Raw genomic sequence first — 94277 nt, forward strand, 5'->3', positions numbered from 1 at the left:
AATTAGGAAGTACGCCAAACTGGCTCATGTAATCGCCCGAAACGTATGTACCCGTCTCCGGGTCCTTTACTTTTCCTATCAAGCCGGAGTTGCTTCTGTTGAGCACCGGACCTGCAACTAGAGAATTGGTAGCAACATCGAAAACAGCGTTAGAGATGTTGATGTTGTCTACATTGTTAGTGATGCTACCACCGATGTTCTCGGTGGTGTCATCACATGCAGCGAAAGTTATCGCTGCTATCATCATAACCGTAAATAATCTAAGAATTTTCATTATCCTTGATAAATTGTATACTAATACCTAAACTTTATTCCTCGTCTGGGCATACCTCGTTGATGAGCTTGGCATATGGTTCAGCAAAGTCATCGCCAGGAAAACGGAGTAAAGGCTTGTTCTTGTCTTCTGCATACTTGATGAGCTCTGCATTGACGCCTTCTGCTGCTTCTACCACGCCGTCGCTGTAGTCGATGGCCATTTTGGCGAGTTCAACGAAGTTGAAGTTGTCACCATATTCTGTGAGCTTGTCTGGTGTAGCTTCGCGGTACTCCACGCACTGCTTGAAGTTGTGACCTAATGAGCCCTTCAGTTCGCTAGGGTAGATAGCACAAATCACCTTTGAATCAGCAAATGAAGGTTCTTCAGCATATGCAGTCTTGATATAGAAAGGAACCACTGCGCTTACCCATCCTTGGCAAACGATGACATCTGGCTGCCAGCGCAGCTTCTTGACTGTTTCCAGTACGCCACGTGCGAAGAAGATGGCACGCTCACCATTGTCTGTGTATTCCACGCCCTTCTCGTCGGTACTCATTTGTCGACGGTTGAAGTAGTCGTCGTTATCTATGAAATAGATTTGCTGACGTGTTGTTGGTATAGATGCTACCTTGATGATCAGAGGGTGATCAGAATCATCAATGATAAGGTTCATACCAGACAGGCGGATCACCTCATGCAATTGTCCGCGACGCTCGTTGATTGTGCCCCATTTAGGCATAAATGTGCGAATCTCAAAACCTGCTTCCTGCATCTTCTGAGGTAGTTCGCGTCCCATGATTGACATGTGAGTCTCGGCTACGTATGGGTCGACCTCCTGATTGATAAATAGTACTTTCTTTGCCATAAAACTTAAATTTTATTCTTACGAATTACGTGCAAAGGTACAAAAAAAAATCCAAATATTGGCATTTTTTCTTTTAAAAAGGGGTTTTTCGACGATTATTCGCTTTTTTTTAGGTTTTTTCTTTCTTATTTCAGAAAAAAGTTGTTATTTTGCACCCCGAAACAGAATTAAGAAGATGAAAGTATTCAATAAGATTGTTGACCTCCAGAACGAACTCTTCGATCGTCGCAAGGAGGGAAAGGAAATCGGCCTCGTGCCAACTATGGGCGCTCTTCATGAGGGTCATGCCTCTTTGGTGAAGCGCAGTGTAAAGGAAAACGGTATTACTGTGGTGTCTGTTTTCCTGAATCCTACTCAGTTTAATGACAAGGGTGATCTGGAACGTTATCCTCGTACTCTTGATGCCGACTGCAAGCTCATCGAGGCTTGTGGTGCTGACTATGTTTTTGCTCCTTCTGTAGAGGAGATGTATCCCACACCTGATACCCGCCACTTCGAGTTTCCTCCGGTTTCTACCGTGATGGAGGGTGCCAAGCGTCCAGGCCATTTCAATGGTGTTTGCCAGGTGGTAAGCCGCCTGTTCTATATCGTTCGTCCTACCCGTGCTTATTTCGGTGAGAAGGATTGGCAGCAGATTGCTGTCATCAAGCAGCTCGTGAAGTATATCAACAGCGATGTGAAGATTGTGGAGTGTCCTATCATCCGTGATGAGGATGGTTTGGCTAAGAGCAGCCGCAATACTTTGCTGGCTCCTGATGAGCGTGCCATTGCGCCCAACATCTATAAGGCTCTGAAGGAGAGTGTGGAGTATGCCAAGTCTCATACCGTACAGGAAACTCACGATAAGGTGGTTGCCGACATCAATGCTGTAGAGGGTCTTGAGGTAGAGTATTTCCAGATTGTGGATGGCGACAGCCTGCAGGATGTCGCTTCATGGGAGGATAGCGCCTATGTGGTAGGTTGCATCACCGTTTATTGCGGTAAGACTCCTATCCGTCTCATCGACCATATCAAGTATAAGGGATAATTCCTCGATAGATTTCTTTATTAAGTTTAATCCGTAACAGATCAAGTAATAACAGAACAATGCAGATAGAAGTATTGAAGAGTAAGCTCCATTGTGTGACCGTAACTGAGGCTAACCTGAATTATATGGGCAGCATCACCATCGATGAGGACTTGATGGACGCTGCTAATCTGATAGCAGGCGAGAAGGTTCAGATTGTAGACAACAACAATGGTGAGCGCTTGGAGACCTATATTATCAAGGGTGAGCGTGGCAGCGGTTGTATCTGCCTGAACGGTGCTGCAGCCCGCAAGGTGCAGGTGGGTGATACCGTCATCATCATCGCTTATGCCCTGATGGACTTTGAGGAGGCTAAGACCTTCAAGCCTACCGTGGTTTTCCCAAAAGAGGGAAACAAGGTTTAAATATCGTATGGATGATATAGTATCGTATAATGATTGGTTATCTCCTATGATGAGAAATGAATATGCGTTCCTGTGGATAGATGAATCCGTAGGAACGCATATTTGCTTTAAGTCTCTTTTGGAGTTGGTTTAAGTCTCTTTTGGAGTTGGTTTAAGTCTTACGTAACGTTTATCTAAGCCTTAAACCAACTCCAGAAGAGACTTGTTTAGATTTCTGTTTATACCTTGTTTTTAGAGAAATGAGCCATCATGTATCTGCCGCCGAAACTCAACACCAATACGATGATGGTGAGTACCACGGCTGCAGCGTAGGCTCTGTTCTGAACATCCTCCTGCGGGGCGCTCAACTGGAAGAACACGCTCAATGGGAGGGTAGCTGCCTGCTGGTTCAGTCTATGAGGAATATGATCGGAGAATCCTGCCGTAAACATCACTCCGGCACAATCGCCGATGGTTTCTATCCTCGTGGCACCCAGACTGTAGGATGAATCGAGTATCTCCTGCGGAATCGTCTTTGCCACTTCGTCCATCGAACGGATGAGTATCTATTGGCTCAATATCGGTTCCGACTTGATAAACAGTCCCACCGCCATGATGATTACCAGGAATATGGAGGCGATGGTCAAGAGAAACATCACCTGTCCTGCTATCTTATCCTTTGCTATTCTATAATCCATACTCGTATTTTATAATGTGGGGGATTGCAAATCCCCCGGTAAATAGGTCGAACCTTTTTTGACGCCGGATTTCAAATCCGGCGGAACGCCTGACGGAAGCCAGAATTTGCAATCCGCTTTATCCGTCGGATTCTTTCGTTTACCCCGTTAGGCGTTTCGACGGATTTGCAAATCTCGTGCAAATGAGAGCAATTCAAGCTCGCTTGATAATTGCCGAATGCGGCCGAGATTCTCTAAGAGAAATCCGTCGTTAAAAAACGTCTTAACCTCTTTATTTTGCGGATTTGCAATCCGCCCTTATTCTTCACTTAATAAGTCCCGCTCCCACGGTCTCGTTCGTATCCGGGTCAATGAAGATGAGACTGCCTGTTACCTTATTCTCCGTATATTTATCGAATACCAATGGGTTGGCGGTGTGGATGGTGATTTCGGCAATATCGTTCATCTTCAATTCCGATACACCCTCTTCCTTCTCCAAGGTGTTGATGTTGCGGCGATAGTTGATGCTGCGAATCAAGCCCTGGGTCTCGAAGGTTGCCTGACGGATTACGTATTTGTTTCTTACGGCAGCTGGGCGCTCATTGAACCAGCATACATCCAGCGTGATATCCTGTTCGATGCCAGGCTGCTTCTCATCTGCCTTCACGAGGGTGTCGCCACGTGAAATGTTGATATCATCGTTCAGCGTCAGGGTAACGCTCATTGGGGCATACGCCTCCTCCAGGTGTTCCTCTACGAAGTCGATGCTATTCACGGTGCTCTCCGTGCCTGATGGCAATACTCTTATCTTATCGCCCGGACGGATGATGCCGCCGCTCACTCTGCCCGCATAACCGCGGTAGTCAGGGAACTGGCTGCTGATAGGACGAATCACATCATACCAAGGAGTCTTATCGCTCTTGTTCACCACGTTGTCGCCATCCTTGGCGCTGATTGGGATAAACACCACGTTCTTGATATCCAATGCCTCCGACATCTTCTTGTAGTCGGCAACAATCTTGTCGTATACATCTTTACTGAAATCAACCAGGTCCATCTTGTTGATAGCCAACAGGATATGTGGTATGCCGAGCAATGATAAACTTGCGTTTCGGTGTGGCGAAATAGCGGTAAGCCACATCGATTGTGATGCCCTGTTCGCTTTTCTGGGTGCAAAGGTACTGCGATTTCCCCACTTGGGCAATACCACATGGGGTGTAAAAAGACTACCATACAGGAGTAAAGAACATACCAAACATTTGGTATAAGGCTGCCAAACGTATGGTATGTATGATGGATAAGGATGTGTGTCCTATATATAATAAGGTGTAATTACGGATAGATCTCGATATGGCTGCTGCCGGAGTTGCCATTCTTGATAATCCTTATCTGGGTGGTGATGCGCTCGCTCATCGTGTCGGTATGACTGATGACGCCCACCTTCTTGCCTTGCGAACTTTGCAGCATGGCGAGGGAGTCGATGACGGTGGCTAGGGTATCGGGGTCGAGGGTTCCGAAGCCTTCATCGATGAACAGGTTCTCGAAGGAGATGTTGCGGGAGGATAATGCTGACAGACCCAGGGCGAGACCGAGACTCACGATGAAGGTTTCGCCACCAGATAGGGAGGTGGTGTCTCGGATATCGTCGGCACGGTCGTGGTCGATGACTCTGATGCCCAGCGAATGCTTTACCTGCTGCAGTTCGTAACGGCTGTTGAACTTTCTGATTTCCTGGTTGGCGTGCGCTATCAGGAAACTGAGCGTATAGCATTGGGCTATCTTGCGCAGCGTCTTGCCGTCTGCTCCGATGGCATCCGTAATGGCTGTCCAGTCGTCCTTTTCCTGCGTTACGAGCTTCAGAGCCTCAGCCTTGTCGCCCAACTGCTTCACGGCTTCCTGATGGTTCTGCATCCTGGCGTTGGCAGCAATCAGTTCGTTGCGCTGGCTTCTCTCCTGAAACTCCTGCTGAATGGCTAAGAGAGCATCACGGGTTTGGGCAGGCTGATGTTCCAAGTGCTGCTGATGCGCCTTTTCTGCACTCTGGTAAAGGGCGGTGGTTGAAGCCACGGCTTTCTCCTTTTCGTCCTTTTCCCGTCGGATAGCATTCCAGTCTTCGGCAGAGTGAAGTATCTCCCGGATGGTATTTCGGTCGATAAGGCTTGGTTCGATACTTCTTTCCTCGATGCCTTCCTCTTCGGAGTATTTTCCTTCGATGCTCTTTTCTTCAAGCTGCTTGTTGTATTCCTCGATCCAAAAGTCGAGTTCCTTTTCCTTCGTTTGCAGATTCTCTTTCATCGTCTTGTTCTGAGACAGCATGGTTTGATGCGAACCTTTACTGTTGGCGAGTTCCGCCTTCAGCTTGTTGATGTTTTCGTTCTGAGTATCAGCTGCTTTCGTTGCCTCGTCCTTTGCTGCTGTCAGTCTTTGTTCAGCCGCGTCTGGTTCTTCGCCATTCAGAATCTGCTTATATTTCTCCTGCCATTCCTCCATTTCCTTCTTGGCACTATTCCATGTCTGAAGGGCTTTCCCGTAAGCCTCCTCCTTACTCTTCTGCTGCGAGATGAGGTTGGTGGTAAGTGCTTTTTGCTCAGCCAGTTTTGTTGCGCAGGTTGAAGTATTTTCCTGGACTTTGTTCTGTATAGTAGAAGCCTTGCTTTCATACGCAGCTTCATCCTTTACAGCCTTATCCTTGAGTTGGGTCAGCCGTTCTATCTCTTTCTGAATCTTGTTAAAGAGGCTCAGTTTGCTGCTCGCATCCTTCGCCTTGTTTTCATAGATAGGCAAGAGCGATTTCAGTTCTGCCTCTGCCTTTGGAATCTTTGGATACTGGGCGATGAGCGCCTTCCATTCCTCTTCGTAAGTTGCGATTTCACCCGACAGTTTTTTCTGTTGTTTCTGGAGCGTCTGTACTTCGCCATCGTTCTGTTTTCTTTCGCCGGAAAGGTTCTTCTCCTGTTTCTGCTGCAGTTTCAGCAGATCCTCCTTGACTTTCAGAAGTTGCGAGAGTTCTGTGGTGGCTTCCTCAAACTGTCTGTTGTCGGTATGATAAGGATGGGTCGTGCTGCCGCAAAGCGGACAAGGTTTGCCTTTGGTCAGGTTGGCACGATGAATCTCCCATTTCTCACTCACCATGAGGGTATAGGCATTTCTCAGCGTTAGGGTCTCTTGGGTCAGAGCCTCGATGGTCAACTTGCCCAGGGCTTCATCTATCTCCGCATTTCTCTTGCCCAAGACCAGGATGCGCTCCTCATTCTTCTGCTTTTCTGCTGTGGCAGCATCGAGATGAGCCACTACCTTGATGGCTTGCTGGACATCCTGCAGTTTCCTGTCGGCTACAGTCTTGCTGTTCTGCAGTTCCTCTATATTCTGTCCGGCAGTCTTGTTCTTTTCCGTCTCCCAAGCCTGTTCTGCGGCTTGTGTCGCTTCGTGCAGAACCTGTTTCTGCTTGGCAATCTCTTCCTTTGTCGTTTTGAGGGCAAGGTTCGCTTTCTCCGTTTCAGCTTCCCATTCTTGGATGTTTCTGGCGTTTTCCTCCAAGTCTTTCTGGGCAGTTAGATTCTCTTTCTGAGCCAACTCCAATGCCTCTTTCTTTTCTTTCAGATTCGGCATAGCCGCTTCCATTTTGGTTTTCAGCGTCCTTGCTTCAGCGATGACCGGCAGCGCCTTTTCCAGCTGTTCCTGTGCCTTGCCGACTGCTGCCTTCAGACTGGCGAGAGTTTTCTCGCTTTCGCTGATGGCAGACTCTTGACTTTTGATGTTTCCTTCCGCTTTCAGGATGTTTTCTTCCTGTTCGTGGATGCTTTGCGTCTGTCGTTCTACTTCCTGCAGCTGGTTGACAGCTGGCTGTACTTCATCGTGCAACTGCAGACGGAGAATCTGGGCTTGCATCTCTTTAATGGCATCTGCTGCTTGCTCCATATCAGTCTGGCAGATAGCGATTTGTTTGGTTTGCTTATCGTTTTCCTCAAACCATTGCAGGTCTTTCGAGATGGCTTGCAACTGGCTGTCGAGTTCCTTCTCAGCCTTTTCCAGGTGGTCGATTTCCTCCTTCAGTTGGGCGAGTTCTTCATCGTTCAGCAGGTTTTGTTTTACGGCTTCCACCGATGCAGCCATCTGGTTGTAGGCATCCGTTGCCTGGTCTTTCGCCTTCTTGATTTCAGTAGCGATGTTCGTATAAGTTTCCTCGCATCCGATGAGTTTTTCCAGGAGTTCGTACCGCTCGTTTTCCTTTGCCGTCAGGAAGTTGGCAAACGAGCCTTGGGCGATGAGTACGGTACGGAGAAACTGGTCGTAGTCGAGTCCGATGATGTTCGGCAGCTCGTTCCAGTCGGCAGTTTCCTCCGTTATCTCTTCTCCGTTTCTCGTGATTTTATAGAGCGCAGTCTTGGCGTTCTCGTAGCGCACTCTCTGGAATCTGACGTGCCATTCTGCGCGGTAGATGCTGCCGTTGTTGGCAAGGAAGGTGAGTTTGCTGTAGCCTTCCTTCTTGCCACGTGTCAGGATGTTTCTACTGTCGGTAGGAGCCAGACGGTTACTTTCGCTGGCATCGGCAGCTCCGAAAATCTCGATGTTCTGGTTCTTGTCGCCTTTCTTCCTGGGGTAGCGAGGGGCGCGGTTGTAGAGAGCCAGACAGATAGCATCGAGTAGGGTAGACTTGCCACTTCCCGTCGGACCTACGATGCTGAAGATGGTACTCTCGCCTAAGGCACCTTCTTCAAAGTTGATGACCTCGCCTCCCTGTTTGTCAAGCGAAGCGAGGTTGAGTATTTCGAGTTGTATGAATTTCATAATGATGATGTCGTTAATAAATCTGATAACATTTTCTCCTGTCTTTCGTTCATCGGAGCGTTGTGTCTGATGGCGAAGGCTTCCTTCAGCGTATCGAGCGGAGGACGGTTGATGATGTCTTCTATGCTGGTGATGTGCTGGGAACCCTGGATGGTGGAGAGGTCCAGTTGCGGGATGATGCGCTGGATTTTGCAGAGCACGGCATCCTTTTCGTTGACGAGTTTCTCCAGTTCCTTGATGTCATCGCTGGTCAGTTTCTCCTGTTTCACCTTCAGCATCACGTAGTCGAAATGGTCGCTCAGTTCGCTGTCTGTTCTCTCCGAGAGTTCAGAATTGATGAGTTTCTGCCATTTCTTGAAGGTCAGCTCTTCCTCATCTTCGGGCAGGATGCGGAGGGAATGCTGAGGCTTGTATTCCAGAAAATCTACTTTCCATTCCTTGCTCTTGCCTTTGCAGTTTTCCTTTTCTTTCTCTTCTTCTTCCTTCATTCCCTCTTCTTTCTTTTTCATTCCCTCTTCTTCTTCCTCCTTCGCTTCCATTTCCTCCTTTTCTCCCTTGTCACATCCGATGGTGATGAGATCGATGCCGTGGGTGTAGTCTTTCTCGGCAAACGACATCGGGAGGATACTTCCCGTATATCTTGCCCAGTCGGTGTTCCAGATATGTTGCCGTTTGTGGATGTGTCCGCAAGTCATATAGTCGGGATGGTCGTTCCATCCTTCCAGGTCCACTTCCTCCTGTCCGCCGATGATGATTTTCTCGCTCGCATCCTTCTTGGCGATATCCGAACCCTTGGCGTACATGTGTGCCATCATGATGCACTTCCTGCCCGGGTATTTCTGTCGAGCCTCAGCCGTCAGTTCTCTCAGAAAGTCGTTGACTCCCTGCGAGTAGCTGGCGTTCTGCACCACATCGCTTCTAAGGAAAGGTACGGCGAGGATGATGACTTCTTCTCCTGCCTCGTTGGTTAAGGGGATGATGAGGTCATCGAAGGAATAGATCCAATGTCCGCCGGTTTTATCATCGTCCCCGCTTTCTCCCTGCTTCCAGATTTTCCTTACGTTTCCTCTTATTTCCACGTGGTATCGGGTGAGCAGCGGACGGGGAGCCTCCAGTCGGCTGGCTGAATCGTGGTTGCCGGCGGTAATGATGACCTGCATGTTAGGGCACAGTTGGGTAGCATCGGCAAGAAACTCGTAATAAACGGTCTGTGCCGCTGCCGATGGATTTCCGTTATCGAAGATGTCTCCTGCGATGAGGAGAGCATCGGGTTTTTGTCCAGCTATCTGCTCCAGGAGCCATTTCAGGAAATGCTTGTGTTCCGGCAGGCGGTCGTTGCCGTGAAACAGGTTACCCAGATGCCAGTCGCTGGTTGCTAATATCTTCATACTCATAAGAATGTCTAATCTTAATTCAAGTTTCGCAAGTGAGGGAATTAATTGAAATTAAAGAAGTTATCACTCCCTACGGTCGTTCTGGAAGTTAAGAGACAATAGTCTTTTGGCGTAAAACGTAGGACATTTGTCCCTTAACTTCCCTCTAACTTCTCTAACTTCTCTAACTTCCCTTAACTTCCCCATATGTGAAAGTTCTGTCTTAGTCTTGCAATCCTTTAGCCTTTGGTTTGCAATCTGACTACAAAGTTAACACAATTATTTGGGATACGCAAAGAAATAAGCTCAAAAAACGAAGAATTATGGCCGGAAAAGTAAAGATATTCAGGAAAAGTCTTGTTTTATATCTGATAATGTTGTATCTTTGCAAGGTAGAAATCTTCGTTCATAAACATTGAATGTCCGTTCAGTGTCTTTGAACGGCGGTTCATAGACTTTGAATGTCGGTTCAATGTCTATGAACGGAGATTTCTCCTAGGATTAAATACTTTTCTTCCTAGGTTTGTGGTCTTTTCTTCTTAAGTATAACAATAAATACTATAGGGTGTAAAGGCTGTTGCAATAAGAAATACTAATAAACTAAAATAGGAAAGGAAACTGATATGGCTAAGTACAAATTGCAGGAAATGGGGGATATGCGCTATGATGGAAAGCGCAGAGTTTATCCCAAGATGGTGACCAACCGTACACTATCCCGAAAAGAGTTCGTCAAGATGATGCAGAACTACCATCGCGGTATTTCGGAAAGTACCACGGAGGCTGTATTGACCGATGTGGTTGATATGCTGACAGATATGCTCTCCATGGGTTACAACGTGAATCTGGAAGGTTTCGGCACCTTCTCCCTCTCCCTCGCTTTCGAGGATGAGAAGCCTAGGGAAATTCTGAATCCAGATGATAAGATGACGTACCGCAAGGTGGGAGTGAAAGACATCAACTTCAAGGCGTCTCCTGAGTTTATCAAGGATGTGAAGCGTGAAACCGACCGTGACCTGGAGCGTGATATGGGTGGTGTAAAGGTTATCCGTAAGCAGCTCTATTCCAAGGAAGAGCGCATCGCCCGAGCCCTGGAGGTGATAGAGAAGAACGGAGTCCTCACCCTAGGCGATTATGCCTCCATCAACAACCTGAGCCGTACTGCCGCCTCTATGGAACTGAAGGAGCTGACCTGTGATAAATCTTCACCGATAGATTCACTAGGCCGCGGCAGCCATAAGGTTTGGGTGAAGAGGAAAGAATAAATGCAAATATCTCTCAGAATATTTGTTAGTTTCAATTCTTTTTCGTATTTTTGCGGTGTAATTAAATGATAGTGTTATGACGACAATAACAAGGGAACATCTTGAAGATGAGGTACTCAAGTCGATTCAGAAGAAAGCGGAGTCGATTATGCCGAAAGATGCCAAGGTTATCCTTTTCGGGTCAAGGGCTAGAAGGGATGCTAAAGCAGATTCCGACTGGGACATCCTTGTGCTTTTGAACAAGGATAAGATAGATGAGCAGGATCATGATAATTACACCTATCCTCTTTGGGAATTGGGATGGCAAATCAATCAGATGATTCACCCGATAGTGTATTCGATGAAGGATTGGAACAGCAAAAAGGGTAGTCCCTTTTATAATAATGTAGAAGAGGAAGGACTGCAGTTATGTTAATATTTTGTTAAAGGTGCGTGTTAATAGTCTTATTTATAGGAAAATATGTAATTTTGCACTGTTAAATAGATGTTTAATTTAAAGTCCAAATAATTATGGAGCAGATTACTATAGATTTTAAGAACGCTTTTGATTGTTCCAAGAAGGAAAAGTCGAAGGTTTGTCGCTCTGGCTATGTACGTGTGGTTCGTTTTATGGATGATAAGAAGCATACTAGACCACAAATGTATGAGGGCGATTTGTTGGAGGTTTTGAATGGCAGCTTATAATTTTGAAAGCAAGGGATTGGTAGATGCCATTCTGACGCCAATAGCAGTCTGTGAGGCTGTAGAAATGAATGAGAGTATTGTTGTGCCTAAGATATTTCGCTCTTCTAATTGCATGTGGGATACAGGGGCGACTAATACGCTTATATCTCAAAAGGTAGTTGATGATTTGGGACTAAAGCCTTATGGTGTATGCTTGGTCTCAGATAATACAACAACAGAGAAACGTGAAACGTTTTTGGTTCATTTAGGCTTACCGACAGGAACAACAGCGTTAAACGTAGAAGCGATGTTAACGTTGAGTGAAGATTATGATGTTGTAATAGGAATGGACATTATTAGTTTATGTGATTTCTGCTTTACAAACAAAGATAACGCAAGTTGTTTCTCGTTACGCCATCCTTCGAACGAGAAAATTATTTTAAAATAAAAAATATCCTTGGGATTTGCAAGAAACTTTCCGATTTTCTTGCAAATCCCAATTCTTTTTATTACTTTTGCAGTTGTCTTGCTGTGGATGGCTGGCGATGAGTAGCCGGCTAGATAAAAGTCCATGGCTTGGCCTATTTTAATAAGAAAGACGTGTACTGACGTTTTCTTCTGTTCAATTGAAACCTGGAAAATTTCAAAATGAGAGACAGAGGAAGGCTGCGGTGGACGGCTACTCATCGTGTATATACGCGAGGCATAGGTGTGCCCTTTCCATTCGTATGGAGAGGGTGCGTCCTGTGCTATCAATATATGCAAGCTTGGCGTAGGTGTCTATTGCTTCAATCCTTGTTCTCATAGGTTTTTCCAGGACCTCAATTGGCAAGGATAAGTAATATGATTCCTACGCTTTTCTTTTTATCATAGCCATTACAAACACGAACAATCTTCTCTGCTTAGGGAATCGGTGGAGCATATTTATAGGGCTAGGAGACACCGATATGGCAAAGAAAATAGATTTGCAAGCTTTGCGCCAGCAGATAAATGAGCTTCAGATTGATAAAGATTTGAAGCACGACTTGTTGGCTGCTATCAACGATAAGCAACGTTATGGACTTGTGTGGGAGGAGAGTTCTGAGGAAGCATGGGATGAAATGCAAGACCAACTTCCTGTTTTTGTTGAGGATGCCACCAAGCGTTTGGATTCTGCGCCAGAAGGTTCGCCTAACCATGTGTTGATAGAAGGTGATAACCTCAATGCTCTTGCTGCTCTTACTTATTCTTATGCAGGGGAGATTGATGTAATTTATATCGATCCTCCTTATAATACTGGTAATAAAGACTTTATCTACAACGACTCTTTTGTTGATAAAGAGGATGGCTATCGCCATTCCAAATGGTTGTCGTTTATGGATAGACGATTGAGAATCGCCAAAAAGTTGCTCTCGGAAAAGGGAGTAATATTCATTTCTATTGATGATAATGAACAGGCTGATTTGAAATTGCTTTGTGATGAAATATTTGGAGAAAGAAATTTTGTAGCAAAGTGTGTTTGGCAATCAACAGCAGGTTCTAATACAGGTACTGATATAGTAACAGTAACAGAGTATGTATTTGTTTATTGTGCGCATAAAGAGTATTGTCAATTTGATGGGGTCTTGTCCTCAGAAGATGCGTTTAAATTTACTGATGAGTATGAAATGGAGAGAGGAAAGTATTCTTTGGATAAATTAGATAGGCGGCGAGTTGCTGGACATTACTCGGATGCCTTAAATTTTCCGATAGAAATGCCTGATGGTACATTGCGCTATCCTGGTGGAGGTTGTGAAAAATCAATGGAGGGATGGAATTATCTTTGGAGTAAGACAAAGGTTCGATGGGGCATAGAACATGATTTTATTGTTTTCAAAAAGACGAAGGGAATATGGAATGTCTATAATAAGAGATATTCAAGGGTTGACAATTCTGGTAATCCAATAGACCGCAGTTTTCCTTTTCGGAATTTGATTACTTCAGATGCGTTCAATACAGCACAAGGTACCGCAGAAATAACTTCCATATTTGGTGTACGTACTTTTGATTTTCCAAAACCTTCAAAGTTCGTTAAGCAATTACTTGAAATATCCGTAAGGACAAATAAAAATGCAACCATCCTCGACTTCTTCGCTGGCTCAGGCACTACTCTCCACGCAACGATGCAATTGAACTCAGAAGACGGCGGCCATCGCAAATGTATCTTAGTGACCAACAACGAGAATAACATCTGCGAAAAAGTAACCTACGAGCGAAACAAACGAGTCATTAATGGTTATACGAATCAGAAAGGTGAAGAAGTCCCTGGCTTGACTCGCAATAATCTTCGTTATTATAAAACGGAGTTTGTGCCTCGTGACCAAAGCAGCAGTAAGAGTCGTCGAGCATTGATGGCTTCTCTCGTTGACCTTCTCTGCATCAAGAACAATATCTATAAAGAGCAAGAAACATTTGGAGGCAAGAAATTTAAGAAGAACGTTTTGCGCTATTTTAAGGATGAGGCTGGACAGATGCTTGTTGTCCTCGACGAGCGTGTAGTCAGTATTATCATTCCGATGATAGCTGAGGTTGCGACCAAGCAGAATCCTTTGAAGGTTTATGTTTATAGTGATGGCGCATACGCTTATGAGGACGAATTCCATAAAGTCATGCCTGTTATAGAACTGTGTGCCATGCCAGATGCTTTCTTGCAAGCTTTAGAAGGTGGAACGGATATTCTGCCAAAGCAAAAGTATAGTGAGGCTATGATGAAAGAGTTTCAGCAAAACGAGGCACTCGCCATGCAAAACGAGGAGGTTGTGAAAGAAGCTCTCAGCGATGACTATGATTATGTGTTGAAGGAGAAAGAAGATAATGTTACTAATGACATCATAGACTAAGGAGGTAACGAAAATGATAGAACTACGAGATTACCAGAAAAAGGCGGTGCGTGAACTGAAACAGAAGATGATTGACATGCTCAATGATTCTGAAGACCGCCAAAAGTTGATATTCAAGGCTCCAACAGGAGCAGGAAAAACGGTGATGGTGAGTACCTTGCTGGATGAGCTGACTCGTGACCTACCTATGAATGGGCAGTGCCGATATTCTCGTGTAGCATGGGTTTGGATTGCTCCTAACAAGTTGCATCAGCAGAGTTATCGCTCCATGCGCAATTTCTTTAGTGAACGAAGGTCGTTGCGTCCTGTTATGTTTGATGAGTGTGATCATGTGGATGGTCTGCATCCTGGCGATGTGCTCTTTTTAAACTGGGAGAGTATCAATAAGGATAATGCCGTCATGATTCGTGACAATGAGCAGAACCGCACGCTCTATGAACTGATACGGAAGACCAAGATAGAGCAGCATCTGCCAGTGGTGGTTATCATAGACGAGGAACACATGTTTGCCGGACGTAATGCCAAGAAAAGCGAGATGGTATTGCAAGCTATCCAGCCACACATAGAACTTCGGGTATCAGCAACACCAGTCACCCAAAGCTATCATGCGGTTCTTGTGAAACGCCAAGATGTAATCAATGAAGAGATGATTAAGAAGGGCATTGAACTGAATCCGAATGTAAAGAGCAGTAAGGAACAGTCAGAGCTTACGGTTAACCAGCGTCTCTTGAAGAAGGCTCTCGAAAAGCGAAAGGAACTGGCTGAGGCTTACAAGGAATATGGCATCAATCCGTTATTGCTCATTCAGTTGCCTAATGATAGCAGCGAGTCTATGTCTTCGAAGGACAAGACCATCACCGAAGAGATGCAAGCCTACTTAGAACAGGTTTGCGACATCAGCGTGGCAAATGGTAGGTTGGCAGTATGGCTATCAAAGGATAAATCGCCCAATCTTCAGAATATCACTCAGCCTGATGATATTACGGAGGTGTTGCTGTTCAAGCAAGCCATAGCCTTGGGCTGGGATTGTCCTCGTGCATCCGTTCTTCTGATATTCAGAGAATTGCAGAGCATGACCTTTACCACGCAGACCGTGGGACGAATACTCCGAATGCCAGAGCAGCATTTTTATAAGAACGACATTCTGAACTACGGTTATGTTTATACCGACCTTTCGGCTGACATGATTAGCATTGTGGGAGATGACATGAACTATATCAGCACCCTCTACGCCAATCGCAAGAAAGACTTGCCGAACATCACGCTCCGTTCTTATTATACGGATAAGCATGGGGCAACAAGAAACCGCTTGGGCTCCCAGTTCCGCAGCATCTTCTATAAGACCATGGAACGGGAATGGGAACAAAACCCGTTGTTGCTCTTCTCTGCAGAAGATTTCTTTGAGGATGATGGTGAGGCTGAGAATGCGGACGAGGCGAAAAAAAAGGAGGCAGACATGGATGCCAAAATCAAGTTGAATCGCTACAATGCCAAGCGACATGGTGTGCAGACCGATGTATCAAGAATCTTGGTGGCTATCCCGAAGGACACCCCATTGACGGGTGATTCGGGCATCGTGGAAATAACAGACAAGGCAAGGTTGGCTCTGAACGCATCAGAATTGCAGAATCTCTTTACGCTGTTCTGCCGTAAGAATGTGGGTGGGTTCTCCAAATTTGACAGTACGCCAGTCTTGCAAGGAGCCATCGAGAGTGCCTTGGAGGAATACCTGCAAGTCTTTTCGATGGATGTGCCTAAGGTGGTGCTCTATCATCAGAACCGTCCGCGCTTCGAGGAATTGATACGCAAGGCGTTGGTTACCTACGAGGCTACGCTGAAGAGAAATGCCAAGGAGGTATCGATGGAATATCAGCAGTCTGTATGGCAAGTACCGGAGACTCGTCTCTATAATGCGGCAATGGTGAGAACTACGGAAGGCGAAATCTTCAACCATGCCTTGTATCCTTATTTTGAGCAGATTACGGCATCGAGACCTGAGCAAGAGTTTGCACGTTGGTTGGATGACAAGATGGAATATGTGGAGTGGTGGTACAAGAATGGAGACGAGGGAAAGCAGCATTTCGCCGTGCCTTATACGGATTCGGGGAGTAGAAAACGTTGTTTCTATGTGGATTTCATCGTCAGATTGAAGTCGGGTACCATCTGCCTCTTCGACACCAAAACCAAGGGCAGCGATGCGGATGCGCCAGAAAAGAACAATGCCCTCTTGGATTACATCTCCAGTTATCAAGCTACAGGCAAGAAGATTGTGGGTGGCGTGCTCATCAAAGACGAGGGTACGAGCAACTGGTATTATCCTGGAGGCATTATCGAGAACACAGACAATATAGATGGGTGGTCGGCATTGCATCTTGAAACCCTATAATATAATAAGGTAATCATATATAATAAGGTATGAAGAAAAGCTTGGACAGAACATTCCTGAACTATGGAATCAGGCAGGAAGACATGCAACTCATAGAGAGTGCATGCCAATCGGAGGGTATAGATGCGGAATGGCTCAAGGATTATATCCTCAAGCCTTTCCATGAAGAGCGTAATAACCAAAATGAGTCAAGTCTTGAGGAAAAGAAGGTGACGAAAATACTCAAGAAGGCTCTCAAAGAAATTAAGAAGTAATGAAACTGAAGCGTATCTACATAGAGAATTATAAGACCTACAGAAAGTTGGACTTAAACTTAGAGGTAACGAGCGACCGTCCCATCATCTTGATAGGTGGTGCCAATGGTTGTGGAAAAACTACGCTCTTCGATGCCATCTATTCTGCACTCTATGGATTGAAGATATCCAACAAACGACAGTTTGAGGAAATCTTCAATTCGGGGGTAAAGAACGAGAGCGGTATAGAAGGCAAGACCATCATGCTGGAGATTACTTTCTCTGGGATGGTTTTGGGGCAAGAAACGCCTTATCGGTTGCGTCGTGCCTATCGGTTTGTGGATGGCAGGATACAGGAGAGCAACGTGCTCAATATGAATGGTAACAGTTATCCTTACGGTTCTGGTTCAACGGCTATCAAACGCAGCACCAATGAAGCGATAGTCAACAAGATTATCTCTGCCAATCTGCCTGCTGAATTGAGCAACTATTTCCTCTTTGATGCTATGAAGACTTCCGACCTCGTGAAGGAAGAACAAATCAACAAGCTCATCATGAAGAACATCAATTCGGTGATGGGTTTCAATAAATACACTCAGTTGCAAAATGCAGCCTCGGCTTATCTTGATGAGAAGAAGGCAGAACGCTTGGAGAACGAAAACCTGCGTGCCGAATACTTGAAACTGACCAAACAGAAGGTGGAGATGGAAAGGGATGTGGCAAGTCTGATCGATGCCTATAATCAGGCATTGAACTATGCCAATGAACATAAGCAGCAGTATGAGCAACTGAAGGAGGGACGGAACTCGGATGATGTGATTCGTGACAAAATGCATCAGATAGAGGAGAACATCAACAGCTTCTATCAGAAGGAAAAGGACTATAGACAGGATGCTGAGGCTATCTCCAAAGATTTAGAGTGGAAAGTAATCATGCCAAAGGTTGCCAATAGCATCAGTACAGAGGTGGAACTTATTCTGAACGAGAAGGAGGTGGTGGCTTCTGCAAGGGGTAATATCCTCAATGACCAACAGATAGAAAAGGTTACCCAGGATGTAATACGATTGCTTAAGGAGAAATATCCGCAGGTAGGCGAGGTTTCTATTGCCGAGATTATTAAAGAAATCAAATGTGAGCAAGACAACAGCGATGATTATAATGATAAATATGGTTTTCTGAGTGATGCTGATGTCAATGTGTTGAGAAACCTGGTTCAGCAATCATATTCCAATCCTTATCTTTCGCTGGATGAGAGACGTGAAAGCTTAAACTTAGAGTTGGCGGATATTCCAAAGAAACAGGAACAATTGGAAGAATATAAACGCGCCTTGACTGGTCACGATTACAGCATCATCGAACTCTATGAAAAAAATGACAGGAAGATAGAGGAATTGAAGGCAAAAATCGTGGAACAGAAGAATGCTATCAAGGAAATGGAGAGGAAGATTTCTACTTACGATTATGATATGCCACAAGTGCCAGATCCTCAGTATGATATGTTATGCAAACTGCCTGGTTTCTTCAAGTCGCTTTCCTGTAAGTTACTCAAGTCGAAGAAGGCAAGTATCGAGCGTATGATGAAGGAGCAGTTGAACATCAACTTGGTGATTTATGCTGGTTACATCGGTAGGGTAGAGCTTTCGGCAGATGATTCGGAGGAAATCTCGTTCAAGATATTCCACAAGAATGGTAATGAAATTTATCTGAGTCAGTTGAATGCTGGTGCCAAGCAAACTGTGATGCAGGTGTTACTGAAAGTCCTGTATGAACTGGGTGATTACGACCCTCCTGTAATGATAGATACTGTAATGGGTGTTCTTGACAAGGAGAGTCGTGAAGTTATCATCAATCGTTATTTCCCGGATTTGGCTCATCAAACCATCCTGTTAAGTACTGATACGGAAATAACGACAGAGACTGATTTCAAGAAGATAGTGGCTTATGTGGCAAGAACCTATACTTTGCATAGAGACCAGGAAAGGCAGTGTACTACTGTCAGCGATGATTACTTTGGATTACAAACTTACGAATTCTAGTAGAAATGAATGTACAAGATATAAAACTTGAGGGAATGAGAATTCTGGAAGAAACTCATGATTTGCTTGAAGAAGTGAAATATGCTATCGAGCAGAAACTGAACCTTTCGGATTACTCAGATATGGTTCGCCCTGTAGTATTGAACTTTACTACGGTTATGCGAATCTGTCTTCTTGTTGGATTGAGCGATAAGACACCAAGAAGTAAGTCAAAGGTAGAGAAATTGCAAACCTCTGCAGGTATGCAGCCATTGGGTGGTTCTTTCTTTACCAAGTCAAATATAAAGGAGGTCTTCGTGGCTCTTATCAAGATGCGTTATAGTGATATTGATGCCGACTGGCAGAATTCTACTTTTCTGAGCAAGGTGCTTTTTAGCGAAATGATGAGGGGTAAGAGTATCTTGATGGAAGAAGGTGGTATTGATGAATGGCTGCACTTCTCTCCGTTGAGAGGTGGAAAGTCGTTGATGGATATTCCTGAGTTGAATCTTTATATCGGTCAGTATGAGGATGGAATGGATGCGGCTTTAGACATCAACAGTACTGCTATTTCAAATACACAGATATTGATAGCAGGAACTACTGGTTCGGGTAAGTCAAACTTATTAGCTGTCCTCATCAATCAAATCAGAATGGCATCGGCTGATACCTACTATCCTGTCAACTTTCTCTTGTTCGATTACAAGGGGGAGTTCTCTGATCCTGCCCATGCCGATTGGCTGTCGAAGTTTGAGACCGATTCCTCTGCCATCTTGAATCCGATGGAGAAACCTTTGCCGTTTACTCCGTTCAAGGACTTTACTGGCAGACCTGTCAATGAAATCCACCTGTATTCCACGACCTTGGCAAATGCCATCTGTGCTATATCTTCCGCTAAGATTGGTGCTTTGATGGATAACAGACTGAGCGAAGCTATCATCAAAGCCTACAAGGCGAAGAACCAGAAACCAATCACCTTTCAGGAAGTTTTTGATCATTATACGATGTTGATGCCCGAGAAGAAACAGGGTGATATGGATAGTGTAAAATCAGTCTTAAACCAGTTGATTCTGAATAATATTTTTGCAGAGGAAGACAAGGTAGATTTGGTGAAAGGTTGTTATATTATCAACTTAGGAAAGTTTGACAAGGAAGGTATCATGGCAAAGGCTATCGTATATTTCGTGACATCGAAGTTGAACAATATCTATGAGCAATTGCCTCCACAGGCAAAGAATGAGGATAGGGTGGAGCTGCGCCATTTCACCATAATCGATGAGGCTCACTATATGCTTGGTTTCGAGAACAAGCCTTTGCAGAACTTGATAGCTGTGGGTAGAAACAAGGGCATGAGCATCATCCTTGCTACACAGAATATGGATTCGTTTAAGAAAGCCTCTTTTGATTTCTATGCCAATGCCCAATATCCTCTCATTATGAAGCAACAGCAACAGAATGATGGAGTGTTGAAGGATTTGTTTGGTGTGAGTGGCATGGCTCTCCAGGAGCTGAAGCAAACTATTGCTGGCTTGCAGAAGGGTGAACTGATAACCAAGGATACCCAGGCTATGACCCTTGGTATCGGCAAACATTGGAAGAAAATTAAGGTTACTCATCTTATTTGATAATGGATAAAGATATAGACTATTATCTGGGTGTTTTTGAAAAGATGAAAAGAGCGCTTATGCGGGGCGTAAAAGCTCCGCATAAGCCCCTTTTGCTCTTGGCTATTTTAAATCTTTGCCAGCGAGGTACCATAAAAGATAATCATATCGTTCTTTCAAGTGAGTTGGTTGGGGAGTTTAAAAGGTTATGGAGATTGTATATTGGTGAACAGAATACAGGTGGTAGTATTTTTGTTGCAGAGGGATTGGCTATGGATATTCCTCATAGTTATCCTTTTAAATGTAGCATAGAGAATCCCTATTATCATTTGCAGCATGAATCCTTTTGGCGATTGGTAAAAAATGAGAACGGCAAAGAAAGGAAGTTTTATTCTAGCTTAAAGTCTTTGCGCGATGGTTTTGCTTATGCAGAAATAGACCAGGAATTATATGATTTAATGGTTAATAGAGAGTCTGCTGTAATACTGGAGTGTAAGCTTCGGAAACTCGTATAAACTAATCCCGAAGTATTTATGAATGCTTGCTAGGAGTAAAAATATTATACGAAGCTTTTGCCCTTGCAGGGCGCATGTCTTCTAGAACATAAGTTGATGCAATTCTTTTTTCAAAAAATAGAATTGCATCATTCTGTAAGAAATCATTTAAGTCAGAGTCCCCACAGTCGAATGTATTTATTTGATGTTCCAAGGAAAGATGTTCTATTTTCATCCTCGAAGTGCATTATAAGTTAAATTCCATTCTTTGTCAAGAACAGCGATTTCAGCTTGTAGCTTTTCTCTATTAGCTTTGCGCTGTCCAGGAGTTAAACTCTCTACACGCTTCATTTCTTCAACAAAGCGTTCGGTGTCTTTGCCATATAATATTGGCGTTTCTCTAATTGGTCTTGCCATAATTTTATCCTCCTATTAATTATATTGTTATTTATGTCGCTGCAAAAATAGTGCAAGGAATACGGGAGAAAAGTTACGGAAAAAGCTTATTCAGTTTATTCTTGCAGTTCTTTCTAAAATCTTCTATACTGATAGAACGTTTCCAATCTTCTAGCCACGGGTATTGTGCCGTTAGTTCTTTTTCAAATTCTTCAGCATCAATATATTGCCCATTCTCATACTCTTCCTCAATAGCTTCAATCCTAGCCACGGCTTCTTCTTCATTAGCCGGATGCCAGCCAATAGGAGTCGGCTGCTCTTCTTGTAATGTATATCTTTTCTCCTTCATAAGCTTTTTCCTTTATAGTTTTCTTTTGAATTGTCTGATCAGATATCTAGGACTTCTTCTCATATCCCATAAATCTACGAAAATGACGAGGTCGTTGGCTTCGTCGTAGCGATAGATAATCTTCCAATTCTCCTTGATAATCGCACTATGGTAAGGGCGGTGGAATCGCTTAAGCAATGGCTCTCTGGGTGAAGAAAGAGGATGTTTGCAAAGTCTGTTTATTATTGCTTGCAAGCTTTCGTCAAATCTTTGAACGCAAAGTCGACCAAAGTTTTGATAACTATAGTCGGTTGTTTCTTTATAAATTTGAAGAAAGCTATTGCGTAGTGTTACTTTAGCCATGTTCGTTCTTCGTTTAGTTTATTGAAAAACTCTTCTACACTATAGCTAATGCCTGTCCTTTCATATTCCGCCTCAATAGCTTCAATCCTAGCCATGGCTTCTTCTTCATTAGCCGGATGCCAGCCAACAGGAATCTTGTTCCAGTCAATATCTTCTTCTGCACATTCATCCTCGGGAAGTGCTATGGCGGCATTTCCGTGATAGGCTGGTGCAGGCTCTGCTGCGAAAGCTGCATCTTTCTGCTCTTCTGGCAATGTATATCTTTTCTCTTTCATAAGCTTGCGTATTTTATCTGCTGCAAATTTACGATTATTATCTGAATCATGCAAGAAAAATGGGAGAAATGTTTTATAAAGTATCTTATAATCAAGGTTTTTGTTCTTTGTTGGGCTTTTGGTGTTTCTGAAAAAAAGTCACAATACCTAGCTGATAGAGCTGGGTAATGTGACTTTGCTTTTTGCTATATGTGTTTATTCGAAAATAATCACTAAATCTTAGTGGTGTTTCAAATCACACGCAGCCTGCTCGTAATCGATGAGATGATCGATGGTAGGGTGGTCGCCGCAGATTTCGCAGGATGCACGCTTCTTTACCTTGATGGTGCGGAAGTTCATCGTCTTGGCATCGAAGGTGAGCAATCGGTCGGTGAGCAGTTCGCCCACACCGAGGAAGTACTTCAAAGCCTCTGCTGCCTGAATGGTTCCGAGCATACCGGCGATGGCACCAAGGACTCCTGCCTGGCTACTGGTAGGAACAGCGCCTGCTGGAGGTGGCTCCTTGAAGAAACAACGGTAACAAGCCGTGCCTGGAAGATGGGTGAAGGTCTGCCCCTGGAATCTCAGGATGCCGCCATGCGAGAAAGCTTTGCCCAGACGTACGCAGGCATCATTGATAAGGAACTTCACCGGGAAGTTGTCGGTGCAATCAATGACGAAATCCCATGGCTTGATGATTTCCTCGGCATTGTCTGAGGCGAGGAAGGTATGGTAGGTTGTTACCTCCACATCAGGATTGATGGCAATCATCTTCTCCTTGGCGCTTTCCACCTTAGGGGTGTTCAAGTCCTTGGTCTGGTGGATGACCTGTCGTTGCAGGTTGCTGAGGTCAACCACATCGGCATCCACGATACCGATATGTCCCACGCCAGCCGCAGCGAGGTAGAGGGCAACTGGGGAACCCAATCCTCCGGCACCAATGATGAGCACCTTGGCATTGAGGAGCTTTTCCTGCCCCTCGAGGCCTACATCCTGAAGGAGGATGTGGCGGCTGTATCTTTCTATCTGTTCTTCTGTTAAATCTATCATTTTATTGTACTTTATGTCTTTTTTTTTGTAAAAAATTACTTTGTATAGCAGTTTATGCTCATACAGCAGTATAGAAAAAGGTCGCAAACAATTAACAGCTTGCGACCTTTGATATTCTTTATAAATTCCCGAATCATCAATTTCCGAATCAGGAAGTATAATTCTCGAATTCTCAAATTCTTGATTTACTCGATAACCACGAGAGCATCCTCTTCGAGTACAGCCTGACCAGGCTTTACGCAGATAGCTGTAACCTTGCCATCCTTCTCAGCCTCGATGTTGTTCTGCATCTTCATAGCTTCGAGAACGACAACAGTGTCACCTGCCTTCACCTCCTGACCAACTGCTACCTCGATGCTGGTGATAGTACCTGGGAGAGGAGCCTTCACAGCGTTGGCTGTATTTACGTTGGCAGCTGGAGTAGCCTCAGCATCATCAGATGCAGCTGCTGGCTGACCGAGCACTACCTTCTTCTTCTCTGGCTCAGCCTCCTGTTCCATCTCAACCTTGTAAGCTTCGCCATTCACGTTCACGCTTGCGATGTTGCCCTCAACAGCGTCAATCTGAACCTTGTATTCTTTTCCGTCAATTGTATATTTAAACTCTTTCATTTCTATATCTTTATGGTTTAGCTGTTAAACTCAAGAACTTGGCGTTCCACATCGTCTGACGTGGCTTGATTGTGATGATGCCAGGCTCCTTGTCGTGTACGTTATTGCCCTGGTACTCATAGAGAGCCATGGCAATCGCAGCATAAATATTCTTATCCATTTTCTGAATCTCCAATTATTAATTATAAATTATAAATTCTTAATTGAAAATTACATTGGCATACAGCCATGCTTCTTAGCTGGCAAGCTCTGACGCTTGGTTGCGAGCTGAGCCAAACCACGGCAGATGCGGAAACGGGTGTTGCGTGGCTCGATGACGTCATCGATGTAACCATACTGAGCTGCCTGATATGGATTAGCAAACTTGTCAGTATACTCCTGCTCCTTCTCAGCCAGGAATGCCTTTACATCCTCGCCAGCTTCCTTCTTAGCCTTAGCTTCCTTACCACAGAGAACGGCAACGGCACCGCTGGCACCCATTACGGCAATCTCTGAAGATGGCCAAGCGAAGTTCAGGTCGGCACGCAACTGCTTGCAACCCATCACGATGTGGCTACCACCATAGCTCTTACGCAATGTGATAGTAATCTTTGGCACGGTAGCCTCGCCGTAAGCGTAGAGCAATTGTGCACCGTGGAGGATGACAGCGTTGTACTCCTGACCTGTACCTGGCAAGAATCCTGGTACGTCAACGAGAGATACGATAGGAATGTTGAATGCATCGCAGAAACGGACGAAGCGTGCTGCCTTGCGGCTAGCGTTAACATCGAGTACACCAGCGTAAGCTGAAGGCTGGTTGGCTACGATACCCACGCTCTGACCATTGAAGCGGGCGAAACCTGTGATGATGTTCTTGGCGAACTTAGGCTGAACCTCGAAGAACTCTCCGTTATCAGTAACAGCGCCAATCACCTTATACATATCGTATGCCTGGTTAGGATCCTCAGGGATAATCTCGTTCAGAGTATCGTCCATACGGTCGATAGGGTCTGTGCACTCTACGCGTGGAGCCTCTTCTGTATTGTTGCTAGGGATGAAAGAGAGCAGGCTCTTGATCATCTCGATAGCCTCTTCCTCTGTCTTTGCAGCGAAGTGGGTTACACCACTCTTGGTTGCATGTACAGATGCACCACCGAGGTGCTCTGCATCGATGTCCTCACCAGTTACGGTCTTTACAACCTTAGGACCAGTCAGGAACATGTAAGAAGTCTGCTCCTTCATGATGATGAAGTCGGTCAGAGCTGGAGAGTAAACGGCACCACCGGCGCAAGGGCCCATGATAGCAGAAATCTGTGGGATGACACCAGAAGCGAGGATGTTGCGCTCGAAGATCTCACCGTAACCAGCGAGGGCGCAGATACCTTCCTGAATACGGGCACCACCTGAGTCGTTCATGCAGATAACAGGTGCTCCCATAGTCATAGCCATATCCATTACCTTGCAGATCTTCTGTGCCATAGTCTCAGAGAGTGAACCACCATTTACGGTGAAGTCCTGAGCATATACGTAAACCAGACGGCCGGCTATAGTAGCGCTACCGGCTACCACACCATCACCGAGGTACTGCTTCTTCTCCATGCCGAAGTTAGTGCAACGATGCAACTTGAACATATCGTACTCCTCGAAACTGCCGGCATCTACCAACATTTCGATACGCTCGCGAGCGGTATATTTGCCACGTGCATGCTGCTTCTCGATGGCCTTCTCGCCACCGCCAAGACGAGCCTGTTCGCGCTTAGCGATCAGCTCCTTAATCTTTTCTACTTGTTTGCTCATAATTGATTATTATGTATTATTTCTTTATTCTTTATAGAATGTATTTCTGAATAGATGGGGTGGGGAACGGGCCGTCACCACATAATTCGGGCGCAAAGATACGAAAAAAACCGCAGATAGCGAACTATCTACGGTTAAATATTTAGAATATTGTGAAAAATCTCCACTTTTGGGTTCTAAAATTCCAAGAGAACACGGGCATTGAGCTGGCGGCCTGTCAGATAATTAGGCACAGCATACTGCTGGTTGGTTACATCCGTTACCCAGTAGTAGCTGTTCACGTTGTCGATGCCGAAGAGGTTGAGGCAGTCTACGCCCAGCGTTACGTTCTTCAGGAAGGTCTTCTTCTCGTGACGGCCGTTGTCGAGCAGCTGATAGCTCATGCCGATGTCGGCACGGCGATAGGCGGTGGCACGAAAACTGTTGGTCTCCAACTCCTTGTGAGGGGCTGCGAAAGGCAAACCGTCGGCAAAGGCAAGCTTCAGCGACATGCGCCATTTCCTGCTGCCAGGGAAGTAGTCGGTGAAGAAGAGGTTCACCGCATAGCGCTGGTCGGTAGGCAGAGGGATGCTCTTGCCGTTGAGCTTCATCTTCGTATCCATCAGCGAGAGACTGAGCCAGGAATCCGTACCCGGTACAAACTCGCCATAGAGCTTGAAATCAAGTCCGGCTGCATGACCGCTGCACTCGTTCTGACCGTAATATACTACCTTCACGTTACTGACGGAATAAGGTACGATGTTGCTCAATGCCTTGTAGTAAGCCTCGGCAGAGAACTTGAACCGCTGGTCGTTCATGCGGAAACGGTAGTCGTAACCGGCGATGAAATGGATGCTTCGCTGGCTCTTGATCTTCTCGTTGAGCGATGCTACGGTCACTCCGTTGACGGTTGTCGTATCTCTCAGCTCCTTGAAGAAAGGTGCCTGATAGTATAGTCCGGCTGCCAGGCGGAGCGTGGTGTTCTCGTGGTTTGCCGGAATGATGGCGAGAGAGATACGTGGACTCAGGATCGTCTCGCGGTTAAAGTTCCAGTGACTCATGCGCACACCATAGTTCAGCGTGTAATGCGTCTGTCCGTTTCCGGTGCTGTCGGCAATACCGCCCGAGAATCGGTAGGTGTCCTGTATGTAGGTCTCCATACGGTTGGCATTCAGCTCGTTACGGGCTTTCATGGAATAAATCATATAGAGGTCCTTTCCGGTGTGGGGAACGCTGTATCCGGCAGAATCGCGCATCTCGTATTCGATGGAATTCTCTTCGATATGTTCCCTTTTCAGGGTAACAGCCGCCTCCACGTTGTGCTTCTGTACCTTGTGGCGCAGCATCAGCTTGGCGCTCATCACGCGGGCAGAGAGGTAGTTGCGGGCATGCTCGAAATAGGTTCCCACGCCCAGGTTCTCTGATGTCTCTGTCTGGTCGAGCCAGTACTGTCCCTGAATGTCGTATTTCTCCTGTTCCTTGGTGTAGAAGGCACTTCCCAGGAGCGAGAGACTGGTGTTCCGGGTGATGTTCCGGGTGATGCCGAGGGTTCCGAAATAGGTGAGGAAGCGGTCTTTCTCATGTCCGTCGAAATATACTCTGAAACTCTTCACGTTCTCCATCGTTCCGAACGATGTCTCTCGGTCGGACGGTTCGAAGTTGTAATGATTGTCAGAGATATATCCTATGAAGTCTATCTTCCATCGCTTGTTGGGCTGATAGCTCAGATAGGTCTGATAGTCAAGATAATTCGGCTTGTATTCTCCCTTTGTCTCCAGCGAACCGAGGAGGTAGGAGGTGGTCTTGTATCTCAAGCTGTTGAGCCATGACAGCTTCCGGGTTCCTATTCCGATATAGGCATCGGTACCCAGCAGGCTGGCTGCTAAGCTTCCTTCCACTACAGGCTTCTTGCCCTTGGCTTTCAGCGTCTTGTAGGTGATGTCGAGTGCAGAACTCATCTTGTCGCCGTATTTCGCTCCGTAGCCTCCGGTAGAGAAGCCAATCTTGTCTACCATGTAAGGATTGATGACGGAAAGGCCTTCCTGCTGACCGCTTCGGACGAGGAACGGACGGTATACTTCCACATTATTTATATATACGGAGTTCTCGTCGAAGGCACCGCCACGCACGTTGTATTGCGAGGAAAGTTCGCTGTGGGTGCTGACGCCTGCCTGCTGCTGGATGATGCCTTCCACGCCGTTGCCGTTGGCAGAAGGAGCCATCTTGATGTCCTTGATCTTGATTTCCTGCGTCTGGTCAGACTGTATCTTCTCGCCTGTCACGTTCACGTCGCCCAGCATCGTGGCATCGGTATGTAGCACCACCTGGAGGGTCTGCTTTCCTCTAGGCTTTCTCAGGATGCGCACCTTGGTCTTGTAGCCGATCATCGAGAATTTGACGGCTACGCTGTCGGCAGAATGCAGATGCATGCTGAATTCACCCTTGAGCGAAGTGAAAGCCACCTTTCCCTGACTTACGACGGAAACCGTGGCAAGTTCTACGGGGTTGTTGTCATCATCGGTGACTCTACCCTGCAGCGTGAATTCCTGTGCCATCATCTTCAGGGTGGCAATCAGGCATATTATAATGATAAAAAATTTCTGTTTCATGTAGTATTTAACGAAGAAAGTTGATTTTTATTATAAAAGAGCTAATCTTTGGTATTTCTATATCGCATTTTTTTAGAACTTTTGCAGCCAAAATATAGCAAATACAAAATTAAAAGAGAGATTAATAGAAAATGAAGAAACAGACTCAGACCATTCATGTGGCATACGAACGCAGAGACGCTTATGATTCGCTGAGCGTTCCGGTATATAATACGCTGGCTTACGAATTTGACAACGCAGCCATCATGTCGGAAGCCTTTACTGACAAGATCAAGGCTCCGGACTATTCGCGTGTGGAGAATCCTACGGTTATCAACCTGGAACGCCGCATCGAGGCACTGACCGGGGCACAGCATGTTACAGCCTTCAATTCGGGTATGGCTGCTATCCTCCTATTGCTACAGTTGCTGCCTTCCGGAAAGGGGAGGAGTGGCGCAGGCAGATGCTGGCGTATATCGAAGATAATATCCGCTTCGTAGAGGACTTCTGCAAGGCGAATATTCCGGCCGTCCGCTCCGTCCGTAGGCTTCGTTCCTGATATGGCTGAATTGCCGGGATTTGAATCTCTCTCATGACCAGCTTCTGGATCTGTTCATCGACAAGGCTCATCTTGCCTTGAACGACGGTGAGATGTTTGGTCCCGGTGGCGAAGGCTTCATGCGACTGAATGTGGCAGTGCCTAGAAGCGTGCTGGAGCAGGCGCTTCTGCAGCTGGAAGAAGCTGTGAGGGGATTAGGTTAACTCTTTAAAGTTTAAGGAAATATGAAATAATGAAGGGGTGTGTAGATTTGAATATCTGCACACCCCTTTATCGATTTTCTATAGTTTACTTATTAAATGCGTAATAGAAGCCATCGTTCATTGCCATACGAACCTGGAAAAGGCCATTCCCGTCGGCTGGAACGTTCATCTTCTCGCCGTTTGGCAAACAAGCCTGGATGCTGCCATCCTCATTAAAGCTGAAGAGTTCACGGATATCGCCGTCCTTGCTGTATGACCAGCTCTTTTTCTTCTTGTTGAATACGAAGTATGATTTCTCACCCTCTGGGTCGGTAATCTCATAACCGTTCTTCAATGTCTTGATGGCGTACATGCGACCATCCTTACCCATTACGTCCTTGGTCTTGCCGACATTGGCAATCACCTTTTCGCCTGTCCAGAACTCGATAGAGTTGAGCACGAACAAGTCTGCAACAGAACATACTGCGTAGGCTGGACTGATGACGATGAAAATCAGTTCGTTGACGAACTTGTTGTCAGTAGCACGCTTGTTCCAATCCAAAACGTTGTTGGTAAGGCAGAAGGAGCCGATACAAGAGCTGAGAGTCATGGCGCCTAAAGAGACTGCAATGACTGCATTAACCATAAATTTCTTCATAACTTTATGTTTTGAGGTTTAAAAATAAATAGGTCTATACGCTAATGATGAGTTAGCATATAAACCTATATACTATATTAAATATGTGTTGTTACTTAGCTGATTCGAATTCGCGCAGGAAGCGAGTATCATTCTCAGAGAAGAGACGCAGGTCGCTGACACGATACTTCAAGTTGGTGATGCGCTCTACACCCATACCGAAGGCATAACCGGTATAGACATTGCTGTCGATGCCGCAAGCCTCGAGGTCGTGAGGGTCTACCATACCGCAACCCAGAATCTCTACCCATCCTGTATGCTTGCAGAAGTTACATCCCTTTCCGCCGCAGATGTTGCATGAGATATCCATCTCAGCGCTAGGCTCTGTGAATGGGAAGTAGCTTGGGCGCAGACGAATCTTTGTATCTGCACCGAACATCTCGCGAGCAAAGGTGAGGAGCACTTGCTTGAGGTCGGTGAAGCTTACGTTCTTGTCCACATAGAGACCTTCTACCTGGTGGAAGAAGCAGTGGGCACGGGCGCTGATAGCCTCGTTGCGGTATACTCGTCCTGGGCAGAGCATACGGATAGGTGGCTCGTGTGTCTCCATATAGTGAGCTTCGTCGCCAGAAGTATGGCTGCGGAGAATCACATTCTTGGTAACATCGTCGGAGTTGGTCTTCTCGATGAAGAAGGTATCCTGCATGTCACGGGCTGGATGATCGGCTGCAAAGTTGAGCATAGTGAACACGTGCTTGTCGTCGTCAACCTCAGGACCCTGATAGAGGGTGAATCCCATACGGCCGAAGATGTCGATAATCTGGTTCTTTACGACAGTCAATGGATGACGTGTACCCAAAGCCACAGGATAAGCTGTACGGGTCAGGTCGATGTCATCGCTGCTTGCGTCAGCCTCTTCCATCTGATCCTTGAGTCCGTTGATCTTGGCAAGGGTAGCTTGCTTCAATTCGTTGATTTTGATACCAACCTCTTTTTTCTGGTCGCCTGGCACATTGCGGAAGTCGGCCATGAGGGCATTGATTTCACCCTTTTTGCTGAGATACTTGATGCGAAGCTGTTCTACTTCTTCTGCGTTCTGAGCAGTCAAAGAATCCACTTCTTTCAAGAGTTCTTCTATTTTTTCTAATAACATATCTTATTAAATTGTCTATTTTGAGTGCAAAGATAATATTTTTTGCTTAAAATATGAAATATCTCAAAAGAAAGTTGTACTTTTGCAATGAAAATTTGAGAAATTTAATAAGTTTATGAAGAAACTATCTTTTATAACAGTAATGTTAGCGGTCCTTACCATCGTTTGTTTCACCTCTGTGGGGTGCAAGGATAAGAAGCCTGCTACTCTTGTTGATTCAGTGGCTCCCGATACGATAGTCGCTGACACGCAGGCTATGGACTCTACCGAAAAGCTCATAGAGGAGACTCCTATGCCTAAGGCTGCAGACGAGTTGTTTGACGACTTCCTGTTCAATTTTGCTGCCAGTCGTAAGCTTCAGAGGCAGCGTGTACACTTCCCGTTGCCTGTCTATCGTAACGGAAAAGTGATCAAGCAGATAGAAAAACGCCGGTGGAAGATGGAACATTTCTTTATGCGTCAAGATTATTATACGCTGATCTTTGACAACCGGAAGCAGATGAATTTGGTGAAGGATACTACCATCGACCATGTGGTGGTAGAAAAGGTGTTCTATAAGACCAATACCGTTCAGCAGTTCCTCTTCAACCGTATCAACGGTCAGTGGTTGATGACCAGCATCAACTATAAGCCGATGTATGCCAACATGAATGCCAGCTTCCTGAAGTTTTACGGTTCGTTTGCTACCGATTCAGCCTTTCAGGCAGAGCATCTGCATAATCCGGTGAAGTTTATCGGTCCTGATCCTGATGATGATTTCAGTACGATGACGGGCGATATCGAACCGGAGACATGGCCTGCCTTTGCGCCTCAGTTGCCTTCTGGCATGATTTACAACATCATTTACGGTCAGAAATATACTGAGAGCAGCCAGAAGATATTCGTGATTCGTGGCATCGCCAATGGGTTGGAAACGCTGCTTACCTTCAAGAAGATAGGAGGGAAGTGGATGCTGACCAAGCTGGAGATGTAAATATAGTGATTAGTGATTACTGTTTAGTGATTAATTGTTTTTTAGAAATAGCTGGATATGAAGGATATTCGAGACTATAGCCTTTTGGCTCACAATACGTTTGGAATTGATGCCAGGTGCAAGCGATTCCTGGAATACTCATCGGTAGAAGAGGCGCAGCAGATTGTGGCTGGGCTTACTGCTGCCGATCAGCCTCTGCTCATTCTGGGTGGTGGCAGTAACCTCTTGCTTACAGGCGATTACGAGGGTACGGTGATCCATTCTGCCATCAAGGGCATCGAGGTGCTTGATAATGAAACCCTGGCTGCTGCTGGTGGTGAGAATCTGAAAAATCCCGACTTTGTTTTCTTGAACTGCGGCAGTGGTGAAGTGTTTGATGACGTGGTGGCATACGCTGTAGAGCATGGCTATCATGGTGCAGAGAACCTCAGTATCATTCCGGGAGAAGTGGGAGCGAGCGTAATCCAGAACATCGGAGCCTACGGCGTGGAAGCGAAGGATATTATATATAAGGTGGAAACTGTGGAGATTGCTACCGGACAAGTGGTGGTTTTCGACAACCAGGACTGCCAGTACAGCTATCGTCAGAGCAGGTTCAAGCATGAGTGGAAGGATAAGTATCTTGTTACTCATGTCATCTATCGCCTGAGCAAGCACTTTGTGCCAGACCTGGATTATGGTAACATCCGTACTTCCCTGACTGCAAAGGGAATAGAAAATCCTACAGCCCAGCAGCTCCGTGATGTAATCATCGAGATCCGCAATGCCAAATTGCCTGACCCGAAGGTGCAGGGCAATGCGGGCAGTTTCTTCATGAATCCTATCGTGGAGAAGGCAAAATATGAGGAGCTGGCTGCACAGTATCCGGGGATGCCTCATTATACGATTGATGCTGGACACGAGAAGATTCCTGCAGGCTGGATGATTGACCAGTGTGGATGGAAGGGCAAGAGTCTGGGACGTGCAGGCGTGCATGACAAGCAGGCGCTGGTACTGGTGAACCGTGGTGGAGCTACGGGGCAGGAAATCGTAAATCTCTGTGAAACAATCCGTAAGGATGTGAAGCAGAAGTTTGGCATTGATATCCATCCGGAGGTGAATGTTAAGTGAAGAGAGAAGAACGAAGAGTGAAGAATTCGTTTGTTTTTCAGGAAATATTTGATTATTAATGAAGATTACTTTATTGGGAACAGGAACATCGAGTGGTGTTCCTGTTTTGGGATGCAATTGTGAGGTTTGCTGCAGCAATAATCCTAAGGATAAGCGCTTTAGAAGTGCTGCGATGATTGAGACGGAGAAAACCCGTATTCTGATAGATGCGGGTCCGGATATAAGGATGCAGTTGCTCAGGGAACCGTTCCGCAAGTTGGATGGTGTGCTGATTACGCATATTCATTACGACCATGTGGGAGGTATAGATGACCTGCGTGGCTTCTGCGTGTTTGGTGATATTCATATTTATGGCGATGAGCTGGTTACCCGTTCCTTGCCACATACCATGCCTTACTGTTTTCCTAAGGATGTAGAGCAGCTTTATCCGGGAGCGCCGAAGCTCAAACTCCATACCATAGAGCCTCATCGCTCTTATCAGATTGGCGATATTGAGTTCATGCCTATCCGTATTCTCCATGATAAGATGCCTATCCTGGGCTATCGTTTGGGCAAATTTGCCTATATTACGGATATGAAGACGATGGGCGAGGAGGAATATCAGTATCTGGAAGGAGTGGAAACGCTGGTTATCAATGCTCTCCGCTTCGATAAGCCGCATCATAGTCATCAACTGGTAGAGGATGCCATACGGGTTGCGCGCCGGATAGGAGCCCGAAAGACGATTCTCACGCATGTTACTCATCAGATAGGTTTTCATGATGATGCCAATGCGCGCCTGCCTCAGGGATTCGTCTTTGGTTATGATCAGATGAGCTTTGAAATTTAGATTTCTATTCTAAATATAACTGTCTAAGTTCTAAATAGAATAGGTTTAACAACATTTAAATAAATAAGAAATTAAGACACAAATAGTTAAATATGGTTTAGAATTTGAGTTTTTTCACGGAAAAGCTTGTGAAACTCATAGATTCTTTCTATATTTGCACGTGTGTTTTTCATAGTATTAGATTTAAGGTTAACAAGGTTGGGCCACGGCGGTGGCCCTTTTTTGTGTCCGAAAGTCTGGAAGAAAGTCTGAATTCCAGCAGAAAAAAGCACATCATTTTCCTCTTGTTATAGGAAGAAAATGATGTGCTTTCTTTTGTTTTCAGCAATTATGCCTTATCTTTTTCTCTTGAACTTGTGATAAAGTTTCCATGCAAGTAGAGCACCATCAAAGGCTCCAGCTCCGATTTTCATCATGCTGCTTAAACGCTTGCTGGCGCTCGCATTCTTGGATAGTGCTTCGGGCTTGGTGAAAAGCGATTTCCACAAAGCCTTGATCTTGGCATCGTCAGCCTGTATATCCTTGCGTAGTAATTCCTTGCGTAGACGAATTTCGTTCAGCGAGTTATATTCTATGATTTCATCTTGTTCTATCATCTCTTTGAATATTTGGAATGAATGAAAAAATTTCGCCTTGAGGGCTGAGCTCTTTCAGGTGAATGAAAAAAGTTATTGCATCAGAATGCTGGCAAGAAACTTGACGAGCGGTCTCTCTATCCATTGGTGGCGGAAGATGATGAATAGTATTAATATAAATAGGTATACACCCGCCACTACGCAGAAGGCTAGGGCTGTGCTTCCTGTCAGGCCTGCCAATCCGTAAGCCGCAGCAAAGGAAAGGTAGATGATGGCGATGAGGAAGAGCCCCAGGAGCACCACTGTCATGGTGATGGCAGTGAGCAGCCTTACCACTTTATCCACAACATCGAGCTTCATGTACTCTGACTGAAGCCCGATGTAATGTTTTAGCACCTCTACGAGCTGCCCGATGGTTTCTACGTTTTTATCGTTAGAGAACATCTTGAGATATTTATTTTATACCTCTTTAATTATACCTCAGGAGCAGCTTCCTTGATATCGTCTACCAGGTCGTCTACGTCTTTGCGGCTCAACTTGATGTCGTGCTTCTTGCAAAAATCATCTACTGCGCCAGCAATCTTGCTGCGTGTATCTTCTCCCTTTTCTGGAGCAAAAATCAAACCGAGTGCTGTACCGGCGATTGCACCGCCGAGGAATGCACCAATGTAACCTAATGCCTTCATAATTCTTAAGTTTTAAACGTTATACGATTTTATACCTATAAAGTCGAAGCAAATGATGGATAGGAAAGTAAACTTTCCATTCTCTTTTGCTGCTTTACAAATGCAAATATACTAATTTTTCTCCAAAAACCGCGTGAATTTGTCTTAATTTTTATTTAAATATGCTGTATTAACAAACTTTATGCGGTTTTCATGCTCATATTTGCCAAATATTTTGTATTTTCGCAGTGCAATTGCGTTGGAATCGATTACAAGATGGGGCGTATTGCGTCATAAGAATAAGCAATTAATAAGGAATTTATCAATAAAAACATTTTCAAAATTATGAAGAAATTATCAGTTTTGTGCGCAGGTATGTGCGCAGTTTTAGCATTGGCTAGTTGTGGTACTTCTAAGGAAAGTGCCTATAAGAAGGCTTTCGAGAAGGCTCAGCAGCAGGAGCAGGTTCCAGTTGCTCAGGAACCAGTTGTTACTCCTTTGGAGACAACTACTCCTTCTGAGTCAACAAATACAGAGGTTGATAACGCTACTGTTCGTCAGGAGAATGTTGACCTCATTATGGGTTCAGGTCTCTCTAACTACAGCGTAGTAGTAGGCTCTTTCTCTCTCAAGGCTAACGCAGAGGGTTTGGCTAATACATTGAAGAGCGCAGGTTATGAGGCTCAGATTGTATTCAACAGCGCACGTAACATGTATCGTGTTGTAGCTTCTACTTTCGCAGATAAGTCTGGTGCTGTAAAGAGCCGTAATCAGCTCCGTGCTGGCAAGTATCCTGATGCTTGGTTGCTTCTCAAGAAGTAATCCCAGCTTCTGATATTAAAGATAAAGACTAGGATTTTTCGTAGATTCATGCGAATTTTATCTATAGACTACGGTAAGAAACGTACCGGTATCGCTGTGACCGACCCATTGCAGATTATTGCCAATGGGTTGATCACTGTTGCTACACCCGAACTCTTCGCCTTTGTGGAACAGTATATCCAAAAGGAGCAGGTGGAGCGTATTATCATCGGAAAGCCAACCCAGCCCAACGGGCAGCCTAGCGAGAACCTGGCGCGAGTGGAGAACTTCTTCAATCGCTGGCGCAAGGCTCATCCTGAGGTTCCTATCGAATATTATGATGAGCGTTTTACATCGGTACTGGCTCATCGTGCCATGATAGAGGGTGGGGTGAAGAAGAAAACCAGAAGAGAAAACAAAGGATTGGTGGACGAGATCAGCGCCACCATTATTTTACAAGATTATTTAGAGTCAAGAAGATGATTTTACCTATTTATATATATGGTCAGCCCGTTTTGAGAAAAGTGGCTGAAGATATTACTCCCGATTATCCTGAATTGAAGGAACTGATTAACAATATGTATGAGACGCTTGATTCCAGCAATGGTATCGGACTGGCTGCACCTCAGATTGGTCTGGCTATCCGTCTGGTGGTCATCGACCTCGATGTATTGAGCGAAGATCTTCCTGAATATAAGGGATTCCGTCATGTTTTTATTAATCCTCATATCTTGGAGTATGATGAGGAGGCTGAGAAGGAATTTTCTGATGAAGGATGTCTTTCCATTCCTGGCATCAATGAGAAGGTGGTTCGTCCTACCCGCATCCACGTGAAGTATCAGGATGAGAATTTCCAGGAGCACGATGAGTGGGTTGAGGGATATCTGGCTCGCGTGATGCAGCATGAGTTCGACCATCTGGAGGGCACCATGTTCGTGGATCGTGTTTCTCCTCTTCGTAAGAACATGATAGCTGGTAAGCTCAAGAATATCATCAAGGGCAAGTTCCGCTGCAGCTATCGTACTAAGATTCGTCGATGAAAAAGTTTATTTTCACTTTTGTGCTGGTGCTAACGGCTTTGTCGGCATCAGCGCAATATAGAGTTGACCGCCTGATTACGGCGGGCAGAAGTGCTCTCTATTATGAGGACTTCGTTCTTTCCATTAAGTATTTTAATCTTGCTATCGGTGCCAAGCCTTATCTCTATGAGCCTTGGTATTACCGCAGTGTGGCCAAGTTTAATCTCGATGATTATGTAGGTGCTGAGAGTGATGCTTCTGAGGCGTTGAATCTGAATCCTTACATCAACGATATCTACGACTTGCGTGCCATCTGCCGTATCCGTCAGAACCGTTTCCTGGATGCCATCAGTGATTACAATTCTGCCATCCACATAGAACCTCGTAACCGTAATTACTGGTTCAACAGGGCGCTCTGCCAGATGGAGAGCAAGAATTATGATGTGGCGCAGTCGGAATTGGATTCGGTGATTGCCAAATGGAAGGATTTTGCGAATGCCTATACCCTCAAGGCTGAGGTGTATCTGAAGCAGAAGGATACCCTACAGGCAGAGAAATGGATAGACAAGAGCCTGGAAATCAATCCTTATGACGGTGATGCATGGACCACACGTGCCTATATGGCGCTTGCTAGAAAGGAGTGGAAGGTAGCGGATGAGGCTTTGACCAAGTCGCTGCATTTCAAGCCTAACAATGTGAACAGTTATATCAACCGTGCCCTGGCTCGTATCAACATCAACAATTTACGTGGAGCTATGAGCGATTACGATAATGCGCTCGATTTGGATCCTAACAACTTCCTGGCTCATTACAACCGAGGTCTGATGCGTGTGCAGTTGGGTGATGACAACCGTGCCATCCTCGACTTCGACTTCGTCATCAAGATGGAACCAAAAAACTTCATGGCTATTTTCAACCGTGCGCTTCTGCATGACAAGACGGGTAATCTGAAGGCGGCTATCCGTGATTATTCTACGGTCATCGACCAGTTTCCTAACTTCTGGACGGGTCTTTCCTATCGTGCCAGCTGTTACCGAAGGTTGGGTATGACTGCAAAGGCCGAGATGGATGAATTCCGTATCTTCAAGGCGCAGATGAACAAGCACCTGGGCATTCAGCCTAGATGGAGCGCGAAGACCAGGAAGGAGGTGCGCAAGCGTTCTGAGGTAGATCCGGATAAGTTTGCTTCTATCGTGGTTGAGGATGAACCTAAGTATGAGCACAATTACAAAAGCGAGTATCGTGGACGCATCCAGAATCGTCAGGTGGAGACTTCCTATCTGCCTATGTATCAGCTCTCTTACTTCCCTAATGTGCAGAATCTGAACGGTGTTCAGGCGTTTGACAAGGAAGTGGAACAGCTTAATATGCACCTGGCTCAGGCTAAGCAGAGTGGCGGTGCTTCCGGCAAGCAGAATGCTGTTCAGTCTAAGGCTTCTACCAATAAGGTTTATATCGTATGTACCAAGGAGCAGCTGGATGAGAACAGCTCGTTGATGATCTTCTCTTTGATTGATAAGCTGTCGGCTGAGCTGAGTGTGGCTAAGGATATCGAGCAGAAGAAGAGTCTGCTGATGCGCAGGGCCATCGCTCACAGTGTTCTCCGTGATTTCGAGGCAGCCATCAGCGATTTCACCTATTATATCTCTCTGGATGAAAAGAGTTCGTTGGCTTACTGGCAACGTGCTGTCTGTCAGGCTGAGATGGATGAGTTTAACCGTGCTGAGGGCAAGGGTATTACGAATATCCATTCTGCCGAGGCTGATTTCAGCGATGCTATCCGTCTGAACAGCAATAATGCATACATCTATTATAATAGGGGTAATGTGCATGCTGGCAGAAACGAGTTGTCTAAGGCCATCGATGATTACAGCATTGCCATCAGGATAGATTCGCGTCTGGCTGAGGCATATTACAACCGTGGCCTGGCTCGTATCAAAAGTGGAAACAAGCAGGCTGGTATCCAGGACTTGTCGAAGGCTGGAGAACTGGGCTTGTATGATGCTTATTCTGTGATTAAGCGAATCAATAAGGCAAAATAACAATCGCGCAGATGGGATATTTTCAAGTCCCGCAGATTTACACAGATTTACACAGATTTTTTTCTGTGTCTGTCTATTATAAAGAAAAGGTTCAATTCCAAACCAATGGAATTGAACCTTTTCTTTAATAGATAAATATCTCTTGATTCCTGATATCTGTGTAAATCTATGAAATCTGTGGGACTTGAAAATATATCCATCTGCGGGATTATATTCTCATTACCTGCTTTACGCCTTTTACGGCAGCCAGCTTCTTGATGAGTGCATCTGTCTTTGTTGCATCATCTATCATCACCGTCACGTTGCCCGAGAACAGGCCGTCCTTGGATGAGATGTTGATGCCTCTCATCACGAGTTTGTCCTCTTTGGAGATGATGTTCGTGATGTTGCTCACGATGCCTATATCGTCGTTTCCGATGATTCTCAGGGTGATGGCATACTTTGATGTTCCCTTGCCGCTCCATTTTGCCTTGACGATGCGATAGCCGAAGCGGCGACGGAGTTCCTTGGCGTTAGGGCAGTCTATGCGGTGAACCTTGATACCCTTGCTGATGGTGACGAAGCCGAAGATTGGGTCTCCGTAGATAGGATGGCAGCAGTGAGCCAGCTCAAAGTCGATACCCTTCAGATGCTCGTCGATAACCAGCACGTCATCGCTCTGCTTCAGGAGTTCCTCGGTTGGATTCTCGAAGGCGAAGTTCTCTGCACTTTCGGCTGGTTTGGTGACATTGGTAGGGTTGAGGTCGTGATCTCGTTCCTCTACATATTTGTCGATGACGGTGTTTACGTCGAGTTTCTCTTCCGCTACATCCTTGTAGAAATCGGAGTTCTCCTTGTATCCCATCTTCTTGATGATGCGTGCCATGGTGCTCTCGTCAATCTCCATCTTGCGGTTCTTGAATCTTCTCTCCAGGAGTTCCTTGGCATAGAGTCCGTCCTTCTTCTGTGTTTCCTTCAGGGCGAGTCGGATCTTTGCTTTTGCCTTGGAAGTCTGCACGATGTTGAGCCATTCCCTGCGTGGTTTCTGGTTGCTCTGGGTCAGGATTTCCACCTGGTCGCCCGAGTGCAGTTCCTGTCGGAAGGTTACCGCCCTGCCGTTGATCTTTCCGCCCACACAGGTGTTGCCGATGCGAGAGTGGATGTAGTAGGCAAAGTCGAGTACCGTGGCACCCTTAGGGAAGTTCAGCAGGTCGCCCTTAGGGGTGAATACGTATACCTCGTCTTCCTTCAGGTCGGTGGTAAACTGGTCCATCAGCTGCAGGTCGTCGTTGCTTTCCAGTGCGGCACGGATGTTGGCTAACCATTCGTCTATGCCGCCTTCTCCCTGCTTGATGCCCTTGTAGCGCCAGTGTGCAGCCAGTCCGTGCTCGGCGATATCGTCCATTCTTTCGGTTCTTATCTGGACTTCTACCCATTTCTTCTCCGGTCCCAGTACGGTGGTGTGCAGACTCTCATATCCGTTGCTCTTAGGCACGCTGAGCCAGTCGCGCATACGCTTTGGGTTCGGCTGATACATATCTGTAATCAGGGCGAATGTCTGCCAGCACTGCATATATTCCTTCTCTCTTGGTGCGTCGATGATGATTCGGATGGCGAAGAGGTCGTATACACCCTCGAAGGCGCACTTCTGCTTCTTCATCTTCTGCCAGATGGAGTGGATACTCTTGGTTCTTCCCTTCATGTGATATTTCAATCCGGCAGCATCGAGTTTCTCCTGGATAGGCTGGATGAAGCGGGCGATATAGGCATCACGCGATGCCTTGGTGGCGTTCAGTTTCTCCTTGATCATATAGTAGGCATCGTGCTCCAGATACTTCAGACTCAGGTCTTCCAGCTCACTCTTCAGCTTGTAGAGACCCAACTTGTGGGCGAGTGGGGCATAGAGGTAGCTGGCTTCCTCGCTCACCTCGTGCTTCGCATCCTCCTGGTCGGTATCACGAATCTGTCGCATCACGTTCACGCGGTCGGCAATCATGATGAGGATCACTCTCATGTCTTCTGAGAAGGAGATGAGCAGGTTGCGGAAGTTCTCGCTCTCGATGATCGGGTTGCGCTTGTAGAGATCGTGTATGCGGAGCAGGCCGCTGATGATATGCGCCACGCTGTCGCCGTATTTCTTCTGGATGTCTTCGATGGTCTGATAGCCGTCGATGACGCTGGTCTGCATCAGGATGGCGATGATGCCGTCTCGTTTCAGACCTATCTCGTTTACTGCTATTTCTGCTGTCTGCAGAGCAGCGAGTATTGGATTCATTCCGAAGACGTTGCGCTTGATCTGGTGGTTGATGAAGGCATGCTGTATGTCTTCACGCAGATGCTGCTCATCGCCCGGTTTGAACGTGTCGCCCACAGTGGTTCTCAAGCGCTCCAGGATCTGGAGTGTCTGTTCTTTTTCTTCGGATGTAAATTTAAAAGTTGTTTCATTCATTGTCGTTCCCTCCTGCTGATGATATATTATTGAGTTTTATAACTCGTCTATCCATTTCTGACCAGACTTGGTATTAAGCCAGATGGCGAAGCAGGTTCCTATCAAGGCTCCTAGCCCCATAAATATAGTATATAGTTCCATAATATATAACTATAGCTCATCTATCCATTTCTGACCTGATTTTGTGTTGAGCCAGATGGCAAAACTGCTGCTGATAATTAGCCCCAGCGAAAAAATAAACATTAATCCATCCATCATTACGATAGTTTTGGATTATAAATTGTCTATCCATTTTCTGCCAGATTTGGTGTAGCTCCAAATGGCTAAGCTCATACCAATAACAGCTCCTATACACATTACTAAAGCAAATCCTTCCATAATACTTATATTATATGTTATAAACTGTCTATCCACTTCTGACCTGATTTTGTGTTAAGCCAGATGGCGAAGCTGGCGCTAATTACGGCACTCAACCCCATAAATATTGTTATTAACTCCATAATTATTATTTTTTATCGTTATACTTCATCACTCTGTTAGCACTATAGGCAAGGAAGAGTGCTGAGGCAATGCCCAGTACTAAGAAGAGGATATTGTAAATGCCAATAGTTTCGCCGGTAACCAAGGGGGAAAAACCTCCAATTCCGGTTCCACTAATGAATAAGTTTGATACTCCGTACAGATACGTTGATAGCAACGTTCTTCTGTCGTGCTCTTTTGCTAATTTACTAACCATGTCGCAATATTCTATTTTAAATTTGACAAACAATGGCGTTTCGGCGTTAAAAACCGCGTACTTCGTTAAATTTTCATTGCAAAGGTACAAAAAAATGTGGAAATATTTCTGATTATCAGAAAAAACTATTATCTTTGTAGCGCATATAGTGTAAATTTAACATAAATATGGTATTATGAATCAGCAAGATCTAAACCAAATCGCTGCTCGCGGCATCTCCGAGCAGCAGATTGAACACCAGTTGGAACAAATCAAGAATGGCTTCCCATTCCTCAAGCTCGAGGGTGCGGCTGCCATCGGTAAGGGAATCATGGCTCCTACAGCCCAGGAAGTGGAAGACTTCGAGAAGGCTTGGAACGACTATAAGGCTGAGGGGCACAAGATTGTGAAGTTCGTGCCTGCATCAGGTGCTGCTAGTCGTATGTTCAAGAACATGTTCGCTTTCCTTGATGCTCCATACGATGTTCCTACTACTGACTTTGAAAAACAATTCTTCGAGAATATCAAGAAGTTTGCTTTCCGCAAGGCGCTCTGCGACAAGTGCCACGTCAACAACGAGAAAGGCATTATGTGCCTTATCAAGAAGGGTGATTATAAGGCTATCGTAGCTAATCTCCTCAAACCAGAGGGATTGAACTACGGACAGTTGCCTAAGGGATTGCTTCAGTTCCACGAGTATGCGGACGAGGTTCGCACTCCGATGGAGGAGCACCTGGTTGAGGCTGCACTCTATGCTAGCAGCAACGGCGAGGCAAACGTTCATTTCACCGTTTCTCACGACCACCTTGAACTCTTCAAGCAGATGGTAGCTGAGAAGGCTGACAAGTATGCACAGCGCTACGGCATCAAGTATAATATCTCTTTCTCTGAGCAGAAGCCTAGCACCGATACCATCGCTGCTAATCCTGATAATACTCCATTCCGCAACGAGGATGGATCATTGCTGTTCCGTCCGGGCGGTCATGGCGCACTCATCGAGAATCTCAATGAGATTGATGCTGATGTAGTATTCATCAAGAATATTGACAACGTGGTTCCTGATCGTCTGAAGGGCGAGACTGTTACCTGGAAGCAGGTGATTGCTGGTGTATTGGTTACTCTGCAGAAGCAGACTTTCGATTACTTGAAGGTATTGGATTCTGGTCAGTACAATCACGAGAAGCTGGAGGAGATCATCCGCTTCGTTCAGCGTGATCTCTGCTGCCGTAAGTCTGATATCAAGGAGTTGGAGGATGCTGAGCTGATTATCTATCTGCGCAAGAAGTTGAACCGCCCAATGCGTGTCTGCGGTGTCGTTAAGAACGTAGGCGAGCCTGGTGGTGGTCCATTCCTTACCTACAACCAGGATGGTACTGTAAGTCTTCAGATTCTGGAGAGCTCACAGATCGACAAGAACAACGAGGAGTATATGAAGATGTTTACCGAGGGTACTCATTTCAACCCGGTAGATCTCGTCTGCGCTACCAAGGATTACCAGGGCAATGCCTTCGATCTTCCTAAGTTCGTAGATCCATCTACCGGTTTCATCTCCAGCAAGAGCAAGAATGGTAAGGACCTGAAGGCCTTGGAGTTGCCTGGTCTCTGGAATGGTGCGATGAGCGACTGGAATACTGTATTCGTAGAGGTTCCTCTGGACACATTCAACCCAGTGAAGACCGTCAACGATCTGCTCCGCGACCAGCATCAGGCTGTAGAGGGTGGCATCAAGCACGAACATCATCACGAAGAGGGTGGCTGCTGCGGCAAGCATTAACCCACGGATTGAATATTTTTAGTCCCACAGATTTCGCAGATTTACACAGATTTAATTTCTGCAGTTCGAGAAAAAATCTGTGTAAATCTGTGAAATCTGTGGGACTTTATATTTTACCTGAGAGACTTTATATTTTACCAGTGGGACTAAAAATATTCAATATGTGGGCCTTTAGAATAATATCTCTGTGGGAAAATAAAGGCTCAACCCCGAATTGACTGGGATTGAGCCTTCATCTTTTTTGAGTTTAAATTGCCTAGAAATCTCAGCGGTTTTTCATCTATCTGCGAGAGAACGAGTTCTGCAAGGGATAGACTTTAATAAAACCTTCGAGCTTTCTTTTCATTTCTTTGGGAAAGAATACTAGTTATACCAAATCTCGCCACCTAAGATAGTTGGATACTCTTCTGAAGTTGTTCTTTCTACTGGAGCTGTAATCTCTACAAACTCACCATACTTTTTCGCTTTGTTGATCTGCATAATGAATAGGTTTTGTTGATTAAATTATTTTATCTATTTAGCTCAATGCGTATAACATTTCGCTACTTTTTCAATATAGGTCACTTAGACTTTCATCTTTTCACACTGCAAAGGTATATAAAATATCAATGCAAAGCAAGGATGTGTCGACTAATTTACTCTAATTTAATCTTTTTTAAGTCTATTCTGCATATTTTCTGCATATATCTAGACAACAGCATCTTAGCTGTCTTATAGCAGCGTGATTTCGCCGGCAAGCGACTTCTGCAGCATCTCCCTTACCTTCAGGTTGTCCTCGTATCTGCCCTGCAGATACATCAGTTTCGTAACCATCGCCTCTACGGTTGAGTCGTGGCCGCTGATCACGTGGGCTGACTTCAGCTGAAATCCGGCACCGTATCGTTCCATCTCCACGCTACCCGTCAGGCACTGGCTGATGTTCACGATGTTCACGCCTCTGTGGGCTGCCTCGTCCAGCAGTCGCATAATCCAAGGGGCATGAGGAGCATTGCCCGAACCGAAGGTACGCATCACGATACCTCTGAGGTCTGGCGATTCCATCACGTGGCGCACGATATTGTCCTGGATGCCAGGGAAGAGACTGAAGACGATTACGTTCGGGTCTAGCTTCAGATGGGGAACCATCGGCTTGCTGTAGTCTGGAGTCAGAATGTGGTGCTGATGATACTGGAAGTTGATGCCCACATCGCAGAGGTGAGGGTGGTTGAACGATTCGAAGGCGTGGAAACCTTCGGCATTGATCTTGATGGCACGGTTGCCGCGCAGCAGCTTTCCGTTGAAGAAGATGCATACCTCAGGCACCATCGGATGGCCGTTCTCGTCCTTTGCCGTTGCTATCTCGATGGCAGTCATCAGGTTCTCCTTGCCGTCTGTGCGCAGTTCACCGATAGGCAACTGGCTACCGGTCAGAATCACCGGTTTGGTAAGATTCTCGAGCATGAAACTGAGCGCTGAAGAGGTATACGCCATGGTATCGGTACCGTGGAGGATGACGAATCCGTCGTAGTCGTTATAGCTGTTGGATATGATGCTTACGATTTCCGCCCATCTCATCGGATCCATGTCGCTGGAATCGATAGGCGGTTCGAATTTCCTGACGTCGATTTCAGCCTGGATGAGTTGGAATTCGGGCATGGATGAAACGAGGTGGTTGAAGTCGAGTGGCTCCAGAACGCCTGTTACAGGGTCTTTTCCCATGCCGATGGTACCTCCTGTATAGATAATGAGAATCTTTGATGTTGCCATTTTTCTTGATTGATATTTACATTTTGTCACTAAATCGGTTGCAAATATAGTGAAAACTTTCGATATATCAAAGAAAATGCCCGGAAAATATCTACTATTTTTACATTATGTTATGATTCGTAAGGAAACCAGACTGTTGGCGGAGGATATGTAAATGCCTGTATATAATATAAGGTATAAGGGGAAAATGCCGATAATCCTGCATCTTTTGAAATAAAATACATTTTTTATACGAAAATATTCGCTCATTACAAAAAGAAATAGTACTTTTGCAAGCGATTTAATAAAAATACTAAGTTGTTATGGTAAAAATCACATTCCCAGACGGATCTGTTCGTGAGTATGAACAGGGCGTAGCTGGCTTACAAATCGCCGAGAGTATCTCACCGGCTCTCGCTCGCAACGTTGTATCTTGCGGTGTAAATGGTGAGACAGTAGAGTTGAACCGTCCTATCAATGAGGATGCTAATGTAGAACTCTACAAGTTTGAGGATGAGCAGGGTAAGCACACATTCTGGCATACATCTGCACACTTGTTGGCTGAGGCTCTCCAGGAGCTTTATCCAGGCATTCAGTTCGGTTTCGGTCCAGCCGTAGAGAGTGGTTTCTTCTACGATGTGATGCCAGCCGAGGGTCAGGTGATCTCAGAGAATGATTTCGCCAAGATTGAGGCTAAGATGATGGAACTTGCCAAGAAGAACGAGCCTGTGGTTCGCAAGGAGGTGGCTAAGGCTGATGCTCTCGCTGAGTTTAAGGCTGACGGTCAGACCTACAAATGCGAGCACATTGAGCAGGACTTGGAGGATGGTACCATCACCACATATACCCAGGGCAATTTCACAGACCTTTGCCGTGGTCCTCACTTGATGAACACTGGCCTTATCAAGGCAGTGAAGATTACAAGTGTGGCTGGTGCATTCTGGCGCGGTGATGCCAAGCGCGAGCAGATGACCCGTATCTACGGTATCAGTTTCCCTAAGAAGAAGATGCTCGATGAGTATCTCGTTGTTCTCGAAGAGGCTAAGAAGCGCGACCACCGTAAGATTGGTAAGGAGATGGAACTCTTCATGTTCTCTGAGCGTGTAGGTAAGGGTCTTCCTATCTGGTTGCCAAAGGGTACACAGCTTCGTTTGCGCCTGCAGGAGTTGCTCCGTTCGCTCCTGAAGCCTTATAACTATCAGGAGGTTATCTGTCCAGGTATCGGTGGCAAGAGTCTCTATGTAACATCTGGTCATTATGCTCACTATGGCAAGGATGCATTCCAGCCTATCCAGACACCTGAGGAGGATGAGGAGTATATGCTCAAGCCAATGAACTGTCCTCACCACTGCGAGATCTACGCACGTAAGCCTCGTTCTTACAAGGATCTTCCTTTGCGTATTGCAGAGTTCGGTACTGTATTCCGTTATGAGAAGAGCGGTGAGCTCCATGGTTTGACTCGTGTTCGTACCTTTACTCAGGATGATGCTCACATCTTCGTTCGTTCAGATCAGGTGAAGTCTGAGTTTGAGAATGTAATCGACGTGATTCTGAAGGTATTCAAGATTTTCGGTTTCGAGAACTACGAGGCACAGATTTCTCTCCATGATCCTAAGGATACCGAGAAGTATATCGGTTCTGAGGAGATTTGGGCAGAGAGCGAGAACGCTATCCGCGAGGCTTGCAAGGAGAAGGGTCTTGAGACACGTGAGGAGGTTGGCGAGGCTGCCTTCTATGGTCCTAAGCTCGACTTCATGGTAAAGGATGCCATCGGCCGTCGCTGGCAGTTGGGTACCATCCAGGTGGATTACAACTTGCCTGAGCGCTTCAAGCTGGAATATACAGCCGAGGATAACTCAAAGAAGACTCCTGTGATGATCCACCGTGCACCATTCGGTTCATTGGAGCGTTTCACAGCCGTTCTCATCGAGCACACAGCCGGTCACTTCCCATTGTGGTTGGCTCCAGACCAGGTTGCTATTCTCCCTATCTCAGAGAAGTTCAACGACTATGCACAGAAGGTACGTCAGTACTTCGACAAGCAGGGTGTTCGTGCCTTGGTTGATGACCGTAACGAGAAGATTGGCCGCAAGATTCGCGACAACGAGTTGAAGCGTGTGCCTTACATGGTCATCGTTGGTGAGAAGGAGAGTGCCGAGGGCCTCGTTTCCATGCGTAAGCAGGGTGGTGGCGAGCAGGCTACCATGAGCATGGAAGAGTTTGCTCAGCGCATCAATGCTGAGGTGGCAGAGCAGCTGAAGGCAGCTGAGGAGTAATCCCACAGATTGATATATTCGAATCTCCCACAGATTTCACAGATTTACACAGATTTTTTGTTCTGCAAATATCTGTAACGATTGTGACGTCTGTGGGAGATTTTTTTATGGAGGATTTTAAAATCGTTTGGTTATGACAGAAAATGAGATATCTTATAAGGTCATTGGAGCCATTTATAAGGTTTATAATGAATTGGGACCAGGTTTGCTAGAGTCGGTTTATGAAGCAGCTCTGTGCTATCAGTTGCGTAAAGATGGACTTAGGGTTGAGAGTCAGGTTAAGTTGGATGTCATGTATGACGGTAAGGTTTTGCCTGTTGATTTCCGTCTGGATATTCTTGTTGAAGATAAAGTCATAATCGAACTGAAGTCTGTGGCAGAAATGAAAGATGTCTTTCATAAGCAATTGCTTACGTATTTGCGTGTGGCGAAGAAGCATCTTGGAATATTGGTCAATTTTACCACCACTGATATACGAAGTTCTATCTTCCGTAAAGTCAATGGATATACTTCCGTTGATTGATCTTCTTTAGTCCCGCAGATTGTTTTCTTTTAGTCCCACGGATTGTTTTCTTTTAGTCCCGCAGATTGTTTTCTTTTAGTCCCACAGATTTCACAGATTAACACAGATTATTGAAGCAAAGAATTAAATCTGTGTAAATCTGTGAAATCTGTGGGACAAAAGACGAAAACTGCGTGATTTTTAATAAAATATGAGGCTAAAACTGAAAAATCTGCGTGAAATCCTTGGTGGTTTCATGAAAAAATCGTAACTTTGCAGCCGTTTAATCAAAAAGACAAAAAAGAATATATCGAATAGTTAATGAAAAATGACAAAATGAAAAATCAGTACCGCGTAAACGAACAGATACGCGTACGTGAAGTGAGAATAGTAAGTGAGGGCGGAGCCGAAGTGATGCCAACACGTAAAGCGTTAGAGTTAGCACAGCAGCAGGATCTTGATCTTGTTGAAATCTCTCCTAATGCACAGCCACCAGTTTGCCGTATTGTTGACTATTCAAAGTTCCTTTACCAGCAGAAGAAGCATGCTAAGGAAATGAAGCTGAAGCAGGTGAAGGTGGAGACCAAGGAAATCCGATTCGGACCTCAGACCGATGAGCACGACTATCAGTTCAAGCTCAAGCACGCTATCGAGTTCCTCAGCGAGGGCAACAAGGTTCGTGCCTACGTGTTCTTCCGTGGTCGTTCTATTCTCTTCAAGGAGCAGGGTGAGGTTCTCCTCCTCCGTTTCGCCAATGATTTGGAGGAATACGGAAAGGTTGAGCAGATGCCTAAGCTCGAGGGTAAGAAGATGTTCCTCTACATGAGTCCTAAGAAGGCTGGTACTGCCAAGAAGAGCCAGCAGAAGATGGACCGTGAGAAGCGAGAGGCTGAAGCTAAGGCTGCTGCTGATGCAGAGCGCGAGGCCAATGCCGAGAAGAATGGCTTACTCAATGCCAAGGGCGGTGAAGCCCTCAAGAAGATCGCAGAAGAGGCTGAGTAATTAGAAAAAAAGATGCGTAACGCCCTGGTATATGCGTTGCCATCGCTATAATAAATAACAATTTAAATTAAAAGTAAAAATGCCAAAAGTAAAGACTAATTCCGGCGCAAAGAAGAGATTCCGTTTCACCGGTACAGGTAAGATTAAGCGTCATCACGCTTTTCACAGTCACATCTTGACTAAGAAGACAAAGAAGCAGAAGAGAAATCTCCTTGGTGAGACTCTCGTAGACCGTTCAAACTTGAAGCAGGTTCGCGACTTGCTCTGCCTCCGTTAATTATTAACTTTTTAGTCGAACTTTTAAAGAAAAAAAATTATGCCAAGATCAGTAAATCACGTTGCATCTAAAGCAAAAAGAACAAAAATCTTGAAGCTCACTAAGGGTTACTATGGAGCTCGCAAGAATGTATGGACAGTAGCTAAGAACACTTGGGAGAAGGGTCTTACCTACGCTTATCGCGATCGTCGTAACAAGAAGCGCACATTCCGCGCATTGTGGATCCAGCGTATCAACGCTGCTGCTCGCCTCGATGGTATGAGCTACAGCCAGTTGATGGGTGCTCTTCACAAGGCTGGTATCGAGATCAACCGTAAGGTTCTCGCTGACCTCGCTGTTAACAACCCAGAGGCTTTCAAGGCTATCGTTGCAAAGGTGAAGTAAATCCGACGCTAGGCTCTTTTCTTCCGGGTTTTCCCCGTAGGGAGAGTGTTTAGCCTCTAGATTAGAGAAAACTGAAGATTGCATTGGTTGGAAGTATTTCCGCTGATGCAATCTTTTTTTTGTGCCCGGGAAATTGGACGAAAAGTCTTCTCACGCCCTGAAAGCAGCTGTTCCAGAAGATGGCAAAGGTGGCTCCACACGCTCTTTCTGGGCGTGTGGGGGGCGTTGATTATGCACGAATAAAAATCCCCAGCTATCCATCAAAAAGATAGCTGGGGATTAGTGCATTATAAGCTTTCTACTTTACTTCATCAACTCAAGACCTGCCTCGAACTTGGTGGTCTTTTCCATGATGGTAGGAAGCTGGTTTACAACAGTCTTCAAAATCTGGAATCCTGCCAAATCATCCTTGTCCATGCCTATAGTAGGAATCTTGTTAACCTGAGCATAAAGCATGGCGATGATTGGAGCTACGAAATCCTTATCAACATAGAAATATACCTTGTTGGCTGCTGGATATGATACGTGTACAGGAATACCGGTCTTAAACTGATCCAGCATGCTGGCAACCATTGCCTTCTCCTGAGCATCGTCGATGTCTTCTGTAATCTTGGCTGTGTTCAGGAACAAGGCAATCATATTCTCGTTAACCACCTGGTATGTAGCGTAGTCGTTAGCAACCTTCCAGTCCTTGTCATCAGTCTCTTCCTTGTAGGTTGCAGAGATCTGACCCTTCTCATTGAAGGTTACATCCTGCAAAACGCTTCTGAGTTGGGTGTTGAGCAGCATTGGAACCATTGAGATGGCATTCTTTACTGGATATGGCTCATCAAGCAAGCCTGGGATTGTGATAACTGCATCATCAGAACCTTCCCAGTTTAATACTACTGAACCTGTAGAATTGCCATTTGCATCAAACCCGGCATCCTGTACCTTCCAGGTGCCTTCAATCTTCTCGTTGCGGTTGAAATCATTTTCATTGTTGTCATCATCGCTGCTACAAGCAGTGAAGAAGCCAAGGGTGCAAACCAAGGCCATCAAATAAATAAACTTTTTCATTGTCTTCTTTTTTTTTTGTTAATGAATAATTGTTGTTTTTTATCTTTTTATCTCTCTTTGGCTATATTTAATTATGTACGCGTACATTATTATATAGATAGCTTCAGCAGAATATTATCTGTTACTTCAGCTGATACGAGATGCCGATGCTGCCGTAGATAGGGTACATCGTCTGCTCGATGGTCTCGAAATCCTTCTTGAAGATGCCGTTTAGGCCCCAGCTCAGGTCGGCGCAGATGCCCCAGCGGTCGCTCAGCTTCCAGTCTATGCCGAAATCTACGCCCACGTGCCAGTTGCGCATATCGTCGCTGAAATCGTAGTCGCCACGTTCGCCTTTGTCATGACCCAGCATTACCTTCTGTCCCGTCGGGTCGCCCTTCGGATGACCTTCCTCCTGGCGGCGGAGGTAACCATCGTATGCCCAGCCCTCAAACTTTTTCGAGGTAACATAGCTTACGTATGGACCCAGCTTGAAGCGGAGATTGCCACATACATCGTATGTTGCCTGAATCGGAACGGTGATGAGACTCATGTCCACCTTGGTCACGACATCGCCCGTAAAGATGCCCTGCAGCTCCTCGCCGCCACGAACTATCTTCATATAGTAATTCTTTACACCCGCATCGGTCTTCATGCCCTTGTTTTCGAAGCGGATTCCTCCCACGAAACCCCAGTTTCCGGAGAGTGGGTGATAGGCATCCACGCCCAGACTGAAGTTAGGGCGAAGAGTGTAGCTGTGAAGGGTGCGGATGGTGGCAGGCATACCGATAGGGGCGGTGCCGCCCAGGTTGTAAGCCACGCGTGCCTGATATTGATAGCCGTGGAGATACTGGTTCCAGGCGCTATTCTTGTCTCCTGCCCATGAAGCAGTGCCGCATGCCAGCAGGAGTGCCATTACTGTTATCTTTTTCATTTTTCTTCTTATTTGCAAATCAGTTTGAAACTATCCACCCAGAGGGTGCTGCCCACGGCTCCCAGGAAGTTGGCGCCGTCAGAACTCGATGAGCAGACGATGGCAAGACTGTAGCCGCCGTTTTTCAGCTTCAGTGGATCGATGGTCTTGCCGTAGGATTGATAGTCGAAATCTACGCTGAAGTGATGCCATTCCGGCGTGTTTCCGATTGCCACCTTGCCGTTGTCGTCATGGGTTTCGCCTACCAGGGCGAGAGCCACAATCTGCTTGCTGCTCTGTACGTTATCTCCGTAGAGTACTACCTGGTTTCCCTTCTCGTCGATGTTCTCGTAGAGCACGGCGTAGATGGTTCCGTAGTCCTTGCGGTCCAGCTCCTTCATTTCCTTGTCGGTGAATTTCTCTCCAGCCTGATACTTGTACCAGCCTTCCAGCTTGAGGGGTTTGCTGCTGAAACTGAACGGACGGCCGAACTTGGTAGCTTTCATCGCATCGCGCAGGGCATCGGTGGCGTCAAACTGTCCGATAAAGAGATTGCCGGCAGCGATAGGCTTCTTCACCATGTCGGCAAGCTTGCTGGTGCGCTGTGTGGTGAGCTTCACGCCCTTGCCCTGATAGCCTTCTTCTATCATCGTGGTAGGATATTCCTCCGGTTTAGCCGAACTGTTGCTTATCTTGAATCCCGGGTTTCCGGTTGCCCAGATGTCGAGTTCTTCGCCGTTCCAGTTTTCCTTCCAGTTGTAGTATCCCTTGTTGAGGTAGGCATTTTCGAATTCGAATTCAAATTCGTTGCTCATGGCGGTCTGTCCCTTCTTGATGCTCACCTGATAGGTGCGGGTCCATTGCTTGTCTTCTGATGTAACTACGTATGTTACAGGACCGTTTGAGAAGTCGTGCACGCTTCCGCTTTCGGGCTGGATGGTGGCGCCTGGGGTGAGTCGGAACTCCGGAGCCTGCCTGCTGAGGATGGCAAACGGACGCATGGTGAACTCTATCTTGTCCTGGTCGCTCTGCACGTTGACGAGGGTATCTGCCGCATTGGCAAACCACAGTTTCAGCAGTGGTCCGGGATGGATATAAGCCTGTTCGATGTCGCATTCGGCATTGAGGGGCTCATCCTTGAAGCAAGATGTCAGCGAGAGGGTGCTGGCAGCAGTGAGAGATGCTATTATAAATTGAGATAAAACCTTTACTTTCATTTTGTTAAAACTTTTACTGTCTATAATCGATATATAAATCCGATGGCAAAGATACGATGAAAACGTGTAAATGCCAAATATTTTTCGTTTTATTTAACTAGTTAACAGAGAATTTGAATATTTCTGTTCGTTTTTTGGATAAAAGAAGTGCCCTGAAGGCGGGAAAAGCATCTTGTAATCAATGCTTTCCCTCTTCAGGGCTTTAGAATGATTCCCGCTGGAATCCTTCAAGCTTCTCTGGGTGTAGGATTCTTTTTACAATCCTACGTCTCCTGAGTCGGTGTTGCCTGGGTCAGTCTTGCCTGGATCGGTGCTGCCTGGGTCAGTCTTGCCTGGGTCGGTGGTCTTGCTGTTGTCGAGACCCGTGTACTCGGTCATCTCCTCAGCCTTCACGTTGCGGAGCATGTTCTTCACGCGCTTGCCCTGTTCCATCTCGGTGGCAGGCAGGAAGATGACGTGCATGCCCTTGATGTTGGCACTGGTGAACTTCTTGGCGCTGTCGGCTGGGGTAGTGGTGAGTCCTACCTTGAAGGAGCCGAATCCGTCGAGCACTACTCGCTTGCCGTCGGCGAGACCGTAGCTGATCTCGGTTTCCAGGGCATTGATTACTGCGATGATGTCTGGCTCGGTCAGGGTGCATCGCTTGCTGATCTTGCCAGCAATCTCCTTGGTGTCAATAACACCGTCTACTACTGCTCGTCCATAGACCTTACCTTCGGTCTTGGAGTTCTTGCGGTTGTTAACTACTTTTCTGTACTTTACGCTCATAGTATTAAAAATTTAAAAGGTTAAAATAAAAATGTGTTTTTCTTTCTTTTTCAGCCCAGGACTTGTCCTTTTTGGTAGCCCTGGGCTGTTTTACTTTTTTCCATACCAGTCGTCGGCTTAGCTCATGCAGTTGGTCAACCCCAGTGAGGTTGCGATGGCAGTGAGGATGGCTGCGGCGATTTTGATGATGGTCTTGATGGTGTCTTTTTTCATAGTATTAGATGATTTGAAATGTTTGGTTATTTCAGTGTCTGATGCCGGTTGGGTCGTCGCATGGTATAGCTTACGTGCAGCCAGCGTTTCTGTGGTTGTCCGCGCGGTTCGAGAATTATCTGGTCGAAGTCGCAGTTCTTCTGGATGAATTCCATGTACTTGAGCAGCACCTCGCTGTTGGTGACGAAGATGTCTGCAGCCTCTCCCAGTTCGTGCTGACTTCCTATAGCTCCTCCCACTTGCAGATTGAGCAGGTGGCACCTGTAACCGCTGGTGATGCGGATAGCACCGAACTGTCGGCGAAGAGGTTCCAGAATCTTCTCGCAGAGCGTGGTGAGTCTCACTACCACGATGATGTCGTGTGGTGTGTTATCAACGCCATGTTTGATGGCCGTGCCCGATTTGGTGAATTCCCCGAGGGCGAAGTGGGGTGAGAGTAGCATCTTCTGCATCTTCTCGTTTTCCTGTTCTGTGTATTCCATAACTATGTCAATTAAAATTGTTTATACTTTTGTGTTTTTCTTTCTTTTTATTTCTGATGCAAAGATACAACATTTTTCCAGTTTTTGCAATAGGTAGAGGGTTGCAACAAGGGTTGTCATCGGGGTTGTTTTGAAAAAGAAAACCGCCTGTGGGCAAATCGGATGTCCACAGACGGTTTTTCTTTATGATATACTATACTTTTTTATTTCTCGCTCTTTACTCGCAAGAACTTATCTACCATCATCAGGTTGCAGAACTTGAATGATGGCTTGCATGCCTTCCTGGTCTTCAACTTGATGGTGAAGAGGTCGTGGGTGCCTTCTACCGCAGGCTGTTCACCGATGTTGACGAAGGTAGGGTAAATCAGCTTGCTGCCGTCAGAGTGGAGGCGGTCCTTGGAGATGTTCTCCATCTTGCCCATATCCTTGACGTCGATGCCGATGAACTCGAAGTCGGTGGCATTGTATGGCAAGGCAAAGCTCAGGGCATTGAGAGATACGAGATCCTTGCCCTTCACGGTGAGGGTGATGACGTCGCCTGCCTGGTATGCCTTCTTGTCGGCTACGAGCGAAATGCAGCCTGCAACAGGAGCCACCTGCTTGCTGCTTACACCGCTCTTCAACTGGGTGGCAACCACCGAGATGTCGTAGGCATCAATCAAGCCGTTGCGGTTGATGTCGCCATTGCTTACATAGCCCTCGAAGTCCTTGTCGCCCTTGCGCAGACCGCAATAGTTGAGATAGGAAGTGAAGTCGTTCTCATCGATGCGGTTATCGTTGTTGATGTCGCCCGGCTTCTTCATCTTGCTGCCTGGGGTCTTGAATACATACAACTCAGTACCTGACGCCTGTCCGCCTTTGGTCTCCTCAACGGTCATCTTTACATACTGTGCCTCTGGCTCACCCTTGAACTTGTATTCCTTTACACCCCCATCCTTGCTCCACTCGAAGGTGCCGTTCTCAGTCCAGTTGCTGCCATCGAAACTTGTTGCGATGCGTCCCTTGTAAATCTGTCCGTGACTGTCACGCTCTGAGCTTGGCAGATACTGAATCTTGTCGAGCTTGGCGATGCCATGCAGGTTCATCGTCATGTCGAATGGCAATACGCCTTCCTTCTTGTAGTAGTCGGTGTGCCAGTAGTTCTTCTCGTTGAAGTCGAACATCTTGGCTACCTCCAATCCTTCCCAGTCTGGGGTGGAGTTGGTGGCTGTGATGTCACGGATAGCCTCATCGAGAGGATCCTTGATGGTGCGTCCCTTCAGGGTGGTCCACTCTGATGCCCCGTCCTTGTTCACCGCTCTCACCTGTATGTCATACTCGGTTTCTGGTTTCAGATTCTCGATGGTGAATTCAGTGCTGCGGATGGTGGAGTGGAGCATACCGTCAATCTTCACTTCATAATAGTCTGCGTTTGCCTGCTTGTCCCATGCTGCAGTGAGGGTGAATGCCTTGTTGGCGCCCTCTGCGTCCTTCAGGCTAGCTTGAGGGGCGTTCAGTGCACCGGCTGATTTGAGCAGGGCATCGCTGTTGTCGAACTGGTAGCCGTCCATGCGAAGCTCGATGGCATTGGCAGTCACGTCGGTTTTTGCCAGATGGATGCATACCATCGGGTTCTTTGTGATGTCCACTTTCTCGAAGTCGCTGCCTTTGGTGGCAAAGCGGTTGAACTGTGGAGCCTTGTCGTAGAACCAGGCGTTCTCTGTGGAGCGGAGAGCCTCCATCGTGCTCACCTCTGTCAGTTTCACTGTCTTTCCACCCATCTTGGCAACCAGCTTCTTGGGAGCCTGGCTCACGTTGATGCGAATCTCTGTAGACTGGTTCTTCTCCTGTCCGGCAAAGTTGCCCTCGGTCTTGTCGATATTGACGGTGAGGCGGTCTTTAACCAATGAGGAGTGGATGTGGGTTGTGGCGTGCTCACCGATGCGGTAGAGCTCGGTCTTGCCATCATCATCATAGAGACTGTAGTCAGACTCTCCGTATGGATAAAGTTCGAAGATGCGGTTGGTGTTGTCTATCTGCGAAACGTTGTTGTTAGGGTTCACCATCGGAATGATGGCCCCTCTCTTCACGAACACAGGCATTTTCCAGTAAGGCGCATCAAACTCGTTGATGATTCTCCCGCCCTGGTATACCTTTCCGTTGAAGTAATCCACCCATTCTCCCTCTGGCAGATAGATGCCGTTACGGATGTCGTTGCCCTGCTTGTCCATCCTGGTCTCCTTGTAGATAGGAGCCACGAGGAAGTAAGGACCGCACATAAACTGATATTCCGTAGCCTTGCCCAGGGTGTAAGGGTTCGTGTCGTCGAGGAACATCGCTCTCATCAACGGTTTGCCGGTCACAGCCTCCTGGGCTGCGGTGTAGATGTATGGCATCAGTTCTGACTTCAGCTTGAGGTAAGTTCTGTTGACGGATGCTGATGGTTCGCCGAGGATGAACGGATACTTGGCATTGGAGCCCCAGCCGTCCATGTTGAGTCCCATCGCAGTGAAGGTCTTCCATTCAAACTCACGCATGTTCATGATTGGGTTCTTTCCGCCAAAGATACCGTCCAGGTCGGAGGTGATGTTGGAGAGACCGGAAAGACCTGCGCCGATGAAGGTAGGGATATGGAAACGGATGTATTCCCAGTCGCCACCCGTCTGGTCGCCCGACCAGATGGATGCATATCGCTGTGTGCCTGCCCATCCGTCGAGAGAGATGATGAATGGGCGTGCGTTGTTGCCATAGTAAGGCAAGATCTGCGCCACGTCGCTCACGCCGTTGAGTCCGAAGGAGTAGCCGTCGCCCACCCATGCCACGTCGGTCTTGAGCACTCTCACTCCTGCGGTGCCCACCTCTTTCACGATGTCGCGCTGCAACAGTGCCTCGATGCTGTCCTTAGGGTGAAGGTCTGACTGGGTCCAGAGACCAATCTCCACGCCGTGCTTGCGGGCATAGTCGCCAAACTGCTTCAGGTTCTCGATGTTGCCGTCGAGGGTTGATTCCTGGCCATAACCGGCTCCGTATCCATCGTTAGGCAGGAACCATCCCAAAGGCATGTCGTGGCTCACGTAGCGGTCGATGGCAGCTCGGGCAGAGAACTGATAGTTGTTCTTCTCGCCATTGAGCGACTCCTTGATGCCCGTCTTGTCGCTGGCACTCTCCTTGTAGCTCTTGCCGTCCTCGAAGGTCATGGTGCGACCCTTGTCTGCCTCTTTCCAGTAGTCACGGTTGTAGGCATTGAGGTGTCCCTCGTAGAAACCGAACTTAGGCAGCAGCACCGGGTTGCCCGTCAGCTGATAGTATTCGCCCAGCAGGTCGGTAGGCTTTTCGCCCACCATGAAGAATACGTCGAGGTTCTTCGATTCGTGGGATAGCTTCACGCTGCCCTTCTGGGTGGAACCGAAGTCGTAGAGTCCCGGCTTGAAGGTGTACCACATGAAGCCATAGCCGGCTGTAGACCAGTAGAATGGGGCAGGTGAAGCCACGCCGCCATCCACCCAGTTGTTGGTGTTCACGATTTCAATCTTTTCTCCCTTGTGAGAGAAGCGTCCGTTCTGCACGCCACCGCCGAAGTAGTATTCGTCTGGCTGCTCCTGGAGGGTGAGCGTCACCTTCTCTGGAGTGAAGGTGGATGGTGCGCTCTGGGTAGCCACGGTCTTGCCGTTCTCGGCGTTTACAATCTTGAACAGTCCGGTGGTCTTGTTGAATATAACCTTTGCCTTGCTGCTGGCGAGGGTGATTTCATCGCCCTGCTCAGTAATCTGCAGGCTGCCCACCTTGGTGCGTGGGTTGTCCACCAGGATGTGAGCCTCAGGCTTTGCCTCCGGGTCTCTCATCACGCCACCGTTGTGGTCTTCAAAGATTCTGATGATGTTCTCGCCGTAGAAGTCAACTGCCACTCTGCGGTGGTTGGCGAAGCAGAGTTCTACGGTTGTTGGGTTGATTCTTAGAATCTGCACGCCGTCTGCCTGCGCAGCCTGTGCTGTGATGGCTGTCGAAGCAGACGGAGTTTCGTTAGTAGCGTTGGCAACCATAGGCAGGCTTACAGCCACTGCCAATGCATTGCCAACGTACATTTTTCTATAGATATTATTCATTTCGTTTTATTTGAAACAGATGTTTTCTGTTATCCCTTCAGTGGGTTACTTCAGAATCACACCGCTGTTGTCGGTAGGGTTCTGGGTAAGAGTGCCTGGATATGCGTTGATGGCATTCTGAGGGATATAGTATGTTACGCGATAGTCAGATGCCTTCACCTCCTCGTGCTGGTTGTGAGGACCTGGGTAGTCGCGTGTCAGCGAGTGACCGTTGCGGAACACGTCATAGCTGCGCTCTGCCTGGTAGGCAAGTTCCAGCTGGCGCTCCTTGTCAATCAGTTCGAAGGCGTTGTCGGCGTTGAGCTTACCTGCAGGATAGCCACCGTTTACGATGGAGCGGTTGCGGATGGTGTTGAGGTCGGTGAGCGCCTTGTCATATTCGCCGAGCTTGGCGTATGCCTCTGCACGGTTGAGGTAAATCTCGCCCAGACGGCTGATGACCGGTGAGTGAAGCTGAGAATCCTCACCCTCGCGCGAACACTTCACGATGTAGAACTGTGGATACTCACGGTTCACGGTGATGTAGTTGTCGAGCATGCCCTGATACTCTATGCCATTATAGTTGATGGTATAGTACTCGTCGTCGGCACTGACCAGAGTGAGGTCGTAGGAGTTGCCGTTCTTGTCGGTGCAGGATACCTTGTCGCCATTGTGCTTGGTGTCGAACTGGGCATAGTGCTTGTTGCCGTCGCTGCCCACATATACGAAGCGGAACACTTCCTTGTTGTCTTCGGTGTATGTAGGCTCGATGAAGTTGGCACGTGCATCTACGATCTTCTTGGATTGCGGACGCCAGTCGTTGCGGCCCGTCTCGTTGAGCAGGTCGATGTATTTCTCGCTGGCGTACATCTCGCCCCATCCCATGCCACCGATGTTGGAATACATACCGCCGATTCCATAGTAGTGGTCATAGCCTGAGTATTCAGAAGCCACGCGCTTCACCACGAAGATGTCCTCCGGGTTGTTCTCAGGAACGATGGTGTTGTACTTCATGAACTCCTCGCGTGGAAGCAGAGAGTAGTCGCTGTTTTCGATTACCTTGTTGGAATAGTCAACGGCGAGCTGTGCATACTCACGGTTAGGGTTCTCGTAGGTGCCGCTCATATAGAGATAGATGCGTGAGAGCATCGCCTGGGCTGCTGCCTTTGATGCGTAGGCTGGACCACGGTTCGTGCTGAGCAGCTGCTCTGCCTTCTTCAGGTCGTTGATGGCCTGCTCGTAGGTCTGCTGCACGGTGGCACGGTCGGCGAGCTGCAGGTCGAGGATGTTGTCTGGGGTACCGTTTACGATAGGCACACCCAGGTTCTTCTCCGGTGCCTGGTAGTAAGGACGACCGTAGGCACGGCAGAGGTAGAAATACATCATGCCACGCACGTAGTAGCATTCGCCGAGTGAGTTGTCGATTTCGGTGCTTTGTCCCTCATTTATCATGTTGATGATGTTTGAAGCCTGTGCGATGGCCTTGTAGCCTGAGTCCCAGAAGCTCTGCAGACGATAGTTGTTCGGTGTGCGTGAATAGCTGATGAACTCGAAGAAGGCATCGGTTGAAGAACCACGGATCACCATGTTGTCACCTGCATACTCTCCGCAACGGTGCATAGGGTCAGACCAGCTCTTGAGCTGAGCATACATACCGTTGAGCAAGGCATCGAGGTTGCTCGCAGGATTGTTCTTTATCTGTTCGTCCGACATACTGTAGGTCGGGAAACGCTCAATGTCGCAAGAACCCAGGAGGGTTGCGCCAAGCATGAGCATCAATATACTTTTATTCATTTTCATTGTTGTCAAGAATTTAGAATGTTAAGTTAACACCAAGCATAAACTTGCGTACGGCTGGATAAACTGAGGTGCCTCCAGTGTTGGTTACGCTCAGCACTCCCTTGTCGTTGGTGCCTGCTGGCAACTCTGGGTCAACGCCAGAATAGTCGGTGATGGTAAACAGGTTCTCGCCTGATACAGAGAGGCGCAGGGTCTGGATGCCATACTTCTTCAAATCGAAGTTGTAACCCAGGGTGAGTGAGCGCAACTTCAGGTAGTCTGAGCTTTCCAGATAGCGTGATGATGCCAGGTTACCCTTGTCCTGGTTGTTGTACATGGCACGTGGGTGAGTGGCGATGTCGCCTGGCTTCTCCCAGCGGCTCCAGTCCTTCTGCAGCTTCATCTGGTTGCGGTCGCCGGCATAGGCTCCGTCGGAGTCGAACTCCTGGCGATAGTAGCTGTAGATCTGGCCGCCAAGTGAATAACCGAAGTTTGCCTGCAGGTCGAAGTTCTTGTAGAACAGAGAGGTGGAGAAGCTGCCATATACATCAGGAGATGCCTTGCCACACTTGTAGTCTGAAGCCTTGGAATAGCTGTCGGTTACCACCTTGTTGCCATTCGCATCGTCCATATACCACTGTGGCTTACCGTCCTCTGGGTTAACGCCAGCCCATTCCTTCATATAATAGGTGTCTACAGGCTCGCCAATCTCAAGGATGCGCTGTGCTGTACCTGCAATCGATGTACCGTCGCTGATCAGCACTGGCTTCACTACATAGTTGCCGTTGGCATCACGCTGCTTGTAGAGGTCTCTCAGTTCGTTGCTGTTGTGGGAGATGTTGGCTGTAACATTCCATGTCAGGTCCTTTGTGCGGATGATGTCTCCGCCAACGGTGAGCTCGATACCGGTGTTGCGCATCTTGCCGATGTTCTTCCAGATGGATGTCACGCCCACCAGTCCCGTTACAGGCACCTGGTAGAGGATGTTGCTGGTGTTCTTGATGTAGTAGTCGAGGGTGGCATGCAGGCGGTTCTGCCAGAAAGAGGCATCCACACCCACGCCTGTGGTATAGGTCTTCTCCCATGTCAGGTCCTTGTTTCCTATCTGAGAGATGAGCGCACCTGGATTCTCATTATAGGTGGCACCCACTGAGTAGAGAGAGTAGGATGGATAGAGGGAGGTAGGCACATTACCTACAGAACCGAAGGCGGCGCGCAGCTTGAGCTGGTCTACCCAGTCTGCCTTGAACCATGACTCGTTGTTGATGTTCCATGCTCCACTTACGGAGAAGAAGTTGCCATAGCGGTTGTTGGAACCGAAGTTGGAACGGCCGTCACGGCGCAATGAGAGCTCTCCGTAGTAGCGGCTGTCGTAGTCGTAACGCCACTGTGTGAAGTAAGACTGCTTTGCCCATGCCGTGCGGTAACCGTTGGCCATCTCCGGCTTGGCAGCTGTCATGAAGTCCTCGAATCCTGAGATGAATCCTGTGGCATACACATCGGTATACTTCATTTCATAGTCGTTGAACTCGTAGGCGAGCAAAGCGTTGACGTTGTGCTTGCCCCAGCTCTTCTTGAAACGGAGCAACTGGTTGGTATAGCGGCGGGTAGATACATAGTTGTACTCTGTGGTGCGGCCATTCACTCCCTCGCCAGAACTTGACTTCGGATCGTAGTAGCCGTGAGTCTGGCTGTTGTAGTAACTGTAGTTGTTGACAGATGAGAATGTGAGCCAAGGAGCTATCTTGATGTCGAAATCCAATCCGCCAGACAGGTCGTAGGTGGTACTTGTAGAGTAGTCGCCTGCGGCAAGGTCGTTCAGATAGTTGGTTGCCTTGGAGTTCACCCATCCGTTATAGTAGTTTGGCACCAGGTTGCCGTTCTCATCGTAAGGGCTATCCCATGGCATCATGGAATACATGGCGCCCACGCTATACTGCTTGTCCTTGTCGTTGGTGCGTGAACCGCTGATGTTCGGCTTGATGGTGAGCCACTCGTAAGGCTTGTAAACCACCTTGATACGGGTGCTGTAGCGGTTCATGTCATAACCCTTGACGGCACCTTCTTCCTTGAAATAGCCCAGGGTGAACATTGACTGTATGTTCTCGCTGCCACCATTGAGGGTCAGGTTATAGTCCTGGGTGGAACCGGTCTTCTTGGCAAGCTTGAACCAGTCGAAGTTGGAGTTTCTCAGGTCTTCGTTCCAGCGTGGGAAGTTCACTGACTCCACATTCTGGAACGACTTATAGTAGTCGTAGAATTCCGCACCGTCCATCATCTCCAGGTTACCACGGTTCAAAGTGCTCAGACCGGCCTTGGCCGACAGGGAGATAGACATCTTTTCGTGCTTGGCTTGCTTGGTGGTGACTACTACGACGCCGTTGGCACCCTCTGAACCATAGATGGCTGTTGAGGCTGCATCCTTCAATACGGTCATCGTCTCGATGTCGTCAGGGTTGAGGTCGCCGGCACTGTTGCCCACAATGACTCCATCCACAACCCAGAGAGGAGCTGTGGCACCATTGAGGGAAGTCTGTCCACGGATAATAATGGCTCCCGTAGAGCCAGGACGACCAGAACCAGGAGCTACATACACACCCGAAACCTTGCCGTTGAGCATGTTTTCAACGGTGGCAGATGTGATGTCTTTCAGTTTTTCTCCCTTGATATTTGCCATGGCACCAGTGAGGCTCTCTTTCTTCTGAGTGCCGTATCCCACTACGACAACCTCTTCGAGCGACTCGGTGTCTTCCTTCAGTGAGATTTTCATGCCGTTGCTGGCTTTCACCTCAGTCTCCTTGAATCCGACATACGAAATCTGTAGGGTTGCGTTGGCGTGGGTATTGAGTTCAAACTCACCATTCAGGTCGGTTACGGCAGCCAGTTTGGTGCCTTTTACTTTCACACTTGCTCCAATGACAGGTTCTCCTGTTTTGGAATCGACGATGGTTCCCTTAATCTTTCCTGTTTGTTGTGTAACAGTCAGTAGCTCATTGGATGTTGGGTAGTTAGCGTATGCAGCATTTGCAGCCAGGATAGAGGCGCATACGAGCATACCTACCTTTAGATTTTTTGCCATACTTTGTTCTGTTCGTTCTTGCAGGCTTTTCATTTCTTAATTCCGTTGTAAGCTGCTATTATAATGTATATAGTCAGCTTGCATTTACCAGTTTTTGCCCCTATATTAGTGCCTGCTTAGATAAACTTCAAGGTTTAAAATCTGATACTAGGTGCAAAGATATATTAAATTTTTGATAAACTGACAAGTTTTTACAAATTTTCTTTCGTATTGATGAGGATTTTATTAAAGTTGTTATAAAATCCTCGTTTTTTGTGATAAAAGTTTACGAATGGGAGTAGAGATTTTACGTTTCGACGGATTTGCAATCTGTCGTCAAAAAATGTCCAAACCTCTTTGTGCCTGGGGATTTGCAATCCCCAGTAATCGGTTTGGCTCATTTGTTATAGTGGGATTACAAATCCCCCGTTTTCATAGGTCGAACCTTTTTTACGGCGGATTTCAAATCCGCCGGGACGCCTATCGGAAGACAGTTCATAATCCACCACCCATCGTAACCTCCCGTTAGGCGTTTCGACGGATTTGTAATCCGTCGTCAAAAAATGTCCTAACCTCTTTGTGCCTGGGGATTTGTAATTCCCGGTAATCGGTTCTGGCTCATTTGTTATAGTGGGATTACAAATCCCCCGTTTTCATAGGTCGAACCTTTTTTACGGCGGATTTCAAATCCGCCGAGACGCCTATCGGAAGACAGTTCATAATCCACCACCCATCGTAACCTCCCGTTAGGCGTTTCGACGGATTTGCAATCCGTCGTTAAAAAATGTCCTAACCTCTTTGTGTTCTGGGGATTTGTAATCCCCGGTAATCGGTTCTGGCTCATTTGTTATAGTGGGATTACAAATCCCCCGTTTTCATAGGTCGAACCTTTTTTACGGCGGATTTCAAATCCGCCGGGACGTCTATCGGAAGACAGTTCATAATCCACCACCCATCGTAACCTCCCGTTAGGTGTTTCGACGGATTTGTAATCCGTCGTTAAAAACTGTCCTAACCTCTTTGTGCGTGGGGATTTGTAATCCCCGGTAATCGGTTTGGCTCATTTGTTATAGTGGGATTACAAATCCCCCGTTTTCATATGCCGAACCTTTTTTACGGCGGATTTCAAATCCGCCGGGACGCCTATCGGAAGCCAGTTCATAATCCACCACCCATCGTAACCTCCCGTTAGGCGTTTCGACGGATTTGCAATCCGTCGTTAAAATTGTCCTAACCTCTTTGTGCCTTTTGTGTTCAGGGGATTTGCAATCCCCGGTAATCGGTTCTGGCTCATTTGTTATTGGGGGATTACAAATCCCCCGTTTTCATAGGTCGAACCTTTTCTTTTACGGCGGATTTCAAATCCGCCGGGACGGACGGGGCCTTGCTGACAGCGAAGAAAAATCTGCGTTATCTGCGAAATTTGCGTGACTTTAAAAAACAGCAAGGATGTTCCGATGATTTTTCCGTGCGTAATCGCCTTTGACAAAAAAAATCCCGGCACTTCTCACGAAGAGCCGGGATAAGATGACTTTTTAAACTACAGGGAATGCTAACAATAAACAAACCCTTATTTTTTCCTTTATTATGTCTCAGACTTAATTATGCCTTGCCTTCCATCTGAGCCTTGAGCTTAGCAAGTGCATCGATGTCACCGAGTGATGTGCTAGCTGCTACGTTGTTGATTGTAGGAGCATCGCTCTTGCGGCCACCGTTGCTGTGCTTGCGTGCTGGCTTAGATACAGGCTCGTCCTTACCCTCCTCGAATGTACGAGAGTGAGAGAGGATGATGCGCTTTGTCTCCTTAACGAACTCGATTACCTTGAAGTCGAGCTCCTCGCCCTTCTTAGCCATTGAGCCGTCAGCCTTTGTGAGGTGCTTTGGAGTAGCGAAGCCTTCGCCACCCTCGTTGAGAGCAACTACAGCACCCTTATCCATCATATCGATGATCTTACCAGTGTGAACAGAACCTGGAGTGTAGATTGTCTCATACTCATCCCATGGGTTCTTCTCCAACTGCTTGTGACCAAGGCTCAAGCGACGGTTCTCCTTATCGATTTCGAGAACTACTACATCGAGAGTTGCACCAACTGCTGTGAACTCTGATGGGTGCTTGATCTTCTTTGTCCAAGAGAGGTCAGAGATGTGGATCAAACCATCAACACCTTCCTCGAGCTCTACGAAGATACCGAAGTTAGTGAAGTTGCGAACCTTAGCAACGTGCTTGCTGCCTACAGGGAACTTGGTATCGATAGTCTCCCATGGGTCTTCCTTGAGCTGCTTGATACCAAGGCTCATCTTGCGCTCAGCACGGTCGAGAGTCAGGATAACAGCCTCTACGTCGTCGCCAACCTTCATGAAGTCGTTAGCAGAACGGAGGTGCTGGCTCCAAGACATCTCAGAAACGTGGATCAAGCCCTCTACACCTGGAGCAATCTCAACGAATGCACCGTAGTCAGCCATAACCACTACCTTACCCTTCACGTGATCACCAACCTTGAGGTTTGGATCAAGAGCATCCCATGGATGTGGAGTGAGCTGCTTCAAACCGAGAGCGATACGCTTCTTCTCCTCATCGAAGTCGAGGATAACAACATTGATCTTCTGGTCGAGAGAAACAACCTCGTGTGGATCGCTTACGCGGCCCCAAGAGAGGTCTGTGATGTGGATCAAACCGTCTACGCCACCAAGGTCAACGAATACACCGTAAGTAGTGATGTTCTTAACGGTACCTTCGAGGATCTGACCCTTTTCGAGCTTGCCGATGATCTCTTTACGCTGCTGCTCCAACTCCTGCTCGATGAGCGCCTTGTGAGAAACAACAACGTTGCGGAACTCCTGGTTGATCTTTACAACCTTGAACTCCATTGTCTTGCCTACGAATACGTCGTAGTCGCGTATAGGATGAACGTCGATCTGGCTTCCTGGCAAGAAAGCCTCGATACCGAAGACGTCAACGATCATACCGCCCTTAGTGCGGCACTTGATGTAACCCTGGATGATTTCCTCGTTCTCGAGAGCAGCGTTAACACGCTCCCAAGACTTGCTGAGGCGAGCCTTCTTGTGAGAGAGTACCAACTGACCCTTTACGTCCTCCTGGTTCTCTACGTAAACCTCTACCTTGTCGCCTACCTTGAGGTCTGGGTTGTAACGGAACTCAGAAGCTGGGATGATACCGTCGCTCTTGTAGCCGATGTTTACGATAACCTCTTTCTTATCAACAGAGATTACTGTACCCTCTACTACCTGGTGCTCAGTTACCTTGTTCAATGTTTCGTCATAGGCCTTCTCGAGGTCCTCTTTGCTGACGCCTGCGTTTGTACCCTGCTCAAACTCTTCCCAATTGAAGTCGTCGAGTGGCTGTACGTTCTTGAAATTTGACATAAAAATTAATTAAAAATTTAAATTTAATAAAGTTTGACTTTATGTGAATTATATAAAACGGCTGCAAAATTACTCATTTTCTTTGATTTACAAGCGTTTATCTCCACTTTTCTTTCTTCTGTTAATGATATTTAACTAAAAAGGCTCTCTTTCCCTCTCTGCCGGATACCTTTCGCCAGCTTTCTTCCTTATGGAACCGTTAACAATAAATAATATATACATCTATTAATGATTACTTTCATTTTGTGCGCACACAGTCGGTTTTTTGTTTCATTTGCATGAAATTTGCGTTAAATACATTAAAAAAAAGACTCGAAATGCTTGTGATACCAAATAATTTGTTACCTTTGCCATTGAATTAGTAATTATGAAAATAATGATTTAACAGTAGAGAATATGACGCTGGTCATCCTTACCATATTAGTGCTTGCCTACGTGCTCATCGCAACTGAGAACGTGACCAAGGTGAACCGTGCTGCCGTGGCTATCTTTGCCGGAACGGTGGGATGGGTGCTATTTGTGTGCTTTGGTATGGACTTCGTTACCAGCGAGCATCTGGCTGACTATTCCCGGTTCCTCCATCTCGGAGATGCCGATTCCACCAGCACTACTGTCAAGTACTACATCTCCCGCAACATCTTCCTCCCTTGGGTGGGCAGGGCAGCTGAAATCGTGCTGTTCCTGCTGGCTACGATGACCATCGTGGAGATTCTCAGCAACAATGGCTGCTTCGACTTCGTAAGACAGCTGTTGCGAACCCGCAGCAGCAAGAAGATGCTATGGACGCTCGCCATCGTTACTTTCCTGATTTCAATCAACCTCGATAACCTGACCACTACCGTGATGATGCTTACTATGATGCACGCCATCATACCTAGCCGCCGTCAGAGAATGATCTATGGCAGTGCCATCCTCCTGGCTGCCAACTGTGGCGGAGCACTCACCGTGATAGGTAATCCTGAAGGACTGGTGCTCTGGAATTCCGGAGCCGTCACAGCCACCGTCTTTTCTTTCTCCCTGCTTCTCCCTTGTCTCGCTGCCTGGCTCATCCCGACGGCGATGATGATGCGCATGCTGCCGGAGAGGGTAGACAGCGAATGGATCGTGATGCCTTATAGAGGCGATGATACAAGACTCAACGCATGGCAGAGACAGCTGATGCTCTTCGTGGGTATCGGCGGACTCTGGTTTATCCCTACATTCCATAACATCACCAAGCTCAGTCCGTTCCTGGGCGCATTGTGCGTGCTCAGCATCCTGTGGATTGTGAACGAAATCTTCAACCGCAAGCTCATGAACATGGATGCGATGGTGGAACGTCGCACCCCTAGAGTGCTGCAATATGGCGTGATACAGATGATTCTCTTCGTGATGGGAATAATAATGGCTGTTGGCGTAGTGAAGGAATCAGGCGCCTTCGACGACCTGATGAACCTGCTGGGCTGGGGAGAGGAGCGCCCTAACGTATGGCTGCACGGCATTGCTGCAGGCGTACTGAGTACCGTGCTCGACAACTTTGCCACCGCCATGAACTTCTTCTCACTGCACGACGTTGTGGGACTGGGCGACCCATCCATGGTCCTGGATTCAAACTACAGCACCAACGGACTCTACTGGCAGGTAGTAGCCTACTGCGTGATGGCAGGCGGCAACGTATTGGGCATCGGAACCATCAGCGGCCTTGCCCTGATGAAGATGGAACACATGCACATGGGCTGGTTCTTCCGCAACATCGGCTGGAAGGCTCTCGTGGGTGGCGTGGCAGGCCTCGCTATCCTCTGGCTCTCCCATACCCTGATGGGCGGAACCATGTACCTGATGATTTAAACCATATCTGAAGAAGAAAAAGGGGATGGAAACACGCATCCCGAAGATGAAAAGGACAATTGGATCTAAGAGAAAAACAGAAAAAATAAACTATTAATAAATTTATCATATATATAATAAGGTAATATAGTTATGGCAAAGATTAAGACTATAGGAATTTTGACTTCTGGAGGTGATGCTCCAGGTATGAACGCAGCAATCCGTGCTGTGACCCGTGCGGCCATCTACAACGGATTCAACGTGAAGGGTATTTACCGTGGCTATGACGGTCTCATCAATGATGAAATCGTACCATTCACTACAGAGAACGTGAGCGGTATCATCGGTACCGGAGGTACGATACTGAAGACAGCCCGTTCCAAGGAGTTCATGACCGAGGAAGGACGCCAGAAGGCTTTTGAGAATATCCAGAAAGAGGAAATAGATGCACTCGTTGTTATCGGAGGTAACGGTTCGCTTACCGGAGCGATGAATTTCGCAAGTGAGTTTGATATCTGCTGTATCGGATTGCCTGGTACCATCGACAACGACCTCTACGGCACTGACAATACCATCGGATATGATACAACCATGAACACCATCGTAGAGTGCGTGGACCGTATCCGTGATACAGCACAGAGCCACGAGCGTATCTTCTTCATCGAAGTGATGGGACGTGATGCCGGCTTCCTGGCTCAGAACTCAGCCATCGCCAGCGGTGCAGAGGCTGCCATCATCCCAGAGGACTCTACCGACGTAGACCAGTTGGCACAGTTCATGGAGCGTGGTATCCGCAAGTCAAAGAAGAGCTGTATCGTCATCGTATCAGAGAGTCCTAAGTGTGGTGCGCTCTATTATGCAGACCGTGTACGCAAGGAGTTCCCTGAGTTCGACGTACGTGTATCTATCCTGGGTCACCTGCAGCGTGGCGGCCGTCCATCAGCCCGTGACCGCATCCTTGCCAGCCGTACCGGTTGCGGTGCCATCGAGGCAATCATGCAGGGTCAGCGCAACGTGATGATTGGCGTGCGCAACAACGAGGTGGTATACGTACCGCTTTCAGAGGCCATCCGTTCAGACAAGCCGTTCGACCGCAAGCTCATCAAGGTTCTCGACGAGTTGAGTATCTAAAAGAGACGGGTTGAGTATCGCGAAAAGGCGGTTGGGTATCCGAAAGAAGGATTCCTAATTTGAAAATTGTCTTAAACGGTACAAATGTGGTTTAATAAGGTATAAAAACCGTATAAAACCATAAAAAGATTTGCGGTTTTCATAAATTATTGTTACTTTTGCCGCCGGGAATTGAGAGAGCGGAGCCATGGGCGAGGTTCGTCAGTTCCCGGGCAAAACAGGGGCGAAGCCACTAGGCGAATCTCCCCACTATCTACTTGGTCAAGAAAGAAGCTGATACAACTCCTATTCCTGATTTCGAGCGAATAGAACAATAGAAAAATAATATAAAAAATAACCTTTAAATTAATAAGCTTATGTCACAAATTAACGGACGCATCTCGCAGATCATCGGTCCGGTTATCGACGTTTACTTCGATACCAAGGGCGAGAATCCTGAGAAGGTGCTTCCTAAGATCTACGAAGCTCTGAAGGTGAAACGCCCAGACGGACGCGAACTGGTCATAGAGGTGCAGCAGCACATCGGTGAGGACACAGTGCGCTGCGTTGCTATGGACAACACCGACGGCTTGCAGCGTGGCTTGGAGGTTGTCTCTACAGGCAATCCTATCGTCATGCCGGCAGGTGAGCAGATCAAGGGCCGTATGATGAATGTCATCGGACAGCCTATTGATGGTATGAAAGAATTGGACATGAAGGGCGCTTATCCTATCCACCGCGAAGCTCCTAAGTTTGACGAACTGTCAACCCACAAGGAGATGCTTGCTACCGGTATCAAGGTCATCGACCTGCTCGAGCCTTACATGAAGGGTGGTAAGATTGGTCTTTTCGGTGGAGCCGGTGTAGGTAAGACGGTGCTCATCATGGAGTTGATCAACAACATTGCCAAGGGACACAACGGATACTCTGTATTCGCAGGTGTAGGTGAGCGTACCCGTGAGGGTAACGACTTGATTCGAGACATGCTCGAGTCTGGCGTTATCAAGTATGGTGAGAAGTTCAGAAAGGCAATGGACGAAGGTAAGTGGGATCTTTCTCTCGTAGACCCAGAGGAGCTGGCAAAGAGTCAGGCTACCCTGGTATACGGACAGATGAACGAGCCACCTGGGGCACGTGCTTCAGTTGCGCTTTCAGGACTGACCGTTGCCGAGGAGTTCCGTGACCACGGAGGCAAGGACGGTGAGGCAGCAGATATCATGTTCTTCATCGACAACATCTTCCGTTTCACCCAGGCTGGTTCTGAGGTTTCTGCGTTGCTCGGTCGTATGCCATCAGCCGTAGGTTATCAGCCTACACTGGCTTCTGAGATGGGTGCCATGCAGGAGCGAATCACTTCTACCAAGAACGGTTCCATCACTTCCGTGCAGGCTGTATACGTTCCTGCCGACGACTTGACCGACCCTGCTCCAGCTACCACCTTTACCCACCTGGATGCTACCACAGAGCTTTCCCGTAAGATTGCCTCTCTCGGTATCTATCCTGCTGTAGACCCACTGGGTTCTACCTCTCGTATCCTCGACCCGCTGATTGTGGGCAAGGCTCACTACGATTGTGCACAGCGAGTAAAGCAGTTGCTGCAGCGTTACAACGAGTTGCAGGATATCATCGCCATCCTCGGTATGGATGAACTTTCGGATGAGGATAAGTTGACCGTGAACCGTGCACGTCGTGTACAGCGTTTCCTGAGTCAGCCATTCACCGTAGCCGAGCAGTTCACCGGTCTGAAGGGTGTGATGGTTCCTATCGAAGAGACTATCAAGGGCTTCAACGCCATCCTTGACGGTGAGGTAGACGACCTGCCAGAGCAGGCATTCCTCAACGTAGGTACTATCGAGGATGCGAAGGAGAAGGCTAAGCAGTTGCTCGCAGCAGCACAGGCGTAATCTTTAAATCCACGGCTTATGTTACAGCTAAAGATAGTATCTCCTGAGAAAGTAGTCTTCCAGGGTGAGGTGGAGAGCGTACTGGTTCCGGGAACCCTCGGCTCGTTCGAGATTCTCAAAGACCACGCACCTATCATCTCTTCGCTCGAAGTGGGCAAGGTGGAATACACCACCAAGGAAGGCAAGCAGGCAATGAACATCAAGGGCGGATTCGTGGAATGTAAGAAAAACGAAGTAAGCCTTTGCGTAGAAGTTTAGATTAATTAATAATTGATAATTAACAATTAATAATTGTACATTGTCAATTATACATTATACTTAGAACAATGGAAAAAGAAGAAAAGTTGCGCTTGCAGACTATCAGACAGGCGAGTATCAGGTATAAGCAGATTTCTCTGTGGCTTACAGCAGCAGTGGCTCTTGCCGTGCTCTTTGCCTGCAGATTGTCTGCTCAATGCGATGATATGATAGCCCAGGTTGTTAACCCGCTGGTAGTGAGTGCGATATTCTCGCTCGTTGCAAGTACTGCTTATGGTGAAGCCTGGAAGGCTGTGGCTAAATCATCTCCCGCCAATCTCGCCAAGTTCTACCTGGCGGCATTGGTCTTGAAGCTGATGGCTGGTACGCTGGTGTTCCTCATCTACGTGCTGGTATGCGACAGGCAGAACATCCTGGGATTCACTGCCATCTTCGCCCTGTTCTATGTAGTGCTTCTCGTGTTCGACTGCATCTACTTCGCTCGGGTAGAGAAAAAGAACCGTCTTTCATAAGCGGTTCTGAAACAAATAATTAACTGAACTTTCGCATATGGGGAAGTTAAGTGAAGTTAGGGAAGTTAGAAGGAAGTTAAGGGACACATGTCCTACGTTTTACGCAAGAAGACTATTGTCCCTTAACGTCCAGAACGACCGTAGGGAGTGATAACTTCTTTGACTTCAATCAATTCCCTCACTTGCGAATAATTAATAAACAAAAGTAAGAATTAAAGAATATGAAACATCTCAAGCAATTCCTCTTGATGGCGATGCTGCTCTTCACGCTGGCACCTCTGCAGGTATCGGCCAAGGAGAACATCGACGTGAAAGAGATATTGTGGGGTCATATCAAGGATTCTTATGAATGGCATATCACTAAGGTGGGAGATCATCCCGTAGTGATTCATCTGCCTATCATCGTGAAGAGCTCAACGGGCTGGCACGTCTTCTGCAGCAGCCAATTCTCGGAAGAGAAGGATGCCAACGGAGACCGTCCGGGACCATTCAACCTCGTCATCAAGAACGGTGATGCACAGACGAATCCCAACAAGATAGTAGAGAAGGTGGGAGGTCAGGAGGTTCGTCCTCTCGACATCTCCATCACGAAGACCGTTTGCGTGCTCTTCATCGACGCTATCATCCTGTTGCTCTGCATCCTGATACCAGCCAGCTGGTGCAGGAAGCACAAGGTGGATGACCCTGCACCAAAGGGATTTACAGGACTGATGCACATGTTCGTCATGTCGGTATATGACGATGTGATCAAGGCTACACTGGGTAAGGAAGCCCCTAAGTATGCACCATGGCTGCTTACTTGCTTCTTCTTCATCTTCGTGGCCAACATCATGGGTATCGTACCATTCCCTCCAGGTGGTGGTAACCTGACAGGTAATATCGCCTGCACCGCATTCTTCGGTGTGACGACCTTCCTGATCACCAACTTCACCGGTACGAAGGAATACTGGAAGGACATCTTCTGGCCAGAAGTACCAACCTGGCTGAAGGTTCCAGTGCCATTGATGCCATTCATCGAGCTTTTCGGTATCTTCACGAAACCGTTGGCTTTGATTATCCGACTCTTCGCCAACATGATGGCGGGTCACGCCATCGCACTTTCGTTTGCGGCTATCATTTTCATCATGTTCAACATCAGTGAGAATGCTATCGCCAACTATGTGGCAGGTACGGGTATGACAGCAGTAAGTATTGCGATGAGTGTCTTCATGATGCTCCTCGAAGTATTGGTAAGCTACATTCAGGCATTGGTATTCACCATGCTGAGTGCAGTATTCATCTCGCTGGCTCATGTAAAGTCTCATGAGGCTGAGCCAGAGGTTGCTTAATACATTGAACTTTGAAGTTTGAACTTTATGAGAAGTTTGAACATTGGACTTCATGATTTGATGTAGAGGCAAAATTTCAATTAAACAATAAATAAAGAAAATATTAACAACTTAAATTATAAGATTATGTTATCACTTTTATTAGCAGCAGAGATTGCAAAGTTGGGTGCCGCAGTAGGTGCAGGTTTGGCCGCTATTGGCGCAGGTATTGGTATCGGTCGCATTGGTGGCCAGGCTATGGACGCTATGGCACGCCAGCCAGAGAAGATGGGTGACCTCCGTTCTTCTATGATTATTGCAGCTGCGTTGGTTGAGGGTGTTGCGTTCTTCGCTGTCATCATCGCCATCTTGGCAATCGTTATGTAATCATCTCATATGTCACTATCATCAGCCCCGGATCAAGGATATCCTCCAGAGTTTCTGCCGGATTCTGAAGCCGGGGTAGGATAGAGACTATTCTAGAGTTAGTTAAAATAGAAACGTTTAAGTAAAACTTTAACCAGTATATATGGATTTATTGATTCCTGATAGCGGTTTGCTCTTTTGGATGACAGTCGTTTTTCTGATTGTCTTCGTCATCTTGAGAAAGGCTGGTTTCGGAGCCATCGTCAAGATGGTGACCGAGCGCAAGGCCTTCATCGACGAGAGCCTGAAGAAAGCTCACGAGGCCAACGAGAAGCTTGCCAATATCCAAAAAGAAGGTGAATCCATCTTGCAGGAAGCGCGCGAGAAGCAGGCTGCCATCCTCAGAGAGGCTGCCGAAACACGCGACGCCATCGTAGAGAAAGCACAGAATAAGGCTCGCGAAGAGGGAGCAAGACTCCTCTCTGACGCCAAGGCACAGATTGAATCGGAGAAGCAGAACGCCATTCGCGAAATCCGCGGTCAGGTGGCTGAACTCTCTGTTCTGATTGCTGAGAAGGTGCTCAAGGCTAAGCTCTCTGACGACAAGGCACAGATGGATATGATAAATCGACTGCTGGACGAGGTTTCTTCTGACAACAAATAGTAAAGCTTATGGATATAGGTGTAATATCGGTGCGTTATGCCCGTGCCCTCATCAAGAGCGCACTCAGCATGAAGCTCGAAGATCAGGTCTACCAGGAGATGCAGACGCTCTACAAGAGCTACATCGACGTGCCTGAACTGAGATTTACGATAGACAACCCTATGCTCTCTAAAGACAAGAAGCTGGCGCTTCTCACCACAGCCCTGGGCAAGAACCCATCCGAGCTGAGCAAGAAGTTCATCGCACTCGTTCTGAAAGAGGATAGGGAGAGCACCCTGCAATTCATGGCTGCTTCGTATATCACTCTTTACAGGAAACAGAAGAACATCATCCGCGGTAAGCTGATCACCGCCACTGCCGTTGACGCCTCTACTGAGGATAAGATGCGCAAGATGGTGGAGCAGAGAACGCAAGGTACTGTGGAGTTCAAGACTGAGGTGAACCCGGATATCATCGGTGGTTTCATCCTTGAGTATGATACTTACAGAATGGATGCGAGCGTAAAGACTAAGCTCAACAACATTCTGACACAGCTCAAAAAGTAATTTTTTTGAGTAGTTAAGAATTTAAGAAGTTAAAGGAGTTAAGACAACACCTTTATCCTGATAAAACAGGAGGACTTCTTAATAATGAGAGAAACTGGATATAAGATAAGCTATTGTCTTAACTCCTTTAACTTCTTTCAACTCCTTAACTCCTCATTTAACAATTAAAATAAATAAACAATGTCAGATAAAATTAAACCAAGTGAAGTGTCTGAAGTTCTTCAGCAGCAACTGCAGGAGGTGAATAGCTCTGAAAAGTTTGATGAGGTCGGTACTGTTCTCACCGTCAGCGATGGTGTGGCACGTATCTACGGACTCCGCAACGCAGAGGCTAACGAACTTCTTGAGTTCGAGAACGGCACTATGGCGATTGTCATGAACTTGGAGGAAGACAATGTAGGTTGTGTCCTCTTAGGTCCTACTGCTGGCATCAAGGAGGGACAGAGCGTGAAGCGTACACACCGTATCGCTTCCATCCGCGTGAACGACAACTTCCTCGGACGTGTCGTAAACCCTCTGGGTCAGGCTATTGATGGTCTGGGTGACATCGACCTTACTGATGCCTTCGAAATGCCATTGGACCGCAAGGCCCCGGGTGTTATCTATCGCCAGCCAGTGAAGGAACCACTTCAGACAGGTTTGAAGGCTGTAGACTCTATGATTCCTATCGGTCGTGGACAGCGTGAGCTGATCATCGGCGACCGCCAGACCGGTAAGACTGCCATCGCAGTGGATACCATCATCAACCAGAAGAGCTTCTACGAGGCAGGCAAGCCAGTATATTGTATCTATGTAGCCATCGGTCAGAAAGCATCTACCGTTGCTGCATTGGTACAGAACCTTAAGGAGCATGGCGCCCTGCCATATACCATCATCGTAAGTGCTACCGCTGCCGATCCAGCTGCTATGCAGTACTATGCACCATTTGCCGGTGCAGCCATCGGTGAGTATTTCCGCGACCGCGGTTACTCAGCTCTCGTCGTATACGATGACCTGAGTAAGCAGGCTGTGGCTTACCGTGAGGTATCCCTGATCCTCCGCCGTCCATCCGGACGTGAGGCTTACCCTGGTGATGTCTTCTATCTCCACTCTCGTCTGTTGGAGCGTGCCGCTCGTATCAACGACCAGCAGGAGGTAGCCGAGCAGATGAACGACCTTCCAGAGTGCATGAAGGGTCACGTTAAGGGTGGCGGTTCCTTGACAGCCCTCCCTATCATCGAGACACAGGCTGGTGACGTATCAGCATACATCCCAACCAACGTGATCTCCATCACCGACGGTCAGATCTTCCTTGAGACCAACCTCTTCAACCAGGGCTTCCGTCCAGCTATCAACGTAGGTATCTCCGTATCCCGTGTAGGTGGTTCTGCCCAGATCAAGAGTATGAAGAAGGTGGCTGGTACACTGAAGATTGATATGGCTCAGTATCGTGAGCTGGAGGCCTTCTCCAAGTTCTCTAGCGATATGGATGCCGTAACAGCGATGACTCTGGACCGTGGCCGTAAGAACGACCAGTTGCTGGTTCAGCCTCAGTACCGCCCAATGCCGGTAGGAGAGCAGGTAGCTATTCTCTATTGCGGTGTGCACGGATTGATGCACGACGTGCCAATGGACAAGGTTCGCGAGTGCCAGGATCTGTTCCTCGACGCTATGCGCAGCCAGCACGCCGATGTGATTCAGACTTTAGGCGATGGTAAGCTCACCGACGAGGCCATTAAGGCAGTCGAGGAGACCATGGCTAATGTTGCAGGACAATATAAAGCGTAATAGCCTATGCCGTCGTTAAAAGAGATTAAGACTCGCATCGCCAGCGTCAACAGTACACGTAAGATTACGAGTGCCATGAAGATGGTGGCTTCGAGCAAACTGCATCATGCACAGGTGGCTATACAGAACATGCTGCCTTACGAGAATATGCTGGAACATATCCTCAAGAGCTTTCTGGTGAGTACTCCGAATGTGGACCATGAGTTGCAGGTGGAGCACAAGGAAACCAGGCGAGTGGCTCTCGTGGTTTACAGTTCCAATAGCAGCTTGTGCGGTGGATTCAATTCCAACGTCATCAAGATGATGATGCATGCGGTCGACGAGTATAAGGCTCAGGGCATTGACGACATCACGGTTTATCCTATCGGAAGAAAGGTGGCTGAGAAAGCACAGAAGCTGGGACTCAAGATTGGCGGCAACTTCATGGATCTTGCCGATCATCCTAATTCAAGCGTATGTGCCGACATCGCCAGTAATCTTGCCAAGCAGTATGCGGCTGGCGAACTCGACAAGGTGGAGATGATCTATCACCACTTCAAGAGTGCCGGCTCGCAGATTCTGACCCGCAAGACCTTCCTGCCTATCGACCTCAGCACAGAGGCAATAGGAGGGGATAACGACAGAGATCTCACCTCTAATGTGGTTACAGCTAAGGCGCAGGAGTATCTACGCAAGAAACAGGCTGAGGAGAATGAAAGAAAGACTTCAGAGGCTAAACCTCTGAACGATGACTTCATTGTGGAGCCAGACTTGGAGACCGTTCTCGGTGTATTGATTCCTAAGCAGCTGCATCTCATGCTCTTCACAGCCTTGCTGGACAGTCAGGCGAGTGAGCATGCTGCCCGCATGGTGGCCATGCAGACCGCTACGGATAATGCCGATGAACTCTTGCGCGAACTCAACTTGCAGTACAACAAGAGTCGTCAACAGGCCATTACCAATGAATTGCTTGATATTGTGGGAGGTAGCGTAAACAACTAAGTTTCCTTCCATCTGTATAATGTTTAATCGGGGTAAATCACTTATTGAAAGAGATTTACCCCGATTTTATGTTTTGTATGCAAACAAAACAGTAAAATTAACGAATATTAGGAAAATACTTAAAAAAACTAATTTTATCTAAAGTTGCGCTAACATTCTTTCGTTTTTTTTTTTTTTTGTTAACTTTGCGGCGCGTTTGAGAACTAAACCAGAAAATATGAGGCTTAGTTACCCAAATGGGATTGCGGGTACAGCATCGCCTGGATCAGGGTTGCTCCGAACGACAGAAGCTTTACGGGAAGTATACTGTCTCAATCTCCTTGCTGCTTGTGACGACTCGTTTCGACATAAGGGGGAAGAGAAAATGTGTCTGTATAAGAATACTTAAAATGAAAGAATGGACAATTCAATAAAAGATATCTATCATTCTCTAAGCATACAAGCCGGGACTCTTGGCGAACCAGCCAAGACAGAGGCATCATGGTATGCCATGCGCGTGTACATGAACAAAGTGGCGCTTTGCCGAGACCAGTTCAACCTTTTCAACAACGTGCTTAAGGATCCTGACCAGATGATAAACACATTCCCCGAAGATATGATGGGCGATGTGATGGAATATTACGCCCCCTTCGTAAAAGAGAGACAAGTAAACAGCCAAGGCAAGAAGATTGTGGTGGAGCGCCCACTCATACCCTCGCTTTTCTTCATGCGCAGCAACAAGCTACAGGCACTATGCCTGGAGCGGGAACTGCGTGGCAAGGCAAGGCTATATCGCCAGCTGGTGGACTTCGACCCACAGCCCATCGCCATTCCCAAGCGACAGATGCAGATGTTCATGATGGTATCGTCGGGCGACCAGAAGGGGCTGGAATATTTCGAGGACGGAGCCTTCAACTGGAAGAAAGGAGAACGTGTCAGGGTCATCGACGGCAGGTTCAAAGGTCTGGAGGGCGAAATCAAGCGCATCAATGGCGACCATCGCCTCATCGTGTCGATAGACGGGGTCTGTGCCGTCGCCACCACCTATATACCAAGATGTTTTCTAGAAAAAATATAAAATAATATGAAATATCGTAATTCATTGCTTTCTGGAGCTTTTTGTACGGGACTTCTTGTCCTGTCAGCTTGTGGAGCCCCACAACAAATAGCTTATTTCCAGGATTTTAACCAAAATCCTGACATGCTAATCAATCTGAAAAGTGCGGTGATCACCGCCAAGCCAACAGATAAACTCTACATCGGAGTGAAGAGCAAGGATCCACAGATCACACAGCTCTTCAGCCTTACGGGAACCGCCACCACGTCGACCGGCGCCAAGGATGCCTATTATTATACGGTAGACAGCAAGGGCAACATCGACTTTCCTGTGCTGGGCATCCTGCATGTGGCAGGTCGTACCCGAGAGCAGATAGCCGAGGGAATCAAGAAACTTCTTGTGGATCGCAACTTGGTGAAGGATCCCGTGGTGACTGTCAGCCTGACAAATCTCCACTATTCGGTGATTGGTGAGGTGGCACGCCCTGGACAGTATGAAATCGAGGACGAGAAAGTGACTATTCTCGATGCCCTCAGCAAGGCAGGCGACCTGACCATCTATGGCACCCGTGAAGACGTGATGGTGTTGCGCCAGGAAAACGGCCACCAGAAGATATACAAGATCAATCTCTGCTCGGGAAACAGCGTGTTCAACAGTCCGGTATATTACCTGCAGCAGAACGACGTGGTTTACATCAGCCCCAACGAGACCAAGGCTCGCCAGAGTACGGTCAATGGCAACAATGTCAGGAGCACGGGCTTCTGGATTAGCCTTGCCTCACTTGCCACCAGCGTGGCGGTACTTATCAAGAAATAATGTAACTGAACTTTCGCATATCAGGAAGTTAAAGGAGTTAAAGGAGTTAAAGGAGTTAAAGAAGTTATCACTCCCTACGGTCGTTCGGGAAGTTAAGAGACAATAGTCTCCTAGCTTAAACTTAGGACATTTGTCCCTTAACTTCCCTTAACTTCCCTCTAACTTCCCTCTAACTTCCCTCTAACTTCCCTTAACTTCCCTACATGCGAAAAAAACAACTTTCAAATTCAATGATTCAGAATAATCAAGCGACGATGCAGAATGCTCTGGTTCGTCGCCCCCAGCAGGCAGATGACTTCATTCGTCTGCAAGACTTAATGTATCTGTGCCTTGTGCGCTGGCGATGGTTTGTCATCTCGCTCGTCGTCACCCTGGGCATAGCCACTTATTACCTCCTCTCCACGCCGGGTGTCTATCAGCGCACGGCATCCATCCTCATCAAGGAAGACGGCAAGAGCCAGAGCATCAACAGCGATGTGGCCAGTATGTTCTCCGACATGGGACTCTCGGGAGGCAAGTCGAACGTCAACAACGAGTTGATTGCCATCCAGTCGCCAGCCGTCTTGCTGGAGGCTGGCAAGCAGCTCAAACTCGACGTAAACTACAGTGAAGACGGTACCTTCCATCCTGTGGCTCTCTATGGCAGAACGCTGCCTGTAACCGTTCATTTCTATAGCTTGAACGATATGCAGAGCGCCAATTTGGATGTAGAAGTAAAGCATGGCAACCTGTTTTCCATCGTACACGTGAGTGGCACCGACAAGGCTGGAAACCAAGTGGAATCGGACGAGGAGATACAGGGCAAGCTGGGCCAGACCGTCCGCACGGCGATGGGCCATGTATGCGTAGACCTGGCACCGGGCTATTCAGCCTTCATCAATGGACATGAGAGCAGGAAACTGCATGTAACCCGCACCAACCTCTATGCCATGACCGACCATATCAAGGCGTCGCTCTCGGCAAGCATCAGCGAGGAGAAGGCAACAGTCATCGACCTGACCTATAAGGACCAGCTCACCCAGCGCGCCGAGGACGTGCTGAACACCATCATCTCCGTATACCGCAAGAACTGGATGGAGGACAAGAACCAGATGACCGTCTCCACCTCCCATTTCATCACCGATCGCCTGGGCGTCATCGAGCGGGAACTGGGCGACGTAGACAAGGACATCTCCTCGTTCAAGAGCCGCAATCTGCTGCCCGACGTAGAGACCGCCGCACAGCAATACATGCAGAAGAGCGGCGACGTAGACAAGCAGATACTCGAGCTGAACTCACGCCTCTCCATGGCACGCTACCTGCGCGACTTCCTGACGGGCAAGGTGGGCAAGAACCAGCTCCTGCCAGCCAATATCGGCATCGACAGTCCGGGCATTGAGCAGCAGATTACCGAATACAACAAGCAGCAGCTGGAGCGCAACAACCTGGTGGCTAACTCCAGCGAGCAGAACCCATTGGTGGCTGACTATGACCAGAACCTCGCCTCCATGCGCCATAGCATCGTAACCAGTATCGACAACTTCGTGGTGACACTCAACTCGCAGCTTGCCAACCTGCAGGCAAACGAGGCGCAGACCACCAGCCAGATAGCCAGCAACCCTACCCAGGCAAAGTACCTGCAAACAGTGGGTCGCCAGCAGAAGGTGAAGGAGGCGCTCTACCTCTTCCTCTTGCAGAAGAGAGAGGAAAACGAGCTTTCCAAGGCTTTCACCGCCTACAACACGCGCATCATCACCCCTCCTACGGGCGACACCACGCCCGTGCAGCCTGTGCGCCGCAACATCATCCTCGTGGCTTTCGTTCTCGGAGTCCTGATACCTGTGGTAGTCATATTTATCCGTGAGAACATGAACACGACGGTGAGGGGCAGAAACGACCTCAAGAACATCACCATACCATTCCTCGGTGAGATACCATACAGCATCAGTCGCAAGAACAGACCAACTCTTCTGCAGCGCATCCAGTTCTGGAAGAAGCCGAAGGAGACGCGACAGATTGTGGTGAAGGCAGGCAAGCGCGACATCGTGAACGAGGCGTTCCGCGTGCTGCGCACTAACCTGGAGTTCATGATAGGTACCCATCCCGAGCAGAACGTCATCATCCTTACGTCTTTCAACCCAGGCTCGGGCAAGACTCACCTGGCATGCAACATCGCCATGTCGCTCGCCATCAAGGAGAAGAAGGTGCTCGTCATCGATGGTGACCTCCGCCATGGTTCCACATCCATGCTCGTGGGCAGCCCTGGCGAGGGACTCAGCGACTATCTCAACGGCAGGACCGATGACCTGGAGGGCATCATCTGCCATGGCGAGGAGTATGGACTGGTGGAGGATTTCGACGTGCTGCCTATCGGTACCATGCCGCCTAACCCTACGGAGCTCCTCTTCACCGACCGTCTGGGCGAGATGATCAGGCAGATGAGGGCTGAGTACGATTATGTGTTCATCGACTGTCCACCAGTGGAAATCGTGGCAGATACCCAGATTATAGAGAAACTTGCCGACCGCACCATCTTCGTGGTACGCTCGGGCTTGATGCAGCGCAGTTTGCTGGGCGACATCGAGCAGCTCTACAAGGACAAGAAATTCAAGAATATGTCGCTCATTCTGAACGGAACCAAGGCTCAGGGCGGCCGCTACGGCCACTACTATCGCTATGGCTACCACTATGGCTATGGCTACGGCTACCACTACGGCTCCGACAAGAATGGGGGGCAAAAATAGGAAAGTAGGAAATTGGATAAAAGAATAGAAAAATATGAATATATTCCGTGAGGCGTTCCGTTGGATTTGCAATCCGACGGCAAGCAGGAAAGCACCTTCAGAGAGACTCCCCGGCGGCATCGACTGGCACTGCCACATCCTGCCCGGCGTGGACGACGGATTTCAAGAGGTAAAGAAGTCGTTGGAAATGTTGTGCCTTTACGAAGGCGCAGGCATGAGGGATGTCTGGCTTACGCCTCATATTATGGAAGACGTACCCAACGGGACCACCCATTTGCGCCAAGTATTTGCCGACTTCCAGAAACAATATCAGCAGGACTTCGCCGAGCGAAACCCTGCTGACAGAAAAATGCTCCGGCTGCATCTCGCAGCCGAAAATATGCTAGATGCGCTCTTCGAAAAGCGCCTGAAGGCAAACGACCTGTTGCCGCTGGGCGAGGATGGCAAGCTCCTGTTGGTGGAGACGAGCATCTTCTCTGCCCCGATGAATTTTCATGCCCTCCTGGAGCGCATCAAGAACAAGGGCTACACGCCCGTGCTTGCCCATCCTGAGCGCTACCTCTATATGGAGAAGCGCGACTACGAGAAGCTCAAGTTGATGGGCATCAAGTTCCAGCGAAATGCGTTCTCGATAGATGGGCAGTATGGCAAGAAGGTGCAGAAGCGATGCAAGTGGCTCATGAAGCACGATATGTACGACTTCGTGGGCAGCGACATGCATCGCCTCAGCATCTACTGGCGATACTGGTAGAATTAGAAATTAAGGTTAAGGTTTGATTACTGATAACTGAACTTTCGCATATGGGGAAGTTAAGTGAAGTTAGGGAAGTTAGAAGGAAGTTAAGGGACAAATGTCCTACGTTTTACGCTAGAAAACTATTGTCCCTTAACTTCCTGAACGACCGTAGGGAGTGATAACTTCTTTAACTTCAATCAATTCCCTCACTTGCGAAACTTGAACTGAAATCTATTTGCAGCTCTGTACGCAGAATGCGCTAGCTACGGCGGTAAGTACGGTGATGATGAAATTGATCACCTTCTTGATGGTTTCTTTCTTCATAGTTCAAATTTAACATTCAACATTCAACATTAAGCATTCCACATTAAAGTGGAAATTTTTTCGCTGCATCGAAGCAAGGACACTCCTTAGGAGTCGTTCCCGGCAAGTCGCGGTGCCCTACAATCTGCGCCTGTGGAAACGTGATCTTGAGCTTGCGCAGCAGATTCCACATCGCGTCATACTGGGCGCGGGTCAGGGTGTCGGCAGGACGGCCCTCGTCGTCCAGCCCACCCTCGTAGCAGATGCCGATGGAGCAGCGGTTGTAGGGGCGGGCATGTGAGCCCACCTCCAGCAGCTTTCTGAACTGCGTGATGCTTCCGTCCTTGTGTACATAGAAGTGGTAGCCCACGGTGCGGAATCCACGCTTCTTGTGGTCGCGCATCAGTTGCTTGTCGGTGTAGTTACGGTCGGCACGTGTTGCCGAGCAATGAATTACGAGAAAACGGACGCTCAGAGGTGAGTCCATCATCTCGCCGTTCTCTGTGTAGGCGAGCAGGAGATGCTCATTGAGCACCTCCTCGCCGCCAATCGTCATCGGAAATCGATCTTGTGTCATTTTCGGTCAATTGATTTTAAAAACTAGTTAAGGGATTTGCAATCCCAGTTAAGAGATAACGGGGATATGCAATCCCAGTTACTACAGTCCTACTTCTCCCGAATCGCTGCCTGGGTTAGTGGTGGAGCCAGAGCCAGAGTCGCTCTTGTCTGTACTTTCCGATGGCGTAGTCGTTCCGGAGTCGGTGGTGGAAGACTTCTTTTTCTTAGCACCATACTTCTTCAAGTTGGCGTCGAGGTTGAGATTCACGTAGCGGAAGTCGCCCGTGGCGCGGGCTTTCATTCTCACTCCTTCGATGTTCTTAGATACGGTGAAGTCGTCGGCATTCTCTGCACCCATCTTGTTCTTGATGCTGATGTAGAAGATGGCGAGGTTGTCCAGCTTTACATTCTTGCCCATGAGCAGGAGCTCCTTGATGTGGGTCACGGCATCGATGAGGATGCCCTTGATGGTCCCGGCTGAGAATGGAGAGTTGTGACCATGCATGTGGTCGGCGAGCTCATCGAGATCTACAGTTTCACTTACGTGGGGCTTGGCGTAGTACTTGCCATAAGCCTTCACGTTCTTCTTGTTGTTGTTCTTCTTCAAATCGTACTCAATCATAAGGCTAATAAATTGTTTTATGGTTCGTGTTTCATGTATTAAAGCGCTGCGCAGTGCTTGGTTCTTGTTTACGGTTGCAAAGATACGACTTTCAGAAGAGGCTTCTGTACGATAGGGGTGAGATAGGGATACGATGGGGCATAAAACTGGAAAACTCAGTATTATGGCTCGCCCAGATACTCATAGATGAGCAGCGTCTGGCGCATGGTGAAGGTCTTCGCCAACCGTTCGTAGCCCTCTCTTTGCAGGGCCTCAAGCAGGGGCGGACAGTGGTTCACCATCCGCATCAGGTGGTTTAGTGCCACGTGTTTCGACTGCTCCGGAAAGTAGAGCTTGGCAAGCTCGTATTTCTTGTATATCTTGATCTTCATATAGAATTGACTTTTATGAGAACCGCGGTAATGATACTTAGCGTTTCTCTTGATGATACTTAGCGTTGCTGGCAATGCTGGTTAGCACTTGCCAGAACGCTGTTTACTGTTGGTCAGAACCATTCTGGCTATCCGTAGCTACGGTTCTGTACGGTTTCAGGTACGTTTCTGCGCATTCGTTTGGACTGCAGATCGCCTCGGTGTTGATTTCTCCCGGATTCTTCTCTATCACGAGCCATCCGTTGCCTTTGGCGCGGTGTACCTTCTTGAATCCCAGTCGCTGCATCACGGCGCTCAGGTTCTGGTGACTCATGTTGCGGCTCAGGGCGGGACTTCCGCCTATGCGCTCCATGATTTCCGATGAAAAGCGGAACTTTACATATTGAGGGTCGGTGTCTGATTTCGGCACCTTGTAGAAGCGCAGTATCTGGTCTTCCATGAAGTTGGAAACCATGAACATGCTGTTGTGCTCCCTCATCACGTCGATGTCGGCGGTGGTGAGCCAGTATACCCATCCCTCTTCCTGGTTCTTCACCCGATTGGTTACCTCTTGTCCCAGAGCTACAGCCTGGGCATAGACGTGCTGGTAGTCGATGGGTGTCTCCCTAGGGCTCTCGATATTGTCTACGAACCATGGTGAGTAGCGGCGGTTCTCCTCGTCGGTGATGATCTGTATGCTGTTGCTGGTGCCACAGAGGGCACCACGGTGCAGCAGTTCCGAACGATACTTGTCGTAGGGGCGGCGGATGGAGAACACCAGCTTGGTGACGTTGCTCTTGAGGGCGCTCAGCCCCTTGCCGAAGGTAGACTCCAGCTCGTCGAGGCATATGAGTGCCTTGCTTGAGAAAGCCTCCATGAAGTCCTTGTCGGTATAGTTGGCGGTTGACTCGTTGATGAAGTACTGGCGCAGGCATGGTGGCAGGATATAATAGAAGAATGTGGTTTTGTTGATGCCACCCCTCCCGATGAATATCAGGATGGTCTGGCTCACCACTCTCGGTGATACCCATGCCACCACCATCGATACGAGCCATTTCTTGAAGAAGTATCTGAACTCTTCCTGCGAGTGGTGGTAGCCAGGGCAATAGTTGATGGTTACCCGGTTGGCAAGCTCGTCGATGTAGTCGGTCTTTCCGTCCCATTTGGGCAGACTCCTGAGATATTCGTCGAAGGGATCCCAAGGCTCGCTGAAGTCGCTGTTGATGATGGCGTGCAGCTTGATGGCGCTCACTTCGAGTCCCATCTCGTCCATCTGGGTCCAGAAGGTGTTCTCTATGTTGTCGTCGATGCGGGTCCACTTATGGTATTTGCCTTTGATTATATCGCGGCTCAGCACCTCGTGAAATCCCGTCACCTCATTGTGGTGAAACTCGTATCTCATCGAGAGCCACTGCTTGATTACCTTGACGGTCGGCTTACCCGAGAAGCCCTCGCCTTTGCGGTAGAAGTGCCAGGTGCCTAGTTTCTCGGTGTGCTTGTAGCATGATTTCATCACGCTGTCAGCATCGGGATAGTCGGAACTGAAGTTGCTCTTGGCGTAGGCCATTGCCTCTTCCTTGTCTATGCCATAGCGCACGCACACCTTGCCGAAGTGGAGCACATACTCGTTGTGGGCACCGCTCTCAAACTTGTAGCCCCACGTGTCGAGTAGGTTCAGTATGTGCTGCGCTGCCTCGTCCATCGAGGGAACCCCCTTGCCCAGTGCCACCATCTTCTGGCTGTTTCGCTTGCGCTTGCTGGCACGTTTGGCATATTTCGCCTCGTTGGCCTTCTTGGTGTAGAGCGCCTTCAGGTCGTGGGTGTCCAGGCCGAAAGGCTCTGCGTCCCAATGGAAGTAGGCGGTAGGGTCGTGTGCGAGTCCGCACATCCGGGTGATGTCTGCGCATTGCTCGTCGGCAGGCACGCCTAGCAACTTACTGTAATAGCTCATCGCCTTGCGTATGATCACATCGAAAAGTTCCAGTGCGGTCACCTCGTCGTCATCTATGGGCAGGTATCTGGAGATGATGCGCAGGCCCCGTTGGCTCACGGTGATGAACCTCATCATGGTATGAGGGTCTGCGTCCGCCTTCTGTACGACCTCCTTCATCTTTTCTGCAGGAATCTTGTCGATGTCCACGGCGATCATCTGGGTGGTCTTCACCACGTTGCGCAGTTCCTTGCCCCGTCCGTCCATGAGCACGGAGGTAGTGATGCCTGGCATCATCACCTTGGTTTGATGAGCGAGCTCGCTGCTGATGCGCATGTTCTTGCGGTAGTCTTCGGTACGAGCCTGGGTCATGGCGTCGAGGGTGATGATTCGCTGCAGTTCATCAAGACTGACGAGTTGTCTGCTTTCGCTGCAGGCGATAGCATAGAAGAAAGATGGTAATACCATTTCTTGTTTTTTTTGTTGTTCTGTTGTTGCCATTTTTAAGCAAATTATATGAAGTTGTTTAAAATTGAATCATATAGATTCCGCTGCAAAGCTAAGCATAAAATTTGGCATTGAAATCAAAAAGTTCCGATTTTGGAACATAACATAAAATTATTTAAAATGTTTTTCAAAAAAATCAAAAGTGAAGTCATGGGAATCAAGGATTCCTACGACTACAGACGGGCATGATTTCTGTCCACAAGTGTTTTAATCTTTTAGTCCACAACGTGTTCTGGGCTATGCGTGAAGAACTGAAGGAAGACCGTTTTGAGGGTGGTCTTACCGAGGAGGAGAAGCATTGGGCTTCCACCAAGTCAGCCATCCGCAAGGAGTTCCTGCTGTCTGATGCGTATACCAAGAGTCTGGAGGCGATGGACCGTGATGTTTCCATCGACGACTACTGGGGCGCGATACGTTGGATGGAGTCGTTGGTTGACGAGGCTCACAGAGACGAGCTGCTTCGTCTGATTGACGGGTTGCTGGAACCATTGTCGCCGAAATGATCGATTTTTAGATTAGCAAACAAAGTGTGAAGTGTGAAGGGGGTATATGAACTTTAGCGTGAAAAGAGTGTTAAAAAGAAGGCATAACTATCTGATACCCTTTCTCTTTATCTTTTGCGCACGATGTATATACAAAAGTTCTTATACACCCCCTTCACACCCACCCAAACATATACCCCTATAAGGGGAACCGGAGGAAACGTAAAAAATCTGCGTAATCTGCGAGATCTGCGTGGTCCTCTTATCCTCGGCCGCACAGAAATCTGTGTAAATCCGTGAATTGAAAATCGGCGGCTGAAGGGAGATTTGTCCTCCGGACCCACTGACCAGCGGGAAGTAAAGCCAAATCTGTGGGACTCCCGATGTGTTAAAAACCGGAAATACCTTGGCAATTTCAGATATTTCCCTTATATTTGCAGCGTGTAAACAATAAAATAGGAGGATAAGATTATGTATATGACAAATTCTGTTGAAAGAAATAATACAGTTGTTCCATTTTGGAATGAGATAAAGAAATTGAGTAGGGAAGATAGAAGCAATCTTGTCGAACTCATCGAATTGTCTTTACAAGAAGATAATGATGACGATAAAAAGATGAAATCATTTATCGATAACTTAGACGAAACAGCAATGAAGTCCGCTGCCGATTTCGCCTATAAGGAGTCTTTGTCTCAGAAAACGATTCCTCATTCAGAGATTTTGAATGTCGTGAAGGAGGAATTAGGATGGAAATGAAAATCACCTGGTCAACATTGGCAAAGCAGCAATTGAAAGATATAGGTCAGTATGTTGCTGATAATTTTGGAGAACGTACTGCTAATAAATCTTTAGAGCGAATAGTGAAAAAGGTTAATGGCCTGTATGTATTTCCAGAAAGTGGTTCTTTTGATAAAAAATACTCGACAGATAGCTATACCGTACGACATTTAACTATTCACCCCAATGTTGTATATTATATTCAGTTTGCAAATCAGATTACAATAATGGCTGTAGCTCACGAGAAGCAATCTCCTAAAACGGTATCATCAATGATTACTCGCTTCATCGAGCATCATATGCCATAAAGTCTTCCGCTAGGCGACAGACAATCGCAACTCTGTTGCGTAAGCACTCTCAGCCAGCCCCTTAGATTTCTGTCCCCTATAAGGGGAACCGAAGGGGTCGTAAAGACTATTGAAGGATGATTTTAGAACAATGGCACAGGCTCCGCTGGCTGGCCAAAACTTCGGCAGAGCTATAGCGTCGCCAGCTACTTCATCTCTGAAATCTGTGGGACATCGATGTGTTAAAAACCGGAAATATCTTGGCTATTTCAGATATTTCCCTTATATTTGCAGCATGTAAACAATAAAAAGGTACTCGATTATGATTAGTAAGAATGTTGAAAATATGATTCCAAAGATTCAGCAATTCTTTGGAAGCCAACCCATCAAGAAGGCTTGGCTCTTTGGTTCATGCTCAAGAGGCGAAGAGAGTATGGATAGTGATGTCGATATTCTTGTAGAGTATGATCGCCAGAACTCCAGAGTTTCATTGATGAAGATTGCTGCCATGATGCTCAATTTAGAAGATTTACTTCATCGTAAGGTAGATATGGTAGAAGCCAGTCGCCTCTTACCTTTTGCGTTAGACTCAGTAAATAACGACAAGTTCTTGATTTATGAGAGAAAGAGTTAAAGTATTATTCATGGCTATTATACTGTAGATCAGGAAAGTCTTTGGGATACAATAGAATGTGATATTCCAGAGTTAAAGCCTTGGATAGAGAAATATCTGCAAGAACAACCAGAATAAAGTCTTCCGCTAGGCGACAGACAATCGCAACTCTGTTGCGTAAGCACTCTCAGCCAGCCCCTTGCGGGCACAGGCTCCGCTGGCTGACCAAAACTCTGGCAGAGCTATAGCGTCGCCAGCTACATCCTCTCGTTCCTGAGGAAAGAGAGGCTTGGTGAGAAAGGTGGAGCTCCCTTTGGCTAAAGGGAGACGGAGGGATTCGAAATATCTCTTATAATATCAAATTCAGACTATTTTTACTCAATCAATATCCAGGTAAGAATACCCTAAAAGCGATTCTTATCTGGTAAGGACTCTATGTCCTAAATTTCCGATACGAACCAATTATATAGTTAGACATAACGAAATAATATATAAAACGAGAAGTAGCTTAGTAGTGTGGGCGCTACATAATCACCCGCAACGCATCTTGCAGCTTTCTATCGGAAGACGGTTACCGATAGAGGCTCAGGATGCTATAATATAAGAACTTAATTGAGAATGTGGTTTAATAAGCAAGATTCTGACGAGTTTTATCCTCCAAAAGATGAATATCAGAGAAAATATCGCCAAGCATTTGAAGGCGTTGTAGATAAGTATCTGATTTATCATTGTGAAGATGAAAATGCCAAAATACTGATTTACATTGATCCAGAAAATGATATAGATTGGATCATGAAGCAAGATCCTTTAAATGGGAATGAAGAATTAACTAAGGAGAGAAACAAATGGCTAGCCAAACTAGACATAGCACAAGCTTCACCATGTTTGAATTTGACAGAGAAAAACATCATGAAGTTCAAGATAATGCTAGGAGCTGGTTATGAAAGTGCCTTATATGGAAATTTCGATTCTGTTCAGTCCTGCATAGATCAAGCTTTGCTTTTTCTAAAAGCCAGAAACAAAGAACAGAGTAGATACCTTATTTTGCTCGTATCAACGTTCATTGTTGTTATGTCCCTGATAGCAGGTTACTTTTGTGATGTGTTTTCTGATGAAAAAATAATCGGCTTAGAACTGGGTGTTCTTGGTTCTTATGTTTCCATTTGGTCAAGGTTTGGTAAAATGAACATGACGGGTCTAGCTTCTAAGAATATTCATTATTTAGAGGCTTTTGCCCGTTTGCTTTGTGGAGGAATCTTTGCTTTTGTAGCCATATTGTTTATTGATACAGGATTAGTTTTAAAAGATATTACAGTTTCAAACCCGTGGGCATATCATTGTATAGTTGGTTTTATTGCTGGTTTTAATGAGCGATTTGTACCTTCTATCATAGAGTCATTCACGTCAAATGTAACAGAAGAAAAAAAGTAATGATTATGAGGCGCAAACTATATTTAATTATAAGTGATGGCGGGGGAAATGCTCCTCTTCGTGGTGTTCACATAGATAAAGAAAATTTTCTGAATTTCTTCAAGTCTCCAGAAGGTGGAGCCTGGAAGGATGACGAGATAAGTGTATTTGATAAAAATAATTTTTATTTAGAAGCTCTAAAGATTAATGATCTTACGGCAAGAGTAAATAAACACCCGATAGATTTTTATCTGATAGTATTCTGTGGTCATGGATTTACAGATCAAAATCATCAAATTTTCTTTGAGGTTCGTCAGGATTTTCAATTAAATCTTGATGATTTGCTCGGAGCAGTTGCTAGAAGTCGCTGTTTAGTGATAGCAGATAGTTGCAGAGCTATATATCATTTGCAGGAAGGTGGTCGTATTGCAGATGTACGCTTGTTTAGCACAAGTGAAGATGCAAGAAATAGTGCTTATGCAGATTTATGTCGAAATGAGTATAACGACTTAATAGAGGCTACTCCTTCAACAATGCAGGTGGTTTATTTCTCTAATTTTGATAATGAAACCGCTAATGAAAATCCTCGTGTTGGTGGTTTTTATAGTCATGAGTTGTTGGCTACAGCCAAAAACAAATAGAAAAAATCAAAACTTTGCAGCAGCATGATAATCAGTCTTATTATGTGAGCATTGATGATGTTCACAGTGAGGCTGCTAGTATCGTAGCGAGCAAAACTCATAATGGACAGCATCCTGATATATATCTAAATTGCAGGTCGAAAGCGCGCTTTCCTTTTGTTGTTGTTCCACATTGGCAACTGCAATTATTAGATGACTGATAAGATTTTTGTAGATTATATCGCTGCTGTCTCATATATAAAATCGTGGGGACACCTTTACTAAAATAACAATGGAAAATAAAAGAAATACGAATGTAGAAGTCTTACGTTTAGTTCTTATGCTTGCCATTTTATGCTGGCATATATTGGTTCATGGGTATGGCTTCAAGAATTTTGGGTATGCTAATATGGAATGCTTAAGTGATGAAGTTGCAATAATTTTGGCTTCGTTACTTGCTCCTGCTACCTATTGCTTTATGTTTATATCAGGATATTATGGATTGAAGTTCTCTGTTAAAAAAGGCATTTCATTAGAACTTTGGTTAATTCAGGCATCATTGTTGACTTCTTTTATCGGTAGTTTTTTCTTTGTAAAACTTCCGATATTTGAGTTTGTAAGAGCTTGCTTCCCAGTAAGCACAGGGAAATGGTGGTTTATGACATGCTATATGCAGATATTCTTATTATCTCCGATATTGAATAAGGGAATCGATAATCTGAGGAAAAATAGTTTTTTGCTAATTATAGTTTTATTGGTAGCTAATCAAATCCTTTTTTTTCTTTGTTTAAGATTTCTCGGAGGCAACAATATTCTAGGATTGTTGACGATGTTTTTATTAGGTCGTTATTTTAATATTTACAAAATAGAAATTAAAAAGAATACAGCACTTCTCCTATTTCTGGCATGTTGGTTATCTCTTATAGGTCTGATGTTATTGGCGAATAATTATTGTAAGCATCACGTATTTACGTTGTTGAATTACAATACGCCTCTGGTTATGACTATGGCGATTACCGTGTTTTATTATGTAAAGGGAATGACACCACATTGTTCTCCAAAAATAAATACGTTATTGAAGCCTGTGCTCTTTATTTATCTGATTACAGATGGTTTATTTGTTCCTTTTTACGAATGGGTAACTTCTGTTTTGAAAGATGATATGTTGTTAGGTGTGTTGCTTGTTATAGCAATACCTGTTGTTTGCCTTTTAATTGGGCATCTGGTAATCAAATTTGTTGATTTTTTACAAAGTAAAATCAATATTCAAAAAATGGAAGAATATTTTAGGCAATAGGTAAGATTGAAAAGATATTTGTAGATTACATATTTTTATGGCAGAAAGAGAATCTAGAATAAAGAAAACATTACTAAACGCAAGGGTTAATTTTATATATTATTTTATTACCCTTATATTAAGCTTCTTTTCTCGTAAGGTATTCTTGGATTGCCTGGGAGCTGACTTTGTTGGTTTAACAGGCACTTTGCAAAACCTTTTGGGATTTCTCAATTTGGCAGAACTAGGAGTTGGATCAGCAATAGGTTATTTGTTATACAAACCTTTATATGATCATGATCAAGATAAGATAAATGAGATTATCTCTGTTATGGGATATCTTTATCGAATCATCGGATTGGTGATACTTGTTGCCGGTTGTATTTTAGCTTGTTTCCTTCCTCTGATTTATCCTAATACCGATTTTGGTATGGGAATCATAGTGTTTGCCTATTTTACATTCTTGGCAAGTACGCTGATTGGCTATTTCATCAACTATCGTCAGAATTTGTTGGGTGCTGATCAGCGTAATTATGTAGTAACAGCTTACTTTCAAACAGCAACAGTTGTCAAGACAATCCTTCAGATGGTATCAGCCTATTATACTGGGTCTTATTATCTATGGATGGTAATAGAATTAGTATTTGGTATTGGTTATTCTTTCATTTTGAACTGGAAGATAGACCAAACCTATCCATGGCTCAAAGCAGAAGTAAAATTAGGCAAGAAACTCTTTAAGAAGTATCCTGAGGTAATGCAGAAAACGAAGCAGCTATTTATTCATCAAATTAGTGGCTTCGTGCAGTTCCAGACAACTCCATTTCTTACCTATGCATTTGTATCATTGAAGATAGTGGCATATTATGGTAACTATACCTTGCTGGTGGATAAAATTATACAATTAATGAATACTTTCTTAAGTAGCATTAATGCCAGTGTGGGTAATTTGATTGCTGAAGGTAATAAACAGAAAATTATGGATGTCTTTTATGAGAATTGTTCACTCCGTTATTTGTATGCATCGTTTATTACTTTTGTTATTTACTTATTTTTAGAACCCTTTATAACAGTTTGGCTTGGGGGCGAGTATCTTTTAGGGCATGTTGTTTTAGTATTGTTATGCTTAAAGATGTATGTACAAGTTATGGCTGGTAAAACTTATGCATTTATTTATGGCTATGGTCTCTTTGCTGATGTTTGGGCAGCTATTGTGCAATCGGCAATATTCCTAGTAGTTGCCA

General features: G+C 46.8%; 87 protein-coding genes and 2 pseudogenes (1 of these 89 only partly in view). 51 read left to right on the top strand and 38 right to left on the bottom strand.

Annotation, left to right across the window (positions count from 1 at the left end; all coding sequences use genetic code 11):
- Both ACQRBJ_RS02770 and ACQRBJ_RS02775 read right to left on the bottom strand, forming a co-directional pair.
- Positions 1–247, bottom strand: the 5' portion of a protein-coding gene (locus ACQRBJ_RS02770; protein ID WP_294970887.1) for a DUF4270 domain-containing protein. Its footprint begins 1190 nt before the window's first position; the window shows 247 of its 1437 coding nt (coding positions 1–247); it begins with the start codon at positions 245–247; its stop codon lies beyond the left edge, outside the window.
- A gap of 61 nt (positions 248–308) precedes the next feature.
- Positions 309–1121 (bottom strand): glycogen/starch synthase, encoded by an 813-nt coding sequence (locus tag ACQRBJ_RS02775; RefSeq protein WP_295348403.1) that lies wholly within the window; start codon positions 1119–1121, stop codon positions 309–311.
- Between the two features lie 175 nt (positions 1122–1296).
- Between ACQRBJ_RS02775 and panC the strand changes: the two genes are divergently transcribed.
- The gene (gene panC / locus ACQRBJ_RS02780) at positions 1297–2148 is read left to right on the top strand and encodes a pantoate--beta-alanine ligase (protein ID WP_445302798.1); all 852 of its coding nucleotides are present in this window, start codon (positions 1297–1299) and stop codon (positions 2146–2148) included.
- A gap of 59 nt (positions 2149–2207) precedes the next feature.
- Positions 2208–2552 (top strand): aspartate 1-decarboxylase, encoded by a 345-nt coding sequence (panD, locus tag ACQRBJ_RS02785; RefSeq protein WP_117692769.1) that lies wholly within the window; start codon positions 2208–2210, stop codon positions 2550–2552.
- Between the two features lie 218 nt (positions 2553–2770).
- On the opposite strand, the gene ACQRBJ_RS02790 is transcribed toward panD, so the two are convergent.
- The 5 genes from ACQRBJ_RS02790 to ACQRBJ_RS02810 all read right to left on the bottom strand — a co-directional run bounded on the left by ACQRBJ_RS02790 (position 2771) and on the right by ACQRBJ_RS02810 (position 9384).
- The gene (locus ACQRBJ_RS02790; RefSeq protein WP_445302799.1) at positions 2771–3073 is read right to left on the bottom strand and encodes a hypothetical protein; all 303 of its coding nucleotides are present in this window, start codon (positions 3071–3073) and stop codon (positions 2771–2773) included.
- Positions 3074–3097: 24 nt separating this feature from the next.
- Positions 3098–3229 (bottom strand): hypothetical protein, encoded by a 132-nt coding sequence (locus tag ACQRBJ_RS02795; protein ID WP_294970356.1) that lies wholly within the window; start codon positions 3227–3229, stop codon positions 3098–3100.
- Between the two features lie 304 nt (positions 3230–3533).
- The gene (locus tag ACQRBJ_RS02800) at positions 3534–4349 is read right to left on the bottom strand and encodes an elongation factor 1-alpha C-terminal domain-related protein (protein WP_445302800.1); all 816 of its coding nucleotides are present in this window, start codon (positions 4347–4349) and stop codon (positions 3534–3536) included.
- Between the two features lie 191 nt (positions 4350–4540).
- Positions 4541–7996, bottom strand: a complete 3456-nt coding sequence (locus ACQRBJ_RS02805; RefSeq protein ID WP_445302801.1) for an AAA family ATPase — start codon at positions 7994–7996, stop codon at positions 4541–4543.
- On the bottom strand, positions 7993–9384 hold the full coding sequence (locus tag ACQRBJ_RS02810; protein WP_445302802.1) for an exonuclease SbcCD subunit D: 1392 nt from the start codon (positions 9382–9384) through the stop codon (positions 7993–7995). The genes ACQRBJ_RS02805 and ACQRBJ_RS02810 overlap by 4 nt, the downstream gene beginning before the upstream one ends.
- A 608-nt stretch (positions 9385–9992) precedes the next feature.
- Here ACQRBJ_RS02810 and ACQRBJ_RS02815 point away from each other — a divergent pair.
- The 10 genes from ACQRBJ_RS02815 to ACQRBJ_RS02860 all read left to right on the top strand — a co-directional run bounded on the left by ACQRBJ_RS02815 (position 9993) and on the right by ACQRBJ_RS02860 (position 20905).
- The gene (locus tag ACQRBJ_RS02815; RefSeq protein WP_119230028.1) at positions 9993–10631 is read left to right on the top strand and encodes an HU family DNA-binding protein; all 639 of its coding nucleotides are present in this window, start codon (positions 9993–9995) and stop codon (positions 10629–10631) included.
- A gap of 76 nt (positions 10632–10707) precedes the next feature.
- Positions 10708–11046 (top strand): nucleotidyltransferase domain-containing protein, encoded by a 339-nt coding sequence (locus tag ACQRBJ_RS02820; RefSeq protein WP_217326432.1) that lies wholly within the window; start codon positions 10708–10710, stop codon positions 11044–11046.
- A gap of 95 nt (positions 11047–11141) precedes the next feature.
- Positions 11142–11315 (top strand): hypothetical protein, encoded by a 174-nt coding sequence (locus ACQRBJ_RS02825; RefSeq protein ID WP_153088385.1) that lies wholly within the window; start codon positions 11142–11144, stop codon positions 11313–11315.
- Entirely contained in the window at positions 11302–11742 is a 441-nt protein-coding gene (locus tag ACQRBJ_RS02830) for a retroviral-like aspartic protease family protein (protein ID WP_153137694.1), read from the top strand. Before ACQRBJ_RS02825 ends, ACQRBJ_RS02830 begins: the two co-directional genes overlap by 14 nt.
- 499 nt (positions 11743–12241) lie before the next feature.
- On the top strand, positions 12242–14152 hold the full coding sequence (locus tag ACQRBJ_RS02835; RefSeq protein ID WP_445302803.1) for a site-specific DNA-methyltransferase: 1911 nt from the start codon (positions 12242–12244) through the stop codon (positions 14150–14152).
- Between the two features lie 13 nt (positions 14153–14165).
- Positions 14166–16538, top strand: a complete 2373-nt coding sequence (locus ACQRBJ_RS02840; RefSeq protein ID WP_445302804.1) for a DEAD/DEAH box helicase — start codon at positions 14166–14168, stop codon at positions 16536–16538.
- 29 nt (positions 16539–16567) lie between these two features.
- Positions 16568–16792, top strand: coding sequence for a hypothetical protein (locus ACQRBJ_RS02845; protein WP_119249270.1), 225 nt, complete (start codon positions 16568–16570; stop codon positions 16790–16792).
- On the top strand, positions 16792–18807 hold the full coding sequence (locus ACQRBJ_RS02850) for an AAA family ATPase (protein ID WP_441936193.1): 2016 nt from the start codon (positions 16792–16794) through the stop codon (positions 18805–18807). Before ACQRBJ_RS02845 ends, ACQRBJ_RS02850 begins: the two co-directional genes overlap by 1 nt.
- A 5-nt stretch (positions 18808–18812) precedes the next feature.
- The gene (locus tag ACQRBJ_RS02855) at positions 18813–20411 is read left to right on the top strand and encodes an ATP-binding protein (protein ID WP_441936195.1); all 1599 of its coding nucleotides are present in this window, start codon (positions 18813–18815) and stop codon (positions 20409–20411) included.
- A gap of 2 nt (positions 20412–20413) precedes the next feature.
- Positions 20414–20905: a hypothetical protein gene (locus ACQRBJ_RS02860; RefSeq protein ID WP_441932425.1), complete on the top strand. Its 492-nt coding sequence runs from the start codon at positions 20414–20416 to the stop codon at positions 20903–20905.
- A gap of 210 nt (positions 20906–21115) precedes the next feature.
- Here the strand turns inward: ACQRBJ_RS02860 and ACQRBJ_RS02865 are convergent, their stop codons facing one another.
- From ACQRBJ_RS02865 to ACQRBJ_RS02905, 9 genes are all read right to left on the bottom strand, one after another.
- Positions 21116–21301: a hypothetical protein gene (locus ACQRBJ_RS02865; RefSeq protein ID WP_445302805.1), complete on the bottom strand. Its 186-nt coding sequence runs from the start codon at positions 21299–21301 to the stop codon at positions 21116–21118.
- A 73-nt stretch (positions 21302–21374) separates the two neighbouring features.
- The gene (locus ACQRBJ_RS02870) at positions 21375–21629 is read right to left on the bottom strand and encodes a hypothetical protein (protein WP_445302806.1); all 255 of its coding nucleotides are present in this window, start codon (positions 21627–21629) and stop codon (positions 21375–21377) included.
- A 12-nt stretch (positions 21630–21641) separates the two neighbouring features.
- The gene (locus ACQRBJ_RS02875) at positions 21642–21971 is read right to left on the bottom strand and encodes a type II toxin-antitoxin system RelE/ParE family toxin (RefSeq protein ID WP_119236508.1); all 330 of its coding nucleotides are present in this window, start codon (positions 21969–21971) and stop codon (positions 21642–21644) included.
- Positions 21959–22246: a hypothetical protein gene (locus ACQRBJ_RS02880; RefSeq protein WP_264911934.1), complete on the bottom strand. Its 288-nt coding sequence runs from the start codon at positions 22244–22246 to the stop codon at positions 21959–21961. The genes ACQRBJ_RS02875 and ACQRBJ_RS02880 overlap by 13 nt, the downstream gene beginning before the upstream one ends.
- A gap of 219 nt (positions 22247–22465) precedes the next feature.
- Positions 22466–23275: a HesA/MoeB/ThiF family protein gene (locus tag ACQRBJ_RS02885; RefSeq protein WP_153082033.1), complete on the bottom strand. Its 810-nt coding sequence runs from the start codon at positions 23273–23275 to the stop codon at positions 22466–22468.
- A gap of 185 nt (positions 23276–23460) precedes the next feature.
- Positions 23461–23886, bottom strand: a complete 426-nt coding sequence (locus tag ACQRBJ_RS02890) for a biotin/lipoyl-containing protein (protein ID WP_022120280.1) — start codon at positions 23884–23886, stop codon at positions 23461–23463.
- A gap of 10 nt (positions 23887–23896) precedes the next feature.
- Positions 23897–24046, bottom strand: coding sequence for a hypothetical protein (locus ACQRBJ_RS02895; protein ID WP_176425588.1), 150 nt, complete (start codon positions 24044–24046; stop codon positions 23897–23899).
- 50 nt (positions 24047–24096) lie between these two features.
- Positions 24097–25662, bottom strand: a complete 1566-nt coding sequence (locus ACQRBJ_RS02900) for an acyl-CoA carboxylase subunit beta (protein ID WP_296995949.1) — start codon at positions 25660–25662, stop codon at positions 24097–24099.
- A gap of 176 nt (positions 25663–25838) precedes the next feature.
- On the bottom strand, positions 25839–28250 hold the full coding sequence (locus tag ACQRBJ_RS02905) for a TonB-dependent receptor (protein WP_445302807.1): 2412 nt from the start codon (positions 28248–28250) through the stop codon (positions 25839–25841).
- Positions 28251–28381: 131 nt separating this feature from the next.
- On the opposite strand from ACQRBJ_RS02905, the pseudogene ACQRBJ_RS02910 reads away from it, so the two are divergent.
- Together ACQRBJ_RS02910 and ACQRBJ_RS02915 are read left to right on the top strand one after the other, a co-directional pair.
- Positions 28382–28672 (top strand): annotated as a pseudogene (locus ACQRBJ_RS02910) (PLP-dependent transferase); the annotation flags it as partial.
- Positions 28636–28991: pseudogene (locus ACQRBJ_RS02915) on the top strand (cystathionine beta-lyase); the annotation flags it as partial. The pseudogenes ACQRBJ_RS02910 and ACQRBJ_RS02915, both read left to right, overlap by 37 nt.
- A gap of 85 nt (positions 28992–29076) precedes the next feature.
- Here ACQRBJ_RS02915 and ACQRBJ_RS02920 read toward each other — a convergent pair.
- Positions 29077–29628 carry a DUF3332 domain-containing protein gene (locus ACQRBJ_RS02920; RefSeq protein WP_441932421.1) on the bottom strand — a complete coding sequence of 184 codons (552 nt, stop codon included), beginning with the start codon at positions 29626–29628 and terminating at the stop codon, positions 29077–29079.
- 91 nt (positions 29629–29719) lie between these two features.
- Positions 29720–30760: a phenylalanine--tRNA ligase subunit alpha gene (pheS, locus tag ACQRBJ_RS02925; RefSeq protein WP_294970414.1), complete on the bottom strand. Its 1041-nt coding sequence runs from the start codon at positions 30758–30760 to the stop codon at positions 29720–29722.
- A gap of 115 nt (positions 30761–30875) precedes the next feature.
- Here pheS and ACQRBJ_RS02930 point away from each other — a divergent pair, with 115 nt between their 5' ends.
- From ACQRBJ_RS02930 to ACQRBJ_RS02940, 3 genes are read left to right on the top strand one after another with little or no spacing between them, the layout of a single operon-like run.
- Positions 30876–31733 (top strand): DUF4348 domain-containing protein, encoded by an 858-nt coding sequence (locus ACQRBJ_RS02930; protein WP_295348455.1) that lies wholly within the window; start codon positions 30876–30878, stop codon positions 31731–31733.
- Between the two features lie 57 nt (positions 31734–31790).
- Complete coding sequence (gene murB / locus ACQRBJ_RS02935) at positions 31791–32843, top strand: UDP-N-acetylmuramate dehydrogenase (protein WP_445302808.1); 1053 nt, start codon at positions 31791–31793, stop codon at positions 32841–32843.
- A 58-nt stretch (positions 32844–32901) separates the two neighbouring features.
- Complete coding sequence (locus ACQRBJ_RS02940) at positions 32902–33672, top strand: MBL fold metallo-hydrolase (protein WP_264950307.1); 771 nt, start codon at positions 32902–32904, stop codon at positions 33670–33672.
- 335 nt (positions 33673–34007) lie between these two features.
- Here ACQRBJ_RS02940 and ACQRBJ_RS02945 read toward each other — a convergent pair whose 3' ends face one another.
- From ACQRBJ_RS02945 to ACQRBJ_RS02955, 3 genes are all read right to left on the bottom strand, one after another.
- Positions 34008–34268, bottom strand: a complete 261-nt coding sequence (locus ACQRBJ_RS02945; RefSeq protein ID WP_295348463.1) for a hypothetical protein — start codon at positions 34266–34268, stop codon at positions 34008–34010.
- 72 nt (positions 34269–34340) lie between these two features.
- Positions 34341–34691 carry a phage holin family protein gene (locus tag ACQRBJ_RS02950; protein WP_294970424.1) on the bottom strand — a complete coding sequence of 117 codons (351 nt, stop codon included), beginning with the start codon at positions 34689–34691 and terminating at the stop codon, positions 34341–34343.
- A 29-nt stretch (positions 34692–34720) separates the two neighbouring features.
- Positions 34721–34933, bottom strand: a complete 213-nt coding sequence (locus tag ACQRBJ_RS02955; protein WP_153123427.1) for a YtxH domain-containing protein — start codon at positions 34931–34933, stop codon at positions 34721–34723.
- Positions 34934–35257: 324 nt separating this feature from the next.
- Between ACQRBJ_RS02955 and ACQRBJ_RS02960 the strand changes: the two genes are divergently transcribed.
- Genes ACQRBJ_RS02960 through ACQRBJ_RS02975 form a run of 4 tightly spaced genes read left to right on the top strand, consistent with a single transcriptional unit; the run spans position 35258 to position 38774 of the window.
- Positions 35258–35734 carry an SPOR domain-containing protein gene (locus ACQRBJ_RS02960; protein WP_294970426.1) on the top strand — a complete coding sequence of 159 codons (477 nt, stop codon included), beginning with the start codon at positions 35258–35260 and terminating at the stop codon, positions 35732–35734.
- 48 nt (positions 35735–35782) lie between these two features.
- Complete coding sequence (gene ruvX, locus ACQRBJ_RS02965) at positions 35783–36196, top strand: Holliday junction resolvase RuvX (protein WP_294970428.1); 414 nt, start codon at positions 35783–35785, stop codon at positions 36194–36196.
- Complete coding sequence (def, locus tag ACQRBJ_RS02970) at positions 36193–36753, top strand: peptide deformylase (RefSeq protein ID WP_445302809.1); 561 nt, start codon at positions 36193–36195, stop codon at positions 36751–36753. Before ruvX ends, def begins: the two co-directional genes overlap by 4 nt.
- Positions 36750–38774, top strand: coding sequence for a tetratricopeptide repeat protein (locus ACQRBJ_RS02975; RefSeq protein ID WP_445302810.1), 2025 nt, complete (start codon positions 36750–36752; stop codon positions 38772–38774). Before def ends, ACQRBJ_RS02975 begins: the two co-directional genes overlap by 4 nt.
- A gap of 208 nt (positions 38775–38982) precedes the next feature.
- On the opposite strand, the gene ACQRBJ_RS02980 is transcribed toward ACQRBJ_RS02975, so the two are convergent.
- Positions 38983–41202, bottom strand: a complete 2220-nt coding sequence (locus ACQRBJ_RS02980) for a RelA/SpoT family protein (protein ID WP_445302811.1) — start codon at positions 41200–41202, stop codon at positions 38983–38985.
- Between the two features lie 911 nt (positions 41203–42113).
- On the opposite strand from ACQRBJ_RS02980, the gene ACQRBJ_RS02985 reads away from it, so the two are divergent.
- Positions 42114–43691 (top strand): DUF4301 family protein, encoded by a 1578-nt coding sequence (locus ACQRBJ_RS02985; protein WP_445302812.1) that lies wholly within the window; start codon positions 42114–42116, stop codon positions 43689–43691.
- Between the two features lie 711 nt (positions 43692–44402).
- Here ACQRBJ_RS02985 and ACQRBJ_RS02990 read toward each other — a convergent pair.
- Positions 44403–45437, bottom strand: a complete 1035-nt coding sequence (locus ACQRBJ_RS02990) for an asparaginase (RefSeq protein WP_445302813.1) — start codon at positions 45435–45437, stop codon at positions 44403–44405.
- A 302-nt stretch (positions 45438–45739) separates the two neighbouring features.
- Between ACQRBJ_RS02990 and thrS the strand changes: the two genes are divergently transcribed.
- From thrS to rplT, 5 genes are all read left to right on the top strand, one after another.
- The gene (gene thrS, locus ACQRBJ_RS02995; RefSeq protein ID WP_445302814.1) at positions 45740–47692 is read left to right on the top strand and encodes a threonine--tRNA ligase; all 1953 of its coding nucleotides are present in this window, start codon (positions 45740–45742) and stop codon (positions 47690–47692) included.
- A gap of 133 nt (positions 47693–47825) precedes the next feature.
- Positions 47826–48215: a GxxExxY protein gene (locus ACQRBJ_RS03000; RefSeq protein ID WP_153123445.1), complete on the top strand. Its 390-nt coding sequence runs from the start codon at positions 47826–47828 to the stop codon at positions 48213–48215.
- Positions 48216–48515: 300 nt separating this feature from the next.
- Positions 48516–49196, top strand: a complete 681-nt coding sequence (infC, locus tag ACQRBJ_RS03005) for a translation initiation factor IF-3 (RefSeq protein WP_445302815.1) — start codon at positions 48516–48518, stop codon at positions 49194–49196.
- Between the two features lie 79 nt (positions 49197–49275).
- The gene (gene rpmI / locus ACQRBJ_RS03010; RefSeq protein WP_006846865.1) at positions 49276–49473 is read left to right on the top strand and encodes a 50S ribosomal protein L35; all 198 of its coding nucleotides are present in this window, start codon (positions 49276–49278) and stop codon (positions 49471–49473) included.
- Between the two features lie 39 nt (positions 49474–49512).
- Positions 49513–49857 carry a 50S ribosomal protein L20 gene (gene rplT, locus ACQRBJ_RS03015; RefSeq protein WP_089544559.1) on the top strand — a complete coding sequence of 115 codons (345 nt, stop codon included), beginning with the start codon at positions 49513–49515 and terminating at the stop codon, positions 49855–49857.
- A gap of 303 nt (positions 49858–50160) precedes the next feature.
- Here the strand turns inward: rplT and ACQRBJ_RS03020 are convergent, their stop codons facing one another.
- The 10 genes from ACQRBJ_RS03020 to rpsA all read right to left on the bottom strand — a co-directional run bounded on the left by ACQRBJ_RS03020 (position 50161) and on the right by rpsA (position 66770).
- Complete coding sequence (locus ACQRBJ_RS03020) at positions 50161–50916, bottom strand: hypothetical protein (protein WP_445302816.1); 756 nt, start codon at positions 50914–50916, stop codon at positions 50161–50163.
- Between the two features lie 121 nt (positions 50917–51037).
- Positions 51038–51829 (bottom strand): porin family protein, encoded by a 792-nt coding sequence (locus ACQRBJ_RS03025; RefSeq protein ID WP_445302817.1) that lies wholly within the window; start codon positions 51827–51829, stop codon positions 51038–51040.
- A gap of 8 nt (positions 51830–51837) precedes the next feature.
- Positions 51838–53025 (bottom strand): PCMD domain-containing protein, encoded by a 1188-nt coding sequence (locus tag ACQRBJ_RS03030; protein WP_445302818.1) that lies wholly within the window; start codon positions 53023–53025, stop codon positions 51838–51840.
- 255 nt (positions 53026–53280) lie between these two features.
- Positions 53281–53793 carry an HU family DNA-binding protein gene (locus tag ACQRBJ_RS03035; protein ID WP_445302819.1) on the bottom strand — a complete coding sequence of 171 codons (513 nt, stop codon included), beginning with the start codon at positions 53791–53793 and terminating at the stop codon, positions 53281–53283.
- Positions 53794–53910: 117 nt separating this feature from the next.
- Positions 53911–54006 carry a smalltalk protein gene (locus ACQRBJ_RS03040; RefSeq protein WP_153123456.1) on the bottom strand — a complete coding sequence of 32 codons (96 nt, stop codon included), beginning with the start codon at positions 54004–54006 and terminating at the stop codon, positions 53911–53913.
- A 26-nt stretch (positions 54007–54032) separates the two neighbouring features.
- Positions 54033–54488 (bottom strand): D-Ala-D-Ala carboxypeptidase family metallohydrolase, encoded by a 456-nt coding sequence (locus tag ACQRBJ_RS03045; RefSeq protein ID WP_445302820.1) that lies wholly within the window; start codon positions 54486–54488, stop codon positions 54033–54035.
- 203 nt (positions 54489–54691) lie between these two features.
- On the bottom strand, positions 54692–58570 hold the full coding sequence (locus ACQRBJ_RS03050) for a TIM-barrel domain-containing protein (protein WP_445302821.1): 3879 nt from the start codon (positions 58568–58570) through the stop codon (positions 54692–54694).
- A gap of 45 nt (positions 58571–58615) precedes the next feature.
- Entirely contained in the window at positions 58616–60343 is a 1728-nt protein-coding gene (locus tag ACQRBJ_RS03055) for a RagB/SusD family nutrient uptake outer membrane protein (protein ID WP_445302822.1), read from the bottom strand.
- A 19-nt stretch (positions 60344–60362) separates the two neighbouring features.
- Entirely contained in the window at positions 60363–63383 is a 3021-nt protein-coding gene (locus tag ACQRBJ_RS03060; protein WP_445302837.1) for a SusC/RagA family TonB-linked outer membrane protein, read from the bottom strand.
- A gap of 1605 nt (positions 63384–64988) precedes the next feature.
- Positions 64989–66770, bottom strand: a complete 1782-nt coding sequence (gene rpsA, locus ACQRBJ_RS03065; RefSeq protein WP_294971651.1) for a 30S ribosomal protein S1 — start codon at positions 66768–66770, stop codon at positions 64989–64991.
- 396 nt (positions 66771–67166) lie between these two features.
- Between rpsA and ACQRBJ_RS03070 the strand changes: the two genes are divergently transcribed.
- From ACQRBJ_RS03070 to ACQRBJ_RS03140, 15 genes are all read left to right on the top strand, one after another.
- Complete coding sequence (locus ACQRBJ_RS03070; RefSeq protein ID WP_441932402.1) at positions 67167–68597, top strand: SLC13 family permease; 1431 nt, start codon at positions 67167–67169, stop codon at positions 68595–68597.
- A 132-nt stretch (positions 68598–68729) separates the two neighbouring features.
- A complete protein-coding gene (pfkA, locus tag ACQRBJ_RS03075) occupies positions 68730–69707 on the top strand; it encodes a 6-phosphofructokinase (protein ID WP_294971656.1) in 978 nt (325 codons plus the stop codon).
- Between the two features lie 356 nt (positions 69708–70063).
- A complete protein-coding gene (gene atpD / locus ACQRBJ_RS03080; protein ID WP_153123500.1) occupies positions 70064–71590 on the top strand; it encodes a F0F1 ATP synthase subunit beta in 1527 nt (508 codons plus the stop codon).
- A gap of 18 nt (positions 71591–71608) precedes the next feature.
- A complete protein-coding gene (atpC, locus tag ACQRBJ_RS03085; RefSeq protein WP_203038663.1) occupies positions 71609–71848 on the top strand; it encodes an ATP synthase F1 subunit epsilon in 240 nt (79 codons plus the stop codon).
- Positions 71849–71916: 68 nt separating this feature from the next.
- A complete protein-coding gene (locus ACQRBJ_RS03090; protein ID WP_441936225.1) occupies positions 71917–72360 on the top strand; it encodes a hypothetical protein in 444 nt (147 codons plus the stop codon).
- Positions 72361–72581: 221 nt separating this feature from the next.
- Positions 72582–73688, top strand: a complete 1107-nt coding sequence (atpB, locus tag ACQRBJ_RS03095) for a F0F1 ATP synthase subunit A (protein ID WP_445302823.1) — start codon at positions 72582–72584, stop codon at positions 73686–73688.
- 126 nt (positions 73689–73814) lie between these two features.
- On the top strand, positions 73815–74054 hold the full coding sequence (gene atpE, locus ACQRBJ_RS03100; protein WP_006846851.1) for an ATP synthase F0 subunit C: 240 nt from the start codon (positions 73815–73817) through the stop codon (positions 74052–74054).
- 142 nt (positions 74055–74196) lie between these two features.
- A complete protein-coding gene (atpF, locus tag ACQRBJ_RS03105; RefSeq protein WP_441936227.1) occupies positions 74197–74697 on the top strand; it encodes a F0F1 ATP synthase subunit B in 501 nt (166 codons plus the stop codon).
- Between the two features lie 8 nt (positions 74698–74705).
- On the top strand, positions 74706–75242 hold the full coding sequence (locus ACQRBJ_RS03110) for a F0F1 ATP synthase subunit delta (RefSeq protein ID WP_295348541.1): 537 nt from the start codon (positions 74706–74708) through the stop codon (positions 75240–75242).
- 180 nt (positions 75243–75422) lie between these two features.
- Positions 75423–77009, top strand: coding sequence for a F0F1 ATP synthase subunit alpha (atpA, locus tag ACQRBJ_RS03115; RefSeq protein WP_294971670.1), 1587 nt, complete (start codon positions 75423–75425; stop codon positions 77007–77009).
- A 6-nt stretch (positions 77010–77015) separates the two neighbouring features.
- Positions 77016–77990, top strand: a complete 975-nt coding sequence (locus tag ACQRBJ_RS03120; RefSeq protein WP_445302824.1) for a F0F1 ATP synthase subunit gamma — start codon at positions 77016–77018, stop codon at positions 77988–77990.
- 397 nt (positions 77991–78387) lie between these two features.
- Positions 78388–79047 (top strand): UpxY family transcription antiterminator, encoded by a 660-nt coding sequence (locus ACQRBJ_RS03125; protein ID WP_441936231.1) that lies wholly within the window; start codon positions 78388–78390, stop codon positions 79045–79047.
- 6 nt (positions 79048–79053) lie between these two features.
- Entirely contained in the window at positions 79054–79842 is a 789-nt protein-coding gene (locus tag ACQRBJ_RS03130; RefSeq protein WP_445302825.1) for a polysaccharide biosynthesis/export family protein, read from the top strand.
- A 230-nt stretch (positions 79843–80072) separates the two neighbouring features.
- On the top strand, positions 80073–82565 hold the full coding sequence (locus ACQRBJ_RS03135; RefSeq protein WP_445302826.1) for a GumC family protein: 2493 nt from the start codon (positions 80073–80075) through the stop codon (positions 82563–82565).
- A 34-nt stretch (positions 82566–82599) separates the two neighbouring features.
- Positions 82600–83316 carry a CpsB/CapC family capsule biosynthesis tyrosine phosphatase gene (locus ACQRBJ_RS03140; RefSeq protein WP_295348551.1) on the top strand — a complete coding sequence of 239 codons (717 nt, stop codon included), beginning with the start codon at positions 82600–82602 and terminating at the stop codon, positions 83314–83316.
- A gap of 216 nt (positions 83317–83532) precedes the next feature.
- Here the strand turns inward: ACQRBJ_RS03140 and ACQRBJ_RS03145 are convergent, their stop codons facing one another.
- From ACQRBJ_RS03145 to ACQRBJ_RS03165, 5 genes are all read right to left on the bottom strand, one after another.
- Entirely contained in the window at positions 83533–83625 is a 93-nt protein-coding gene (locus tag ACQRBJ_RS03145) for a smalltalk protein (protein ID WP_442241484.1), read from the bottom strand.
- A gap of 43 nt (positions 83626–83668) precedes the next feature.
- A complete protein-coding gene (locus ACQRBJ_RS03150) occupies positions 83669–84181 on the bottom strand; it encodes an N-acetylmuramoyl-L-alanine amidase (protein WP_295348553.1) in 513 nt (170 codons plus the stop codon).
- A gap of 81 nt (positions 84182–84262) precedes the next feature.
- Positions 84263–84784, bottom strand: coding sequence for an HU family DNA-binding protein (locus ACQRBJ_RS03155; protein ID WP_442241485.1), 522 nt, complete (start codon positions 84782–84784; stop codon positions 84263–84265).
- Between the two features lie 161 nt (positions 84785–84945).
- Positions 84946–85230 (bottom strand): DUF4248 domain-containing protein, encoded by a 285-nt coding sequence (locus tag ACQRBJ_RS03160; protein WP_295348556.1) that lies wholly within the window; start codon positions 85228–85230, stop codon positions 84946–84948.
- A gap of 28 nt (positions 85231–85258) precedes the next feature.
- Positions 85259–87532 (bottom strand): BT4734/BF3469 family protein, encoded by a 2274-nt coding sequence (locus ACQRBJ_RS03165; protein ID WP_445302827.1) that lies wholly within the window; start codon positions 87530–87532, stop codon positions 85259–85261.
- A gap of 278 nt (positions 87533–87810) precedes the next feature.
- Here ACQRBJ_RS03165 and ACQRBJ_RS03170 point away from each other — a divergent pair, with 278 nt between their 5' ends.
- The 9 genes from ACQRBJ_RS03170 to ACQRBJ_RS03210 form a co-directional block, all read left to right on the top strand.
- A complete protein-coding gene (locus tag ACQRBJ_RS03170) occupies positions 87811–88074 on the top strand; it encodes a hypothetical protein (protein WP_445302828.1) in 264 nt (87 codons plus the stop codon).
- Positions 88075–88524: 450 nt separating this feature from the next.
- On the top strand, positions 88525–88809 hold the full coding sequence (locus ACQRBJ_RS03175; protein ID WP_445302829.1) for a hypothetical protein: 285 nt from the start codon (positions 88525–88527) through the stop codon (positions 88807–88809).
- Complete coding sequence (locus ACQRBJ_RS03180; protein ID WP_235305740.1) at positions 88800–89138, top strand: type II toxin-antitoxin system RelE/ParE family toxin; 339 nt, start codon at positions 88800–88802, stop codon at positions 89136–89138. Before ACQRBJ_RS03175 ends, ACQRBJ_RS03180 begins: the two co-directional genes overlap by 10 nt.
- Positions 89139–89439: 301 nt before the next feature.
- On the top strand, positions 89440–89751 hold the full coding sequence (locus tag ACQRBJ_RS03185; protein WP_118189928.1) for a nucleotidyltransferase family protein: 312 nt from the start codon (positions 89440–89442) through the stop codon (positions 89749–89751).
- Between the two features lie 6 nt (positions 89752–89757).
- Complete coding sequence (locus ACQRBJ_RS03190; RefSeq protein ID WP_445302838.1) at positions 89758–89868, top strand: hypothetical protein; 111 nt, start codon at positions 89758–89760, stop codon at positions 89866–89868.
- A gap of 480 nt (positions 89869–90348) precedes the next feature.
- Complete coding sequence (locus ACQRBJ_RS03195) at positions 90349–91161, top strand: hypothetical protein (protein WP_445302830.1); 813 nt, start codon at positions 90349–90351, stop codon at positions 91159–91161.
- Positions 91162–91166: 5 nt separating this feature from the next.
- Positions 91167–91781, top strand: coding sequence for a caspase family protein (locus ACQRBJ_RS03200; protein WP_445302831.1), 615 nt, complete (start codon positions 91167–91169; stop codon positions 91779–91781).
- 271 nt (positions 91782–92052) lie between these two features.
- Complete coding sequence (locus tag ACQRBJ_RS03205) at positions 92053–93057, top strand: acyltransferase family protein (RefSeq protein ID WP_445302832.1); 1005 nt, start codon at positions 92053–92055, stop codon at positions 93055–93057.
- A 37-nt stretch (positions 93058–93094) separates the two neighbouring features.
- A partial coding sequence (locus tag ACQRBJ_RS03210; protein ID WP_445302833.1) for a lipopolysaccharide biosynthesis protein occupies positions 93095–94277 on the top strand: 1183 nt, incomplete at its 3' end.

The sequence above is a fragment of the Prevotella sp. SGI.167 genome, from assembly GCF_050313615.1.
Lineage (GTDB): Bacteria > Bacteroidota > Bacteroidia > Bacteroidales > Bacteroidaceae > Prevotella.

Excerpts from the sequence above, each read along its gene's own strand:
- ACQRBJ_RS02775 (WP_295348403.1), bottom strand. The coding sequence starts at position 1,121 with ATGGCAAAGAAAGTACTATTTATCAATCAGGAGGTCGACCCATACGTA.
- panC (WP_445302798.1), top strand. The coding sequence starts at position 1,297 with ATGAAAGTATTCAATAAGATTGTTGACCTCCAGAACGAACTCTTCGAT.
- panD (WP_117692769.1), top strand. The coding sequence starts at position 2,208 with ATGCAGATAGAAGTATTGAAGAGTAAGCTCCATTGTGTGACCGTAACT.
- ACQRBJ_RS02795 (WP_294970356.1), bottom strand. The coding sequence starts at position 3,229 with ATGGATTATAGAATAGCAAAGGATAAGATAGCAGGACAGGTGATGTTT.
- ACQRBJ_RS02800 (WP_445302800.1), bottom strand. The coding sequence starts at position 4,349 with ATGTGGCTTACCGCTATTTCGCCACACCGAAACGCAAGTTTATCATTG.
- ACQRBJ_RS02805 (WP_445302801.1), bottom strand. The coding sequence starts at position 7,996 with ATGAAATTCATACAACTCGAAATACTCAACCTCGCTTCGCTTGACAAA.
- ACQRBJ_RS02810 (WP_445302802.1), bottom strand. The coding sequence starts at position 9,384 with ATGAAGATATTAGCAACCAGCGACTGGCATCTGGGTAACCTGTTTCAC.
- ACQRBJ_RS02815 (WP_119230028.1), top strand. The coding sequence starts at position 9,993 with ATGGCTAAGTACAAATTGCAGGAAATGGGGGATATGCGCTATGATGGA.
- ACQRBJ_RS02820 (WP_217326432.1), top strand. The coding sequence starts at position 10,708 with ATGACGACAATAACAAGGGAACATCTTGAAGATGAGGTACTCAAGTCG.
- ACQRBJ_RS02825 (WP_153088385.1), top strand. The coding sequence starts at position 11,142 with ATGGAGCAGATTACTATAGATTTTAAGAACGCTTTTGATTGTTCCAAG.
- ACQRBJ_RS02830 (WP_153137694.1), top strand. The coding sequence starts at position 11,302 with ATGGCAGCTTATAATTTTGAAAGCAAGGGATTGGTAGATGCCATTCTG.
- ACQRBJ_RS02835 (WP_445302803.1), top strand. The coding sequence starts at position 12,242 with ATGGCAAAGAAAATAGATTTGCAAGCTTTGCGCCAGCAGATAAATGAG.
- ACQRBJ_RS02840 (WP_445302804.1), top strand. The coding sequence starts at position 14,166 with ATGATAGAACTACGAGATTACCAGAAAAAGGCGGTGCGTGAACTGAAA.
- ACQRBJ_RS02845 (WP_119249270.1), top strand. The coding sequence starts at position 16,568 with ATGAAGAAAAGCTTGGACAGAACATTCCTGAACTATGGAATCAGGCAG.
- ACQRBJ_RS02850 (WP_441936193.1), top strand. The coding sequence starts at position 16,792 with ATGAAACTGAAGCGTATCTACATAGAGAATTATAAGACCTACAGAAAG.
- ACQRBJ_RS02855 (WP_441936195.1), top strand. The coding sequence starts at position 18,813 with ATGAATGTACAAGATATAAAACTTGAGGGAATGAGAATTCTGGAAGAA.
- ACQRBJ_RS02860 (WP_441932425.1), top strand. The coding sequence starts at position 20,414 with ATGGATAAAGATATAGACTATTATCTGGGTGTTTTTGAAAAGATGAAA.
- ACQRBJ_RS02865 (WP_445302805.1), bottom strand. The coding sequence starts at position 21,301 with ATGGCAAGACCAATTAGAGAAACGCCAATATTATATGGCAAAGACACC.
- ACQRBJ_RS02870 (WP_445302806.1), bottom strand. The coding sequence starts at position 21,629 with ATGAAGGAGAAAAGATATACATTACAAGAAGAGCAGCCGACTCCTATT.
- ACQRBJ_RS02875 (WP_119236508.1), bottom strand. The coding sequence starts at position 21,971 with ATGGCTAAAGTAACACTACGCAATAGCTTTCTTCAAATTTATAAAGAA.
- ACQRBJ_RS02880 (WP_264911934.1), bottom strand. The coding sequence starts at position 22,246 with ATGAAAGAGAAAAGATATACATTGCCAGAAGAGCAGAAAGATGCAGCT.
- ACQRBJ_RS02885 (WP_153082033.1), bottom strand. The coding sequence starts at position 23,275 with ATGATAGATTTAACAGAAGAACAGATAGAAAGATACAGCCGCCACATC.
- ACQRBJ_RS02890 (WP_022120280.1), bottom strand. The coding sequence starts at position 23,886 with ATGAAAGAGTTTAAATATACAATTGACGGAAAAGAATACAAGGTTCAG.
- ACQRBJ_RS02895 (WP_176425588.1), bottom strand. The coding sequence starts at position 24,046 with ATGGATAAGAATATTTATGCTGCGATTGCCATGGCTCTCTATGAGTAC.
- ACQRBJ_RS02900 (WP_296995949.1), bottom strand. The coding sequence starts at position 25,662 with ATGAGCAAACAAGTAGAAAAGATTAAGGAGCTGATCGCTAAGCGCGAA.
- ACQRBJ_RS02905 (WP_445302807.1), bottom strand. The coding sequence starts at position 28,250 with ATGAAACAGAAATTTTTTATCATTATAATATGCCTGATTGCCACCCTG.
- ACQRBJ_RS02920 (WP_441932421.1), bottom strand. The coding sequence starts at position 29,628 with ATGAAGAAATTTATGGTTAATGCAGTCATTGCAGTCTCTTTAGGCGCC.
- pheS (WP_294970414.1), bottom strand. The coding sequence starts at position 30,760 with ATGTTATTAGAAAAAATAGAAGAACTCTTGAAAGAAGTGGATTCTTTG.
- ACQRBJ_RS02930 (WP_295348455.1), top strand. The coding sequence starts at position 30,876 with ATGAAGAAACTATCTTTTATAACAGTAATGTTAGCGGTCCTTACCATC.
- murB (WP_445302808.1), top strand. The coding sequence starts at position 31,791 with ATGAAGGATATTCGAGACTATAGCCTTTTGGCTCACAATACGTTTGGA.
- ACQRBJ_RS02940 (WP_264950307.1), top strand. The coding sequence starts at position 32,902 with ATGAAGATTACTTTATTGGGAACAGGAACATCGAGTGGTGTTCCTGTT.
- ACQRBJ_RS02945 (WP_295348463.1), bottom strand. The coding sequence starts at position 34,268 with ATGATAGAACAAGATGAAATCATAGAATATAACTCGCTGAACGAAATT.
- ACQRBJ_RS02950 (WP_294970424.1), bottom strand. The coding sequence starts at position 34,691 with ATGTTCTCTAACGATAAAAACGTAGAAACCATCGGGCAGCTCGTAGAG.
- ACQRBJ_RS02955 (WP_153123427.1), bottom strand. The coding sequence starts at position 34,933 with ATGAAGGCATTAGGTTACATTGGTGCATTCCTCGGCGGTGCAATCGCC.
- ACQRBJ_RS02960 (WP_294970426.1), top strand. The coding sequence starts at position 35,258 with ATGAAGAAATTATCAGTTTTGTGCGCAGGTATGTGCGCAGTTTTAGCA.
- ruvX (WP_294970428.1), top strand. The coding sequence starts at position 35,783 with ATGCGAATTTTATCTATAGACTACGGTAAGAAACGTACCGGTATCGCT.
- def (WP_445302809.1), top strand. The coding sequence starts at position 36,193 with ATGATTTTACCTATTTATATATATGGTCAGCCCGTTTTGAGAAAAGTG.
- ACQRBJ_RS02975 (WP_445302810.1), top strand. The coding sequence starts at position 36,750 with ATGAAAAAGTTTATTTTCACTTTTGTGCTGGTGCTAACGGCTTTGTCG.
- ACQRBJ_RS02980 (WP_445302811.1), bottom strand. The coding sequence starts at position 41,202 with ATGAATGAAACAACTTTTAAATTTACATCCGAAGAAAAAGAACAGACA.
- ACQRBJ_RS02985 (WP_445302812.1), top strand. The coding sequence starts at position 42,114 with ATGAATCAGCAAGATCTAAACCAAATCGCTGCTCGCGGCATCTCCGAG.
- ACQRBJ_RS02990 (WP_445302813.1), bottom strand. The coding sequence starts at position 45,437 with ATGGCAACATCAAAGATTCTCATTATCTATACAGGAGGTACCATCGGC.
- thrS (WP_445302814.1), top strand. The coding sequence starts at position 45,740 with ATGGTAAAAATCACATTCCCAGACGGATCTGTTCGTGAGTATGAACAG.
- ACQRBJ_RS03000 (WP_153123445.1), top strand. The coding sequence starts at position 47,826 with ATGACAGAAAATGAGATATCTTATAAGGTCATTGGAGCCATTTATAAG.
- infC (WP_445302815.1), top strand. The coding sequence starts at position 48,516 with ATGAAAAATGACAAAATGAAAAATCAGTACCGCGTAAACGAACAGATA.
- rpmI (WP_006846865.1), top strand. The coding sequence starts at position 49,276 with ATGCCAAAAGTAAAGACTAATTCCGGCGCAAAGAAGAGATTCCGTTTC.
- rplT (WP_089544559.1), top strand. The coding sequence starts at position 49,513 with ATGCCAAGATCAGTAAATCACGTTGCATCTAAAGCAAAAAGAACAAAA.
- ACQRBJ_RS03020 (WP_445302816.1), bottom strand. The coding sequence starts at position 50,916 with ATGAAAAAGTTTATTTATTTGATGGCCTTGGTTTGCACCCTTGGCTTC.
- ACQRBJ_RS03025 (WP_445302817.1), bottom strand. The coding sequence starts at position 51,829 with ATGAAAAAGATAACAGTAATGGCACTCCTGCTGGCATGCGGCACTGCT.
- ACQRBJ_RS03030 (WP_445302818.1), bottom strand. The coding sequence starts at position 53,025 with ATGAAAGTAAAGGTTTTATCTCAATTTATAATAGCATCTCTCACTGCT.
- ACQRBJ_RS03035 (WP_445302819.1), bottom strand. The coding sequence starts at position 53,793 with ATGAGCGTAAAGTACAGAAAAGTAGTTAACAACCGCAAGAACTCCAAG.
- ACQRBJ_RS03040 (WP_153123456.1), bottom strand. The coding sequence starts at position 54,006 with ATGAAAAAAGACACCATCAAGACCATCATCAAAATCGCCGCAGCCATC.
- ACQRBJ_RS03045 (WP_445302820.1), bottom strand. The coding sequence starts at position 54,488 with ATGGAATACACAGAACAGGAAAACGAGAAGATGCAGAAGATGCTACTC.
- ACQRBJ_RS03050 (WP_445302821.1), bottom strand. The coding sequence starts at position 58,570 with ATGAATAATATCTATAGAAAAATGTACGTTGGCAATGCATTGGCAGTG.
- ACQRBJ_RS03055 (WP_445302822.1), bottom strand. The coding sequence starts at position 60,343 with ATGAATAAAAGTATATTGATGCTCATGCTTGGCGCAACCCTCCTGGGT.
- ACQRBJ_RS03060 (WP_445302837.1), bottom strand. The coding sequence starts at position 63,383 with ATGCTCGTATGCGCCTCTATCCTGGCTGCAAATGCTGCATACGCTAAC.
- rpsA (WP_294971651.1), bottom strand. The coding sequence starts at position 66,770 with ATGTCAAATTTCAAGAACGTACAGCCACTCGACGACTTCAATTGGGAA.
- ACQRBJ_RS03070 (WP_441932402.1), top strand. The coding sequence starts at position 67,167 with ATGACGCTGGTCATCCTTACCATATTAGTGCTTGCCTACGTGCTCATC.
- pfkA (WP_294971656.1), top strand. The coding sequence starts at position 68,730 with ATGGCAAAGATTAAGACTATAGGAATTTTGACTTCTGGAGGTGATGCT.
- atpD (WP_153123500.1), top strand. The coding sequence starts at position 70,064 with ATGTCACAAATTAACGGACGCATCTCGCAGATCATCGGTCCGGTTATC.
- atpC (WP_203038663.1), top strand. The coding sequence starts at position 71,609 with ATGTTACAGCTAAAGATAGTATCTCCTGAGAAAGTAGTCTTCCAGGGT.
- ACQRBJ_RS03090 (WP_441936225.1), top strand. The coding sequence starts at position 71,917 with ATGGAAAAAGAAGAAAAGTTGCGCTTGCAGACTATCAGACAGGCGAGT.
- atpB (WP_445302823.1), top strand. The coding sequence starts at position 72,582 with ATGAAACATCTCAAGCAATTCCTCTTGATGGCGATGCTGCTCTTCACG.
- atpE (WP_006846851.1), top strand. The coding sequence starts at position 73,815 with ATGTTATCACTTTTATTAGCAGCAGAGATTGCAAAGTTGGGTGCCGCA.
- atpF (WP_441936227.1), top strand. The coding sequence starts at position 74,197 with ATGGATTTATTGATTCCTGATAGCGGTTTGCTCTTTTGGATGACAGTC.
- ACQRBJ_RS03110 (WP_295348541.1), top strand. The coding sequence starts at position 74,706 with ATGGATATAGGTGTAATATCGGTGCGTTATGCCCGTGCCCTCATCAAG.
- atpA (WP_294971670.1), top strand. The coding sequence starts at position 75,423 with ATGTCAGATAAAATTAAACCAAGTGAAGTGTCTGAAGTTCTTCAGCAG.
- ACQRBJ_RS03120 (WP_445302824.1), top strand. The coding sequence starts at position 77,016 with ATGCCGTCGTTAAAAGAGATTAAGACTCGCATCGCCAGCGTCAACAGT.
- ACQRBJ_RS03125 (WP_441936231.1), top strand. The coding sequence starts at position 78,388 with ATGGACAATTCAATAAAAGATATCTATCATTCTCTAAGCATACAAGCC.
- ACQRBJ_RS03130 (WP_445302825.1), top strand. The coding sequence starts at position 79,054 with ATGAAATATCGTAATTCATTGCTTTCTGGAGCTTTTTGTACGGGACTT.
- ACQRBJ_RS03135 (WP_445302826.1), top strand. The coding sequence starts at position 80,073 with ATGATTCAGAATAATCAAGCGACGATGCAGAATGCTCTGGTTCGTCGC.
- ACQRBJ_RS03140 (WP_295348551.1), top strand. The coding sequence starts at position 82,600 with ATGAATATATTCCGTGAGGCGTTCCGTTGGATTTGCAATCCGACGGCA.
- ACQRBJ_RS03145 (WP_442241484.1), bottom strand. The coding sequence starts at position 83,625 with ATGAAGAAAGAAACCATCAAGAAGGTGATCAATTTCATCATCACCGTA.
- ACQRBJ_RS03150 (WP_295348553.1), bottom strand. The coding sequence starts at position 84,181 with ATGACACAAGATCGATTTCCGATGACGATTGGCGGCGAGGAGGTGCTC.
- ACQRBJ_RS03155 (WP_442241485.1), bottom strand. The coding sequence starts at position 84,784 with ATGATTGAGTACGATTTGAAGAAGAACAACAACAAGAAGAACGTGAAG.
- ACQRBJ_RS03165 (WP_445302827.1), bottom strand. The coding sequence starts at position 87,532 with ATGGTATTACCATCTTTCTTCTATGCTATCGCCTGCAGCGAAAGCAGA.
- ACQRBJ_RS03170 (WP_445302828.1), top strand. The coding sequence starts at position 87,811 with ATGCGTGAAGAACTGAAGGAAGACCGTTTTGAGGGTGGTCTTACCGAG.
- ACQRBJ_RS03175 (WP_445302829.1), top strand. The coding sequence starts at position 88,525 with ATGTATATGACAAATTCTGTTGAAAGAAATAATACAGTTGTTCCATTT.
- ACQRBJ_RS03180 (WP_235305740.1), top strand. The coding sequence starts at position 88,800 with ATGGAAATGAAAATCACCTGGTCAACATTGGCAAAGCAGCAATTGAAA.
- ACQRBJ_RS03185 (WP_118189928.1), top strand. The coding sequence starts at position 89,440 with ATGATTAGTAAGAATGTTGAAAATATGATTCCAAAGATTCAGCAATTC.
- ACQRBJ_RS03195 (WP_445302830.1), top strand. The coding sequence starts at position 90,349 with ATGTGGTTTAATAAGCAAGATTCTGACGAGTTTTATCCTCCAAAAGAT.
- ACQRBJ_RS03200 (WP_445302831.1), top strand. The coding sequence starts at position 91,167 with ATGAGGCGCAAACTATATTTAATTATAAGTGATGGCGGGGGAAATGCT.
- ACQRBJ_RS03205 (WP_445302832.1), top strand. The coding sequence starts at position 92,053 with ATGGAAAATAAAAGAAATACGAATGTAGAAGTCTTACGTTTAGTTCTT.